This window comes from Paenibacillus sp. 7541 (genome assembly GCF_002276395.1).
GTDB classification, from domain to species: domain Bacteria; phylum Bacillota; class Bacilli; order Paenibacillales; family Paenibacillaceae; genus Paenibacillus_AQ; species Paenibacillus_AQ campinasensis.
The window spans coordinates 1-90,229 of record NZ_NQLZ01000017.1; the positions used below are offsets into that span (position 1 = coordinate 1).

Annotated in this window: 78 protein-coding genes; 27 read left to right on the plus strand and 51 right to left on the minus strand. The window is 53.7% G+C overall.

What is annotated here, in order from left to right:
• Positions 1–85 precede the first annotated feature (85 nt).
• The 3 genes from CHH75_RS11785 to CHH75_RS11795 are packed head-to-tail and all read right to left on the minus strand — an operon-like array spanning position 86 to position 4,265.
• Positions 86–1,648 (minus strand): response regulator transcription factor, encoded by a 1,563-nt coding sequence (locus tag CHH75_RS11785; protein ID WP_095398231.1) that lies wholly within the window; start codon positions 1,646–1,648, stop codon positions 86–88.
• A 17-nt stretch (positions 1,649–1,665) separates the two neighbouring features.
• The gene (locus CHH75_RS11790; RefSeq protein ID WP_095398232.1) at positions 1,666–3,465 is read right to left on the minus strand and encodes a cache domain-containing sensor histidine kinase; all 1,800 of its coding nucleotides are present in this window, start codon (positions 3,463–3,465) and stop codon (positions 1,666–1,668) included.
• 44 nt (positions 3,466–3,509) lie between these two features.
• On the minus strand, positions 3,510–4,265 hold the full coding sequence (locus CHH75_RS11795; protein WP_095264476.1) for a helix-turn-helix transcriptional regulator: 756 nt from the start codon (positions 4,263–4,265) through the stop codon (positions 3,510–3,512).
• Between the two features lie 110 nt (positions 4,266–4,375).
• On the opposite strand from CHH75_RS11795, the gene CHH75_RS11800 reads away from it, so the two are divergent.
• Both CHH75_RS11800 and pgmB read left to right on the plus strand, forming a co-directional pair.
• Positions 4,376–6,682, plus strand: coding sequence for a glycoside hydrolase family 65 protein (locus CHH75_RS11800; protein WP_095398233.1), 2,307 nt, complete (start codon positions 4,376–4,378; stop codon positions 6,680–6,682).
• Positions 6,683–6,734: 52 nt separating this feature from the next.
• Entirely contained in the window at positions 6,735–7,412 is a 678-nt protein-coding gene (gene pgmB / locus CHH75_RS11805) for a beta-phosphoglucomutase (RefSeq protein ID WP_095398234.1), read from the plus strand.
• A 262-nt stretch (positions 7,413–7,674) separates the two neighbouring features.
• Here pgmB and CHH75_RS11810 read toward each other — a convergent pair whose 3' ends face one another.
• The gene (locus tag CHH75_RS11810) at positions 7,675–8,535 is read right to left on the minus strand and encodes a helix-turn-helix transcriptional regulator (protein ID WP_095264470.1); all 861 of its coding nucleotides are present in this window, start codon (positions 8,533–8,535) and stop codon (positions 7,675–7,677) included.
• 126 nt (positions 8,536–8,661) lie between these two features.
• Here CHH75_RS11810 and CHH75_RS11815 point away from each other — a divergent pair, with 126 nt between their 5' ends.
• Entirely contained in the window at positions 8,662–9,954 is a 1,293-nt protein-coding gene (locus tag CHH75_RS11815) for a Gfo/Idh/MocA family oxidoreductase (protein ID WP_095264468.1), read from the plus strand.
• 77 nt (positions 9,955–10,031) lie between these two features.
• On the opposite strand, the gene CHH75_RS24850 is transcribed toward CHH75_RS11815, so the two are convergent.
• The 4 genes from CHH75_RS24850 to CHH75_RS11830 form a co-directional block, all read right to left on the minus strand.
• Positions 10,032–10,190: a hypothetical protein gene (locus CHH75_RS24850; RefSeq protein ID WP_176475539.1), complete on the minus strand. Its 159-nt coding sequence runs from the start codon at positions 10,188–10,190 to the stop codon at positions 10,032–10,034.
• Between the two features lie 47 nt (positions 10,191–10,237).
• Positions 10,238–10,714: a DinB family protein gene (locus CHH75_RS11820; protein ID WP_095398235.1), complete on the minus strand. Its 477-nt coding sequence runs from the start codon at positions 10,712–10,714 to the stop codon at positions 10,238–10,240.
• Positions 10,715–10,881: 167 nt separating this feature from the next.
• Positions 10,882–11,901, minus strand: a complete 1,020-nt coding sequence (locus tag CHH75_RS11825) for a Gfo/Idh/MocA family protein (protein ID WP_095264392.1) — start codon at positions 11,899–11,901, stop codon at positions 10,882–10,884.
• A gap of 181 nt (positions 11,902–12,082) precedes the next feature.
• Positions 12,083–12,853 carry a sugar phosphate isomerase/epimerase family protein gene (locus CHH75_RS11830; RefSeq protein WP_095398236.1) on the minus strand — a complete coding sequence of 257 codons (771 nt, stop codon included), beginning with the start codon at positions 12,851–12,853 and terminating at the stop codon, positions 12,083–12,085.
• Between the two features lie 137 nt (positions 12,854–12,990).
• Here CHH75_RS11830 and CHH75_RS11835 point away from each other — a divergent pair, with 137 nt between their 5' ends.
• The gene (locus tag CHH75_RS11835; protein ID WP_176475540.1) at positions 12,991–13,860 is read left to right on the plus strand and encodes a helix-turn-helix domain-containing protein; all 870 of its coding nucleotides are present in this window, start codon (positions 12,991–12,993) and stop codon (positions 13,858–13,860) included.
• Positions 13,861–14,021: 161 nt separating this feature from the next.
• On the opposite strand, the gene CHH75_RS11840 is transcribed toward CHH75_RS11835, so the two are convergent.
• From CHH75_RS11840 to CHH75_RS11860, 5 genes are all read right to left on the minus strand, one after another.
• Positions 14,022–14,894, minus strand: a complete 873-nt coding sequence (locus CHH75_RS11840; RefSeq protein ID WP_095398237.1) for a carbohydrate ABC transporter permease — start codon at positions 14,892–14,894, stop codon at positions 14,022–14,024.
• A gap of 18 nt (positions 14,895–14,912) precedes the next feature.
• Entirely contained in the window at positions 14,913–15,788 is an 876-nt protein-coding gene (locus CHH75_RS11845; RefSeq protein ID WP_095264386.1) for a carbohydrate ABC transporter permease, read from the minus strand.
• Between the two features lie 44 nt (positions 15,789–15,832).
• Positions 15,833–17,161 (minus strand): extracellular solute-binding protein, encoded by a 1,329-nt coding sequence (locus tag CHH75_RS11850; protein WP_095398238.1) that lies wholly within the window; start codon positions 17,159–17,161, stop codon positions 15,833–15,835.
• Positions 17,162–17,256: 95 nt separating this feature from the next.
• Positions 17,257–18,825, minus strand: coding sequence for a response regulator transcription factor (locus tag CHH75_RS11855; protein ID WP_095264381.1), 1,569 nt, complete (start codon positions 18,823–18,825; stop codon positions 17,257–17,259).
• Positions 18,822–20,633, minus strand: a complete 1,812-nt coding sequence (locus CHH75_RS11860) for a cache domain-containing sensor histidine kinase (protein WP_095398239.1) — start codon at positions 20,631–20,633, stop codon at positions 18,822–18,824. Before CHH75_RS11860 ends, CHH75_RS11855 begins: the two co-directional genes overlap by 4 nt.
• Positions 20,634–21,196: 563 nt before the next feature.
• On the opposite strand from CHH75_RS11860, the gene CHH75_RS11865 reads away from it, so the two are divergent.
• The 4 genes from CHH75_RS11865 to CHH75_RS24855 all read left to right on the plus strand — a co-directional run bounded on the left by CHH75_RS11865 (position 21,197) and on the right by CHH75_RS24855 (position 28,432).
• Positions 21,197–22,819, plus strand: coding sequence for an SWIM zinc finger family protein (locus CHH75_RS11865; RefSeq protein ID WP_095398240.1), 1,623 nt, complete (start codon positions 21,197–21,199; stop codon positions 22,817–22,819).
• Complete coding sequence (locus CHH75_RS11870) at positions 22,816–25,818, plus strand: DEAD/DEAH box helicase (RefSeq protein ID WP_095398241.1); 3,003 nt, start codon at positions 22,816–22,818, stop codon at positions 25,816–25,818. Before CHH75_RS11865 ends, CHH75_RS11870 begins: the two co-directional genes overlap by 4 nt.
• Before the next feature lie 388 nt (positions 25,819–26,206).
• Positions 26,207–28,072 (plus strand): rhamnogalacturonan lyase, encoded by a 1,866-nt coding sequence (locus tag CHH75_RS11875; protein ID WP_483310931.1) that lies wholly within the window; start codon positions 26,207–26,209, stop codon positions 28,070–28,072.
• A 195-nt stretch (positions 28,073–28,267) separates the two neighbouring features.
• Positions 28,268–28,432 carry a hypothetical protein gene (locus tag CHH75_RS24855; protein ID WP_176475541.1) on the plus strand — a complete coding sequence of 55 codons (165 nt, stop codon included), beginning with the start codon at positions 28,268–28,270 and terminating at the stop codon, positions 28,430–28,432.
• Between the two features lie 366 nt (positions 28,433–28,798).
• Here the strand turns inward: CHH75_RS24855 and CHH75_RS11880 are convergent, their stop codons facing one another.
• The 16 genes from CHH75_RS11880 to CHH75_RS11950 all read right to left on the minus strand — a co-directional run bounded on the left by CHH75_RS11880 (position 28,799) and on the right by CHH75_RS11950 (position 48,478).
• Positions 28,799–31,543, minus strand: a complete 2,745-nt coding sequence (locus tag CHH75_RS11880; protein WP_095398242.1) for a carbohydrate-binding protein — start codon at positions 31,541–31,543, stop codon at positions 28,799–28,801.
• A gap of 39 nt (positions 31,544–31,582) precedes the next feature.
• Complete coding sequence (locus CHH75_RS11885; RefSeq protein ID WP_155617548.1) at positions 31,583–32,857, minus strand: glycoside hydrolase family 125 protein; 1,275 nt, start codon at positions 32,855–32,857, stop codon at positions 31,583–31,585.
• Positions 32,858–32,882: 25 nt separating this feature from the next.
• On the minus strand, positions 32,883–33,770 hold the full coding sequence (locus tag CHH75_RS11890) for a carbohydrate ABC transporter permease (protein ID WP_095264365.1): 888 nt from the start codon (positions 33,768–33,770) through the stop codon (positions 32,883–32,885).
• A gap of 15 nt (positions 33,771–33,785) precedes the next feature.
• Positions 33,786–34,676 carry an ABC transporter permease gene (locus CHH75_RS11895; protein ID WP_095264417.1) on the minus strand — a complete coding sequence of 297 codons (891 nt, stop codon included), beginning with the start codon at positions 34,674–34,676 and terminating at the stop codon, positions 33,786–33,788.
• 85 nt (positions 34,677–34,761) lie between these two features.
• Positions 34,762–36,399 carry an extracellular solute-binding protein gene (locus tag CHH75_RS11900; RefSeq protein WP_095264364.1) on the minus strand — a complete coding sequence of 546 codons (1,638 nt, stop codon included), beginning with the start codon at positions 36,397–36,399 and terminating at the stop codon, positions 34,762–34,764.
• Between the two features lie 184 nt (positions 36,400–36,583).
• Positions 36,584–38,221: a sensor histidine kinase gene (locus tag CHH75_RS11905; RefSeq protein ID WP_244908116.1), complete on the minus strand. Its 1,638-nt coding sequence runs from the start codon at positions 38,219–38,221 to the stop codon at positions 36,584–36,586.
• 12 nt (positions 38,222–38,233) lie between these two features.
• Positions 38,234–38,944 carry a response regulator transcription factor gene (locus tag CHH75_RS11910; protein ID WP_095264362.1) on the minus strand — a complete coding sequence of 237 codons (711 nt, stop codon included), beginning with the start codon at positions 38,942–38,944 and terminating at the stop codon, positions 38,234–38,236.
• A gap of 15 nt (positions 38,945–38,959) precedes the next feature.
• Positions 38,960–40,045 carry a glycoside hydrolase family 76 protein gene (locus CHH75_RS25275; protein WP_230875593.1) on the minus strand — a complete coding sequence of 362 codons (1,086 nt, stop codon included), beginning with the start codon at positions 40,043–40,045 and terminating at the stop codon, positions 38,960–38,962.
• 63 nt (positions 40,046–40,108) lie between these two features.
• Positions 40,109–41,173, minus strand: coding sequence for a glycoside hydrolase family 76 protein (locus tag CHH75_RS25280; protein WP_179292071.1), 1,065 nt, complete (start codon positions 41,171–41,173; stop codon positions 40,109–40,111).
• Between the two features lie 17 nt (positions 41,174–41,190).
• The gene (locus tag CHH75_RS11920) at positions 41,191–42,117 is read right to left on the minus strand and encodes a carbohydrate ABC transporter permease (protein ID WP_413773592.1); all 927 of its coding nucleotides are present in this window, start codon (positions 42,115–42,117) and stop codon (positions 41,191–41,193) included.
• A 28-nt stretch (positions 42,118–42,145) separates the two neighbouring features.
• Positions 42,146–43,033: a carbohydrate ABC transporter permease gene (locus CHH75_RS11925; RefSeq protein WP_095398243.1), complete on the minus strand. Its 888-nt coding sequence runs from the start codon at positions 43,031–43,033 to the stop codon at positions 42,146–42,148.
• A gap of 27 nt (positions 43,034–43,060) precedes the next feature.
• On the minus strand, positions 43,061–44,338 hold the full coding sequence (locus tag CHH75_RS11930; RefSeq protein WP_095398244.1) for an ABC transporter substrate-binding protein: 1,278 nt from the start codon (positions 44,336–44,338) through the stop codon (positions 43,061–43,063).
• A 332-nt stretch (positions 44,339–44,670) separates the two neighbouring features.
• Positions 44,671–45,855, minus strand: a complete 1,185-nt coding sequence (locus CHH75_RS11935) for a GntR family transcriptional regulator (RefSeq protein ID WP_095398245.1) — start codon at positions 45,853–45,855, stop codon at positions 44,671–44,673.
• A gap of 225 nt (positions 45,856–46,080) precedes the next feature.
• Positions 46,081–46,932: a D-amino-acid transaminase gene (gene dat / locus CHH75_RS11940; protein ID WP_095264355.1), complete on the minus strand. Its 852-nt coding sequence runs from the start codon at positions 46,930–46,932 to the stop codon at positions 46,081–46,083.
• 168 nt (positions 46,933–47,100) lie between these two features.
• Positions 47,101–47,877 carry an AraC family transcriptional regulator gene (locus CHH75_RS11945; protein WP_095398246.1) on the minus strand — a complete coding sequence of 259 codons (777 nt, stop codon included), beginning with the start codon at positions 47,875–47,877 and terminating at the stop codon, positions 47,101–47,103.
• A 16-nt stretch (positions 47,878–47,893) separates the two neighbouring features.
• Positions 47,894–48,478: a LysE family translocator gene (locus CHH75_RS11950; protein ID WP_095398247.1), complete on the minus strand. Its 585-nt coding sequence runs from the start codon at positions 48,476–48,478 to the stop codon at positions 47,894–47,896.
• A 240-nt stretch (positions 48,479–48,718) separates the two neighbouring features.
• On the opposite strand from CHH75_RS11950, the gene CHH75_RS11955 reads away from it, so the two are divergent.
• Positions 48,719–49,222: a DinB family protein gene (locus tag CHH75_RS11955; protein ID WP_095264349.1), complete on the plus strand. Its 504-nt coding sequence runs from the start codon at positions 48,719–48,721 to the stop codon at positions 49,220–49,222.
• 428 nt (positions 49,223–49,650) lie between these two features.
• Here the strand turns inward: CHH75_RS11955 and CHH75_RS11960 are convergent, their stop codons facing one another.
• Together CHH75_RS11960 and CHH75_RS11965 are read right to left on the minus strand one after the other, a co-directional pair.
• On the minus strand, positions 49,651–49,842 hold the full coding sequence (locus CHH75_RS11960; RefSeq protein WP_095398248.1) for a hypothetical protein: 192 nt from the start codon (positions 49,840–49,842) through the stop codon (positions 49,651–49,653).
• A 30-nt stretch (positions 49,843–49,872) separates the two neighbouring features.
• The gene (locus CHH75_RS11965; protein WP_095398249.1) at positions 49,873–50,727 is read right to left on the minus strand and encodes a helix-turn-helix domain-containing protein; all 855 of its coding nucleotides are present in this window, start codon (positions 50,725–50,727) and stop codon (positions 49,873–49,875) included.
• Positions 50,728–50,839: 112 nt separating this feature from the next.
• On the opposite strand from CHH75_RS11965, the gene CHH75_RS11970 reads away from it, so the two are divergent.
• Positions 50,840–51,991 (plus strand): epoxide hydrolase family protein, encoded by a 1,152-nt coding sequence (locus tag CHH75_RS11970; RefSeq protein ID WP_095398250.1) that lies wholly within the window; start codon positions 50,840–50,842, stop codon positions 51,989–51,991.
• A 298-nt stretch (positions 51,992–52,289) separates the two neighbouring features.
• Here CHH75_RS11970 and CHH75_RS11975 read toward each other — a convergent pair whose 3' ends face one another.
• Complete coding sequence (locus CHH75_RS11975; protein WP_095398251.1) at positions 52,290–53,018, minus strand: hypothetical protein; 729 nt, start codon at positions 53,016–53,018, stop codon at positions 52,290–52,292.
• Entirely contained in the window at positions 53,011–53,568 is a 558-nt protein-coding gene (locus CHH75_RS11980; RefSeq protein WP_176475543.1) for an RNA polymerase sigma factor, read from the minus strand. The genes CHH75_RS11975 and CHH75_RS11980 overlap by 8 nt, the downstream gene beginning before the upstream one ends.
• Before the next feature lie 387 nt (positions 53,569–53,955).
• On the opposite strand from CHH75_RS11980, the gene CHH75_RS11985 reads away from it, so the two are divergent.
• Complete coding sequence (locus CHH75_RS11985) at positions 53,956–54,684, plus strand: type II toxin-antitoxin system prevent-host-death family antitoxin (protein WP_095264341.1); 729 nt, start codon at positions 53,956–53,958, stop codon at positions 54,682–54,684.
• 310 nt (positions 54,685–54,994) lie between these two features.
• On the opposite strand, the gene CHH75_RS11990 is transcribed toward CHH75_RS11985, so the two are convergent.
• Positions 54,995–55,585, minus strand: coding sequence for a TetR/AcrR family transcriptional regulator (locus tag CHH75_RS11990; protein WP_095264340.1), 591 nt, complete (start codon positions 55,583–55,585; stop codon positions 54,995–54,997).
• A 170-nt stretch (positions 55,586–55,755) separates the two neighbouring features.
• Between CHH75_RS11990 and CHH75_RS11995 the strand changes: the two genes are divergently transcribed.
• Complete coding sequence (locus tag CHH75_RS11995; protein WP_095264339.1) at positions 55,756–56,691, plus strand: ketopantoate reductase family protein; 936 nt, start codon at positions 55,756–55,758, stop codon at positions 56,689–56,691.
• Positions 56,692–56,794: 103 nt separating this feature from the next.
• Here CHH75_RS11995 and sstT read toward each other — a convergent pair whose 3' ends face one another.
• The gene (gene sstT / locus CHH75_RS12000; RefSeq protein WP_095398252.1) at positions 56,795–58,024 is read right to left on the minus strand and encodes a serine/threonine transporter SstT; all 1,230 of its coding nucleotides are present in this window, start codon (positions 58,022–58,024) and stop codon (positions 56,795–56,797) included.
• A gap of 286 nt (positions 58,025–58,310) precedes the next feature.
• On the opposite strand from sstT, the gene CHH75_RS12005 reads away from it, so the two are divergent.
• Together CHH75_RS12005 and udk are read left to right on the plus strand one after the other, a co-directional pair.
• A complete protein-coding gene (locus CHH75_RS12005) occupies positions 58,311–58,622 on the plus strand; it encodes a YbjQ family protein (RefSeq protein WP_095264337.1) in 312 nt (103 codons plus the stop codon).
• Positions 58,623–58,903: 281 nt separating this feature from the next.
• Positions 58,904–59,539: a uridine kinase gene (gene udk / locus CHH75_RS12010; RefSeq protein WP_095398253.1), complete on the plus strand. Its 636-nt coding sequence runs from the start codon at positions 58,904–58,906 to the stop codon at positions 59,537–59,539.
• A gap of 173 nt (positions 59,540–59,712) precedes the next feature.
• On the opposite strand, the gene CHH75_RS12015 is transcribed toward udk, so the two are convergent.
• A complete protein-coding gene (locus CHH75_RS12015) occupies positions 59,713–60,633 on the minus strand; it encodes a proline dehydrogenase family protein (protein ID WP_095398254.1) in 921 nt (306 codons plus the stop codon).
• A gap of 154 nt (positions 60,634–60,787) precedes the next feature.
• On the opposite strand from CHH75_RS12015, the gene pruA reads away from it, so the two are divergent.
• Positions 60,788–62,335, plus strand: a complete 1,548-nt coding sequence (gene pruA, locus CHH75_RS12020; RefSeq protein WP_095398255.1) for an L-glutamate gamma-semialdehyde dehydrogenase — start codon at positions 60,788–60,790, stop codon at positions 62,333–62,335.
• A 115-nt stretch (positions 62,336–62,450) separates the two neighbouring features.
• Here pruA and CHH75_RS12025 read toward each other — a convergent pair whose 3' ends face one another.
• The 8 genes from CHH75_RS12025 to CHH75_RS12060 all read right to left on the minus strand — a co-directional run bounded on the left by CHH75_RS12025 (position 62,451) and on the right by CHH75_RS12060 (position 71,013).
• Positions 62,451–63,626: an SGNH/GDSL hydrolase family protein gene (locus CHH75_RS12025; RefSeq protein ID WP_255223022.1), complete on the minus strand. Its 1,176-nt coding sequence runs from the start codon at positions 63,624–63,626 to the stop codon at positions 62,451–62,453.
• A gap of 27 nt (positions 63,627–63,653) precedes the next feature.
• Complete coding sequence (locus CHH75_RS12030; protein WP_095398256.1) at positions 63,654–64,025, minus strand: MerR family transcriptional regulator; 372 nt, start codon at positions 64,023–64,025, stop codon at positions 63,654–63,656.
• Between the two features lie 74 nt (positions 64,026–64,099).
• Positions 64,100–64,411, minus strand: a complete 312-nt coding sequence (gene trxA / locus CHH75_RS12035) for a thioredoxin (RefSeq protein WP_095264332.1) — start codon at positions 64,409–64,411, stop codon at positions 64,100–64,102.
• Positions 64,412–64,777: 366 nt separating this feature from the next.
• Entirely contained in the window at positions 64,778–65,614 is an 837-nt protein-coding gene (locus tag CHH75_RS12040; RefSeq protein ID WP_095264331.1) for a carbohydrate ABC transporter permease, read from the minus strand.
• A complete protein-coding gene (locus CHH75_RS12045; protein WP_095264330.1) occupies positions 65,614–66,486 on the minus strand; it encodes a carbohydrate ABC transporter permease in 873 nt (290 codons plus the stop codon). Before CHH75_RS12045 ends, CHH75_RS12040 begins: the two co-directional genes overlap by 1 nt.
• Before the next feature lie 233 nt (positions 66,487–66,719).
• Complete coding sequence (locus tag CHH75_RS12050; protein ID WP_095264329.1) at positions 66,720–67,985, minus strand: ABC transporter substrate-binding protein; 1,266 nt, start codon at positions 67,983–67,985, stop codon at positions 66,720–66,722.
• A gap of 198 nt (positions 67,986–68,183) precedes the next feature.
• Positions 68,184–69,143, minus strand: coding sequence for a LacI family DNA-binding transcriptional regulator (locus tag CHH75_RS12055; RefSeq protein ID WP_095398257.1), 960 nt, complete (start codon positions 69,141–69,143; stop codon positions 68,184–68,186).
• Between the two features lie 280 nt (positions 69,144–69,423).
• Positions 69,424–71,013 carry a glutathione ABC transporter substrate-binding protein gene (locus CHH75_RS12060; RefSeq protein ID WP_255223023.1) on the minus strand — a complete coding sequence of 530 codons (1,590 nt, stop codon included), beginning with the start codon at positions 71,011–71,013 and terminating at the stop codon, positions 69,424–69,426.
• Positions 71,014–71,267: 254 nt separating this feature from the next.
• Between CHH75_RS12060 and nikC the strand changes: the two genes are divergently transcribed.
• The 5 genes from nikC to CHH75_RS25285 all read left to right on the plus strand — a co-directional run bounded on the left by nikC (position 71,268) and on the right by CHH75_RS25285 (position 76,156).
• Entirely contained in the window at positions 71,268–72,155 is an 888-nt protein-coding gene (nikC, locus tag CHH75_RS12065; protein WP_095264409.1) for a nickel transporter permease, read from the plus strand.
• A gap of 18 nt (positions 72,156–72,173) precedes the next feature.
• Positions 72,174–73,097 (plus strand): ABC transporter permease, encoded by a 924-nt coding sequence (locus CHH75_RS12070; protein WP_095398259.1) that lies wholly within the window; start codon positions 72,174–72,176, stop codon positions 73,095–73,097.
• 134 nt (positions 73,098–73,231) lie between these two features.
• Positions 73,232–74,245 (plus strand): ABC transporter ATP-binding protein, encoded by a 1,014-nt coding sequence (locus CHH75_RS12075; protein WP_095398260.1) that lies wholly within the window; start codon positions 73,232–73,234, stop codon positions 74,243–74,245.
• A complete protein-coding gene (locus tag CHH75_RS12080) occupies positions 74,242–75,243 on the plus strand; it encodes an ABC transporter ATP-binding protein (RefSeq protein WP_095398261.1) in 1,002 nt (333 codons plus the stop codon). The genes CHH75_RS12075 and CHH75_RS12080 overlap by 4 nt, the downstream gene beginning before the upstream one ends.
• 364 nt (positions 75,244–75,607) lie before the next feature.
• A complete protein-coding gene (locus CHH75_RS25285; protein ID WP_244908113.1) occupies positions 75,608–76,156 on the plus strand; it encodes an NUDIX hydrolase in 549 nt (182 codons plus the stop codon).
• Positions 76,157–76,214: 58 nt separating this feature from the next.
• On the opposite strand, the gene CHH75_RS12090 is transcribed toward CHH75_RS25285, so the two are convergent.
• The 3 genes from CHH75_RS12090 to CHH75_RS12105 all read right to left on the minus strand — a co-directional run bounded on the left by CHH75_RS12090 (position 76,215) and on the right by CHH75_RS12105 (position 78,928).
• A complete protein-coding gene (locus CHH75_RS12090; protein ID WP_095398262.1) occupies positions 76,215–76,757 on the minus strand; it encodes a hypothetical protein in 543 nt (180 codons plus the stop codon).
• Between the two features lie 535 nt (positions 76,758–77,292).
• Positions 77,293–78,591, minus strand: coding sequence for an FtsW/RodA/SpoVE family cell cycle protein (locus tag CHH75_RS12100; RefSeq protein ID WP_095398264.1), 1,299 nt, complete (start codon positions 78,589–78,591; stop codon positions 77,293–77,295).
• Positions 78,592–78,598: 7 nt separating this feature from the next.
• Entirely contained in the window at positions 78,599–78,928 is a 330-nt protein-coding gene (locus CHH75_RS12105) for a PadR family transcriptional regulator (protein ID WP_095264320.1), read from the minus strand.
• 295 nt (positions 78,929–79,223) lie between these two features.
• On the opposite strand from CHH75_RS12105, the gene CHH75_RS12110 reads away from it, so the two are divergent.
• From CHH75_RS12110 to CHH75_RS12140, 7 genes are all read left to right on the plus strand, one after another.
• Entirely contained in the window at positions 79,224–79,925 is a 702-nt protein-coding gene (locus CHH75_RS12110; protein ID WP_095398265.1) for a dihydroorotate dehydrogenase electron transfer subunit, read from the plus strand.
• Positions 79,906–80,838, plus strand: a complete 933-nt coding sequence (locus CHH75_RS12115) for a dihydroorotate dehydrogenase (protein ID WP_095398266.1) — start codon at positions 79,906–79,908, stop codon at positions 80,836–80,838. Before CHH75_RS12110 ends, CHH75_RS12115 begins: the two co-directional genes overlap by 20 nt.
• A 120-nt stretch (positions 80,839–80,958) precedes the next feature.
• A complete protein-coding gene (locus tag CHH75_RS12120; protein WP_095398267.1) occupies positions 80,959–81,888 on the plus strand; it encodes an FMN-binding protein in 930 nt (309 codons plus the stop codon).
• Between the two features lie 37 nt (positions 81,889–81,925).
• Positions 81,926–83,776 carry an FAD-dependent oxidoreductase gene (locus CHH75_RS12125; protein ID WP_095264316.1) on the plus strand — a complete coding sequence of 617 codons (1,851 nt, stop codon included), beginning with the start codon at positions 81,926–81,928 and terminating at the stop codon, positions 83,774–83,776.
• A 39-nt stretch (positions 83,777–83,815) separates the two neighbouring features.
• A complete protein-coding gene (locus tag CHH75_RS12130; RefSeq protein WP_095398268.1) occupies positions 83,816–84,250 on the plus strand; it encodes a hypothetical protein in 435 nt (144 codons plus the stop codon).
• A gap of 13 nt (positions 84,251–84,263) precedes the next feature.
• Positions 84,264–85,274 carry a polyprenyl synthetase family protein gene (locus tag CHH75_RS12135; protein WP_095398269.1) on the plus strand — a complete coding sequence of 337 codons (1,011 nt, stop codon included), beginning with the start codon at positions 84,264–84,266 and terminating at the stop codon, positions 85,272–85,274.
• Between the two features lie 98 nt (positions 85,275–85,372).
• Entirely contained in the window at positions 85,373–86,599 is a 1,227-nt protein-coding gene (locus CHH75_RS12140; protein ID WP_095398270.1) for a PCYCGC motif-containing (lipo)protein, read from the plus strand.
• Positions 86,600–86,807: 208 nt separating this feature from the next.
• Here the strand turns inward: CHH75_RS12140 and CHH75_RS12145 are convergent, their stop codons facing one another.
• The 4 genes from CHH75_RS12145 to CHH75_RS12160 all read right to left on the minus strand — a co-directional run bounded on the left by CHH75_RS12145 (position 86,808) and on the right by CHH75_RS12160 (position 90,149).
• Entirely contained in the window at positions 86,808–87,290 is a 483-nt protein-coding gene (locus CHH75_RS12145) for a hypothetical protein (RefSeq protein WP_141235835.1), read from the minus strand.
• A 122-nt stretch (positions 87,291–87,412) separates the two neighbouring features.
• On the minus strand, positions 87,413–88,204 hold the full coding sequence (locus CHH75_RS12150) for an energy-coupling factor transporter transmembrane component T family protein (protein WP_095398272.1): 792 nt from the start codon (positions 88,202–88,204) through the stop codon (positions 87,413–87,415).
• Between the two features lie 35 nt (positions 88,205–88,239).
• Positions 88,240–89,304 (minus strand): ATP-binding cassette domain-containing protein, encoded by a 1,065-nt coding sequence (locus CHH75_RS12155; protein ID WP_095398273.1) that lies wholly within the window; start codon positions 89,302–89,304, stop codon positions 88,240–88,242.
• On the minus strand, positions 89,253–90,149 hold the full coding sequence (locus tag CHH75_RS12160; protein WP_095398274.1) for an ATP-binding cassette domain-containing protein: 897 nt from the start codon (positions 90,147–90,149) through the stop codon (positions 89,253–89,255). The genes CHH75_RS12155 and CHH75_RS12160 overlap by 52 nt, the downstream gene beginning before the upstream one ends.
• Positions 90,150–90,229 lie beyond the last annotated feature (80 nt).

The window sequence follows — 90,229 nt, forward strand, 5'->3', positions numbered from 1 at the left end:
CCCCTTTGAAATTGACTATTTATCTAATCGTATCTATGCCGCAATTTTCCGTGTTTTATCACAGATTGCACTTTCTTTTCTTAAATCACACTTCTTCTTTCCGATATTGCTTTGGCGAGACACCGGCATACTTCTGGAACACAATCGCAAAATGCGCTTGATTATGAAATCCGACCATCTCGGCCACATCGTAAATTTTGTAGCGGTAATCCTTCAGCAGCTCCTTCGCCTTCTCAATCCGCAGCGCGTTTATATAATCGAACAGCCCCTGTCCAACCTCCTGCTTGAACAGACGGCTGACATAATTCGGACTGACATGAAACTGGTCACCGAACAATTTCAAAGACAGGCTATCCTTATAATGCTCTTCCGCATAAGCGATAATGTTGCGGGTCAGCTGGCTGTAGCCCTTGTGCGCCTTGCGTTCCCGGGAACCGAGCCGATCCTCGAAAATAAGGCGGTAATACGCAGACAGCTCGCGGAAACTCTCAATTTCCTCAACGCTGCGCATCGGTCCGTCACTGCCAACAGCCGTGCTGTCTGCGGCTCCCTCGCCCATCATAAACAGCAGACCTTCATACACCTTCTTGACATCCTGAGGGTCCATGCATGCTCCCTGCAAGAGCAGCTGCTCCCAGCGGCCAAGCAGATCCAGAAATTGGCGGCTGTCCCCGTCACGAAGCGCCGACTTCATCTGAACAACCGCTTCATCGGCCTGTCTTCGCACCTCGCTGCTCCCGACCTTCAAATGCTGGTAGTAGAACACCGCATCATCCGGACGGTAGAAATAATGAGACAGCGCCTTGGATGCCTGCTTGTAACCGCGGGTGATCCCTGTGAAATCAGCACACCAGTCGCTGATGCCAAGTATGATATCAATATTCACAAATCGCTTCAGCGCCGAGCTGATCATCTGGACGACATTGTTCACCCGGTTCAGCGAAGCGAGCAGGCTCTTCAACTCACTGTTGCTGATCAGCACGGCGCTCATCTCCCGGCTGAGCCGAAGATATTCAATTTCCTTCTCACTGGACAGCATCTCCTGAATCACGTGCTGGATCGTGCTGGGCAGCACCATTTCCGAGCCCTCGGAATACCTCTTCATGACACTGTGATACTGTTTCACGCGGAACAGAACGACATAGATATTTCCTTCTTTAAGGCTTGTCCCGGACAGATCGAAGCTATGGCCATGCAGCGCATCGTACAGTGCCTTGTCCTTGCCGGATGCAGCTGCATCCGTTGCCATCCCGGGCGAAGCCGGGATATGGCTCACCCCGAACTGCTCCCGAATGCTGTTCAGCATGGCCGTTAGCTCCTGTTCATTCATATCCGGTTTATGAAAATAATCAAACGCCCCGAGCTTCATCGCTTCCTTCACATAGACCATCTCATCAAAGCTGCTGAGCACTACGATTTTCGGCGGCAGCTGCCGGTCCTTTGCCACCCGCAGCACCTCGATGCCATCCATCTTCGGCATTTTGATGTCCAGCAGCACGACATCCGGCGACAGCTCTGTCATCATCCGCAGCGCCTGCTCCCCGTCTTCGGCCTCCCCGACAATCTCGGCTCCGTGAGCCTGCCAATCAATCGCGGATTTGATCCCGATCCGGACAAGCGGTTCATCGTCTACGACCAGTATTCGCACTTGTTATCCCCCTGCCGTTATTCCTCTAGGATGATCGGAACCCGAATCGTGACGACCGTTCCGCCCTGCGCTCTTCTGTCGATATGCAGGTCGTACTCCGGCCCGAAATGAAGGCGGATTCGGTTCCGTATATTGGTAAGTCCGATGGAATTAAACCCATCGCTTGGCCCGGCGGCCGGCTTCTCCAGCTGCCCTTGCTCCGGAAAACCGCGCCCGTTATCCTCAACCTTCATGATCAGCGCCCCGTCTTCTTCATAGATGGAGACCATCAACAGCCCTTTATAGTCAATGCCTTCAAATCCGTGAAAAACCGCATTTTCCACCAAAGGCTGGAGCAAAAATTTGAGCGTCCGGTATTCCGTGACCGCCGGGTCGATATTGTATGTGACATCAAACTTGTTAAAATAACGGAAATCCAAAATTTTCGTATAGTTCTGCAGGAACTCCACCTCTTCAGCCACCGTCACCACATGTCCCTCTTTCTTCGCCGTGAACTTGATGACCGACGAGAAGGCTTGCAGCGCCTCTTCAATGCCGGCGGCTCCCTGTATTTTGGCCATCCAGCGGATGACATTCAGCGTATTGTATATAAAATGAGGCCGGATCTGCGATTGCAGCGCATTCATCTCCAAGCGGCGCTTCTCTTCCTCCTCGACATAGATCCGGCTGATCAATCCTCGGATCTCCTGCAGCATCTGATCCACCGTGCCGCTAATATCACCAATTTCTCCTTGCAGTCCCGTATCGAAGCTTACATCAAGCTGTCCTTGGGAGACAAGCTTCATTTTGTGATTTAGCACCGACAGCGGCTTCATGATCGTTCTCGCGATGCGGACAGAAGTGAAGATCAGCAGCACCAGCAGCAGGATCAGGATGAGGGCAAGCACCGACACCATGAGATACACCATAGAGAACAGATCCTTCTTCGGCACAACCGTCACCGCCTTCCAGCCCGTGAGCGCAGAGGACGAGGAAATCGTGTACACATCCCGGGACACCCGCGTGACAGCTCCGCTATCATCATCATGAACCTCCGCATCGCTGCCAAGCACGTCTGCCACATGCTGGCCGATCTCTTCCGGCTGCGCACTGTGAATAATGCGCTGGTCCTCGTCGATCAGATAAAAGCGGGTTTGCTCCGAGAACGCCGTCTCGCTCCAGAGCGTCTTCAGCCTGTCCGCGGAAATGTTAAACAGGATAAAGCCGAGATCCTGCTTGGTGTACGGGTCCAGAATCGCCCGGCCGACCGACACCACCTGCTCGCCTCGGGCGGACAGCAGTTCATCCCGATGGATGCCGATGGGCACGAAATGCCCTTTGCTCTCCCTGATCGTCTGAACGAACGGCTCATCGATGAATCTCTCCTGAAAGTAAGCATAATTCATATATTCCAGATTGCTTCTTCCCACAATAAAACGGTTATTCTCATGGTAAATGGCAACCGAGTCAATGATATCGGTATACAGCATGATGCCGCTCTGAATCAATCCGTTCACTCTGTCAAAATCCTGGCCCTTCTCCAGTAGCGGATTGGATACCTCGTCATAGTTCTTGCGCATGATCTGGTACAGCGTTGCATCCTGAATCGGAAACATCGACAGCCGGAGGAGCGGCTGCAGTGAAGTATCGATGTTTTTAATAATCTGCTTGTTGTTCTCCACCGCAGCTTCGATCACCGTGCTTCGGTTCTGGTCCACATACACCCAGGAGATGATCCCTCCGATCAGGATCAGCGGCGCGATAATAAAACAGGAAAAGGCTGCGATCAGCTTTTTCTCCAAATTCCAGTTGCGTATTCTATGCTTCAGACCGTTCATGATTTCATCTGCTTTCTGTAGTATAGGATGATTCGGGACATCCTTTAGTCATGGATGCTTGTGGCCTCGTGATGCCTGAACTGCCTCGGGGTCATGCCGGTAAATTGCTTGAACACCTGCGTATAGTAGCTTTGGCTGCAAAATTTGAAGGTGAAGGCAATCTCCGAGATCGGCTGGTTCGTGTGGATGAGCAGATGCTTCGATTCCTCGACTTTCCTTCGGTTAATATAGCCGGTCAGCGACACGCCCGTTTCACGCTTGAAGCGGTCAGACAAATAGCTCGGATTAACGCCAAGCACCTCGGCGATTCGTTGCAGCGATAGCTCCTCAAAAATATGTTCACGAATATAATATATCGTCAGGTTCACAATATGGGAGTAGGAGAGATCTTCCTTTTCCCGGCGAACCATAGCCACGAACTGAACCAGCATCTCGTATTCAAAATGCATCAGCCGCTCGACGTCGGTGATTTTTTCGATTTCCAGTATGATGGTATCGCTGAGATGGAAGGCAATTTCCGGATCGACGCCCCCCCGGATGATCGCTCGGGTATAGAGCGTGCAGGAAGCAATCAGCGCATTTTTCTTCGAACGAAGCGGATATACAGCCAATACGGCAGCTTCCAGTTCGTTGATCTTCCGCAGCATATCCATCGCCCGATTCTCATCGCCTAGCCGGATCGCTTCCATCAGCTCGAACTCGTAGTCAAACGGCGGATGAATGAAGTTTTCGCGCAAATATTGCATGCGGGAGGACAAGTAATGCGGCTGCTGATTTCCGGTACGGGAAGACGCTCTCATAATTTCGCCACCACCTAAAAATATTGATAAAAAAACAAATATTTTAGTATAATCTTAGCCCTTCCCGAACTAAAATTCAAACATAACCACGCTAGGAGGAAATATAGATAATGACCTGGATGATCTCTAACCCTGAACTGACTCAGCAGGAACTGCTGAATGCGGAAAGCTTGTTCGCGCTAGGAAACGGTTACATCGGTGTGCGCGGCAATTTCGAGGAGGGCTACGGGGACGCGATGTCCACGATTCGCGGCACCTACCTGAACGCTTTTCACGATGTCATTGAAATTCCTTACGGCGAGAAGCTATTCGCCTTTCCCGATACACAGCAAAAACTTGTAAACAACATTGATGCCCAAACCATCATGATCTATCTGGGCGACGAGCAGGTGCCGTTCCGTCTCGACCAGGGCACCATTACGGCCTATGAGCGCCGTCTTCATATGGACAAGGGCTTCTCGGAGCGGGTTGTCCAGTGGAAATCGCCTGGCGGCAAGGAAGTTCGCTTCGTCTTCCGTCGCCTCGTGTCCTTCCGGCATCGGGAGCTGTTTGCGATCCATGTCCGGATCGAGCCCGTCAACTATAACGGCCCTGTGACCATCGTGTCCACCCTGAACGGGAAGGTGAAGAACTACACCAATCCGAAGGATCCCCGGGTCGGAGCAGGGCATGCCGAGCGCATGACCGTGGTGGATACCGGTGTAAAAGACAGCTACGGCTGGGTTGTTGACGAAACGATGTCTTCGCGCCTTCGCGCCTCCTGTGTGACCAGTCACCGTCTCGATACCGAGGCCGATGTCCGTCTGGATGCATCGCCGGAACAAGGATTGATTACGTACACGGCTGCATTCACGCTCACGGAAGCCGTCTCCCTTACGAAGTACAACGTGTACACAGACAGCATGCGTCACGGCGATCATATCACCGACACGGGCGCCGAGCTGCAGGAAGGTCTGGCAGGCCTGTCCTTTGACGATCTTGTTGCCGAGCAGACGAAGTATCTGAACGATTACTGGATGTCGGCGGATGTCATCATTCGCAATGACGACAAGCTCCAGGAAGGAATCCGGTTCAATCTGTTCCAGCTGCTGCAGTCCGCCGGACGCGACAAGCACAGCAACATTGCCGCCAAAGGCCTGAGCGGCGAAGGCTATGAAGGACATTATTTCTGGGATACGGAAATTTACATGTTCCCTGTGTTCCTTATGACACAGCCGGATATCGCCCGTCAGCTGCTGCTGTACCGCTATTCGACGCTGGAGCAGGCCAGAGACAGAGCCCGCGAGATGGGACACAAGAAAGGCGCGCTGTTCCCTTGGCGGACCATTGCCGGAACTGAATGCTCGTCCTTCTTCCCTTCGGGCACAGCCCAATATCACATCAGCGCTGATATCGCCTACAGCTACATCCAGTATTATCTGGCGGAGCAGGACCAGGACTTCTTGCTGAAATACGGCGCCGAAGTGCTGATTGAAACCGCACGCCTGTGGGCGGAGATCGGGCACTACTACGGCGGTGCCTTCCACATTGATGAGGTGACCGGTCCGGACGAGTACACCTGCTGTGTGAACAACAACTACTACACCAACGTCATGGCCAAGCACAACCTGAAGTGGGCAGCCAAAAGCGTATCGATTCTGAAAGCATTCAACGAAGCTGCTGCTGCCGAGCTGCTCCAGCGCCTGGGCGTCACGGAAGAGGAGGTATCGGCCTGGGAGAAAGCCGCTGCCGCGATGCTGCTTCCATATGACGAGACCCTCGGCATCAATCCGCAGGACGATACCTTCCTGCGCAAGGCCGTGTGGGATTTTGAGAATACGCCGAAGGAGAACTACCCGCTGCTGCTGCACTACCATCCGCTGACCATTTACCGCTATCAGGTATGTAAGCAGGCGGACACGGTGCTCGCGCATTTTCTGCTGGAGGATGAGCAGGATCTGGAGACGATTCGCCGCTCCTATGATTACTATGAGGGAATTACGACGCATGACTCCTCCCTCTCGTCCTGTATCTTCAGCATTATGGCTTCGAAGATCGGCAACATGGACAAGGCATACGATTACTTCATCGAGACGGCTCGTCTTGATCTGGACAACACGCATGGCAACACCAAAGACGGCCTTCACATGGCCAATATGGGCGGAACGTGGATGTCCATCGTGTACGGATTTGCCGGCATGCGCCTGAAGGAGAGCGGCCTCTCCCTCTCGCCTGCGATTCCGAAGGATTGGGAACAGTACGCCTTCCGTCTGACCTTCCGCGGCCGCTTGATCAACGTGCGGATCAAGAATGACGGCGTGACGCTGGAACTGGTGGAAGGAGATGCGATTGAGGTCAAGCTGTACGAAGAGACCGTTGTGCTGGAGGCCGGCAAGCCGATCGAGCGCCAACTTGCGGCAGCCTTGAGCGGTAAGTAAGACACTTCGTTCCCATCAACATATCGTCCATAGAAAAGGAGTACTGATTAACATGGTTGCGAACCAAACTTTGAAAGCTGTCATTTTTGATCTGGATGGCGTAATTACCGACACAGCCGAGTACCATTACCTGGCCTGGAAGGCGATTGCCGAGGAACTCGGCATTCCGTTCACCCGTGAATTCAACGAGAACCTGAAAGGCGTATCCCGGATGGACTCCCTGAAGCTGCTGCTCAGCCAGGCGGAAACGCCAATCGCATATTCCGATGCGGAGCTGGACCAGCTCGCAGACCGGAAGAACAAGCTGTACGTGGAGCTGATCGAGAAGATCACCCCGGCTGATCTGCTGCCGGGCGTGACCGATTTCGTGAAGGAGATCCGCAGCAGCGGTGTCAAAACCGGCATCGCCTCAGCCAGCAAAAATGCGCCAACCGTCATCCATCGGCTCGGCATTGAGGATCAATTCGATGTGATCGTGGATGTGAACACACTGAAGAACAACAAGCCCGATCCTGAAATTTTCCTGACAGCTGCCGCGGCCCTCGGCGCAGATCCGGCAGACTGCATCGGCGTCGAAGACGCCGTCTCTGGCGTGGACGCCATTAAGGCTGCCGGCATGTTCGCTGTAGCGATCGGCAATGCCTCTCACTTCCCGCATGCCGATGTCGTGCTGGACAGCACATCGCAGCTGAACTTCGGCGTGCTGAAGGCGAAGTTTGAGGGACAATAACGCTCGCATCAACACCTTGCATTTACGGATCGTCTTAAGCGATCCTCCCTGTATTACAACAAGAATGTCCCTGGGCTTTTCGCAGCCAGGGACATTTCAACTGATTCGGTCAGCCAGATACGACTATGGGCTGGCCTATTCTCATATGTACGAATAACATGGAGGCCATTCGAGCAACTCCGGCCAGATCCATGAAACTTGAGCGAGGCGCATTTCCCGGCTGGCGCCGATCATTATTCCCCTCGTTACCTTCTCTCCTCTCTCATCGCCTGTACCTCCGCCGATACTCCCGCGGCGAAGCGCCCACGGTTCGCTTGAACATCTTGCCGAAGTGGGAGAAGTTGCCGAAGCCCGCGCTCCATGCGATCTCGGTGACGGCAAGGTCCGTCTCGCGCAGCAGACGCTGGGCCTCCCGGATGCGGAGCAGGTTCAGATAGTCGCTGAAGGCAAAGCCTGTCGTTTGTTTAAACAGACGGCTAAGGTAATACGGACTGATCCGGAACGTACCGGCCACCTCGGTCAGCGCCAGCGATTTTCTATAATTATCATTCACATAGCGCACGATCGCCTGCATACGAGGGTGAACAACCGGCGGCCCATCTTCAGCATTGCCGACCCTCCCCGCCTCCCGGTTCCGGTAAGCGTACAGCAGCAGCTCCAGCGTCCGATGCCGAAGCAGCATACCGCTTCCTTCTCCCGGATGCAGCAGCTCCCCAAATATATCATCGATCCCCCGTGCCAACACCTCGTCCTCCGGCGAAGGCAGCCGCAGAATCGGGACATCCCACCGGAACGGCTCCAGGAGCATTCCTGCCAAGTCGTCAGAACAGGCTCCCTCGATCAGCTCCGGCTCAATATAGAACACAATCCGGTCATGATCCGGCCTTCCGCTGTCCAGCGTTCGATGCACCGTGTTCCGATCCACAAACACCAGATCGCCCGCCTTGATGCGGTATGAGCGATCCTTGATGAAATACACCCGCTCCCCGGACATCAAATAATACAGCTCATAGTGTTCATGCAAATGGGTATCCGTCATGCTGAAGTGGCCGACGCGGCGGTCATATTCGATCCCAAGCTTTCCGTCAGGATCATGGTACTCCGCTTGAAACGGCTTGGTCATGGACACCCCTCCCTTTTCCTTGAATTATAGCAAAATAAGCGGGTTTTGAAAGCGGTTACGCATGAAATGCGGAGAAATAAATGCTCCATTGTTATAATCTGAGCCTATATCAAGGAGGCGATTAAGATGAGCACGAAGAGGAAGCGTTATGTACTCGTAGGTACAGGCGGGAGAGCAGAATTTTTCTACGGGGCGATAGCCGCGCGGTTTCGGGAGAACTCCGAGCTGGTTGCCTTTTGCGATATAAACCAGACCCGGATGAACTACGCCAACAAGCTGCTGCGGGATAAATACAGCCATCCTGAAATCGCTACGTACACTGCCGACCGGTTCGACGACATGATTGCTGCCGAGAAGCCCGATATTGTCATCGTTACCAGCGTTGACCGGACACATCATAGATACATCATCCGGGCCATGGAGCTTGGCTGCGATGTCATCACAGAGAAACCGATGACCGTGGATGCGGAGAAATGCCAGGCGATTCTGGATGCCGCCAAGGAAACCGGCAGAAACATCAGGGTGACGTTCAACTACCGCTATGCTCCTCACCATACGAAACTGCGGGAGCTCATTATGAATGACACGATTGGCAAGGTGACATCCGTTCATTTCGAATGGCTGCTGAACACTCGCCACGGCGCAGACTATTTCCGGCGCTGGCATCGGGACAAGCGCAACAGCGGCGGCCTGCTCGTTCATAAATCCACACATCATTTCGATCTGGTCAATTTCTGGATCGGGTCCCAGCCCGAGAGCGTGTTTGCCTTTGGCGATTTGATGTTCTATGGCAGAGAGAACGCGGAGGAGCGCGGCGTCACCCAGTTTTACAACCGGGCTACCGGCAATCCGCTGGCCAAGGAAGATCCGTTCGCCCTTCATCTCGATGACAATGCCCACCTGAAGGCCATGTATCTGGATGCGGAGCCGGAGGACGGCTACCAGCGCGACCAAAGCGTGTTCGGAGACGGCATCAACATTGAAGATACGATGGGCGTGCTGGTGAAATATCGCAATAAAGCGATTTTGACCTATTCCCTTGTTGCCTATCAGCCGTGGGAGGGATACCGCATTGCCATCAACGGCACCAAGGGCCGGATCGAGATGACGACGGTGGAGCAGTCCTATGTCAATTCCGGCGGGGACAAGAAGCTCGAAGGCGCGTTAAAAGGCAAAAGCCTGCAAGTGCTGCCGATGTTCGGAGCACCTTATGAGGTTCAGGTTGAGGAAAAGGAAGGCGGACACGGCGGCGGAGATCCTGTGCTGCTGAATGACCTGTTCGGCGAACCGGAGCCGGATCCGTTCGAGCGGGCCGCGGACCATATCGACGGCGCCCGGTCCATCTTGACCGGAATCGCGGCGAATCGTGCCATTGCCACCGGCCTGCCTGTCCACATCGACAGTCTCGTACGCTTCTAAGTCATGCTCCATTCTCCCGGTTTCATATAAGGCTGCGTCCATGACGCAGTCTTATTTCTGTTTCAGCTCCCGGGTAACTAGCCGTCTGAGGACATCGTGGAGCTTGGCTGAGCCGTATGCTGCTGAACGCTGCGCAAATTAAACAACAGAAACAGAGCACCTGTCACCGCGACCACGGCAGACAGTATGAAGAACAGAGCCGGGAAGCCATACTCATCAACGACCGAACTTAGCACGGTTTGCGTTCCGGCCAGCCGTCTACTCTTGGCGCCAGATCAGCAGCCTACACCCGCTGATGGTTTCGAATCTGGTTTTTGATGGCCAAAAGGGCGCCCATATGAAGTCCCTCATGGAAGATTGTTCTCACAAGCACCTGCTCCAGGGTATGCATCCCCATGTCCGTGGACGGAAACTCCTCCTCTAACCGATCCCGGTACTGCTGCTCTATGAAGCGAGGCTGCTCCTGAAGCAGCGAGATCAATTCTGAGAATGACGGGGTTTCATCCGTGAAATTCGAGGGGTTGGTTCCGTAACCGAACCATTGATTAAAGCTCATCGGAACCGGCATGTCCTCTTTCGTAAGCGCGCGTATCCATAAGTACTGATCCAGGACCACATGCCCCAGATTCCACCTAATATTGTTGTTGAAACCATCCGGTACAATCTCAGCCTCAGCTTCGGATACGTCTTGAACCACATCCAATAGCACCTTGCGGTATGTATGCAGCTGCTCAAACAATACCTCATGTCTTCTTTCCATCGAACCCCTCCTAAATTTTGATATATCATATAATTATATAAAAAAATATAAAATCCTTTATCCCGCGAAAATAGAAACGCCTCATCTGCAACCAAACTTAAACAAAAATGACCCCTGAAGATGAAGACTTCAGAGGTCATTTTATATTTATTCGATCATATTCCTTATTACAGCTTGACGACCTTGCCGTTCGCCTGGGATTCGAATGCGCCCAGAATTACGTTCAGGGAGCGCAGTCCTTCTTCACCGGAGATTCTTGGAGGCGTGTTGGTCACGATGCAATCAACGAACTCATCAATGACACCGCTTGGTACTTGCTTCTCGTTCGTTGCCATCGCGCCGACTTTGTAGGTTTCCACAGTACCGTTGGTCAGCTCCACGATAACCTCGTCGCCTTCCACTGTACCGATCTTCATAACGCCATGCTCACACCAGAGAACCGTACCGTTGTCGCCGCCGCGGTAGTGCGTCCAGCTCGCCATCAGCGTGCCGACAGCGCCGCTCTTCATGCGAACGATGCAGGTTGCGTTGTCGTCCACATCGGTTCCTTCTTTATGAACGGTGCCGATGAAGCCTGCCACCTCGACGATCTCGTCGTTCAGAAGATAGCGGATAAAGTCGGATTTATGCACACCAAGGTCACCCATCGCGCCCATGATCGCTTCATCCTTGCGGAAGAACCAGCTGTCGCGTCCGTCCACGCTCCATCCTTCCGGACCGCCATGGCCGAAGGAAGTACGGAAGATCAGAACTTTACCAAGCCGGCCGGAATCGAGAATTTCCTTCGCTTTCACATGCGGAGGCATGAGGCGCTGATTGTGGCCAACCATCAGGAACACATTGTTCTTGCGGGCAGCTTCGATCATTTGCTCGCCTTCTTCTGTCGTTGCAGCCATTGGCTTCTCTACCAGCACATGCAGCCCGGCATTTGCCGCAGCAATTGTCATCGGCGCATGCAGATAGTTCGGTGTACATACGCTAACCGCATCCAGCTTCTCGTTCTTCAGAAGCTCCTCATAGTCGGCATAAGCCTTGCCGCCATACTGTGCAGCCATCTCTTCAGCACGTGCAATAACCGGATCGGCAAAAGCGACCAATTCAACATTTTCATTTGCTGCATATTCAGGAATATGTCTGCGCTGGGCAATAGCACCACAGCCGAATACTGCTACTCTTACTTTGCTCATGAATCAATCTTCCTTTCCGATTAAAGGTTCGTTTGTTTAATTAAGCGCGGACATGCTGTCCAGGGGCCTAGCATGATGATCCCGCTTGGTCAGGCAGCTTCCTGAACCAAAGGGATCATGCTGCTAAGCGGTTAGATGAGACAACAACACACATCAAGCACTGATCGTGGTCCCTGAACCATTAAAATTGGTTCAGGTAGTTCTGTTTCAGCCAGTTCATGCTGTTCTCAACACTTTGAAGCGGCGGGTTCTGACATACATCCTGCTCCACGATAAGCCATTCCGTGCCTGCGTCAGAAGCAGCCTGGATAACGCCTGGAAGGTTAACAGAACCTTGACCAAGCTCCAGCGTCTTCATGCTGCCATCAGCTTCCTTGCTGAAATCTTTCAGGTGAAGGAGCGGCAGACGGCCAGCATACTTGGAGATGTACTCCAGCGGATCCTGTCCGGCAAATTGTACCCAGCATACGTCCATTTCCACTTGCACGGCATCCGGCGTTGTGGCTGAATACATCGCGTCGAACACAAACTCATCTTCTACCTTGGCTTCGAATTCAAAGTCATGGTTATGATAACCGAAGATCAGTCCCTGCTCGCGAGCCAATTCTCCCACTTCCTGAAGGTACGGGAACAAGCGCTTCCAATCTTCAACCCCGCGCTCCTCCGGAGCCACATACGGACACATCATGTATTTAGCGCCGATGGTCTTCAGATAATCGATTTCCTTCTGAGCGTCCTCGCGAAGCAAATGCAGACCTACATGGCTGCCGATCGCTTTCAGACCGAGTTCTTGAAGAAGCGTTTTCATTTCTTCTGCGGGAATGTCGCCGTATCCTGCAAACTCTACGCCTTCATATCCGAGCTCGGCTACCTTGCGCAGTGTTCCGCGGAAATCCTTCGCTGTTTCATCGCGCAGCGTGTACAGCTGCAGACCAATGTTCATTCTTCTCATCTATTACGCACCTCAATTCAAAAAATGAGTAACTGCTCTATCTGCTACTATCATACATGCATATAGGCTAAAATGAACATAAACAATATGATTGCAACATGAACTATTTGCTCATATTTTTACTGGAGGTACTTTCCATGTTGGATGCAAGGCTGCTGATCTGTGATTACTCCTACCATTTTCAGCAATTCAGCAACAGTCATCGGGGCGGCCTGACGACCTATCTGTTCCGTCTCCAAACCGAGGGCGCCTGCGAAATCTATTGCAACGGAACGGTTCACCAGGTACAGGGCGGCGACCTGCTGCTTCTGCAGCCTGGGGATGAATATGAACTGCGAGTCAAGGACGACGCCCAGGACGGTCGGGTGTCCAGCGGAGATTATTATTTATTCTGCGACGGGGAATGGATCGATGAGTGGTGGGGGCGCATGAACCGCCCTGTCGTCAGCCATGTCGGTCTGGACGATCATCTGCTGGGGTTGTGGCGGCAAATGCTGCTGGAGAAGCGCCGGGGACTTGAGGAGGAGAACAGCGAGCTGGCCGGCTATTTACTGCGCAGTCTCTGCCTTTGTCTGGACCGGACGATTATGGAGACCAAGCCGGCAGACCGCCTTGCTTTCACCGCCCTGCGGCTGAAGCGGTTCGTGGAGGAGCATGCAACGGTAACGTTCAAGCTGGAGGAAGCCGCCGCTTCAGTCGGCCTCAGCCAGTCTCGGGCCGCGAAGTTGTTCCGGGAATACTATGGCAAAACGATGATCCAATATGCGCTGGATATCAGGCTGAATGCCGCGATAGAACGGATGAAATACAGCACCATGACGCTTGAGGAAATCGCGGAAACCTGCGGTTTTGCCAGTTACTCCTACTTCCACCGCGTATTTCGGGCCAATTACGGCATGTCGCCAATGAAGTTCCGGGAAACAGCCGCCGTACCGGACACCTTTCCCGACTGGGATGATCACCTGATTACGGGCAGGCAGAGCTCGGACAGCACAAGGCCGCAATAACAGAGTTGTCATGCTCCCCACGGATAAAACGACTATAGTAATGAAATAAACAAAAGCAGCAGGAGCAGGCCTTCATCAGGCCCTGCTCCTGCTGCGAGGGAATTCGTTCATGTGTTAAATGGTTTATAAGCTTGGTCATTCATATGCTTCATTACGATCGCTTAGCCCTTGATCGATCCGGCCACCATGCCCTTCATGATCTGCTCCTGCAGGATCAGATACGCTACGATCGTCGGAATGACCGCAATGGCCATCGCGCTCATCGTGAGGCTGTAGTCGGTGCCGAAGCCGTCCGAGAACAGGGACAGGCTCAGCGGCAGCGTCTTCAGGGACTGCGTATTGATGAAGACGAGTGCAAACGAGAAGTCGTTCCAGAACCTGAGGAACGCCAGGATCGAGACGGTGGCCACAATCGGCAGGCAGAGCGGAAGGATCATTCTGCCGAAGATCCCCCACCAGCCGCTGCCGTCAATCATGGCCGCCTCTTCAATTTCCCTTGGGATGGAAGACATGTAAGCCATCCCGAGAAAGATTGCGATCGGCAGCTCAATCGCCGTGTAAGGCAGAATTAACGCGCCATAGGTGTCCAGCAACCCGATTTTGTTCATCATGATGAATAGCGGAACCAAGGTGCTGTGAATCGGAATCAGCAATCCGACGGTGAAGAGCATCACGATGACTTTTTTGAGACGAAACTGAAATCGGGATAACGCATAGGCTGCAAGCAAGCTGAATATGATGGTCAGCACCATCGCAGCCAGCGTCACGATGGTCGAATTTAGCATCGCTCTTCCCATATTTCCGAGCTCCCAAGCCCGGAAAATATTGTCCGTCATCCACTCGGTCGGCAGACCGTAAGGATTGGAGAAGAAATCCTGATTGGTCTTGAACGCGCTGGAGAAAAGCCAGTACAAGGGATAGAGCGTAACCACTGCATAGACGAACAGCAACAGCTTTCCGAAGCCGGACAGTCCCTTAAGCAGCGTCTTCTTGCTGGAACCGGAATTTCCGGAACCGGTCGTTAATGAACTCATATCGCTCCCTCCTTCATGTTAGCTGGGCTTTCTGCGCGTGATGATATAGTTCAAGCCGATCAGCAATGCGCTGATCACCATAATCATGGTGGAGACGGCCGAGCCGAAACCGTAACGGTACACCGCAAAGGTGCTGTTATACATGTAGGTGGCCAGCAGCTCCGTAGAGCGGGCCGGTCCGCCGCCGGTCATGATCATGACATGGTCGAATGCTTTCAGGCTTCCCGAGATACAGAGAATGATGGTTACCACCACCGTGCCCCAGATCATCGGCAACGTAATGCTCTTCAGCTTGTTCCATCCGGCAGAGCCGTCGATTTTCGCCGCATCATGAATCTCGGGTGAGATGTTCTGCAGGGCGGCGATGAAGATGACCATATACGGGCCGATGTTGGCCCAGTTGATCGGAATCGAAATCGCCAGCATGTTCACCTTCGGATCGGACAACCAGGCCCGGGTCCAGGATTCCAGTCCGAGCAGCTCCAGCACGTAGTTGGCGATGCCAAACTGCGGATGGTAGATGTAGCCCCAGATCAGACCGACAACTACGGTGGACAGCACCATCGGCATGAACACAGCCGACCGGATGAAGCGTGTAAAGAACGAATTTTTAGACAACAGGATGGCCAGGATTAGGGCAACCGGAACTTGGCCGATGATCGATGACACGACCAGAATCAGGTTGTTTCGGAGCGCCCGCCAGAAGACCGGGTCCTTTAACATTTCCGTATAGTTGTCAAGCCCGATAAAGGTGGCGTCCCCGAAGCCCTTCCAGCTAAAAAATCCGTAGTATGCCGACCAAAAGACCGGTACAATGACAAATGTCAGAAAAATCAGAAGCGCGGGAAGCAGCGCTATCGCTATAAATCCTTTGCTTCGCATGGCTGTAGGCATGGCAGCCTCCTTCCTAATCCTCGTGCGTGATCATCCAAGATGTCTTATGGAGTAGCCGATCTGGCCTGCGCGTCCTGAAGCCGCTGTGCGACTTCCTCGACAGAGCCGCCCATCATAATCTCCTGCAGACCGTTGTTGATCACCTCAGCCGCTTCCGCAGACAGATAAGCATCATACACCGGCGTAATTCCGCTTGATTTCACCAGATTAAAGGCTTTGTAGTACAGAGGCGTAACTTTGGATTCGTCAATCTCGGTGTCGTACATTACCATGGAGTTGCTCTCTGCGATCGCCTTCTGCGCTTCCGGACCACTCATCGTGTAGATCAGTTCCAGCGCCAGTTCTTTCGCTTTGCCTTCGGTTCTGCTGCTGAGGGCCATGCCGCCGCCTGCGCCGCCCGTAATCGTATTGGCTTCCCCTCTGCCTTCCGGAATCGCCGGAACTACAGTAACTTCAATATCCTTCATTTGCTCTTCCGTAGCTGATGCAGCGAGGTTTGTCAATGTCCACGCACCGCTGATCATCATCGCTGCATTGCCCTGGATGAAGTATTGCTCAGCCTGCGTATTGTCGATGCTGTTTGCACCTTCCTGGAAGGCATTGTTGTCTACCAGCTGTTTGAAGTAACCCAGCGCTTCGATAAACTCAGGATCAGTAAATTTCGCCCCTTGCTGTGCAACAGCATTGACGAACCAGTCAGTTCCGGTTACCCGGTCTGCAATGGCGCCAATAATGGTCGATTGAGCTACCCAAGGCGCTTTGTTGCCAAGTGCAATCGGCGTTACGCCGTTATCATTAAAGGTGTTAATGGCTGTCATCAGCTCATCCCACGTTGTCGGTACCTCTACGTTATGCTGTTCGAACAACGCTTTGTTGTAGAACAACATCGAGGTTGCGGACATCGCAATCGGAGCGGAATAGAATTGACCTTCTTCGAATTCATACGGGTCAAACGCTCCATCCAGGAAGCTGTCTCTCCATTCCGGATGCGCATCCAGAATTTCCGTAATCGGCTGAATCAGGTTTGCTTGATGAAATTCGGCAGACTGACTTCCCGCGTATACAAGAAATACGTCCGGCATTTCATTAGCGGCTGCCACGGTGCTCAGGCGTTGACGGTAACCGTCGGTTGGAATCGCCTGCGCATCCAGCGTTACCTCTGGGTGCTCTGCGGCAAATTGGTCGATAAAGCTTCTAACTGTTTGGGCCCGAAGATCGTCACCCGCAAAGTTGTGCCAGACCGTCAGCTTTACCTTTTCCTCGCTAGTTGAGCTTCCGCTGCCTGTCTGATTGCTGCTCTGCCCGCCTCCGCAGGCTGCAAGAATCAGTGTCATCATCAGCAGTACAAGACCTATTTTCCGTTGTGGTCTCATGGTCAATCCCCCTTTTTTTTAGTCGATTGCAGTTAATGTCTAGCTGATTAGTCCAAGTATATAAGAGCCTGCACCCGCTACACAGGGGATATAATTCAGTCGATAGAGGGACAAAATTCAGAACTTGTCCGATATTCGGAAGGTGTCTGACCTGTAAACTTCTTGAATAAGCGGTTGAAATACTTGATATCCTCGTAACCGACATCGTTGGCGATTTCGCTCACTTTGGCTGGCGTTTCCTTCAGCAATATCATCGCCTTGCGCAGTTTGGCCTGGGTCACAAATTCGATGTAATTCTGCCCGGTCTCCTTCTTGAACATCTCACTAAAATAGTTCGGATTCATATGAACATGCCGTGCAACCTGCTGCAAGGACAGGCTTAACCCCAAGTGCTCGTGGATATACTCCACCGCCCGCTGCACGGGGCTCGTAGCTGCCGACATCTCGCCATACTGCTTCATGATCCGCTCCAGGGCCTGAAATAGCAGTTCATCCGGACGGCTGTTCAGCTCGCGAATATTCAGCGCGTCCTGCTGCTGCAGCGGCTTGGTGTAGCCGATCGAGGCAGCCGCGCGCTCCAGCCAGCGCTGGGCAGCGACAAGCAGTGAGTTCAGATAGGCTTCCGCTGAGCCGGGCGTCGCCTCCTTGCTGCTTCGGATACGCTCAAACAGCTCGGCCACCCATGCCTCGAGTCTGGCCCGACTGCCTGAGCGCAGCAGGGACGACAGCTCGGATTCTTCCTCTACGCTGCATACGGTCCGTATGCCCTTTCGTTTTCCGATATCCGCATAGCGAATGCTTTGCTCCCCGCCAAGCAGCCACATGTACGAGCTGGCCTGCACCGCCGTATCCAAGGCTCGCGGAAGCTCCCCAAGACGGCTTACCGACTCACCGCTGGCCGATATGATCTGATAGCCGGTGCTCGGCTGCACCTTGCGGATGGCCGCGTCCATTCTGCTCAGCGCACCGGGCTCTTCAACCCGCGTCAACACGAGCAGCATGCCGCTCCACTCCAGCCATGCACAAGGCACCGATTCAGCCAGACAGCCTCCGATCAACCCCAGCAAGTCCCCGCCGGGGCTGCCGTCTCCACTGTGCTCCGGCAGGCGTATCGACAGCATCCATACCTGGAGCTGTCCCTGTCCCTCATCCATGCGCAGATCAGGGAACCGCTCCTTGAACTCCTCCTGAGCCTGTTCATCAGGGGACACGCCGGATGCGAGCAGTCGCCGCAGAAAGCCGCGATTCACCACCATCTCCTGCGCTTTGCCCTGCGCCTGGCTCTGACGCCGCTTCTCCAGCCGGTCCTTCACCTTCAGAGCAGCCTGGACGATTTCTCCAGGGCGGCTCGTCTTCAGCAGATAATCGCGCACCCCTTCGCGCATCGCCTGCTGGGCATACGTAAATTCGTCAAAACCGGAGATGACAATGATCTCGATCCCCGGAAATTGCTGTTTCACCTCATGAGCCATATCCAGGCCGCTGATTCCCGTCATCCGAATATCCGTAAAAATAATGTCCGGCATTTCATCCGGGATACGCTGAAGTGCCTCCTCGGCCGAGGCAGCCGGCGGCAGCATCGTGAAGCCGTAATCCGACCACTTGATCACCGTGCTCAGACCATTGCGTATAATGACCTCGTCATCGACAATCAACACCTTCATTGCCCATCGCCTCCCTCGTCTATGGGTTCTCGTCCGCCATTCCCTTGAATCTCCGCGGAAATGGTGAACGCAATTCGGGTCCCAACACCTTCCGTGCTGTCCACATGCAGCCCTGCGTTTTTGCCATAGTGAAGCATCAGTCTTCGGTGCACATTGCGCAGGCCGTAGCTGCGGCGCACCCCTCGCTCCTTCGCGTCCTGAACCGGCGGCTCTGCGAGCCCTTCTCGCAGCCATCTCAGTCGCTCGGGACTCATCCCGATGCCGTTGTCCTCTACCACGTAACGGATAAGATCGCCGCTCTCCTTCTCGACGCGGATCACAATCGTTCCTTCACCGTCCCGTTTCAAGATGCCATGCAGCATCGCATTCTCCACCAGCGGCTGCAGCAGAAGCTTCAGCATCCTCCGGTCAAGCAGCTGCTCATCCACATGAGCCTCGAACCGGAATTTATCCGGATAGCGGATCGACTGAATGTTGACATAATGGCGCACATGCATAATCTCCTGCTGAATGGTGCAATATTCCTGACCGCTGTTGAGACTGAAGCGCAAGAAATCGCTGAGCGACCCGACCATCTCGGCAATCTTCACATCCTGATTCATCAAGGCCAGCCAGTGAATGGAGGAAAGCGTGTTGTAGAGAAAATGCGGATTGATCTGCACCTGCAGCGCATGCATGTCCGCCTCCTTCTTCAGCGATTCGTTCAGCTTCACTTCATCGGTCAGCTTCACAATCCGCGAACTGAGCCGATTGTAGCTAATGATTAGCTGGCCTACCTCGTCCACCGTCTTGACCGGCAGCACCGGCAGCGGCTCTTCCGGGCTGGAATTCTTCAGGAACCGGGCCAGCACGGTTAGCGGATTCGTAATCTTCTGAATCAGGAACAGCACCAGGATGATAACCAGCAGCACGGCCACCGTAACCGCCACTGCCGTTAAATTCAGAAAATACTGGTTCTGTGAGCGATACTCCTGAGTCGGGATGATCCCGACCAGCATCCAGCCCACGCTTGGCATTTTTTTGTACAGCACCGTCTTCTTCCCGGCACCCTCGCCATAATCAAAATTGCCGCTTATCCCGTGAAACTCGCCCATGGATGGATAATAGTCAGCCAGCGTCTGATTCGTCTCCAGCTCCGGCGGGCCGGCGATAATGCGCTGATTCTCATCCACCAGCACGACAAAGCCTGTCTGCTCCAGCGCCGCTTGCCGAACATGGGTCGCAATCACGTTCTGATCGAGGTTGATCTGCAAATTGCCAATCGGCCTGTACTTGTCCGTGCTGCGAATCGGCCTTGCCAGCGTAATTACCTTCCTTACGCCCTCGGAAGTCCATTGCCTGTGCACGACCGACCACCACTTGGCATGCTCCTCATAATAGCCAGGCTCTTCCTGCGCAATATCCGTGAACTCCGACCGCACAAGGGTCCGAAAGGAAATCGAATCCTTATCATCCAGCGGCTCCACAATAATGTTGGCGATATAGTCTTTGGAGAAGGCCAGATTCGTTAGAAAGTTAAAAATCGCCGTCTGCTGGATGTAATTGCTCTGACTGCTCCTGAGATATGACTGCACTTCCTTGTGTCCGATTAAGAATACCGATATATTCTCGGCATCTTTCACCGTTGTGCCCAAGTACGCCTCCAGTTGGCGCAAGGTGTTCATTCCTGAAATTTTGGCCTTTTCCTCCGTGAAGCTCTCCGCCATTCGAAAAGAAAAAATGCCCAGAAACAGCAACGGAACCAAAGTTGCAATAATAATCAGCAGGGAAAGCTTATGCTTGAGAGACTTGCCGAACCATTGCCGCATATTCCCACCTCATCGCTAGACCCTGCAAGAAAGGGTGTGTGATATTACCTAACATTGAATGCGTTTCCCTGAATAAAATACGACATTTTTTTCGATTTTGTGTCAGATTTACTCCTATCTTAGAGGATACTTAAGTCTTAAGTAAATGGTAATAAAGTCTTATACATAAAAATTTATGCAGAACATAAATGCGAAAGACTGGTAGAATCGCTAACTTTTCGACGTCATTTCTAAGCGGACGGGTGAGGGTAACTCTTCATAAATATGAAAGCTCCTACGAAAGCTTCCGGTGACAAGCGATAATCAAAATGAAAGAAGTGAAATCTGGAGATTCCATTTCAAAGTCAGGATAAAAGAGGAATCGATGTCAAGACCATCCAACATCACGTTCAGTGTGATTATTCATACCATTCAAATCAAGCTGTTCTCTCCTTATAAATAGAAAGAATAGTGCAGCTTGTCCATCCCCTCTGTTAAAACCTGCTTCACCATGTTCCTTCGACTTATCGAATATGGTAGATTTAATGGATACCCAGAACTTTTTTTGCGCGGGGGACGACCTTATGAATTCAATACCGACAATAGATGACGCACAGTGGCAGCAGCTTATTCAGAGCACTGCGGAGCACTTCAGCGATGTGACGATCAAGCAGGGCTTCCAGTACTTCAAGCTGGGGCGAGTCCGGTCGACCGACACCGGAGAGGATGGCGTCATTGACGCCGAGGTTCAGGGGAAGGAACTCTATCGTGTTCGTCTGAACTGGAACTCCCTGGAAGATAGCGAATGCAGCTGCCCTGTCAGCAAGGACTGCAAGCATATTGTGGCCGTGATGATGGCGTATGCCCAGGCGCTGGGGCGCTCGGTGCACGCTTTGGCCAATGCGCACGCTGCCGGGTTTCGGTCTGCGGTTTATGCCGGGCAGGCGGCGGTAGAGCAGCGTCTGCGACAGGCCGAGTCGGTCAACTGGCGGGAGAAGGCCGAACAATTGGCAGAGCAGCCGATCAGCGCCTGGTACGAGCTGTTTGAGCTGTGCACCGCCTCGCTCGGGGCCAATGCCAACAATTCCTTTTACGTTAAAAATGCGCTTTCCTCCCTCCATCACATCAAACCGCCGCTGCCAGCGGCGTTGGATCCGCTGTATGAGCTTAACGCTCATCTCTTTGTCCTTGGAAAGCTGCTGAAGCAGCCGAACGCCTGGGCTTCCTCTGGAACCTATCTCGGCTATCATACCCACATAGCTGCTGACCAGCTGCTGCGGGTAATCGGACAGATTATGGCAGGCGGGCTTGCGGCGGCTGAAGCGGAAGCCTATCGACCACGGCTTGATGAAACCTTGAACCGCATCCGGCAGCATATGCTGGTGGAGCCGCGAAACCGCAAATATTATGCCCACACCTATATCCAGTTCTGGCTGCATTGGAAGCGGCCGCTTCACCCGGAGCCTGCCGCCTATGAGGACGAGCTGCGGCATCTGCAGGCGGCAGAAGCGGAACTGGGCACTGCCTTGTCGAAGACGCACTGGCTGATCGCGCAGGGGCTGATGCACTTCTATTTAAACCGGGATGACGAGGCGTTGGCAGCCATGGAGGAAACCCGTCACCAGGGCGATCTGCCGGCAGGCCCAATCCTTCATTTCTTCCAGGTTCTCTATAATGAGGCACAGTGGGAGCGTCTCAAGCGATGGCTGATCCGGCTCGGACCGATGCTGGAGAGCAACATCACCGATCATATGCGCGGCTACCATGCCTACTGGCAGACGATCGTGGAGCAGTCGCCAGACGCGCTCGGGGATATGTGGGATACCCTTCGCAAGATGCTCCCTTACTCGATGGACATCTATCAGGAGGCCCTGATTCACTACGGGGAATGGAGGCTGTGGATCGATTTGCAGCTAAGCCTGAAGAAAGAGCCGCTGCAGTTTCGGGTCAGCGAGCTTCAGCCGATCGAGAAGAACGCCCCTGAACTCCTGCTGCCCTTCTATCATCAGGCTGTCGAGCGCTATATCCTTCACAAGAACAGGGACGGCTACAAAGCGGCCGTCAAGCTGCTGAAGCGGCTGGCCAAGCTGTATAAACGACTGAAGCGGCAGGAGCGGTGGGACCTGTTCATCACAGGGCTATCGGTCCGTCACAGCCGTCTTCGGGCATTTCAGGAAGAGCTGCGGAGAGGAAAGCTGTTATCATGAGCCATTACACAGATACGATGAAAATCCATGTCGCTTTGACCGAATACGGCGATGCGCTGATCTACGGCTCCACCAGCATGCGCAGCACGCTGCCGGGCATGGAGCTGAAGCACCTACTGTTCGCATGGCATGAGGAATCACTGTACGGGACTGAACTGGCGGTCGAGGCCGTTGACGAGGTCGAGGTGATCATCCTGCCGGCAGAGCAGGTCGTTTCGTTCTTTGCAGAGCTCCGGCTGCTGGAGCATATCGAGTGGACTTGGGATGAGGAAACCGCCATGTTCATGAAGCTGGCGGCCCGATTTGCAGCCTGGATCGAAGCGCAGAACTATGTGCCGAGCCTTGACGCTTTCCGGCAAGGCAAGCTGAGCTGGACCTGGGATGAACGGGCACTGGAGCCCGACGAACGCGAGATGATTAAGCTGTTGGCAGACAGCCCTTACTACAAAGAAGGACTCGAAGCGGCCTTCTCGGCTGCGGTGGATCGGCTGCGTTATACCGCCGAAGCGGCTGAAGCCGATCTGCGCCGCGAATACCCGCTGCTATTTGCCGCCGACCGGTCCGCGGCAGATGGCATGGATCAGCATGCCTGGCTGATCCATATCGGATGGCGGCCGGATACGGCACCGTTTCGCCCGCTGCTTCAGCTGCTGGAGCCGGACGAGGAGGCGCACGATTGGCGGCTCCTGCTTATGCTCCAGGACAAGCAGGATGCCGGGCAGCTGATCCCGATCGGCCTCAAGGATGGCGGCTCGGCACTTGGCTCGTGGCCCGAAGCATGGGACACTCACATCCATGAGCGTGCCGCCGCCTGGCTCACAGGCCTGCGCGCAGCGCTCCCGGCGGACATGCTGGTCGAGGGCGGGAGCTTCCTCGGCCAGCCTTTGTCCGATGAGCAGGCATGGCGGTTTCTGACCGAGGTCAGCCACCGCCTGCTGCAGACAGGCTGGCAGGTGCTGCTCCCCGCCTGGTGGGAGGCAGCGCGCCGGAAACAGCCGAAGCTGCGGGCCAAGCTGCGCGCCGGCGAAGGGGGAGAAGGCGCGCAAGGCGGCCGTTCGATGTTCGGGCTCGATTCGCTGATCAGCTTCGATTGGCGTATCGCCATCGGTGAGACGAGCCTGACCGAGGCCGAGTTCAAGGAGCTTGTAGCCCGGGGCGAGCGGCTCGTCCGCTTCCGCAACGAGTGGATTCCGCTTGATCCGGCGCTCGTCGCCCAAATCCGGCAGATGATGGACGGCATGAACCGGGAAGACGGATTGTCCTTCCAGGATATTCTGCAGCTGCATCTGCTGGAGTCCGAGGGGGAGCGCAAGTACTCCGGCGCGCCGGCGCGGAAGGATGATCCCGAGAAGCAGCTGCAAACGCCGGAACGGGTGAAGCTCGCCGTCGAGCTGAACGAGCATTTCGCCAAGCTGCTCGGCCAGCTGGTCAGGCAGAAGGAATGGCCAAGCGTTCCTGTCCCCGACGAGCTTAAGGCCACGCTGCGCACCTATCAGCATGAAGGCTTCTCCTGGCTTGCCTTCATGCGCCGTTACGGCCTTGGCGCCTGTCTGGCAGACGATATGGGTCTCGGCAAAACAGTCCAGTTTATCGCGTACCTGCTGCATGTCAAAGCGTGGGCGGTCCGGCCGAATGAGGTACGCCTGCCGTCCCTTCTTATCTGCCCGACCTCGGTGCTGGGCAACTGGCAGAAGGAGCTGGAACGGTTTGCGCCTTCCCTCAGGGTGGTGCTGCATTACGGCAGCAGACGCAAAACCGACGAGGCGTTTTTCAGAGAGGTACACGATGCGGATATCGTGCTCACCTCGTATGCAACGGCCGCCCTGGATCAAGAGATGTTAAGAGAGATGAAATGGGAAACGATCGGCATCGACGAAGCACAAAATATTAAAAATGCGGAAACCCGGCAGTCCATAGCCGTGCGCAGCCTCCGGGCCAGACACCGCGTGGCACTGACGGGCACGCCGATCGAGAATCGGCTATCGGAGCTGTGGTCCATCTACGACTTCATCAATCCTGGGTATCTCGGCAGCCTGCGAGGATTTAGCGGCCGATTCATCCAGGCGATCGAGAAAGACCAGGACGAGCAGCGCATGGCCGATCTGCAAATGCTCATCAAGCCGTTCATGCTTCGGCGCAAGAAGAAAGACCCGGCCATCCAGCTCGATCTTCCGGAGAAAAACGAGATGAAAACCTACATTCATCTGACTGCCGAGCAGAGCGCGCTGTACGACCAGACCGTACAGGAGCTGCTCCAGCGGATGGAGCAGCTGGAGGGAATCGAGCGCAAGGGCGCGATACTCGCAGCGCTTACGCAATTCAAGCAGCTCTGCGATCACCCGATCCTGCTGACGAAGGAGCCTTTGCCGGAGCTGCCAGCGTCAGCCAGACGATCCGGCAGCGAAGAGATGGGTGGCCCCCTGATCGACACCGAGGCAGTCGTCAGACGCTCGGCCAAGCTGGAGCGGCTGCTGGCCATGGTAAAGGAGCTGCGTGAAGAAGGCGACCGCTGCCTTATCTTCACGCAGTACATCGGCATGGGCGAGATGATGCAGCGAGTGCTGCAGCAGGAGCTTCAGGAGCCCGTGCTCTATCTGAACGGCAGCACGCCGAAGCGGACGCGCGACCGAATGATTGAACAGTTCCAATCCCGCTCCCTGCCGCCGGAAGCACAGCCGAATGTGATGATTCTCTCGATCAAGGCAGGCGGTGTCGGCCTGAATCTGACCGCGGCCAACCACGTGTTCCATTTCGATCGCTGGTGGAACCCTGCGGTGGAGAATCAGGCGACCGACCGCGCATACCGGATGGGACAGACCAAGGATGTTCAGGTCTACAAATTCATCTCCATGGGGACGCTGGAAGAGCGCATAGACGAGATGCTGGAAAGCAAGCAGCAGCTCAGCGATCAGATTATTTCCAGCGGCGAAGGCTGGATTACCGAGCTGTCCACCGATGAGCTTAAGGACCTGTTCACGCTGCGCCGGGACTGGGCATAATAAGAATCCTGGATTCCCGTCCTCCCTGCGGGGTACAGATCTCATGGGACATGTTGCAGCACGTCTATAGCAGGTGGTTCCGTGAATCTGGATAGGAAAATAGAAAGAAGCACTGGAGGGTCATTTATTCATGATTCTCCAGCGCTTCTTTTTTTGAGCAAAGATTACACTCAGCATCGACATTTTTATAGGAAATAATAGTAAAATATTACATTATGATGTAATCTATAGATGTGGTAATGCCTTGCTGTGTGGAAGACGGGTCTGCCCTCAGCGGTGTCCATCCGCCGTTCTCCAGCGGGCATAAATAAGCCCAGAAGGGAGATGACAACCTATCGCAAAAAAAGCATCATCAATATCATTTTATTGAAAAAGGAGGTTTCTCATGATGTTTAGTAAGCGGTTACATCGTTTCTGGCGAGTGATGCTGGGGCTGGTTGTTGTTGTATCCACGATCGGGTCGGTGTTTCTCCCGGTGTCCACAGCGTCGGCTGCACCCAGACAGGCGGAGAACATTAGCCGCGGCCTGGTAGCGGTGAAGGTAAGCAACGGCGTGTTCATCAGCTGGCGGCTGCTTGGGACGGAGCAGCTCCCGACTTCCTTCAATGTATATCGGAACGGAACTAAAGTGAACGCCGTCCCGATTACGAACAGCACGAACCTGCTGGATACTGCGGGCACGACTTCTTCCACTTATACGGTCCGGGCCGTCGTCGGCGGCGTGGAGCAGCCGGCCTCCCCCGCCGTCCGCGTGTGGGCAAACAACTACCTGGATGTCCCGATCCAGGCGCCTCCCGGCGGGAGAACACCGGATGGGGTGAACTATACCTACAGCGCCAATGATGCCAGCATCGGGGACCTGGATGGCGATGGGGAATACGAGATCGTGCTCAAATGGGACCCTACGAACTCCAAGGACAATTCCCAAGGCGGCTATACGGGCAATGTTTACCTGGATGCCTACAAGCTTAATGGCACGCGGCTGTGGCGAATCGACCTGGGTCGAAACATTCGGGCCGGCGCGCATTACACACAGTTTCTCGTTTATGATTTTGACGGAGACGGGAAGGCGGAGATCGTCTGCAAGACGGCGGACGGCACCGTTGACGGCACGGGCATCACCATCGGCAATGCCAATGCCGATCATCGCAACGCGAATGGTTATGTGCTCTCCGGGCCCGAGTTCCTTACCGTCTTCTCCGGTCAGACAGGCAAAGCCTTAACGACCATCGACTATGTTCCGCCAAGAGGAAATGTATCCAGTTGGGGCGACAATTACGGCAACCGTGTGGACCGCTTCCTGGCCGGAGTAGCTTATCTTGATGGCGTCCACCCCAGCATCATTATGGCACGCGGGTATTATACCCGGACCGTTGTTGTTGCCTATGACTGGAATGGCCGCGCACTGACCCGAAGATGGACATTTGACAGCAACAGCTCCACCAATCCCGGAACAGCCGGACAAGGCAACCACAGCTTAAGCGTCGCCGATGTCGACGGGGATGGCAAGGACGAAATCATCTACGGCGCTCTGACCATCAACGACAACGGGGCCACACTGTACAACACCAGACTCGGGCATGGCGATGCGCTGCATGTAGGAGATTTCAATCCAAACCGGCCTGGACTTGAAGTATTCAAAGTTATGGAGGATGCCAATGCACCTTACGGTGCTGCTGTATGGGATACCGCTACCGGGCAGATTCTGTGGGGGGTGCGTACCGGCAGGGACACCGGCCGGGGTATGGCCGCGGATATTGACCCGAACCATCCAGGGGTAGAGGTATGGGCCAGCGGCGGCGTCGGGCTGTATTCCATTACAGGCACCAAAATCAGCAATAACACGCCTTCGATAAACTTTGGCATCTGGTGGGACGGCGATCTGTCCCGAGAGCTGCTGGACGATATTCGGATCGACAAGTGGAATTACAACAACAACACCATGTACAATCTGCTAACCGGCTCTGGCGTCGCCTCCAACAATGGCACCAAAGCCACGCCAACGCTGCAGGCCGATCTGATCGGCGATTGGCGCGAGGAGGTCATCTGGAGAAAATCCGACAACACCGCGCTTCGCATCTACACAACTACCGATCTGACCAATCATAAGATATACACGCTGATGCATGATCCGGTATACCGGCTGAGCATCGCCTGGCAGAACGTCGCCTACAACCAGCCTCCTCATACAGGCTTCTTCCTGGGGAGCGGTATGGGGCCGGTTACGAAACCGGATATCTATGTCGTTCCATAACGAAACAGCAAGCCGTGACATGGCTTCATGTCACGGCTTTATTGTCGGCTTGCCCGTCCGCTCCGATGTGTCTCTGCCAACCTTATGGCCTGCACGCGTGTTGTTATTATTGGAAATAGACTCACGAAGAGCAGGCGCATAATGGCGCCGGTTCCATCGTATCGTCCATGATTACTAATTTAAGGAGTGCTGCTGATGCTTACCGTTATTCTCATTCTCCAGCTTGTCATCATCGGATATCTGTTTGTCATTAACGACAAGCTTCCCAAGAGGGATTTCGTCCAGGAGGCGCTGGACCGGGACGAGAAGCTCCGCGAACAAAGAGAGAAGCCGCGTTACAACCATGATGCTGATTCGTAATGCTGTACATAACCGGCAAAGCTCCCCGGCTTCTGCCCATTTAAAGGTTTATTCAGTTTATAACTCCTGGAGGCTTGGAAGTCCGCCTATTCCAAAATAATGATTCTTCCAATAATCACGCCTTCTTCATCCCGGGAAAACTGCATCGCTTTATAAGTCGTGCCGTCCCCGCTGAAATGGACTCTGTCGGAATCACCGGTCTGACCTTCCCTGAAAAAACTCGGACAGCGGTTCACCGATATGCAGGCATAATGAGGAGAAATCCCATACCTACACAGCCCCCGGGGCGACACTCATGAAAAATGCAGGCATAGAAAAAACCAGACCGGTGCGTCCGTCTCATCGGCACCTCGGTCTGGTTCATGTTTATTTACCTATTAAATTGTCCAAACGAACCGTGTATCCTTTGGACACATTTCCGGAATGGTCCACGGCTGTGAAGGTAATCGTATGGTTCCGGGGATTCTTCACCTCCGGCAGGAGCGCGGTCTGGATTCCGCGTCTTATTTCCAACGTTTCTCCGACTTGCTTTTTGTTCTTGAGCAGGCGGATTTGCACAAGCTTGCCATCCAGATCGTACGGTCCATCCCAGTACAGCCGGATGTGCCCGTTCTCTCGCACCGCCCGCACATTCTCCACCTCGCCCGGAGGCACTTCATCCGTCACCGGCTCTGGCGGTGCGGTTGGAGCTGTGAATACGTCCGGATCACCGAACGTAAATTTATCCAGGTTATACAGCCAATCCGAGCCTTTGAAGATCAGGAACACGATATGCTTGCCGGTGACGGGAGTCGTAACGTCCGCCGAGAACACCTGGAAATTCTGCCACCCTCCGGTTCCGTTCACCGTCGCGGTTGCCATCAGCGGCCCGTTCGGGCTATCGAGCCTCACTTCAATCGTACCGCCGCTGGTGTCACTGGCCGCATGAACATGGAACTGTTCCGGGCTCGTGTCGCCAAAGTCGATGTAGTTGTACATGGCATAAGGCTGATTCGGTCCATACATTCCTGCAAGGTATGTCTGGCCTCCGCCCTGCTCCGTGCCGAACCCGTCGCCAATCGTATAGTGTTCCGCTTCCAGTTTGCCGAAGGCATCCCGCGCCGAGCCTTTGACCGTCGTAAAGCTGAACCAGTCCAGATTGCACGGGAAGTTCTGACCATTCGTACCGTGAAATACGAGATACACGTCATGGATGCCGACAGCCTGTTCATGATCGATCACCGCCATCAATTCAACCCACTGGTCCCAATCGCCCAGGGCCGGAACCTGGACGACACCGACGCTTGGTCCGTCCAGGCGATCCAGCTTCACCTCGATTGTTCCGCCCTGATGGCCGCTAGCCACGCGCATCGTCACCCCTGCCGCACCACTGTCGCTGCCGAAGTCAATGCCGCGATACAGCGCATGAGCGCCATTGGCAATGCCCTCCAAGTAACCGTGCTCAGCGTTCACGCTCAAGCCCGAGCTGCCGTCCAGACCATCAGCGCGCAGTTTGGCATACGCGTGAGTCTGGGTCGGATCGGTCTTCGTGAAGCGGAACCAATTCAGGTTAAACAAATATTCATCATCCGCCTCGGTAAACACCAAGTACACGTCATGGGTGCCGGTAACGGTCACCGGATTCCCCTGCTCATCCTTGAGCACCGCGACCGCATCGATGAATTGATGCCATCCGCCGGTACCCTCCACGCGGACGTTGCCTACCAGCGGGCCATCCAGTGCGTCGAGCCGGACTTCGATGTTGCCGCCGCTCGTTCCGCTGGCAGCCCGGGCGATAAATCCGGTCGCGCCATCCGAGCCAAAATCCACGTTCTTATAGGCGGCGAAGTGCCCGGCCTGGATGCCGCCAAGCTGAAGCGTGCCCTCCGCACTGCCCTCCAGCACGAACCCTTTACCGATGTTGTATCTTTCCGCTTCGATCTTGTCATAGGCGCTCCTGGCCGGATAACGCAGCGTGACCTCCTGCGGCTCCACCACCGTAAGCGCCTGAACCGCACCAGAGGATGACCAAGACTCATAGGTGCCAGAGCGCAGTTGTCCGACCCAGTTGCCGTCGACAATTCCCTCCTCGTTGCGGTGACTCCAGGCCATCGCTGTATTGAAGGCCAGCCAGGCATCGAATTCCCGTTCGAACTCGTCATAGAGGCCGCTCCCCTCATGGTCCAGCGCTTGCTGCAAGTATGCCAGGTTGCGGATCAAGATCGTTTTGCCGCCCTTCAAATCTCCGTTCGGCCCTTCATAATTAAGCAGCCGATTGTTGTCCACCAGCCGGTCCATCGTAAACCGGGCGCCCTTCACAGCATCCTCCAGATATGTCTCGTCCCCGGTTACCCGGTACAGTCCCACCGCCGAACCAACGAATGTCCCTTGATTGTAATGTGTTGAATCCGGGATGGGGCCGCGCGCCACCTCGATCCGGTCGAACACTTTGCCCTCCCCGTCGGTCAGCATCGTTTTGCTCCACCGATAGATGCGGGTTGCCGCCTCAAGATAATGCGGATCGCCCGTAAGTTCGTACAGGAAAACAGCCGTTTGGGCCGCCGGGAAATTAATGCAGGCGTTCTTCGTATCATGCTCGCTGTTCAGCCACCAAATGCCGCCGCCCGCAAACTCATCATCCCACTGGGTATCGTATACAAAATCAAAGTAATATTGTGCTCTCTCCAGGTACCTGGCTTCGCCGGTAATTTGATAGGCCCGCGCGCTCCCCATGGCCCACCACATAATGTCGTCATTAAACGGATTGTTCGTCCAATCCTCTCCGTACTTGGCGACTGTGCCGTCAAAGATGTCGTCAATCTGAGTGCGAAGCTGCGCCTTCAGCTCCGGGTCCGAGGTGTGAAGATACGCGTCCATCACCATCTCCCACAGCTCGGCTTCAACCCAGAAGCTCTGGTAGTTGTCGCCGCGGTTCGAGTCCGCCCAGAAATATTTGGCCTGCGGGTCCCAAAACTTGGCGTTGAACGCCCGGATCGCCGCATCCGCATCCGCCGGGCCGAACGAAGCGGCCTGAACCGGAGCCGCCCCGATTACCGATGTGAATAGAAGCGCCACAACCAGCGGCAGCGCCAACAACCTCCGTAACGACCTTGTTCCCAGATTCCTGTTCACAGCATAACCTCCATTTCGAACGTTTGATTTTGTCCCATCCTATCGCATCTTGATTTCAAGACCACACAGACTTAATACGAACTCCACAAACATGGCGTTGGACCAGGAGAACCACTCCCGGGTATACTGCGCCGGGTTATCCTTATGAAATCCTTCATGCACCAGCCCCGTGCCGGCGTCCGTTCGCTCGAACATATCCAGAATATCCAGCTTCTCCGCCTCCTCTGCGGCGGTCATGCCCTGAATAGACAAGGCGATATGCCAGATATAGTCCTTCGGCGTATGCGGACTGCCGATGCCCTTGGCGTAGGAGCCTTCGTAATAATATGGATTGCGGCGGCTGAGGATGAGCTTGCGTGTATTCATATACACGGGATCATCCTTGGCGCAATAATCGATATAAGGCAGTGACAGCAAGCTCGGCACATTGGCATCATCCATCAGATTGACCCCGCCGAGACCGTCGACCTCATAGGCGTATACCGGGCCGAATTCCGCATCCTCGATCAAGGCATGGCGCTCAATGCCCTGCCGGATATCCTCCCGCAGCGCACGGACCTCCTCCGCAAAATGCGCATCGCGGTAAACCTGCTCATTCACCTCCAGCAAATATCCCAGTACCACAACCGCAAACATGTTGGACGGCACCAGGTAACCGTACTCACAAGCATCATCGCTTGGGCGAAAGCCAGACCAGGTCATGCCGGTATAAGCGGTCTTGCCGGGAAGGGTATTGGTAGGGCCGCCACCCGGCCGCTCAAAGGTATACGGCGACAATTCCTCATGCCGCTGCTCCGTCCGCCATGTCTTGAGAACCAGCTCGGCTGCCTGCTTGAATTCGGCGGTGAAATGGCGGGTTTCCCCAGTATTCTTCCAATATAGATAAGCCAGTTGAATCGGGTAACACAGCGAGTCGACCTCGTACTTACGCTCCCAGATCCATCCGGACATATCGGTGAGATCGTCATGGTGACCGCGGAAATTCTCAAATTCATTAAATGCGTTGGCGTAAGGGTCACGCAGGATACATTCGCACTGCCGCTTCAGCACGCCTTCGATGATTTCCCGCAGGCCCTGGTCCCCGGCAGCCGGGATCAGATAAGGTCTTAGCTGATTGACGGAGTCACGCAGCCACATCGCCGGAATGTCGCCGGTCAGCATGAACACAGTCCCGTCCTCGTGACGACGAATGGTCGTTTCCAGCGTGTTATCGTAACAGCGTTTGAACATATCCACGATTTTCGGGCGATGCCCCATCGTCTGTTCCACCAAGGCAATCAAGTCCGCCTGGGTAAGGTGCTCTGTTATGGTCATTCTCCTCTGCTCCTCTGCTTGCGATTTACTCCTTTACCGACCCCAGTACGATCCCGTGAATGAGATACCGCTGCAAGAACGGATAAATCAGCATGATCGGAATCATCGACACCAGGATTTTGGCCGAGTTCAGGGTCGTATTGGATACCTTGTTGTATTGCTGTAATTGTTCAACCGTCATATTCTGCATTTGGTCCCGGGTCAGGCTTAACTGCTGCAGATAGGTCTGCAGCGGGATTTTGTCGCTGTCATTGATCAGCACGATCCCGTCGAAGAAGTTGTTCCAGTGCCCTACGATGACAAACAGCGTGATCGTTGCCAGGCTGGGCAGGGAGACAGGCAGGAAGATATGCCTCAGAATCCTCAGCGGCCCCGCGCCGTCGATAAAGGCGGCCTCTTCCAGCTCCTTCGGAATGCCGCGGAAAAAGTTCATCAGCAGGATCACGTTAAACACCGGCACCGCCCCCGGAAGCACCAGCGCCCAGATGGTATTGATCAAATTCAGCTCACTGATGACCATATACCAGGGCACGATCCCTCCGCTGAACAGCATCGTGAAGATAATGATCCACATGTAGACATTGCGCGACCGGAACTGCGAGACGTTTCGCGATAGCGGGTACGCCATCAGTACGGTGAGCAGCATGTTGATCGCGCCGCCCAGAACGACCCGCTCAACCGATACGGTAAACGCCTGCCAAAATTTCGTATCGTTTAGGATTTTCACATAGGACGAAAAGTTCAGATCGACAGGAAAGAAATACACCTGCCCGGCATTGACCGCGGTGCTACTGCTGATCGAGATCATGATCGTGTTGAGCATCGGCGCCAGCGACAGAAATGCGATGACCGCGAGCGTGAACAGGATGAGCGCGTTGGCGAGCCGGGCCCCTATTGTTTGTGACTTCACCATAATGACACCGCCCCCCTAAAAGATCCTGTACCCGGCATATTTGGCCGCCAGCCTGTAAGAAATAATAATCAGCACAAAACTGATCACGGACTTCATGAGTCCGATCGCCGTCGCGAACGAATACTGCATGTTGATCAGTCCCATCCGGTACACAAACGTATCAATGATATCGCCAGTCTCGTATACAAGCGGGTTGTACAGGTTGAACACTTGGTCAAAACCTGCATTCAGCACATTCCCCAGGCTGAGCGTGCCCAGCAGCACGATGGTTGGGAAAATCCCCGGCAGGGTGATGTGCAGCATCTGCTTCCAGCGGTTCGCTCCGTCAAGCGCCGCTGATTCGTACAGCGACGGATTGATGCTTGTCAGCGCCGCCAAATAAATGATCGTTCCGTATCCGAATTCCTTCCATGTATCCGTAAAGATCAGGAGCGGGCGGAACCAGGTGTTGCTTGCCAGAAACATAATGCGCTCCAGCCCCAGAAACTCCAGCAAATTATTGACCATGCCATCGTAAGAAAAGATCATCGTCAGCATCGTCCCGAGCACAACCCAGGACATAAAGTGAGGCAAATAAACGATCGTCTGCACGGTACTCTTAAACAGCTTCAGCCGCACTTCATGGAGCAGCAGCGCAAATACGATCGGCACGATGAGGCCCAGCACGATTTTGCCTACGGCGATTACAATCGTGTTGATGAAGATCTGTTTGCTGTCCGGCAGCTGGAACATGTAAGTGAAATTGGACCATCCGACCCAAGGGGAGCCGAAGATCCCCTTGGCCGGAATGAACCTTTGAAATGCCATCACGGCGCCAAACATCGGTATGATCGAGAAGATAAACAGCGCAATCATGCCGGGCAGCAGCATCAGGTGATACGTGAGCCCATCCAGGCGCTTTCGCATTTTACGGCTGTTCGCCGGCACCTTCGTGCCGCGCTCTACACTTGCTTCAGTTTGAGCCATCTTATATCACATCCCGGGTTCCAAGTTATCGACCATTGATTTCAGCCATAATTTCGTCCCCGCCAGTGCGGTGCCAGGTGTCAACGAACTTGTCGAATTCGTCCAGCCCGGTTTCGCCCATAATGATTTTGAGGATCGTTTCCTCTTCCATCTTTCTCAGATTGGCCCACTTCAGCTTCATCGTTTCGGTCGTGCCGTAGAAAGCGCCCGGTATGACTTCGAGGTTCGGGTTGTTGGCTTCCCGCTGTCCTTCGATCCGGGAAAGGTATTCCCCATACGTGTTGGCATCCACGTCGTTGCCCTTCTCCTTAAACTCCTGGTAAGCGCGCAACGAGACAATCCGGTCTTCCTGAATCGACGAATCATCGCCGGATTCCTCCGCTTGCATAATGTCTTCATAGTAACGCTTCAGCACGTCATCATAGTCCACCTGCATCGGAATTTGCGTCGGATCGTTGTTCCAGCGGCTGTTGTCTGTCAGCAGCTCATCCGGATGATCCTTCTTGTACTGGACAGCGTCCTCGGTGAGCGAGTACAGGAAGTCCGTCGTCAGATTGATCGATTTCATAATCGCTTCCGGGTGCGGGTAATCCTTCTTCACCACCACGATCCCTCCGCCAATCGGATCTTGACGGATCGTCTTGAATTTCCCGGCATCATCGACAGGTGCGGATACAGCAACCCATTCCGCCTCCGGTGTCTGCTTGATCGATTCCTTGTAGTTGGTATAGCCGATCCACCATGGATTAAAGAGCATGCCAACCTGGCCGTTGATGACCAGTGCTTCCTTCTCTTCATTCGAGCGGACCGCAAATTGTTTGTCGATCAACCCTTCCTTGTAACGCTCACTTAGGTCCGCCAAAGCAGCTTTCATCTCCGGCTGCACCGATCCGTACACGGTCTGTCCGTCGGCGCCCTTGATCCATTGTCCCGGGAAAGCATTATAGACGGCGAACACCGGCGAGAAGTTCATCGCATTCTGGTCCATGATGAAGCCGCCGGTTTTGCCGGTGCCGGAAGCGTCCTTCTCCATGAAGGTACGGGCCAGGTTCCAGACATCATCCAGCGTCTTCGGCAGCTCGGCTCCGACCTTATCAACCCAGTCCTTTCTGACCCACAGCAGTTGGTGCTGGTTGCCGATGTTGGTCATCGGCAGACCCATAATTTTGCCGTCAACCTTGACCTGCTCCAGCAAGAAATCGCCATAGGAGCCGTAGATCTCTTTAATGCCTTCCGATGCCGTCTTCTCATAGACCTCGGTCAAATCGGCAATCAAATCGTTGTCCACCAGCTGGTTGAAGATTTCGCGGTCCACCAGCATGACATCCGGCAGATCGCCGGTTGTCATCGACAGCGACAGCTTCTGCTTCATATCATCAGTCTCCCAGGCTACCTTCGCTCTAACACTCACCCGGCTCTCTACATAGCGCGTGGCCAGGTTGTTCTCAATCGTGTCCCCTTCCGGCAGGTTGTTGACATGGTTCGTATTGCGGCCGATCGTAAACTCAACAGGCGTCTCATACTTGCCGTAAGGTTCAAAGTTCGGCGCGTTATTCTCCTGTACCGCTTCCTCGCCGCTGCCGCTGTCCCCTCCGCTGCAGCCGGCCAGCAGCATGCTGATGCAAACGGTGAAGATCAGCGCGATTTTCCAGGTTTTCTTCATATCTCTAACCCCTTTTCGTGTGATAGCTCGATTGTATCCGTTTTCAAAAGGGGCGACTATGCAACGTTTTTCGGATTTATAGCAAGATTTGCATAGCTTCATCGGGACATGACTGCCCGCTGCGGATCGTGAAGCTTCAACCAGGAGATAGAGCGATGGAAGGCATAATCAACCGACAGCCACCCTACTGTCCGTAAGGTAGCGTGATCGTGACCGTCGTGCCAAGCTGAACCTTGCTCTCCACGGTGAGCCCGTATTCCTGGCCGTAGTACAGCTTGATGCGGTCGTTGACATTTTTGACGCCGCAGCCGCTGCTGCCGCCCTCTGCAAGCAGCAATCGTGCCGCCTTCTCCGGAGGCATGCCGACACCGTTGTCATGCACGCTCAGCTTCAGCTCCTGACCCGTGCGATAGACAGAGATCAGCAGCAGCCGATCCTCATCCGCCATATCCGCAAACCCGTGCTTGATCGCATTTTCTACGATAGGCTGCAGAATGAAATGAATGATCTCCTGACCGAGCAGCTCCTCATCAACGTCGTACTCAGCCTCGAAACCGCCGTCATGCATAATCAATTGCAGATCGATGTAGGCCTTGATATTATCCAGCTCGTCCCTGACCCTCACCCTGGTCTTGCCTTTGTTCAGCGTGGTGCGGTAGAACTTCGCCAACGCCGAAACGATGTAGCTTGTTTCGATATCCTGTTTCTTCACCGCCCGCCAGTTCATGAACGATAGCGTATTGTACAGGAAATGCGGATTGATCTGCGCAATCAGCTGGTTGTACTCACTCTCCCGCTTGGCGATTTCCGCCTCATAGACCCGCTTGATCAGACAGTTGATCCGGCCGAGCATTTTGGCAATGCCGTTGGTCAGTTCACCGATCTCATCTCTGGAGGAGCTGTAGATGACGACATCGAGATTGTTCTGCTCGACTTTGTCGACCTTGTTCTTCAGCCGGACGATGCGGCGGGTGAAGTTGCTGGAGAAAATATAGATCAGACAGAACGTAATCAGCAGACTGAGCATAATGACAAAAAAGGTGATTTTAAAAATCGTCAGCGCATTCAGATAGGCATTGGCATGCGAGATCGTGTACTCCACCGTCCAGTCGACGTTGTGCAGCGGCTTGCGGAGAACGGTCGTTTCCCGCGTATCCATCGGCAGCGCACTGACATACACCGGCCCACGGTCCCCGCTGATGATGCTGACCGAGATATGCTCGGACAGCCGGCTCAAATCGGCAAACAGGCTGTCGTGATGGATCGCAATCACCATATAATTGCTTTCTCTCCTGTTGCTGATCAGCTGCTGCAGCAAATAGACGCGCCCGTCATGGACGATCCAGCGTCTCCCCTTCTCCCCGTCATACCAAGGCTGCTGCTTCAATTCCGCGAGCGGCAGAATGTTCCCGCGAATCCCGAGCAAATCCCCGGACACATAGAACGTAATATCTTCAATATCTTCATCCATCAATTTCGTCTGCGCAATCAGCGGGTCTACGACATCCCGCAGGTCAAGGTACATCCGGAAATAGTTGCTGTCATAGTCCTTGAGGAACACGGCAGAGAACTCCCGGTTCAGCACGAGGAACTCGCACAGCATGTTATAGCGGTTGATTTTATAGTCGAGGATGCTCGCGACCTGGTCCAGGCTGGACCGGGCTTCATTCTCCAATTCTTTCATCTGGGCATGGTATGACTGGTAAAAAGACAGCGTGCCCAGCAGCAAAATGGGAATCAGCGCAATAATCAGGTGGGAGAGCAGCAGCTTGCCGCGAAATTTCAAATCATTGAACATGCTCTTGATCAGGCGTATCATCATCGTTTGACCGCTTTATCTTTCCCGGTATTGCAGCGGGCTGACGCCGTACTTGTTGCGGAACAGCTTGCAGAAATACGACGGATTGTCGATGCCGACAAAGGCCGCAATATCGTTGATTTTCATGTTGGAATGGAGCAGAAGATAATCGGCTTTGCGCAGGCGGTAATCCGTAAGGTATTTGGAGAAGTTAACGCCGGTCTCCTTTTTGAACAACAGACTCAAGTAGCCGGGAGACAGATAAACCTCATTCGCCGCCTCGGACAACGAGATGTCCCGTTGATAATGGTCCTTGATGAACTGCTTGACCTGCCGGATCACCTTCGATTCCTCCGTCTCGTGGTCGGGATCGGTATGCGGCTTCTCCTGGGTCACTTGCTCCATGACCTCCAGAAATTCGTCGATGTCCAGCGGCTTGAGCAGGTAATTGACGACCCCGAGCTTGATCGCGCTGCGGGCATATTCAAACTCGCCGTACCCGCTGCAGATGACAATCTGCAGGTTTTCCTGCGTTTGTCGGGCCAGCTTGCTCAGCTCCAGGCCGTTCATCATCGGCATCCTCACATCCGTAATCAGCAGATCCACGGCATAAGATTTAAGGATTTCTCCGGCTGCGGAGCCGTTGTCCGCTTCGAGGACATGACAGGGGAACTTGTATTGATGGATCAGGTTTTTGATCCCTTCCCGTTCCGTTGCTTCATCATCAACGACCAGTACATTCATCATCCCGAAACCTCCCTCTTACGGTTGATCACGCACGCGCTCAAGGGCAGCAGCTGCCTCAAGCAGCATCAATCCGCTAAGCTGGACACTGAGCTGCACCGGCAGCTGCGGTGGCGCATCCCAGCCCGGACCGCACAGCAGCGGCGAAGGCTGCATGCCTGCCTGCCACAGACGTTCCGCGTTGGCCAGAATGATGCTGCGGACACGCGGAACAGCCGGGTCGAAACGAAGGAGCTCCATCAAGTAGCGGATCAGGATGCCCTTGAACAGTCCGGTATCATCGATGCCTTCATCGGGCAGCAGCCCGCTGTCCGGGTCGGCAAGCACCTCGAAGCAGGCCTGCGCCGTCCGCCGGGCGTCCTCCATGTAGCCGGCTTCGCCGGTGCACAGATACAGCTCGACTCCAGCGCTGATGAACACACCCTGGCAGTAGGTAAACTTCCAGTCCTTATCGATGCGGCCATCGCCCAGCCGATTGACGCCATCCCAGACAAAGCCTGTCGACGGATCGACGAGATGGGCCTTATTCCAGTCGTAAATGCGCATGGCCCAAGCCAGGTCCGCTTCATCGCCGAAACGCCGGAACAGCCGGGCCGCCAGTATGGCGGCCGGCGCGTTGGCCGGGGTGTTCTTGTAATCCAGCTGATCCTTCTTCCAGGCCATCCCGCCGCCGCAATGCTCGTTCCACGCCGTCTGAATATCCAGCCACAGCTCCAGCGTTTTCTCCTTGTACCACGGATCGCCGAATGCATCATATGCCCGCAGCAGCGCCAGCGCTGTCCATTCCATATCGTCATAATAGTTATGCTTGAACGTGCCTCCGTTATACTTCTCCAGACTGCGGCAGAAACGCCCGATTTGCGCCGGCAATTCCGGATCGCCACTGCGCTCCCAGGCGTCTACCAGAACGTCGAGGACATGGGCTTGCCACCAGTAATAGAAGTTGTCATCCGGCCGATTCTCCGTGCGCGGATACCATTGATCGAGAATTCCTGTGTCTTCATTCATGTAGCAGGCAAACAGGTCCCGATGCATTCTGGCTGCCCGATCTGCCCAGACGCCCCCTTGCGAGGATGTCAGGTGCTCGTCTTGCATTCCTTGCATTCCTTGCATTCCTTGCATTCCATGCATTCCATGCATTCCCTCCATTCCAGCCGCTCCCTTCCCTTACGCCCGTGGCGCAGAATTCAGCGCCGCCGCTTCCAGCAGCATGACACCGCTGAGCTGCGCGCTCAGCTGAACGGCCTCTCCCGATGCCGGCTTGCGGCCCCAATCGGTGCCAAAGAGCGGCAGTTCCTCCGTCGTCCCCTGCGCCTGCCATGCCGACTCTGCCTGGCCGAGAATGAACGCAGCCACATCCGCAGAAGCCGGGGCCGTCTTGGCCAGCTCCGCCAAATAGCGAATCAGAATGCCCTTGAACAGCCCGGCATCCCCTCCGCCTTCATCAGGGAGCAGGCCTGTTTCAGGCGAAGTGAATTCGCCCTGCACCACGCCGAACGTTCGCATCGCTGCTTCAAGATAAGACGTCTGTCCGCTCACCTGATACAGCTCCAGCGCCGCTCCGATGAATACCCCCTGACAGTAGGTGAACCTCCAGTCTTTATCAATCGTGCCATCGCCGGTCCGGTTCATGCCATCCCACACCAGTCCGGTTGCCGGATCAACCAGATGAGCCAGCTGCCAGTCGTAAATCCGCTGCGCCCACGCTAGATCATCCGGACTGCCAAACGCCTTGTACAGCCGTACGGCCAGAATCGCAGCGGGCGCATTGGCCGGGGTGTTTTTGTAATCGAGCTGGGACTTCTGCCAGGCAATGCCGCCGCCCATCTGCTCATTCCAACCGGTCTTGATGTCCTCCCATAACGTCAGCACAGCCGCTTTGTACTTCGGCTCGCCCGTCGCTTCGTAAGCCCGCAGCCAGGCCAGCGCCATCCATTCCATATCGTCGTACAGCTCATTGGGCCAGCGACCGCCGTTGCGCTCCAGAATACCCTCATGGAAATCCCGCAGCCGCTGTGCATACCGCTGATCTCCGGTTCGCAAAAGCCCGTCAACCAGCACGTCAACCGCGTGAGCCATCCACCAGTAATGAAAAATATCGTTGCACAATCCGTCCTCGCACGGCGTCTGAATATTGTACATGCGAATGCCGTCATTCCAGAACAGCTCGTCAAGCGCGCGCTGCGCCCGGTTGGCCCGTTCCTGCCACACTTGTGTTGTTGTTATGTTCATCTTATCTCTCCTATCTCCTATCCCTTAATTCCGCTAAACGCAATGCCTTGAATGAAATATCGCTGCAGCATGAGGAAAAGCACCAGTATCGGCAGAATCGCGACCAGCGCGCCCGCCATCATCGGCCCGTAATCCGTCTGATAATTGTATGAAAAAGCCTGCAGCCCCATTTGGATCGTCGCTTTGGCCGGATCGTTCAGCACGATCATCGGCCACAGGAAGCTGTTCCAGCCTGCCTGAAAGGTGAAGATCGCCAGCGTGGCCAGCGCCGGCTTCGTCAGCGGCAAGTATATGCGCCAGAAAATCCGGAATTCCCCGCAACCTTCAATCCGCGCCGTCTCCATCATGTCACTCGGCAATGTGAGGAAGAACTGGCGCATGAAAAACACCGCAAACGTTCCCGAGGCGCCCGGCAGAATGATGCCCCAAAACGAGTTCATCAGACCGTAACCGCCGCTGCCGAACAGGTCGTTACCGCCGGCAAACGGGATATGCCGCAGCACATACACGCTCGGAATCATCGTCACAATGCCCGGAACCATCATCGAGATGAGCAAAATCCGAAAGAACGGCTTATTCATCCTGAAGTTCAGCTTGGCAAACGCATAGCCGCTAAGCGACCCGAAGAACAGATTGAGCAGCACACCAGCCGTGGCCAGCACAAAGGAGTTCCAGAAATACAGGCCAAACGGCACCGTCGTAAACGCGTTGTAATAGTGCTCAAACGTAATGTTGGTCGTGATCCATTTGATCGGCATGCTGAACATCTCGTTGTCCGGTTTAAATGAGGTCAGCACGCTCCAGTAAAAGGGCAAAAACATCACGACGGCAATCACGCTGCAGATCACGTAAAAGATGATGTTCAGCCCGCGTTTTCTCATAGGCACGCCCAGCCGCTCGGGCTGGGGGTTACTCTTCGTTTGCGGAACACTGTCTGCCGTCATCATCGTCGACCTCCCTTCAGCCGACCGTTCATACGATCGGCTCCTCCGCTTTGGTAATTCTCATGCTGATGATGGAGAATACAAGGATCGCCATCGCCAGCACAAACGCCTGTGCCGAAGCATAGCCCATCTGCAGCTGATTGAAGCCCTGCTGGTAAATCAGATACACCGGCGTCTTGGTGACATTGGCCGGACCGCCCTGGGTCAGGACGAACGCCTGGTCGAACAGCTGCAAGGCCCCGATAATGGCCATGACGCTGACAAGAAATGTCGTCGGTCGAAGCTGCGGCCAGGTAATGTAGCGGAAACAGGCGAATCGTGACGCCCCGTCCAGGCGGGCCGATTCATACAGATGCTCCGGCACGCCCTGCAGTCCCGCCAAATAAATGATTATGTTGGAGCCGACCGATTGCCATAGCGTCATCACGATGATCGACAGCATCGCCGTCTCCGTCTGGGACACCCAGGCCGGGCCGGTAATGCCGAGATAGGCCAGCAGGCCGTTGATCAGGCCATATTCCGGGTGCAGCATCCAGATCCACACGGTCGCCGCAGCGACGGCCGAGGTCAGTGTTGGCAAGTAGTAAAAGGTGCGGAAGAGCTTGACCCCGACCTTCCGTTTGTTAAGCAGCATCGCCAGCAGCAAGGATATTAGCAGATTCAGCGGCACGAACACGACCGCATAATACATGACGTTCAGAAACGTCTGCCACAATAGCGCATCGCCGGCCAGGCGCCGGTAATTGTCCAGCCCGACCCAGTCATGGCTGCTCAGCACGTCATAATTGGTGAAGCTGAGATACAGGGCCATGACAACAGGAATGACCATAAACACGGCAAACAGCAGCATGGTTGGTGTGATGAACAGATAGGCCATTCGGGCCTGATGCTGTCCAAGCTTATTGACGGATGCCATACTTCCCTCTCCTTTCGGCGGGGCTTGTTACTCTACCACCGCGTTGTCTGCAAGTAGTTTGTCACCTTGCTCCTGGGCTTTGTTCAGCGTATCGTCCAGGCTCTGCTTGTTCTGCATGAACAGCTCCAAATTCGGGATCACTGCGTTCTCCTCCATGACGGAGTATCCCGGATGCGTCGGACGTGTCTTGGCAAACTCCAGCGTCTCCGTGAATGGCTTCCACAGCGGATCTTCGGTGAAGAATGGATCTTCCAGCGCCGGCTTGAAGCCAGGCATGTTCAGGCTCGTTTTGGCCCACAGCAGGGCGTTGTCCTTGTTCGCCGTCCACCATTTAATGAATTCCCACGCTTCCTCCGGATGCTTGGAGCCCTGCGGAATGACCAGACCGAAGCCGCCCATCACACTGCCCTGTCCGCCATTTGGCCCGCTCGGCGGCGGCACGATGCCGTAATCGAGATCCTGGCCGTATTTGTTGTACGTGCTCATCATCCACGGGCCGGTGTACAGCATCGCCACTTTGCCGGTCACAAACGCATCGGTGCCTTCCCCGAGCCCTTCCTCAAAGCCGATTTTGTACACCTTGTGCTCGTTCAGCAAGCGCTGCCAAAACGCCAGTACCTGTCTGCCCTGATCGTTGTTGAAATTCGTCTTCCCATCCTCAGTCATCATCTGGCCGCCAGCCTGCTGCAAGTACATGTTAAACAGCCCCGGATCGCCCATTGAGAAGCCGGCCACCTCCAGCTTGCTGCCATTCCATACCGTAAGCTCCTTGGCCGCCTGCTCCAATTCATTCCAGTTCGTCGGCGGCTCCAGCCCTGCGTCTGCAAACATCTTCTTGTTATAGAACAACGCCCGGGCGTCTACCGTTAACGGCAGACCGTAGAGCTTGCCGTTATGTGTAAGTTCCTTTAACGATTCCTCGTAAAAATCTCCTTCGTCCAGGCCGTCCCTGGTCATGTATTCGTCAATAGGCCGCAGCACGTTCTTCGGTGCATAAAGCGAGGTTCTCCAGCGGTCCCAGAACAGAATGTCCGGCGCTCCACCGCTCGTGGCAGCGGTCAGAAACTTCGTGACCATGTCCTGCTGCAGCACGTATTTGACCTCGATTCGATCCTGCGATTTGTTGAATGCATCCACCATCGTCTCAAACTGCTTCTGGCCTTCGCCGCCCCAATCGCCCCAAAAGGTCAATTGAACCTTGCCGCTGCTGCTTCCCTCGGCTCCACTGCCACCGCTGCCTCCGCAGCCTGCCAGCAGTCCGCCGAACATCACCACCGTCAGCATCATGATCAGCCACTTTCTCATACATAAACCTCCCCTTGATTTAGGTTTGATAAATATAAAGCGCTTTCAGTAAATATAGTATATTGGCATGATATCATTATGTCAATAAACAAAAAAGAGCGGTTCGCTGATATGAATACATATATCATCTAGTCGAATCTGAACGGCCCCGCACATATAAGCGGACCAACGCAAAAGGACCTCAATCTCCACGATACTGTGGAATTTGAGATCCTTTCCGTTCTATATTGGCATGTGCTCATGTCCTACGGTCCTACGACGACTGCGCAGACAATCCCCTTGGAAAATCATGCTCCATAGTGGGACAGGCATGGAGCATGGTCTCAGCGCCGCTACTTGTTGTGGTGACGGGCCGGGCCTGTGGATTCCCCCTGCACCAGCTGAGCCGGAAGCTTGATCTTGTTCGCAGCCGGCTCCTGCTCCATGATGGCCAGCACGTTCTCCACCGCCAGCTTGCCCATGCCTTCTTCGTTTTGGCGCATGTGGGTGAAGGCATATCCTTCCCCGATCCGAAATGGCGGGCTGTCGAAGCAGATGATCGAAAGATCTCCCGGGATGCTTAACCCCAGGCGTGTTGCAGCAGCCTTCGCCAGCAGAGCAATATAATATTCAATCGCAAAAATCGCCGTAATCGACGGATGCTCCTGAAGATGCCGCATAATTCTGCTAATATCCCGCTCAATATTCTCATCATTGAAGGAGTTCGGCAGCGTGGAAGTCAGATCGCTAATCCACAGGCTGCGGTCCACCGCCACGCCGCGTCCGGCATGGGCCTGGACGAAGCCCTCAATCCGGTCCTCGACCGCAGACGTATCCACCGGCGGCGGGGACAAGAGGGCAATATGCGTATGCCCGAGGTCGAACAGATGCTCGGCCGCCACAGAAGCCGCCTTCGTATTGTCTGTGCTGATCGAGGCGGCAGCCACCCCTTTGATCTCCCGGTCGATCAGGACGAGCGGAAAACGCTCGATGACCAGCTTGAGAATTTCGGCGTTAAAGAACTCTCCCTGTGCCGGAAACACGATCAGCCCGTCGACGCCAAGCTGAAGCAGCTTGCGAATCGTGGCCTCTTCGTTCTCCTGGACGCCGAATGTCCGCCGCAGCACCAGAAAGCCGTCCAATTCCCGCGCGGCATCCTCCATTCCATAGATCAAGCGGGTGCCGTAGCTCCCGGCAAAATCGGTCAGAACCACGCCGATCAGCTTCCCGGCCTGCTCTTGACCGGCCCGGTTCACTCCCGCGCTGCCTTCATGCTGCCCGCTCACCGCCGCATCTCCCAAGTCAGCCTCCGGGTCTGCCACGAACGAGCCGCGCCCCGGCTTGCGCACGATCATCCGCTCGGCCACCAGCAGCTCCATCGCCTTCTTGCTCGTGATTCGGCTCACATGATACGCTTCGGCCAGCTCCTTCTCCGAAGGAATCCGATCCCCTGGCTTATAGTCCTGCGACAAAATCTGCCGCTTCATATCATCAAAGATCTTCTCGTACATCGGTTTGGACGAGGTCGTGTCACTCATGATAATCCTCCCGCATATCCTCCAAAAGGACTTGATATATATTATAATATATCATGATATATTGCCAATGTCGAATCATGTACAACAACGATTAGACATGACCAGGAAATAGCGTGAGCTGATGGAGGTAACACAGGCATAATAAAAGCCTGTTGAGTGCGAACGATCTCAACAGGCTGAACTCCTTCCCTGCTCCAGGAAAGAAGGTTTAAATTTACGTGCTAGTCAGCGCAGTCCCGGCGCTTCGGCAAGCCCAATCTTCTGCTCGAATCCGTTCTGCAGCAGCTGGGTAATGACGCCGGGAATCCCCGACCCCACCTGCGTACCGTTAATGATCGTAACCGGCATCACTTCCTTGATCGTGCTGGTGATAAACACCTCGTCGGCCTCCAGCAGCTCCTCCAGGGTAAAGGCGGTGTTCTGGTATGGAATACCGCTTTGCTTCGCCAACCGCTCAACCACCTGCTTCGTAATGCCGTCCAAAATCCACGGTCCGTTCGGATGGGTGTAGATTGTTCCGTTCTTGACCATCATCACATTGGATGAAGTCGCTTCTGTCACCCGTCCGTCGCGAATGAGAACCGCCTCTTCGGCTCCGGCCTCGGCCGCTTCCTGACGCGCCAGCGTGTTCGCCAGCAAGTTCAGCGATTTGATATGGCATTTGTGCCAGCGCTCATCTTCCAGGGAAATGACGGCAATGCCCTTTTTCAGCTGATCCACCGGCCGTGCAGCCTCTTCGCAGTATCCCAGCATCACCGGCTCAGCCGCTTCCGGAAACAGGTGCGAACGCTTGGCCACCCCGCGCGTGATCTGCAAATACAAAATGCCGTCCTTCCTGCCAAACGTCTCCGCCAGAGATGTCAGCATGCCAACCAGCTGTTCCTCATTCCATGGAATTTCTATACGGATTTCGCGCAAGCTCTTGAACAACCGGGTCAGATGGGCCTGCACCTCAAACAGATGACCGTCATAAATACGGAACACCTCATATATTCCGTCACCGAAATAGTAGCCGCGATCCAGGTAAGAGACCTGAATTTCATTGTCCTGCACGAGTCTGCCATTCCATAACAACATGATCTCCACTCCTGTCATCGTGATTTTGGGAAGTGATAAAAGAGTTATTTCCCCTAATTAAAGGACGTTTGCCCTCGATCGTCAACTGTTAATTTTAGCGAGTGTCCCCGAATAAGACCACTGGCGCTGATACTCCGACAGATCATGGAATGGCGAACGATGTAGCGGCTACTCAATATACGACAGATACTCCATGGCCGTGATGCCGTATACCCGCTTGAAATGGCGGTTGAGATGCGACAGGTCGACAAACCCGCAGGCGGCAACAGCCGAATAGATGTCCTTCTTCTGCTCGATGATGCGCTTGGCATGTTCCAGCTTGCTGTTCAAGAAGAAACGATACGGCGAAATGCCCGTGCTCGCTTTGAATGCCCGGATGAACTGGTACTTGGTCATGCCAAGCTCCCTGGACAGCTCATCAAGCTTTAACACGTCATTCAGACTGGCGTGGATCATGTCCTTCGCTCGCGTGATCAGGCGGTCGTTCCTCCGGGGCATGACCTGCATATCGATGTCTGAGAAATGATGCGCAATCCGGATCAGCATCTCGCTGCACACCGCTTCATCCTGATCGCTGAAGATGGCGCGAACCAGGCTTAATATGCTATGCTCCAGCCTGCGGTTATACACGATGGGTGCATCGAATTTGACGATGTCTTTTTTGCCGAGCAGATCCAGAAACAAGTCGGGCTGAATATAGATCATCACGTAGTCGATGCCGCTTCGGTCCTGGGCTCTTCCGTCATGCACCTGCTCCGGATGGAACAGCATGACGCCGTCCCGATAGGAGGACTGGAAGCTGCCGTCCAGGTTGTACTGCTGCACACCGCGCAGCGTCACGCCCATGGCATATTCCTCATGGCAGTGCTTGACGTAAGTGAAGTCGGCCATGCTGGCAGTCAGCGCCGTGATGCCTGCTCTTTTTTTATAGATAAATTTGTCCATGTCGACTCCCCCCCATTTACCTCAGCAGTCCTGATACCTCGATCGCCGAATACACCAGCAGCAAAGCCAGGACGATGTTCGTGGCCTTCTGATGCCGCTGCAAAAATTGTTTAAACACCATGCCAAACAACGCCCAGGTCATAAACGCCATAAAGCCGATCACTGTAATGACAACGACAAACACCGATAAAGCCGCCGCTGAATGATAATAGGGCATGACATAGCCGGGGATGACGGTCATTGTGAACAGCCAGATTTTCGGATTGACAAACTGCATCATGTACCCGGATTTAAAGGTCGCCGCCTGCGTGTCCGCATCCCCGGACAGCTTCATCGTACTTACCTGATAAGCCAGATAGAGCATATACAGACTCCCGATGATCTGCATTACGACGATGATTTTGGGCAGCGCAGCCACCATCACCTGGTTGAACAGGGCAGATACCGCCAGCAGCATGCCGAAGGCAGCCGTCGCTCCGAACATGTATCGAAAAGCTTCTTTTATTCTAACACGATGCGCAATGGATAAAATGGCGATGTTGGTTGGCCCCGGTGTAAAGGTGGCGATAACACAATACGTTAGAAACGATAATAAGCTCATGACTGTACCTCCATGCATTTTCATGCATGATACACCTGGGGGCAACTTTCGGTATAGTACGATATTGCAGCGGGACAGCATCCTTTAGTCCAAACATCGAATTCGGCAAATTTAGCACGGAGATTGGAACCATTTTCCCATTGAAGTACAATATTCACGGGCCTTACTCGGGGAAAGTTGCGAGCATTAAGGGGTTCCCTATAAAAAAAGGATTGCGATGAAAGGAGCGAAATGTAAATTATGTATGCAGCTATCGAGCAATTTCTGAACGATTGGAAACAGGAGGCTGAGCTGACACTTGAAGTGCTGGACAAGCTGACAGACGCTTCATTAAACCAAGCGGTGTCAGAGGCCCAGCCGCGCACGCTCGGCGATATCGCATGGCATATCACCCAGAGTGTCAGCGTATTCTTTAGTCAAATCGGGCTGGAGCAAGAGATTCCTTCTCCTGAGGGATCTGCCGCTGCCATCGCTGAGGCTTACCGCCGTAGCAGTGAATCGGCCATTACCGAACTCCGCAACAAATGGGCAGGACAGGACGAGAAGCTGCAGGAGCCGGTAAAGCTATTTGGCTTCATTGAAACCACGAATGCCGGTGTACTGAATACCCTTGTTCGCCACCAGATCCACCACCGCGGCCAGCTCACCATCCTGATGCGTCAGGCCGGACTGGCAGCGCCAGGCGTGTATGGGCCGAATGAGGAAGAGACGGCTGCAATGAGCGCCGCGAGGGAGCAGTCGTAGAACTGACGGTAAGGGGCTGTGTAGCGGAAACTCGTTAAGGCTGCCAGAGAGGCTGTTGAGCTGAGTTATTGGATCGAATATTATAAATAAGAGCACAAGGGGGCTCCTGGTATCCCCGCTCACGACCTTTGCATGATTATCCCTTTCATTCAGGGAGCAGTGAGCGAGGATCTGGAGATTGAGTTGGGGGAGGGGATCATCACTCGAGAAGGGAACTTAACCACACCAAAAAGAGACCGCCCTTCTAACCCCATGGCCGCCTCTCACAAACTTTGGATGTGGCCATGCTTTGGCCCAAATCGACATCCTCCTTCTTCCAACTTAGTTCAGCACATTTTAAGATAAGGAAATATCGTGGATGATTCAGATAGCGTACTTAAGCACATGAATAATTAAGCTGTATATCTAAGTGGAATGGACGCTTTGATCTACTTCTTCATTTTGACATACTTTACGAACCAATATAGAAAAATCCAGGGAAGAACATATAAGGTTGCCCACTCCACGAGACGAATGAAACCACTCACATCTATACCGTCTTTAAAAGTCTGGGTAGCCACAACACCAATAATAAAAATACCGATCATCAACAGAGACAACTTTAGCGGGTTTTTGAACATAAGAATTCCTCCTTCCTAGACCAGCCTCGACTATTGGACATTCGAAAATTTACGAGACATTACCCGATATGCCGTCGGCGTCATCCCGCGCTTGGATGTGAATTGTTTGATGAAATAGGTGTCGTACTCAAATCCAGTGGCCCGGGCGATATCATTCAGGTTCATGTCCGTATGTGTCAGCAGATCAGCCGCCACCTTCAGCCGATGGGAGAGCAAATAACCGATAGCTGTAGTCCCGCATCGTTCCTGGAACAGCTTGTTCAACGTTACCCGATTCAAATGGGCACACTTCGTCAGTTCCTCCAACGAAATTTTTCGGGAATAGTGGGTGTGGATATATTCCAGCGCCGCATCAACAGGCGATTGTTCGCTACCGTGACTCAAATCCTCCAGCAGTCCGAATATTTGGATGAGGTATTTTTTGATCCTGCATGCCCAGCGCTCATCACTTTGCGCATGTACTTCCGTGCCGAGGATGAAGAACCACTCAAATAATAAGGGGTAGGCTTTCTCGGTAATGCGCGGGACACCTGTATGTGATCCATCTCTTCGAAACAAGGCCAGTCCCGTTTGTATGCTCGGAGTCTGCGGAAAGTAATGCTGCGTTTCAGATAATTTCACAGAATGGAGAAAGTCGCGATGGAAGCGAAAAGATTGCGCAGCAACGTCTAGCTTCTCCATCACCTTCAGTTCATCAGCTTCGGACAAGCACAGGATGCCGGGAGCGGCAACGGAGATCGGCCGTTCATTCAAGATCCCGTTCAGCTTTCCGGACGTGATGAATACAAGAGACAGACGGTCAGGGTCAGGAAGCGCACGAAAGTCCTCCACAGCAAAAAAATCAATGTTCACCACACGATTTTTGAATCGGTCGATTTGCGGCATAGCAGTCACCTATAGTCAGATAGTATAGTTAAAAGCTTCATTTATGCCAGTGTACCATACCTGCATCAGGGATATAATGACGACGATGGAACAGACAAGGAGGGTGCTCAAGATGGCTATTGAACGATTTCATATTCACATCGCCGATGAGGTTCTGGATGATCTGAAATACAGACTGCATCATACCCGCTGGCCGGACACATTGGACAACCCAGGCTGGGAACGCGGAACGGAATTAAGCTACCTGAAATCGCTCGTTACGTACTGGAAAGATCATTATGATTGGCGAAAACACGAATCCGAGCTGAACAGCATGTCCCAGTTTATCTGCCATATGGACGGGATGGATGTTCATTATGTACATGAACGCGGCAAAGGGACTAACCCTCTCCCCCTCATTCTTACCCACGGATGGCCCGACAGTTATCTTCGGTATCACAAAGTCATCCCGCTGCTGACCGATCCAGCCAGCTACGGCGGTGACCCCGAGGATGCCTTTGACGTCATCGTCCCTTCATTGCCCGGATTCGGGTTCTCCAGTCGTCCTAAATATCCTGGCGTCAACAATTCACGCGTTGCCGAGATGTGGGCTGCACTCATGACCGAGCAGTTAGGCTACTCTAAATTTGCCGCCGCGGGCGGAGATATGGGCTCCGGGGTGACCCGATATTTGGCCGCCAACTATCCCGAAGTGTTATACGGCATCCATTTAACCGATATCGGGATTATTCGTGATCTTCTGGCTGCCACGGATCTGACCCAGCTCTCAGAAGAAGAGCTTCATTATAGGGACAACGCTTCGGCATGGATCGCACAAGAGGGCGGCTATATGTCCATTCAATCAACGCGCCCCCAGACGCTGGCGTATGGACTTTCCGACTCGCCGGCTGGTGTAGCAGGGTGGCTCCTCGAGAAGTTCCGGTCATGGAGCGATTGCAACGGTGATCTTGAACAGAAATTCAGCAAGGACGAGCTTATCACCCATATTATGATGTATTGGGTCACAAACACGATTGGTTCGGCAGCACATATGTATTATGAGAATACGCATTCTCTGCCGCCACTGAGCCGTATCGAGGTTCCGACAGGCCTTGCCCTATTCCAGGCCGATGTCTTACTGCCCCCTGAGGAATGGGCCAAACGCAACCTGAATATTACCCGCTGGACTAAGCTGCCACGGGGCGGGCATTTTACCGCTTTGGAAGAGCCTGAGCTTTTTGCGGAGGATATCCGGGCATTCTTCAGACCTTATCGAACGACATAACATGCAGGGAACGCGCGATGGTTTCAAGAGAAGAAAAGTCGGCCATAAAGAAGAGGCTAACCGGTCCGGTTAGCCTCTTCTGGATTGGGTTCGTGTCTCCCTGACCACGCACGTCCGATCTCCATTGCGAGCCAAAACACCGGGTTCAGTGTCCCGTACTTTGGTGTGCATATGATAGGTGAGATTATTCTAACGTAAGTTGATAGTTGCCATGCCCCTTCACCACTTCGCTCGCTTCAACTGTTATCTGATCCGCGCCAAGCTTTCGCCAGCCCGTGATATACCAGGCTAACGCAGATCATCGTGAATCCCGTTCCTCGAACTCATCAAGCGGCGTTCCCGTGTCATCGGTAGTCATCAGCTCAATCCAAGTGATCATCCGGGTATCATTAGACACCGTGACCTCAATCGCCTCTTCATAGACCATCGGAATCGAGTCCCGCAGCATCAGACGAAGCTCGTAGACGGTGCTCCCCGTATCTGGATTGTCCATCTCGATGTTGTCCTTAATGGAGTTAACCTCGTCCACGTACACCTCGTACACCCAAGGGCTGGACACATCATAGCGCTCAAGCAGTTGTTTAACGTCAGGAGCCGCCCAAATCTCCGGCGACGGGCCGCCCCAGATGCCAATCTCCCGTTTCATAAGCGCGGCTGCCAAGGTTACGATGGTGCGGTCGCTGCCCTCCCTGGTCTCATTCTCCGGGGAGCCCCACCAGTCGTAATTGCCACCGTCTCCGGGCTGGATGCCAGTCTGAATCGTTCCTCCCCCCTGATGGACCGGGCCAGGAGGATCCGGAGCGGTAACATATGCGGTATGGCTCCCGAACCAGATCCCCACACCAAGCAGTACCAACATGGCAGGTAGGACAAACACAGCCGTCCGGCTCCATCTGCTCCGCAATCGGCTCCGTTCTGCATTCCGGATCCGTTCCTCCACCCGTTCCATCATCTCTATCCCAAACCGCCGTTCCTTAAAAGGAGGTTGACCTAACCTCTGATCCCATTCCGGCTTCCATTCATGCATCCTTATTCGCTCCTCTCCAATCAGCGGCCGCCTTCTGCTTGGCCCTGTAGATTCGGGACTTCACCGTCCCTGATGAAAGACCCGTTATGGCGGCTATTTCATCCATGGACAGCTGGTGGTACACACTCAGCACCAGCGGATCGCGAAATTTGGCAGGCAGCTTCAGAACCTGCTGCCATAATTCATCCACCGCCTCCCGCTCCAAGTATTCGGACTCCGCCGATGGGGACGACGGCATTCCTGACGAGCCAGCCTCTCCTTCGTTCGGCGTCCGCTCCCCAAGCAGCACCACTCTGCGCAGAAACGCCCGCTTGAGATAGGAAAAGGCGGTGTTGCGTGTAATTGTGAGCAGCCAGGTCTTGACCGAAGCCTCCCCGCGAAAGGAGCCGTAACGTTGATAGGCTTTAATAAACACATCCTGCGCTACGTCATCCGCCGTATGTGTATTTCGGGTGATCGCATAAGCATAATTCCAGACGTCCTCGCCGTAAGCTTGCATCAGCGTCCGGATATCCGACAAACTCAATTCCCCGCCACGCTGAAACTCCATCTCCTTCAAGCCGCTCTCCTCCCTTTACCTAAACAGACTCCGCATAGAGGGGGAAAGTTCCCGAACAATATAAGTTGAACTGAAAAACGTTGTATTAAAAACGCGTCAACCAAAAAGCTAGAATGAACATGGACCAGTAAAAAAGCCAAATCAATAAATCCGCAGATGAGGCAAGCCCAGCATCCCTAAGATGCCGTAAGACTACCCAGCGGTACATTTTACCGATATCTCTGCATAGTTTGTGAAATCCAGAACAAATATTAGCTAATATGCCCTTATGGAATCATTGTTTTCATCTTAATTATAGTATATCTGCCTATTTTTCATTGATACCCACGTTTAAATTAGCTAGAATGAAATAAAGTTAGCTAAATTGAGGTGGATGTTATGCGAGTGCCTTCAACCGATATGCAAAACAATTTCGGAAAGTATCTAAAGTTTGCAGAAGCTAATGAGGAAATCATCGTGACGAGGAACGGCAGAGATGTGGCGCGATTGACAGCTTATACCGAAACGGATGAACTTGTCCTAAGGGAGGGAGCTGTGAAGTATTCAGCTGACAAGAACGACAGAGTCACCTACGAGGAATTCCTGGAACTGACGGAAGCGTCAGAACAGCGGTACGAGCTGATCGACGGCGTCGTATACAACTTGGCCTCCCTTTCGTACAAGCACCAGCATGCGGTACTTGTACTGCTTGGCACATTTTACAACTGGTTTAAGGGTAAATCCTGCACACCTCTAACTTCTCCATTCGATATTACTTTGAAGAAGGAGGAGGACAATATCTGTGTTGTGCAGCCGGATCTGGTTGTCATCTGTGATAAAGATCAAATCGATGAGAAGGGTAAATACAAGGGTACACCAGACCTGACCATCGAAGTGCTGTCTCCTTCCACGCGCAGCAGGGACATGATCCCGAAGCTTGATCTGTATCGGCAATGCGGCGTTATGGAGTATTGGGTTGTTGACCCGATTAAAGCTCAAGTCATTGTGTATTCCTTGTCAGACGGCGATATCTCCGATGTGAGCTATTACGCTCAAGGCCGTGACCCTTATGCGGAATCCCAACTGTATCCGGGTTTGCAAGTTTCAATCCAAGACCTATTCGCGTGAGGGGTATGATGCGGACAGCTTACTACTAAATACTCCAGCTCAGCTTACCGTTACAAACTTGCAGGTTACGGTTGGCAAGTTAACAGCCTGCGGGGGGTGCAACATAAAACTTACAGCTTGCACCTTGTACCTTGCAACCTGCGAACAGCCGCCCCCCAACGAACCTGGTGTCCACCCCGGTGTCCACCCCCAACATCCTAGCACACCACGATCCAGCTGGAAGGCGGCTAAGCTTGTTCCACACAATCATCTCAGGTGGATTCGTCTTCGGCTGATCCTTGTCATACCCCAGGCTTCAGTTTCAATACTGTCATGAATTCCTGTTAATGAATAAGTGACTCCCCTGTACAGTCAAACCCCGTTCCAGGCTTGCCAGCAGCAGAAGCACCTGATCCACCATTTCTTCCGGCTTGCAAGGCATGGAATGGACCATCCACCACTCTAGCAAACCGGTAATTCCTACGCTCAGAAACTGCACCATGACCTCCTCGTTAACACCAGGGTTGAGATCGGATTCCTTGATGTATTGCTCGACCCCTTGTTTGGTCATCTCCATCATCCGGTTGCGGAACACGGGCACGCCTTGGCCCGAGATCAGCACAGAGTAAATCGTAGCATTCTGCTCTAGAAATTCAAATGTGCTAAGCAGCAGCTTTTTGGAAGGAACCCTGTTCAACGCCCCGTCAGGCATACAGCTTTCCTCAAGCAAGTGCAGGTATGTTTCTATGCACTGATCCAGCAGATTGTACTTATCGGTAAAATGAAGATACACGGTTCCCCGGTTTACATTCGCGCGCTCCGCGATTTCGTTAATCGTTATTTTCTCAAAACTCTTCTCCCCCATCAGCTCGATAAAAGCTTCAAAAATGGACTGTCTCGTTTTGGCAATACGTCGATCCATATGAACCTCAGCTCCTTTTCTTAGACACGATGACCCCAATATGTTGAAAATTGAACAAAATCAACAATTTTAGCGATTGATCCGCCGTTTGCGCTGATGCTACTGTAATTGTAAATCAACAAAAGTTAATTTTTCAACAGATGTTTATTTAGAGAGAGCGAGGAGAACAAATGAGAATATTGATTTATGGAGCGGGCGTACTAGGCAGTTATCTGGCGCATGTGCTGGTGCGGGGCGGCAATGACGTCACCATGCTGGCGAGGGGGAAACGAGCTGAAGAACTGAAGCAGGATGGGCTCGTCATCCGACATCATATACAGCGGAAGACAACGGTGGATCGAACGCATGTGATTGAATCGCTGGCAGATCATGATAGCTATGACCTCATTTTTGTCGTGATGAAATATACCGATTTCCCGGCAATTCTGCCGATTCTGGCAAAGAACCGCAGCCGCAATATCATACTGGTGGGTAATAATACAGATGCACATCAGATGGAGGAATACCTTCAAACCCATAGCGACACGTCCAAGCATATCGCCTTCGGATTCCAAGTAAGCGGCGGCCGACGCGAGAAAGATCGAATGGTCGCTGTCCGCTTCGGCGCCGGGGAGATGGTGATTGGCGGATTGAATGGGGATATTCCTTTTAAGGCCGTGCTTGACCAGGCTTTTGCCAAGACAAAGTACAAGCTAACCTATCACGATCAGATGGACGCTTGGCTTAAGAACCACATCATCCCGATACTAGGGCTCAATATCGCCACCCGCATTCATGGTGGGCAGATGAATAAGGTCGCTCGCGACACCAAGCTGCTGCGCCTCGCCATCGAAGCAGTAGATGAAGGATTTCAAGTGCTGGAGACGCTAGGCTATCCCCTTGTTCCAGCCAAACAAGCCCAATTCATACGCAACCGCAAATCCATGATGCTTGTGCTGCTAAAGATCTATCATCGGTTGTCAGTGAGCCGAATGATCGACGGAAATTTCAGTGAGATCGAGGCGCTCACCCGTGTGTTCAACGATTGGAAAAACGAAGCAAGCATTCCGACACCCGCTTGGGACCAGCTTCAGCAGCTGCTAAAGGACAAGACAGGGGCTGTGTAAGTATTAAAAAGAGGCTGTTCCTTATGGAACAGCCTCTTTAGCTGTCTGCGGCAAGCAGAACGCAGCGGATGTTAGGTGCAGCTTGCTGCAGGGACGAAATGGCTTAGGCATTCACCAGCGGTTGATTGCCTTCCTTGCGCTGCTTCGCGCGCTCCGCTGTTGCGGTAAACAGCACATCCGATGAGGAGTTCAGCGCCGTCTCGAAAGAATCCTGCAGTACGCCGATGATAAAGCCTACCCCGACCACCTGCATCGCCACATCATTGGAAATGCCGAACAGGCTGCACGCAAGCGGAATAATCAGCAGCGAACCACCGGCTACGCCGGAAGCGCCCACGGCGGATACTGCCGATACTACACTGAGAATAAGCGCCGTGCCGAAGTCCACTTCGATCCCGAGCGTATGCACCGCCGCCAGGGTCAGCACCGAGATCGTCACGGCCGCTCCCGACATGTTGATGGTAGCGCCGAGCGGGACCGATACGGAGTACGTATCCGGATTCAGCTTTAACTTTTCGCACAAACGCATGTTAATCGGTATGTTCGCCGCCGAGCTGCGGGTGAAGAACGCCGTAATGCCGCTTTCCTTCAGACAAGTCAGCACCAGCGGGTACGGATTCTCACGCAGCTTCACATAGACGATCAGCGGGTTCATAACCAGCGCCACGAACAGCATGCATCCGATCAGCACGAGCAGCAGCCGGCCATAGTCCAGCAAACTGGCAAGCCCATTGGTCGTAATGGAATCAAACACAAGTCCCATAATCCCGAACGGCGCAAATTGGATCACCCATTTCACAATTTGGGACACCGCATCTGCCCCGCTGGAGATCAGGCTTTTCGTGCCTTCCTTCGCATTTCGCAAAGCGATGCCAAGCAGAATGGCCCATGCGAGAATACCGATGTAATTCGCATTCATCAATGCGCTGACCGGGTTATCCACGATGTTAAACAACAGCGTCTCGAGCACCTGCACGATCCCTTCGGGCGGGGTAAGGTCTGTTGAACTTGTAACCAGCGATAGTCTCGCGGGAAAAATAAAGCTGGCAATCACCGCCACGAGTCCTGCAAGAAACGTGCTGATCCCATACAGCACAAGAATGGACTTCATATTGGTCTTGCGGCCCTTCTGATGGTTCGAGATCGCCGACATGACCAGGAACAGGACCAGGACAGGAGCAACGGCTTTGAGCGCCGATACGAATAGCGTGCCGAACAGACTGAAGCCTGCCGCACCCGGAACGATCAGGGCCAGCACCACCCCTACAATAATTCCTGCCAGAATCCTTTTTACAAGACTGATTCGGTTCCACTTAAGCATGAGTTCTTTCATCGTATTCCTCCGGATCCACAATAATATCACTAAGCACCGTTTCGACGCTGTAATGAGCTATAGCGTTAGTTTATCATGTAAAGGGTCTGTTGTGTGAGACTGGAATATTATGTATTCTTAAAATAAATTCTACTATAACTATTGCCGACAGAACAGTCCTATAAATTCGTGGAACCCCTTGCGCCGAGCCAGCGTAATAGAAGACAATACCTAAGCTTGTTGCTTTAAGCACAGTTGTACCGATCTTCAGGCAATAACAAATCGATATGAAAGAAGGAAAATTGCTATGATTATTACGACGACATCCACCATTGAAGGTTATCCGGCTCGAAGATACATCGGTGTTGTGACCGGGGAAGTCATTATGGGCGCCAATGTGGTGCGGGACTTCCTGGCGTCCATTACCGATATTGTCGGCGGGCGCTCCGGCGCTTATGAGAACAAGCTGAGCGAAGCCCGAGATGCCGCACTTGCCGAGATGGAGGAGCAAGCGGTGCGTCTTGGAGCCAACGCGATCATCGGCGTGGACATCGACTACGAAGTCATCCGGGAAGGGATGCTGATGGTCGCCGTCAGCGGAACCGCTGTCGTAGTGTAATCCTGTATCGCATTCGCACTGCGTGCAGCCCGAGCGTGCGGTGTTAGGCTACATGACGGCGGCCGGTCGACCACATGTGACCTTCATATGTGGTCGACCGGCCGCACACGCCAACACGTGCCAATATGAGCTGTTCTCAGGCGAATGCGGCTTACCCAATCTTCACTTACGCACTTTCCAGATCCACTCCCAGCTTTTGCCCTATCCCCTATAGTGAAAATAAGAGCAAGCTATGCTACAATAATGGAATTGTAATGTTTAGGGAGGGTAATGGATTCGCCATGCTCATCATTGGTATCGCCGGCGGCACCGGATCAGGGAAAACGACAGTAGCCCGCTCCGTCATTGACCGACTCGGATCAGATAAAGTAACGTTCATTTCACAGGACAATTATTACAAGGATCACCAGCATCTCAGCTTGACCGAAAGGGAGACCATCAACTATGATCACCCGTTCGCGTTCGATACGGAGCTGCTGGTCGAGCATCTGCAACAACTGAAAGCCGGCCAGACCGCGCAAGCCCCCGTCTATGATTTCACCACGCACTCCCGGTTCCCGGACAGAACTGTGGAGCTGAGACCGAATCACATCGTCATCATCGAAGGGCTGTTTGTGTTGTCCGACGAGAATCTCCGGAAGCTGCTGAACATCAAAGTGTTTGTGGACACCGACCCGGATGTCCGCATTCTGCGCCGGGTGGTACGGGACATCGAGGAGCGCGGGCGGACGATCCAGTCCATTCACCAGCAGTACTTGTCTACGGTGAAGCCGATGCACGAAGCCTTCATCGAGCCTTCCAAGAAATACGCCGACCTGATTATCCCGGAAGGCGGGGAGAATGAAGTCGGCATTCAGCTGCTGTCCATTCTGACAGAAAAATATATAACGGGGGATCATTCCCTCTCCGGCGAATAAGCCGGAGCGAAAGCCATACCAAGCGAGCATCCGCCGTGACGCTTCCGCTTAACTGCAACCTCTTCCCGATTCGCTTCAGACCTTGTGAAGACTGAGCCGAACGGGAGGGGGTTTATTGTTATCTGCCTGTTGATCATTCTGTGAGGGTATATCCGCATATCTGCTCCGGACAATCATTTAAACATATTCTTCAGCACCATCATCAGATTGGCCGGCTTCTCCGCCAGCCTGCGTGTAAAGTACGGGTACCACATCGTACCATAAGGCAGATAGCAGCGCACCCGGTAGCCATCTCTGGCAAGCGCAGCCTGATCATTCATGCGCAATCCGTACAGCATCTGGAATTCAAAAGCCTGTTTATCAATGCGCTGCTGCTTTGCAAACACCTTGACCCAGTCGATGATCTTATCATCATGGGAAGCAATGGCCGTGTACACGCCTTGGTCCAGGTGAAGCCGGATGATCCTTTTGTAATTTTCGATAACCTCATCTTTCTTCTGATATGCAATCGAGTTCGGCTCCTTATATGCCCCCTTCACCAGACGCAAGTTGACCCCGGCCTTCATAAGCGCTTTCACATCCTCCTCCGTCCGGTGCAGATAGGCCTGCATGACCGTCCCGACATTCGTCAGCCCTTCGGCATGGAGCCGAAGCGTCATGTCTATTGTAGCCTGGGTATACGGCGAGTCCTCCATATCGATACGGACAAAATTGCGATGCTGCTTCGCTTTCTCCACAACGGCTTTTATGTTCTCGTATGCCGCCTTCGGGTCCAGCGCAAGTCCCATCTGGGTCGGCTTCAGCGACACATTCGACTTGACCTTTCTGCTGGCGATGCCTTCAATCAGCCGCAAATACTCTTCCCGGTAGACCGCCGCCTCATCCAGACTCGTGATCCCTTCGCCGAGGTGGTCCAGCGTGACCATAATCCCCTTCTCGTTCAGCCGCTCGATTTCATCCAGCGCCTCATCCAGCGTATCGCCGGCAATAAATCTTCTCGCCAGCTTCTTCCCATATTTAATGGACAACCATTTTACAACCCTGTTCCCGGACACCGTCAGCACAATTTTGCGGTAAAACTCGGTACCGTCCATGGCCAAGCTCCTCCTTTGCAAGGTAAGAAAAGAAGCCCCTTACTTCCTTCACGGGTGTAAAAACCTCCCCCTTAACACATATGCAAAAATCATGTCGTCATGCAAGAAGACATACATATCAACATAGAGTAACTCTTATCAAGGAGGCCTCCTTATGCGATCAGCTTATCACAATGAACCGTTTCTCGATTTCAGCGACGATTCCGTCAACCAGCAGTACGATAGAGCACTGGCTCAAGCCGAGGCGAACCTGGGGCAGCATTATCCGCTCGTGATCGGCGGAGCCAAAATCCGTACAGAACGCTCCCACAGCTCGGTTAACCCAGCCCGCAAAAGGCAGGTCATCGGCACGGTGTCCCAGGCGGACACTGCATTGGCAGAGCAGGCGGTTCAAGCAGCGGCACTTGCTTTCGAATCCTGGAAGAATACCGATCCGAACGAAAGGGCCCGGTACTTGTACAAGGCCGCTGCCCTGATGCGTCGGCGTAAATTCGAATTCTCCGCCTTGCTGACACTCGAAGCCGGGAAGACGCGGGCTGAGGCCGATGCCGATACGGCAGAGGCAATTGATTTCATGGAATTTTATGCCCGGGAGATGCAGCGTCTCAGCGCCCCTCAGCCGTTGATACCGCATGACGAGGAGGAGAATCATCTCTACTACATCCCGCTCGGAGTCGGGATTGTGATTCCGCCCTGGAACTTCCCGCTCGCCATTATGGCAGGCATGACATCGGCCGCCCTCGTGTCCGGCAACACGGTCGTGCTGAAGCCGGCCAGCGCCACACCGGTCATCGCCGCCAAATTCGTCGAGCTGCTGGAAGAGGTCAGCCTGCCGCCGGGCGTAGTCAACTATGTGCCGGGGCCAGGGCACAAGATCGGCGATTTCCTGGTGGATCACCCGCTGACGCGGTTCATCAGCTTCACCGGCTCCCGTGATGTCGGGCTCCGCATCCAGGAGCGCGCAGCCAAGATCCAGCCGGGGCAACAATGGATCAAACGCGTTATTGCGGAAATGGGCGGCAAGGACGCCATTATTGTCGATGAGCACGCCGATCTTGAACTCGCCGCAGACGCGATTACCGCCTCCGCGTTCGGCTTCTCCGGACAGAAATGCTCGGCCTGCTCAAGAGCGATCGTGCATGAACAGGTCTATGCGTCAGTATTGCAAAAGGTCGTGGACCGATCCAAAAAGCTCGTCGTAGGCAATCCCGCCTATGCCAAAGTGCAGGTGGGGCCTGTTATCGATGAATCGGCGTATCGCAAAATCTTGGAATATGTGGAGATTGGAAAGCAGGAAGGCAAGCTGGTGCTGGGGGGATTCCCGGGGGACCCGGAGGGGTATTTCATTCAACCGACCATATTTGCCGATGTGGACCGCGCGGCTCGCATATCGCAGGAGGAAATCTTCGGCCCGGTTGTCGCCTTTACGAAGGCCGGCTCGTTCGAAGAAGCCCTGGCCATGGCCAATCAGACCGATTACGGTCTGACCGGCGCTGTCTTCTCCAACAACCGTGCACATCTGGAGCTGGCCAGGCAGCAGTTCCATGTCGGCAACCTTTATTTCAATCGTAAATGTACCGGAGCGCTCGTAGGCGTTCATCCGTTCGGCGGCTTCAACATGTCCGGAACGGATTCCAAGGCCGGAGGCCGGGATTATCTTCTGCTGTTCACGCAGGCGAAGCTCGTATCGGAGCGGTTCTAGCTTCCCGGCCTGCCTACCTGCTACTGTATCTGCGGCTGCAGCTGAAGCTGAAGCTGAAACCACAGCGGCTAACTTCAGCGGCAGCGGCAACTCCGACTGTGACTTCCCGCTTCGCTCATTGATAAGCAGCTGCGAACCATTTCAGGAACGCTTCCGCCACCACTGCGCCAGCGAGGCCGTTCGGGTGCGGATCATCCGCATTGCTCATATACTTCGGCTCAATCCGGTGTTCATCCGGGGCCGGGCAGGACAGCAGCTCGGCGATATCAAACACCGCATCCACCCCTTCAGGAGGACGGGTCCGAATCACCTCATTGACGGTGCGCCATACCTTTTCCCGATCCCCGGTAAAATTGAACGGAGGCACGGTGAAGAGAATGACCTGGACTGCCGACCCGGCATCCCTCTTCTTCTGCTTCAACCGCTTAACAATTGCGGTTAAATCACCCAGAAGCTCTTCGGAGCTTCTGGCTCCAATATCGATGTCGTTCACGCCGAGCGCCACAGCCACAATATCCCCCTCAGCCGCCTTCGCGAGCCAGGGGCCGTCAGCCGAGGCATCATACGCTCTGGCCCAGCCGGAACCAAGATTCCATACGCTGTAATCGGGCCCAAGGCCATCCGCGATGCGGGCCACCCAATACGTATAGCCATCCTTAGCCGTTCTGACACCTTGGGTAATGGAGTCCCCCAGGAAGACGATCCGCTGCTTCACCGGCTCGGCCTGCGGCTTGGCATATCCTATAAAGGCAGGCATGACCAAGCGATTCGCCGCCGGGATGAACTTATCGTGAGGCCCGTCCTTTGCCTGATTCCCCTCAGCCTCATACGCTGATACGAGCAGTCCTTCGGTATTGTATGGCACCGATGCACCCGAAGAAGATGTTGTAATGGTCCAAGTAAAGGCCAGATCATGCCCCTCGGGCAGTTCGATCTGCACCGGGTCACTCCAGAACGTCTCGCTTGGCGCGACCTCCTTGTCCGGCTGCCCGTCAAACATAACCTGAACGCTGGTCCCTGGTACAACCTGCCCATTACGATCTGTGCCGCCATCCGCGACATAAGCTGCTTCAATGCGCCAGGAGCCGCCCGGCATACTCCCTTTGGCGACCGCGCCGACATCCCATGTGGAATCGACAGCATTGCTGTGCCACAGCCTCAGCTCAAGCGGCCCCGATTCACACGGTTTGATATAGGTGCGATAGGTCCGGGTGCTTGTTTCTTCCTCCATCAAAATATAGTTCGTTGCCGTTGAAACTGCACTTATCGATGCATAGTTACCTCTCACCATGTCTCACCTTCAACCTTAGGATAAATGTTAGTGCTGTTCCGCCAGTCCCCCGTTTTCCTCCAGAATGGAATGCACCCGCTCTTCCAGATTCGATTTAATCATCGTCAGCAGCTGAATCTGCTCATTCAGCTCGGCAATTTTCAATTTGTACATCGGAAGGATCTCGCGACAGAACGATTCCTTGTTCTGGAGGACGCAATGGAGAAAACCGGCAATTTGCTCGGTAGTGAAGCCAAGGCCCAGATATAGACGAATCGTCTTCACCTGCTCGACGGCAAACGGACTGTACTCTCGATACCCGTTATCCAGGCGTACGGGCGTGATGAGCTTCTGCTGCTCATAATAACGCAGGGAACGAATGCTCACACCCGTCTTACGGGATAATTCGCCGATTTTCATACCGATCACCTCCTGTGGATGTCTGGCCTAACTCTCATTGTAGATCAAACCGGCAACATTGTGTTCCATTTTCGTCACATCTGCTTCGATAAAAGCCCCTTCAGCGCCTCTTTGGGGCGGAAGCCCACCACTTTATCTACCGCCTCGCCATTCTTGAACACGATGAGTGTCGGGATGCTCATGACGCCGAAGCGGCTTGCTGTTTCCGGATTGTCATCGACGTCCACTTTCACGATTTTCAGATCGGGCATCTCCTGATCCAGTTCGTCTAATATCGGGGCTATCAACTTGCAAGGAGGACACCATGTCGCCCAAAAGTCTACAAGCACGGTTCCTTTCTCTATTTCACGGTCAAAGCTCGCATCAGTAACATTCACAATAGCCATTGTTAGTACACCCGCCTTATCTTTTTTTCTGTCATGCCTATCCATGACGGTGATCCCACTATAACACCTGACATCGGTGTCAGGGTCAAGTGCATTCTATGCTTACCGGTTGCTTGCTTACCGGACGCTTTGCACCGTTATCCCCTTCGGTCAGGTGGCACAGAAACAGCAACTTCGGCATTTCACATACTCTTCCCATCGCCCCTCCCTCGTCCCTCAACTTCCTGAGTAAAAGGGATATTCATGAAAAAGAAAAAAATAGGAATACCGTTCCAGACAACCGACACCCCATAATAAAAAAGCCTGCCCCTTCATCAAGAAGGAGCAGGCTGCATAGCATGTTGACTGCCCACCACACCATCCGGATTACTTCACCGCACCCGCGGCGATCCCTTTGATGATGTACTTTTGAGCGAACATGTAGAAGATGACAACCGGGATAATCGTCAGCGTCAATCCCGCCATCGCTTGGTTCCACACAATCGTGAACTGTCCGAAGAAGTAGAACGTGGAGAGCGGAATCGTCCGCAGTCCGACGTCGGACAAGGTCAGGGACGGCAGCAGGTAGTCGTTCCACAATGCGATCACGTTCAGGATAGCTACGGTCACCGTGATGTTTTTCAACAATGGGAACACGATTCGCCAGAACACGCCGAACTTGGAGCAGCCATCGAGCGTTGCCGCCTCTTCCAGCGCGACCGGCACGGACTTGATAAATCCATGGTACAGGAACACCGCCATACTGGATGAGAATCCGACGTTCATGTAGATCAGACCTTCATGCGTATTCAGCATCGGAATGTGCAGCGTGCTGCGAATCCAGTCCATCACCTGCATCAGCGGCATCATCAGCGTCTGGAACGGAATGAGCATCGTTGCCACGAAAGTGAAGAAGATGATCTTGCTCAGCTTGTTGTCTGTTCTGACGAGCATCCATGCGGTCATGGAGGCCAGGATGATCACGATAATAACCGAGGTAATCGTGACGTACAGCGAGTTGCCAAGCGCCGTGAAGAAGTTCATTCTCTCCATCGCCGACCGGTAATACTCAAAGCTGAAGGACGATGGCAGCGCCAGTACGTTCTCATACAGCTCCGCGCGGTTCTTGAACGAGTTGATTACCATAATGAAGATCGGGGACAAGAATACCAGCGAAAAGAGTAACAGCAGAATATCAAGTGCCCACTTGCCTGTTTTCTTCATTACATCTGCACCTCTCTTCTCTTCGTCACGATCACTTGGGTTAATGTCAGTCCGGCTACAATCAGGAAGAAGATAATCGCTTTAGCCTGACCGAGTCCGTAGTTTCCGTAAGCAAAAATTTCATTAAAGATGTTCATCGCAAACATCTCGGTCGCATTGTTCGGTCCGCCCTTGGTCAAGGACAGGTTCACATCGTAAATTTTGAATGCTCCGGACAGCGTCAGGAACAAACAGATCGTAAAGGAAGGCATCAAGAGCGGGAATACGATCTTCCGCAAGCGCTGACCCATGTTCGCGCCATCCACCTTGGCGGCCTCCATCAATTCATCCGGAATCCCTTGAATACCGGCAATGTAGATAATCATCGTATAACCGGCAAGCTGCCAAGCAAAAACAACGACGAGCGCATACAGCGCAAACTGCGGATGCAGCAGCCAGTTGAAGAAGATGCCTCCCCAGCCTGTCATTTCACCCATATTTCTGAACGCATCTGTAAAAATAAACTGCCAGATGTAACCGAGAATCAGACCGCCGATCAGGTTCGGCATGAAGAACATCGTGCGCGCGGCATTGCGGCTCCGAAGCTTCGTCGTCACCAGAAGGGCAAAAGCCAGCCCGAGCACGTTCACCAATATCAAAGCCAGCAGCGTAAACTGTACCGTATGCCATGCCGACATCAAAAACCGTGTATCTTGAAACAGCTGGACGTAGTTATCCAGGCCAACAAATACCTTCGGATTCGCCGGGATGCCATCCCAATTCACGAAGGAATATATAATACCGATAATGAACGGTATAATGACCACGGTTGAAAAAATAAACAGTAGCGGTACTGTAAATAGGGCGAACCAAGCTTTGTCTTTTCTATGCATAACCCATACCTTCCTTCTCGCTAAGTTCGTTTTAAATACAATCAAGCCTCGAGTTTCGGACCAAGGAGCAGTTCCCCTATCCTTCCCTTACAAGAACAAGGGCATCAAACCTTGATTGCATTTAAAAAGCTCTGATTTGTGTGTTTCAGACTTAGAAAAAAAAGCAAAAGCCTAACGCTCCACCTAACAAGCGAGGTTAGGCTTTTGTCTTTTTATAAAGGGTGTTACGTTACTTAGCTTGCTGCTCTCGCCCACACTTCATCCAGCTTTTGCAGATATTGCTCACCGGAAATGCTGCTATCCATGAAGAACTCCTGTGTTGCCGGAGCCAGGTCATTGGTGATGATACCAGCCGGGAAGTAGTTCAGCGCCCAAGGAATCGTTTGTCCGCTGGAGGTTGCTTCATGCACCGCTTCGGACAGCGGATCCAGGTTGCCTGCTTCAATGTTGGTCAACGCCGGGATGAATTTGAAATCGTCTACAATCGCTTTTTTACCGGTTTCACTTGTGAACAGCCAGTTTAGGAAAGCCTTTGCAGCTTTGGCTTCTTCAGCATCAGCCTGGTTGTTAACAACCCAGTAACTTGCTACGCCAACCGCAATCTTGTCGTTTCCGGCCAGCGGGAACGGCATCATGCCAACATTGGAACCGAAGTCTTCAAAGTCTTCAAGCATGGTGAAGCTCCAGTTACCTTGGTGAACCATCGCTGTTCTTCCTGTAGCAAAGTCACCCATTTGAGTGTCATATTTGATTTCCATCGGGTTGGTAGCATGTGCGCGGATCGCTTCCATGAATTTTGCCCATTCCTGGAATTCCGGCGTGTCTGCCATCTTCACTTCGCCTTTGTTCAGCTGATCGATAAACTCAAGCGGCTCCTGTTGAAGCGCAAACGGCGTATTCAGGATGTGCCCAATCAGGAAGTAGGCTTCTTGGGACAAGCTCAGTCCGTTCTTGCCTTCAGCTTTCATCTGCTCCAGGAACTTCGTGAAGGAATCCAGGTCCGTAATATCCGAAGGATTCACCAGCTCATTATTGTATACAAGACCGAAGCCTTCTACACCGTAAGGAATGCCGACAATTTTATCCTCGTCTTTAAGTTCCATATCCGGCGCGATGTTCTGTACGAACTCTTCATCGCTCAAATCGGTCAGATACGATTTCAGTCTCTCCGCCTCAGGGCCCTGAGCTACGCTGAAAATGGTAGGACCTTGGTTACTGCCCAGTCTTGCGACCAGCTGCTGCATGTAAGCGTCACCCGCAGCTCCCCAAACCTCCACTTCATTGCCTGTCTCTTGCTGATATGTCTTTGCCAATTGCTCCAGAGGCTCCGTAATTTCTACTTTAGATTGGAAGATCGTAATCTTCTTAAGCTTCTCACCGTCCGTGTTACCCCCGCCATTCGCAGCTCCCGTATCATTCTGAGGTGAACCGCAGGCCGCCAACGTTGCCACTAAAGCTGTAGCTGTCAATAAGCTCAGCATCTTCTTTACTTTCTTCAACTTGTATGCCTCCCCCTATGGTCGTTTTTTTTAGTAAAACAGTTTAGTAAAACGTTTACATAACAATCATATGGTCATTTTATCTCAATGTCAATAAAAATGTACCCGTTTTCATAAAAAATTAATTAACCGTAAGTAAAATTATACGATTTTTTTACTAAAAACACCACCTTTTTTTACAAAAAATTTGAAGCACTGTTATTTCACACTTTTTCTCCACTGAATGGTGGCATTAAGCTTGAACGGCTCTTTCCTCGCCGTCCCCTTGATCATCTCGAGCAGCTCCTTGGCTGCTAAATACCCGCTTTCATATCGTGGAATGGATATTGTAGTCAGGCCGGCCATAGCCGCCGCATCCGAATTGTCGAAGCCGGTGATCGATATATCCTCTGGTACCCGAATTCCATGCTCTTCAAACGCCTTGATCGCGCCCAGCGCCATATTGTCATTAGCACATACAAGCACATCTGGAAGGGTGTTGCCAAGCACCAAAATTTTGGCTGCCTGGTACCCGCTGTTCTCGCTGTAATCGCCATGGAAATAGTTCCGGCTGTCAAATTCAATCCCGTTCTTCTTCAGCGTATCGATGAATCCCGAGTACCGCTCCTTATGGTCAAGCGTATACTCCAGGCCTCCGATAAACCCGAAGCGTTTGAAGCCTTTGTCTACCAATGCCTGCACCATCTCACACATCACCGGGTAATTGTCAACGATGACACTTTTAGTATTAGCGAAATCATTGTCAATGATGCGGTCCATGAGCACAATCGGAAACTGCGGCGTTGCGACCGAGATCAAATCCTCGTCTGTCATATGCCGATCCAGGCTTATGGTACCGCTTGCAAATTTGCTCCGCATAAAATTCGCACTTGATTTGTTCGTGCAAATGATCAGATCATACCCATTCTCATTCAGACAGTGGCTGATTCCCTTAATAATTTTCAAATAATAATCGCGGTCAAAGTCACTGAACACAAATATAATGGTGTTGCTTTTATCGGATTTTGATGATTTGCTCGCGAAATACCCTTGCTCTGAGCAGATTTGCAGCACACGCTCTCTCGTTTCCCGGCCTACGTTCTTCCGCCCGTTAAGCACATTCGATACGGTAGACACCGAAACGTCAGCAAGTCTGGCAATTTCCTTTAAATTCGCCATACACGCGATCCTCCCTCACTCGTGTTAGTAAATTCAATATAACATTTTTAATAAAATTTACAAACTGTATCTGTCACCCAGTTGAAGTGAAATAGAGGAAATTCATGGTGGTTATTGGGATTGGAGGATGATTTTTTTGGGGCCACAATAAAAAAAGACGGCGCAGGATTCGCTCCTGTACGCCGCCATCTGCCGTTGTCACAACGCGTTATCACAAGCTATAGCCTGCCAGCCTTCCCTTCACATGATGAATCATTCAGCAGGTGAATCTCCTTTCACGTCAAGGCTGAATGGAAACGTCATGCAGCATCATGATGCCGTTCGGATGTCTCCAGAAGCCCTCGACCTTGCTGCTGACACCATTCAAGTACTCCTGGTGATGGATGTACAGCATCGGAGCAATATCAACCAGCTTCTCCTGTGCCTCTTTATATAGAGCCTTCCGTTTCTCCGGGTCGCTCTCTCGCCGGCCCTCCTCAAGCAGCTGATCCAGCTCGCTGTCCTGGGTAAAGGTCCGGTTGCCCGGTTCGCCAACATTCACGGAGTGGAACACCTGGTACAACCCGTAATCAGCATCAGCCGTAACGGTCGACCATCCGAGCACAAACATATCATGCTGCCCTTCGGCCGTTTGGGACAAGTATGCGGTCCATTCCACCACCTCGATTTTCACATCGACGTTAATCTCCTTCAATTTCGACTGTACGTATTCGGCCACTTTCACGCGGTCTGGATTGTCATTGGTCCACAATGTGGTGGAGAATCCCTGCTCATACCCCGCTTCGGCCAACAGCTGTTTGGCCTGCTCGATATTGTAGCTGATCGGCTGAACCGAAGGGTCATAACCGAACACATCGGGAGCTAAAGGACCGACTGCCGGAATTCCCGTCCCCTCAAAAACACCCTCGATAATCTCATCTTTGTTGATCGCCATGGACAGCGCCTGCCGCACCCGCTTATCATCAAACGGCTTCTTATCCATGTTGAATCCGATGTAGGACAGGCTAAGCGAAGGCTGGCGGTTCAGCTCAAGGCCGTCGATGCTTTCAATGCGGCTGATGCTGCTTGGCGACACCGGATCAATGATGTGTGCATAGCCGGTCTCCAGCTCGGCAATCCGCGTGCCTTCCTCCGTGACCACCTTAAAGATCACGCGTTCGACCTTCGCTTTAGCTCCCCAATAATCAGGATTGGCCACCAGTCTCACTTCCTGACCCGGATCCCAGCTTTCCAGTTTGAATATGCCGGTGCCGACCGGATTCTGAGCGAGATATGCGCCTGCCTTCTCACCCGCTTCTACCAGCTCATAGTCCTTCTTGATGGCCTCCGCGCTGACCATCCCGACACCGGAGTGTGCCAGATGGGCAAGCAGCGGCGAATAAGGATATTCCGTTGTCAGCTGTATAGTATCATTGTCAACCACCTTGATCTCACTGATCATATCGACGAGTGAAGCCCGCGGCGAAGCGGCCTTCGGATCCAGCAACCGATCCAGATTCGCCTTGACGACCTCGGCATTAAATGCCGAGCCGTCCGTAAAGGTAATGCCCTGCTTCAGCTTGAACTCCCAGGTCAAGTCATCAATCTGGTTCCAGCTCTCCGCCAGGCCAGGCTGTATGTTCAAGTCTTTGTCGTGCACCACCAGCGTGTCATAGATATGCGTTGTCATCACACTTGTCTGCTGGTCGGTCGACATATGAGGATCCATGGACGGCGGGTCCGACAGCCATGCGATCACAAGCTCCTGCGGCCCTTCCTGGGCACCTTCTCCAGGCTCAACCGTACCTGTATCAGCAGGCGGAGGACTTGTGCTTGGCGGCTCCGAATTCCCTCCCGAGCCCGCGCAAGCCGACAACAACAATGCAAGCATCACGAGGATGTATGAAAGACTCTTCCATCTGTTTGTAATCATCATGTTAAGTTACTCCCCTCTTCCTTCGAAAATTGGAAAATATTTTACCCACAGTAAACATATATTTTACTATTTGATATTTATACCTAATAGAGATCAGATTCCCGCATCCTCATTTACGCTATCCTCTCTTCTCTAACACCATGGGCGAGACTTACGGCAAGAAATCTAACATTATTCAAGCAAAAGAAAGGATGATTCTCGTGATCAACATGCCTGCTGAAACCGGAACCTTAAAGGATGGAACACCTGAATCCCGCACAGGGCCCTGGCGCTCCCTGTGGCAGCGCATGAGAACCAACAGGTCGGTGCTGATCGGCGGCGGCTTTCTGCTGCTGTTGATCCTTGTTGCGGTGTTCGGCCCGCTGCTCACGCATTACGATCCCTCGAAGGTGGACTATTCTACGAAATTTCTCAAGCCTTCGGCTGCGCACTGGTTCGGGACGGACCACAATGGAAGAGATATTTTCACCAGGGTGATCCACGGGATGCGGCTAACCTTGTCCGTCGGGTTCATCTCCGTCATGATCGGAGCCGCCTTCGGCATCGTTCTTGGCATTATATCCGGCTATTATGGCGGAAAATGGGACACGATCATCATGCGAATCACTGACGTGATGCTGGCATTCCCGGGGATTCTGCTGGCACTGGCCATCGTCAGCGCGTTAGGCAAAAGCTTGTTCAACGTCATTATCGCCGTCAGTATTTTCTCGGTCCCCACGTTTGCCCGAATCGTTCGGGGCTCCACGCTGGCTGTTCGCAAACTGGAATATATTGATGCCATGCGCACGCTCGGCGCCAGTGACAGCCGGATTATATTCCGGCACATCCTGCCCAACATCACCTCCCCTATTATCGTACAGGCTACGCTGCGGATTGCCGTCGCGATCCTGACGGCCAGCGGCCTCTCCTTCCTCGGGCTTGGCGCACAGCCGCCAACGCCGGAATGGGGAGCCATGCTCAACGACGGCCGGAGCTACATTACCGAGCACCCGCATGTGGCGCTGTTCCCAGGACTGTCGATCGTTATCGTGGTCATCGCCTTCAATCTGCTGGGGGACGGATTGCGCGATGCCCTCGACCCGAAGCTGAAAAAATAACGAAAGGAGCTGCGGTCCATGCTCATCTATACGATACGACGGTTGCTGCAGACGATCCCGGTTATCATTGGCGTTACCATCATCGTCTTCCTCCTGATGCATCTCATTCCGGGGGACGCCGCCCAGGCCATCATCGGAGAGGGGGCTCCGCGAGAGCAGGTAGAGCAAATTCGGGAGAAGCTCGGGCTTAATGACCCGCTCCCCGTTCAGTACTGGAACTATGTCAGCGATCTGCTGCGCGGCGATCTCGGCGATTCTATACGCAGCAATAGGCCAATTGCAGACGAAATCTTCAAAAGCCGCTTCTGGATTACCGTAGAGCTGGCAGTGTACAGTACGATCCTTGCGGTTTTCCTCGGCATTACCGCCGGCATCATCTCTGCGGTCAAAAAAAGCACCCCGGCGGATATCGGAGTCATGATTGTTGCGCTGTTCGGCTTGTCGATGCCAAACTTCTGGCTTGGGCTGATGCTCATTCAGTATTTTGCCGTCGATCTCGGGTGGTTCCGCCCATCGGGCTGGGGAGACTGGTCGCAGACCGTGCTGCCTGTCGTTACGCTTGGCACCGGAGGCGCAGCGATTATCGCCCGGATGACCCGCTCCAGCATGCTGGAGGTGATCAGCCAGGACTATATTCGCACAGCCAGAGCGAAGGGCGTCCGCGAGCGAATCATCATCTACAGACACGCGCTGAAAAACGCCATGATCCCTGTGATTACCGTGATCGGACTGGAGTTTGGCGGCCTGCTTGGAGGGGCCGTGCTGACTGAAACGGTATTTGCCGTCAACGGGCTCGGGCGGTATGTCATCGACGCCATCCGAGCGCGGGACTTTCCGGTTGTCCAGGCCACCGTGCTTGTGATGTCCCTCATGTTCGTGCTTGTCAACCTGCTCGTGGACATATCCTACCGGTACTTCAATAAACGGATTGATTTTGATTGACTGTCCCAAGCGCGGACGTGCATCGAACGTTTCTCGTCAGCTAACCGGAACTTTACCTGCCGAATTGGCAGGATCATGCAGCGTGTGCAACTCCAAATCAGGCCATCCGTCAGATGAAAGGAGCGAAGTATACGATGAAGGAGTCCTCCAACGTACTGGAAATTAATAATCTGCAAACCTCTTTTTTCACCAAACAAGGAGAAGTAAAAGCTGTGGACGACGTCAGCCTTAAGGTTCGCAAAGGCAAGACGCTCGGCATCGTCGGGGAATCGGGCTCGGGCAAGAGCATCCTGTCCCTGTCGATTTTGCGGCTTATTTTCAAGCCCGGCCAAATTGTCAGCGGTGAAATTATCTATAATGGCGAGAACCTGCTGGATAAACCCGAGCGGTATATGCGAGGCTTGCGCGGCAATCAAATCTCAATGATTTTCCAGGAACCGATGACGTCGCTCAACCCCGTCTTCACGATTGGGGAGCAGATTGCTGAAGCCTATCGGATTCACGAGGGTCTTGGCTCAAAAGAAGCGCTCCGAAGAACCGTGGACATGCTGCGGCTTGTCGGCATTCCTTCTCCGGAGAAACGCGCACGGCAATACCCGTTCCAGCTGTCCGGGGGAATGCGGCAGCGGGTCATGATTGCCATGGCGCTGGCCTGCAATCCCGATCTGCTGATTGCCGATGAGCCGACAACGGCACTGGATGTGACCATCCAGGCCCAAATTCTGGAGCTGATGAAGGAGCTGCAGCAGAAGCTGCATATGTCCATCATCATGATTACACATGACCTGGGGATCGTGGCCGAAACCTGCGATGATGTTGCGGTCATGTACTGCGGCAAGATCGTGGAGTACGCCGATGTCCGGACGCTGTTCCGGCAGCCGAAGCATCCCTATACCATCGGGCTGCTTAACTCCCTTCCCCGGCATGACATCGACCAAGAGGAGCTCGAGCCGATCACCGGCTCGGTGCCCAGCCCTTTTGAGGAGCGGGCAGGCTGCAGCTTCGCCCCCCGCTGTCCTCATGCCGCGCAGCAATGCTACGAGAAGCTGCCGGATCTGAAGATGCTCGATTCAGGGCAGCAGCAGGTCCGATGCTGGATGTACACAGACCAGTGGGAATCCGGGACGGAGGTGCATGGGGAATCATGAAGAACGAGCTGCTCGTCGTGAGGCATTTAAAGCAATATTTTCCGATCAAGGGCGGGATCCTTGGAAGAACGGTCAACGTGGTGAAGGCGGTTGATGATATTACATTCTCCATATATGAAGGTGAGACGGTCAGCATTGTCGGGGAATCCGGCTGCGGCAAATCAACGACCGGGCGAGCCATTCTGCGCCTGGATGAGCCGACTTCCGGCGAGGTGCTGTTCGATGGCGTCAATCTGCTGTCACTCAGCAAAGGACAGATGAACCGGAGGCGCAAAGAGCTGCAGATGATTTTCCAGGACCCCTACGCTTCTCTCAATCCACGGAAGACGGCGGCACAAACGCTCGAGGAGGCGATGGAAATCCAGAACATCGTGCCGAGGAAGGAGCGGCGGGCCAGAGCGATTGAGCTGCTGGAGACCGTCGGCTTGTCCGCGTACCAGGCTGACCGCTATCCCCATGAATTCAGCGGCGGCCAGCGACAGCGGATCGGCATCGCCCGCGCCCTGTCCGTCAATCCGAGGCTGATTATCAGCGATGAGGCCGTGTCTGCACTCGACGTATCCATTCAAGCCCAGGTGCTGAACCTGATGAAGTCGCTGCAGAAGGAGTTCAAGCTGACGTATCTGTTCATTTCCCATGACCTCGGGGTTGTCCGCCACATCTCCGATCGCATCGTTGTCATGTACCTCGGCACCATCGTGGAGATTGCGGATAAGCACTCCCTGTTCCGGCAGCCCCTGCATCCGTATACGCAGGCGCTGCTGTCCGCCATTCCGAGACCGGACCCTGAACATAAAAAAGAGCGGATCATCCTGAAGGGGGATGTCCCCTCCCCGATTGATCCGCCGTCCGGCTGCCGTTTCCACACGCGCTGCATGTATGCCACCGTCCGCTGCCAGAGCGAGGTGCCCGTGCTCCGCGAAATTGATCCGGGCAGCGGCCACCAGGCGGCATGCCATTATGCCGAGGATATTATGACGGGAGCCAAAGGTTCATAACTCGATAACCCGCCCGCCCAGTGGACCGTAGTCGATCACGAATGTCCGGGGCCGCGGCGGCACTGACCATGGAAGAACTCCTTGATGAGATTGCGTTCGCAATCGAGAGCAAGGGGATAACAACGAGATAACAACCAGATAGCAATGGGCCTCATGACATCCAGCATCCAATGAAGATATAAAGACCTGCCTGAATATCGGGCAGGTCTTTATATCTTGTAATGCTCATGTCCATATAACCATTATGTGTAATCTATGTGGCTATATCTGTAAAGTGTGACTCTTATATTGAGATAAGAAAATCCGATAGTTATACTACTTGAAACATAGCTATGCATCACAATCAACGAAAGGAAGTTGCAATTTGAAAATCAAACTTGACATTAGTAATGCGCGTTATGATGAAATCAAATCTGCACTCGAAGAACGAGGAATTGAAATAGATGATACAGCCGACTTGGTATTAAGTGAAACCAACAGCTTCATTGATAATCTGATTGTGAGAGAAAAAGGAACGAACGCACGGATCATTCTATCTGTGGAGGATATTGATGTAGCTTTGGAAGATTTAATAGCATTAGGTGTTATCCATTATTGTGTTGTGAAGGACAACTTTATTGATAATGAATATGCCAACGTATTTCTATATAAGAGCAATAATACCTTTGATGATTTTACACTTCAGGAAGAGGAAGTAGCCGGGATCGCTAGGGCAAAATTCAAAGATTTTACTGACCTATGGTTTGGTGCTAAAAAAGAAATTGAAATCAGTGGCTTCGAAATAGATAAGGATGGAAAAAGGGTTGTTTTCAAAGAACATGTGAGTAGAGATAAATTCGTACCGCATCAAATCGCATTTTATAAAGAGGTCATCCTAAAAATCCAGCAAGAGATTCATCCTCACTTTGTATAGCCGCATTTCCTGTCGCCTTGCTCGGCGATTCATTGGCATAGTTCGGGCTGGCACCACGCTACCGCTTCGAATGATCAGCTGTAGAAGGTGCGTTTCCATCGATTGGCATTAGGCTATGAACGGCCTCTGTTTCTTTAGGGGAAAGCCGAGCCCCCTCTAGAAGCTTGCTTTCGTACTTGGCAAGTTCATCGTTCTTAGCATAATTCTCATACAGATCCATGAACTTCACGAATGCTACGATTTTATCCATATCCTCCTCAAGGAATAGGTCGAAGGCTGTTCCCAGCGACATGACATATCGTTGATAATCGGCATTGTCAAAATCGGTGGCAAGCTTTTCTCCCGTATCAAGCAAATACTGCCGAGCAACAAGCTCAATCGCTTCCTGGTGTTCTATGAACCCCCTTGTCCTAGCTTCTTCAGGACTTCCGGATGGCGTTTCATAGTATCGAATGTCCGAAGCACGGAGTCCATTGCTATTGCTGGACGCCTTCTCTGTTCCTGGCGGCTGTTCTTCTCGCTTGGCTTGCACGCTTCCCAATAGGGTTAAACATAGTGCAGCTATACCGACAATGAACCAGCTCTTATTGAACTTCACCATGCGTTCGCCTCCATTCTACACAGATTTCTTGGAACTGTTACCGCGCCTAATTTTAATGTTACATACGTGAATGTACGCTGAAAAGTTGCGGTAGGTTGTCATAATTCCCCTGCAGTGAAACCGCTACGTTGTGAATGGAGTATTATAATTAAGGAAACGAACAAGAAGGATGAGATACGAATGGCAAGGATATTAAAAGAATCCGCGATTATGGCGGGTGTAATCTTTATGTTTAATTTGATCATTAAACTGGTTATTAACCCCGATCGTATCGTGAGAACATTCGATCGGGGAGTTGGAATGGGACTAGGTGTTTTTTTCACCTCGTTTGTGTTGCTCTTCCTCGTGATATGTATAATCCTTACGATTAGCAGATGGATTGCTAGACGGAAAAGCACATAGGCTCTGAATCTGCCGCTAGCGTGCATAGTAAGACAGATGAATCGCTCCTTGTGAATTTGATTCTACGATTTTGCGGGCGCCTCTGATCGGTACGGATCTATGGTACCGGCAGAGGCGGTGTGCCATGCTATGATTAAACGACCCTGGCGGGAAGCATATTTTTACGTCGATACATCGATACAAGCAGCCCTAGCAGCGCTAAATCCAGTACCTGATTCGCACCGCTGAAAGACAGGAATGGCAGGTCCAGTCCAAGAGCGGGAACGAGCCCCAGCCCCATCAGGATCGGCCAGATCAGACGAATGCCCAGCACATAGATTACGACGGCAGCAAGATGATGAGCATACGATTCCTTCAGCGACACCGCGATCCTCCACATCCTTGCAAGAAACAATCCGACCAGCATCATAAGCATCATTCCGAAGCTCCACCCGAAGCAGTAAATGAGGTACACGAACGCGGAATCATTAAGAATATCCGGAAGAGCCGCATTAGGCTCAGCAAAACCATGCCCGAACCACCCGGCCGTTCGAACAGCTTCAGCCGACACTTTCGTGAAATACCCGTCCAAGCTGTCCGGATACAGGAATCCGCTCAGCCTTTTCAAGATATAATCTCCGTTGATCCAGAATGCTATAGCGCCAGCAGCGACAACTGGCATGGACGCAATCGCCAATATGCGCCCAGATCTTGTCATTATCCAGGTTAAGAGAAGAAAACCAAGCACATACAAGACCGCAAATGCATAGGAGCCCCCAAGGCAAAAAAGTACAGCTGGCAGAGCCCCTCGATACATACCGTGCAGTACACTCTTAATGATTCCTTGATTATGTTCAAGGGACATCCTGGCTAGCGCAATCAACAGCACTGGAAGAGCTACCATATGATAATTTATAGAAACCGGTCCAAAGTTCACGTACAAACCGCTACCGTTCACTGTAGTCCCTCCGGTGATTCCAATCCATGCCATTATACTTAACGTCACTAGAAACAGCGTGCTGGAGTATTTTCTCAGCCGCTGGTAGTCTGCAAAACAGAGCATAACAAAGACCATAAAGCCTAGCCCAAGGTATACAGCCTTATATGCGTATATTCCGCTGTACATATGCTCACTGTAACTTGCGTTGATACTCGCAAATACTCCCAGCAGCGCAAACAGCATAACCAGAATGATCAGTTTCCAGTCTGTCACCGGCCTGTGAGCCGCATGAAAATGACGGCCAATTCCCTCCGGTTCCCCCATCTGCCTTACAGCTTCCCCGATTGCCTCTTCTTCTGTACTCCCCGCCGAAATCAGCGCCTCTGCACGCTCTTCAATATGCCCAAGCAGTTCTTCCCGGATGTCGTCATGCATGGAGTTAGCTCCCACCTGTCTGCACACCCGCTCCAGAAAGCCGCGGACGACCGCATAATCTTCGATTCTACGTCTCATCTTTCCGCTAGCTCCCTTCCCCAATAACGGAATCGACGGCCGTTCGAAAACGAACCCACTCCTTGGTCTTCTCCTCAAGCATGCTTCTTCCCCGATCCGTAATGCGATAGTATTTCCGCTTCCGGCCGTCATGCTGACGCCAGTACGATTCCAGCATCTCTTCCGCCTCAAGTGTATGTAAGATCGGATATAACGTCCCTTCCTTCATTAGGAACACACCGTCCGAGCTTAGCTCGATTTCCCTGATTAGCTCGTATCCGTACATCTCCTTCTTGCTGAGCACTTTCAACAGAAGGATGACCGTACTCCCCTTTAACAGTTCCTTGTTGATTGACATCCCATCTTCACTCCAATACCTCGTAATCCTATACATCGGAAATCTATGTATAGGATACACCAATATATACCATATCACAAGCACCCAACCACCTTATTCCGAACACACTCATAAGCGATACATCCCCTGAGGCATTCTTGGGTCATCTACCCTCGATCTGCCCCTCCTCTGCTTTACTTTCTACCTCTCCCGTTAAATATGAGAAAGTTCACAGGTCGAAACAATCGCCTATGATACGGTATCAAAGAACCGCGAACGACAACCACGAACTGCCTTATTGAAAGGAGGACCGCCTGTGGCAAAAGTACTAAGCAACATGCCCCTGGCCCCCGGCATTTATCTGCTAACCGTCGAAGGAACCTACCGCGCCCGAATGGGGCAATTCTATATGCTTCGCTGCTGGGATAGCTATCCCGTGCTATCGCGTCCTATCAGCGTGCACGACATCAGCCCGGAGTCGATATCCTTTCTGTACCGGGCTGGGGGGATCGGTACGCATCTGCTGGCGAAGCTTCAGCCCGGCGATTCGCTGCAGCTTGAAGGGCCAATGGGCCGGGGCTTCCCGGAGCCTGAAGGCCGGACGGCAATCGTAGGCGGGGGAATGGGCACCGCCCCCATGCTGCTGGCTGCCAGGCAGCTGCCGGAGGCGCAGGTTTTTCTCGGCTTCAAGGACGCGCCCTTCGGCGTATCCCGCTTCCAGGACATTCACTCGAATGTCACCGTCGTCAGCGGCGGGATGATCGCAGATCATATCGACCCCGCCTGCTATGATACGATCCTTGCCTGCGGCCCGGTGCCCATGATGGAGGCGCTTGCCTACAAAGCCGAAGGCAGCTCAGCCAAGCTATACGTTTCGGTGGAGAAGCGCATGGGCTGCGGCATCGGCGCCTGTAACAGCTGCGCGGTGACCATAAACGGCACGGTGCGCAAGGTGTGTACCGACGGGCCGGCATTTCCCGCAAAGGAGGTGAATTGGATTGATCTCCTTAGCCTGTGAGCTGGCCGGAGTCCGCTTCGCCAACCCGATCTGGGCCGCGTCAGGCACGTTCGGATTTGGCAGACCCTATGCCGACCTGTATCCGCTTCGTAAACTGGGCGCCATCGTCTCGAAAGGATTGACCGTCCGTCCCCGCACCGGGAACAGCGGCACCCGCCTGTACGAGACGCCATCCGGCATTATGAACAGCATCGGGCTGGAGAACCCGGGCATTCGCGCTTTTCTAGAGCGGGAATTGCCCGAGATGACCACTTACGGCACTGCCGTTATCGTAAACCTGGGGGGCAGCTCTATCCCGGAATATGTCGAAGGGGCCCGGCTTCTGGACGACTACTGCCAGTGGCTGCAAGCTTCCGGCCAGAAAGCAGTAGATATGCTTGAGTTGAACATTTCATGCCCGAACGTCAAGGAGGGCGGCCTGGCCTTTGGCCTCGACACAGAGCAAGCGCGCAAGCTTGTGAAGGTAGTAAGGCAAGCGACCTCCCTCCCCTTGATCATCAAGCTGGCGCCGGGCGCGCGGGATTTAACAGAGATGGCCCGCATGTGCGAATACGAAGGCGCGGACGGCGTCTCCCTGATCAATACAATCCAGGCGATGGCGATCGATATTCGCCAGCGGCGCAGCGTATTCGACCGGGCGTACGCCGGGTTATCAGGGCCAGCGATCAAACCGATCGCGCTGCGTATGGTCCATCAGGTGGCGCGGGCCGTATCGATTCCCGTGGTTGGAGTCGGCGGCATCAGCAGCGCATCCGATATTGTGGAATTCGTAATGGCCGGGGCAACGGCCGTGCAGATCGGAACTTACAATATGATGAATTTACGGGCCGGCGATACCTTGGCCGAACAGTTAATCGACCTGATGAACGAGGAAGGCATTCAGTCGCTGGAGGAAATCCGAGGAATCATTTAGCTAGATGTGATTTTTTTCACGGATATTCCCTTATTTTCGTCATAAAATGAGGTCAGAATCATTGTTTTGTGAACTTATTCACAATAACTGGACAAATGTCACTTAGGAGGTAACACAGAAATGAAAAAAACATTATCTCTAACCCTTTCCGTGCTGTTCATGCTTGCGATCCTCGCAGGCTGCGGCGGCGGAAGCAGCGAGGAGCCGGCGGCCCCGGACACCGCTGCAGAGAACCCGGCGGCAAATGACACCAACCAGGAGCCGGCAAGCGAGGATCCAGCACCGAGCGACAGTACCGGCAGCCTTCAGGATGGACTCTACTATGCTGAAGGGGAGTTCGATGAGAAGTCCGGCTGGAAAGAGATCGTTGCTCTGAAAGTGGAAGGCGGCAACATTGTGAGCGCCAACTGGAACGGCCTGCACAAAGACGGCGGATTGGACAAAAAGACCTCCTCCGAAAAAGGCATCTACGGCATGAAGGAGAAATCCGGCGCACAAGCTGAATGGCACGAGCAAGCCATCAAGATGGAGGAATACCTCGTAGCTAATCAGTCCGTGAACAGCCTGGTACTGAACGATGAGGGACGTACCGATGCCGTATCCGGCGTATCGATCCACATCGACGGCTTCACCGAGCTTGTTGATAAGGCGCTTGCCGCAGGGCCTGTGGAAGCTGGTCCATACAAAGACGGCACTTACTATGCCGAGGCCGACGATTTCGACGCTAAATCCGGCTGGAAGGAAACCGTCACCGTGACCGTCATCAACGGCAAAATTACCGCAGTGAGCTGGAATGGCCTCCATAAGGACGGCGGCACTGACAAGGTGACCCGTTCGAAAGACGGCGAGTATGGCATGAAAGCGGCAGGCGCCCAGGCTGAATGGCATGAACAGGCGTATCAAGCCGAACAGTACCTCATTGAGAAACAAGATCCACAGGCGATCGTGTACAACGAGGAAGACGGCAAAACCGACGCCATCTCCGGCGTATCCATCCATGTTGACGGATTCGTGGAACTGGCAGCCAAAGCGCTTGAAGGAGCCAAATAACGAAACAGGACTATATCATCCTTGAGGGGAGATTCGCATGAAACAGATCATCGTGCTGGGCGGCGGATACGGCGGCGTGCTCACGGCCAAGAAGCTGGCTAAACAGCTGCGCAAACAAAAGGATATACGGATCACGCTGATTGATCGCCGTCCCTACCACACCCTGCTGACCGAGCTGCATGAGGTGGCGGCCAACCGGGTCGAGGAAGACTCGATCAAGGTCGACTTGAAAAAAATATTCGCCGGCTTCCGCAATGTGGATGTGGTGCTGGACGAGATCGGCAGCATCGACTTTGAAAGCCAGACGCTTGTAGGGGACAAACGCAATTATAACTATGACTATCTCGTCATCGGCACAGGCAGCAAGCCGACCTTCTTCGGAATACCGGGCGCGGATCAGTATGCCTTCACCCTCTGGTCCTATGATGACGCCGTCCGGCTGAAAGAGCATGTTCTGAACATGTTCCGTCAGGCCGCGCTCGAGCGCAATGAGCAGGTCCGTCGGGAAATGCTTACCTTTGTTGTCGTGGGCGGAGGCTTCACCGGCGTGGAAATGATTGGTGAGCTTGCCGAGTTCACAGAGGAGCTGTGCCGGGAATTCCACATTGAGCCGGACGAAGTCAAACTGCACGTGGCCGACATGGTGGACAAAATATTGCCGATTCTGCCAGAGCCGCTCATCCGCAAGGCTGAGAAACGGCTGCGCAAGATGAATGTCAACATCATCACCGGCTCCCGGATCACGGAAGTGAAGCCGGATGGCGTCACCGTTGGCGACAGCGATATCCGCTCGCGCACAGTGATCTGGACGGCAGGTGTTGAAGGCTCGGACGTCGTAGGCAGCATGGACGTGGAGCAGAAGGGCAGAAAACGGATTTTGACCAATGACAAGCTGCAAATCCCGGCGCATCCCAACGTATATGTGGTAGGGGACAACATCTTCTACATTCCGGAAGGGGCAGCTGCACCGGTTCCTCAGATGGTCGAGAATGCGGAGCTTGCAGCACCCGTCATCGCCTACAATATTACGGCCGAACTGCTCAACAAACCGCAAAAATCTTACAAACCGACGTTCCACGGCACGATGGTCTGTATCGGCAGCCGTTACGGGGTTGCCAATGTCGGTCTGCCCGGCAAAATGATGCGGCTAAGTGGGTTCCCCGCCATGGCGGTCAAGCATCTGATCAATATGGTGTACCTGTTCCAGGTATGCGGATTCAACAAGGTATATCACTATCTGCTGCACGAGTTTTTCCACGTCAAGAACAATCGCAGCTTCCTGGGCGGCCATTTCGCCAAGCGATCGCCAAATTTCTGGCTCGTTCCGCTCCGCATTTTTGCAGGGTGGATGTGGTTCGCGCAGGGCTGGGACAAAATTCATAAAATCATGAAGGACCCCGGCCATATTTTCCTTATTCCCGCCAAGTCCATGGATGGAGTCAGCGCAGCTTCGGCTGCCGGAGGCGACGCTGTCACAGCCGCTTCCTCCTACACCCAGGACGCTGTAACCGCGCTGCCGGTCCCTGATTTTCTGAAATCGATTGTTGACTGGTCCATGGATTTGATGTTCTATACAGGCGACGGCGGCTACACGTCCCTTGCCTATGTGTTCCAGACTTCCATGGTGCTCGCTGAACTGGTCGTCGGCGTACTGCTGATCGTCGGACTGTTCACGGCGCCAGCCGCCATAGCCAGTGTGGCCATGGGCGTCATGGTATGGGTGTCCGGCATGGCACCTAACGAAATGCTGTGGTATCTGGCTGGCGGCGTCGCGCTCATCGGCGGCTCCGGAAGCACCTTCGGCCTTGACTACTACGTTTATCCGCGCCTGAAGAAGCTGTGGAGACGCATTCCGTGGGTCAAACGCTGGTACTTGTACACCGATTAATGCGTGTGCATCCGTTTCATCAGGAAGGGGGAAACCAAGATGGATATGAACCTGCTGCAGGATACAATCGCCATGCTCCAACAGCATATTGATGCCGGAACCGAAATTGAGCTGACCGACATGGACGGCGCTCCGGTGCAAGACATTGCCAATCTGCTGAATGCTTATGAGCTGGCCTACTCCCGGAAAATGACCGTGCTCGCCTGCTGCATGCTTATTCATGCGGCTATCACGAGACACAAGAAGCTCGCGGTCCAGGACAATTCCAATCTGACCCGAAGCATTCTGGACGGGGATTATCTGACAGGTCTTCTCTATCGGCTTGCGGTTAAGCGCAAGGAGTGGAAGCTGCTGTCCAGGCTCCTCCCCTTTCATAAGCGGGTGCAGCTCGCACTGTTAAAGGATCCATCACCCGATAGGCTGTTCCGAGAGCTGAAGCATGAAATCGACGCTTACCTGAAAAGGAGCGCATAAGGAGCGAAGCCATATGAACCTTCACGACAAGCTGGGCACAGACCTGGCGGCTATCAATCGACTGCTGCGTTCTGTCGTAGAAACCGACAGTGATCTTCCCCGCCCTTCAGTTGTCCGGGACAGCGTTCTGAAGCTGATCGACGCCGGAGGAAAAAGATTGCGGCCTCTTATGGTCATAGTCGGGAGCCGTTATGGCAAGGAAATGAACGACTCCCTGGTCCTGCGCACAGCCGTCATGCTGGAGTATCTCCATATGGCTTCTCTCGTTCACGATGACATCATCGATCAGTCGGACATGCGCCGCGGTGAACCAACGCTTCATGCCGCAACGGATATCCGGACCGCCGTGCATGTCGGCAACTACATGATCGCCAGAGCAATGGAATGGGCTGCCGGCAAGCCGGAGCACACGCAGCCCGCGGAGGCTCCGCTTCCGGAGCTTCGCGAGGAGGATGCTTATCGCCTTGCCGAGCTGGCTGCCATGGTCACCGAGCTGTGCATGGGAGAATACGATCAACTGCATAACCGCTTTAATTACGATATGACGCTGGAGCAGTACCTGAGCAAGACACGCTTCAAAACCGCTTTGTTCATGGCCCACTGCCTGAAGGCTGGTGCCGATGCTGCTCAAGCCGATCCGGATACCGCTCAGCTGCTCTTCGACTTTGGCGAATCGCTCGGCATGGCGTTCCAGATCCAGGATGATCTGCTTGATTTCACACACACTCGTGAAACCATTGGCAAGCCAGCGGGAGCCGACCTGCGGAGCGGCAATGTGACGCTGCCGGTCATCTTCGCATTGGAGGATCCTTCCCTCGCCCCGTCAATTCGCCAGCTCGATGCACATGCTTCTTCCGATGTGTTCGGCGAAGTCGTGTCGCGTATCGCAGGCAGTCCTGCCATCCCGAAATGCCGGGCCTTGGCCCGCCAGTACGGTGAGCAGGCATGCCGCATTATGGACCGGCTGCAGGGGCATCCGGCACAGGGCGACTTGAGGATATTGGCGGAATACTTTCTTCAATAACAAGGATACAACCACACATCTGAATCTTAACATCATTCTACAACAGGGATCGTTCACCTTGAACGCATCCCTGTTCGTCCGATTAGGAGGCTGATGATATGAACATGCGTGCACCGCGGAAGCCGCTATGGATTACAGCTGCTGCAATCCTGATCCTTCTGATTGTTGGTGCTTCCATCTGGGCTGTCCGCTCCTCTCAGCTCTCGTCCTCGAACGAGGGCGATGCTTCCGGGAATGTCGAGACGCTGGCTCTATTCTCACTGAAGGGCTGCGGAAGCTGTACCGATGCGCTGGAAGTGATGAAGCAAATTGAGGGGGAGTATCCGGACTACCGTTACGAATATTTCAGTATTATTGATGACACAGAAGCGGTGAATCGCTATGGCGTTACCGAGCATCCGAGCCTGATTTTTCTAACGGGGGACGATCGTGAACTGGGGAGAATCAATAAAAAATTCACACCCGAAGACGTGGCCAGCAAACTGGAGGAGATCCGCTCCGCAGGGGGAAGCCTGGAGGCACAGGCCGGACAGCCATCCAGCGGCAGGGTCTCAACAGGAGAAGGCGATGCAGCTGCTCCACAAGCGCCTGTTCAGCTGACCTTGTATGCACTGGACTCGGAGACCCATGCGTTTACACCGGTAACCCAGTATTTCCATAGCAAAACCAATGTTCGGTATCCAAAGGTCAGCGCACTGCGCATGCTCGCGGAATTATCCGACAAGCTCCCTGCCAGCCTGCACAGCGCTATCCCCGAGCAGGTGTCCTTTGTCGAAATTCGAAGCGATGGCTCCGAGACGATTGTGGAGCTATCCGAAGAGTTCAATGCTTTTGCCGGATCAGATGAGGGCACACGGGCAGAGCAGGCCATTGCGCTGACGCTGCATCATTTCGAGGACGTTGATGGCGTTCGGATCGTCACCAATAGCTACCGAAGCGATCTCATCGCCAGCCGCGGGCTGACCTCCCTGATCGGCGAGCGCAACGAGTTCGTTGCTGCCTCATCGGATGTATTGGAACGGATGACGCGTACGGAATTGTACAACGCTGCTATTCTGCACAGCGACGATCTCGAGTTCCTCCCCTGCTATTGCGGCTGCGGAGACGCAGGACATCACAGCAACAGAGACTGCTATTTCAGCCGGAGCGATGATGGAAGACTTACGCCAACGCTTCATGCAGAATTTTGCCAGGTCTGCCTGGACATAACGCATCAGTATCTGGACGCCAGAGATCAGGGCAACAGCTTGCCGGACATTCGGCGTGCCATTGAAGACACCTACAAAGGGGCCGTGCCAACCAACACACCAACTCCACTCGGTTAAAGTCGGAACTACACTGTGATCTGATCACCGGCCCAGGAACTGCTGGCGGAACTGCCAGCTGTGTCCATGGCCATCACAGATCACAGGCAACATACGGTTCAAACGGCCAAACTCGGTTGAGCAAGGCATCATGACCCTGCTATGCTGCTGGTATAAACAGAGGCTGTCCCGGAAAGGGACAGCCTCTTTATATCACGTTCATTGTACGTTATTCTTCCCTCTTATTCACTTGAAAGCGATCAGTCACCATTACCTCTTGCCCTTGCTCCGTGGCGATCACAACGCTCATATCCGACCGCTGGAGCAAGACCCGGGTCGGGTTAGCCATGGACACATACAGCTCGCCTTCCGCATTGGGCACAAAAAGCGTTTCGTCCTTTATCGCGCCTACCCTGACCTGCACGTTCTCCTCGGGGCCGAACACGACTGCTCCCTCGACGGCAATCGTATATCGCTCATCAGGATTAAGCCCGTCGGCGGTTACGATAATATCCGCCATACCGGCATCAAATACAAGTGTGGCACTGCCCGCCCCATCCTGAAACGGCAGCACCTGGATTTGCTGATGTTCTGCAACCTGAATCACCTTATCCTCGGTACTCTCCGGCTCAGTGCTCTCCTCTGCAACAGTACAGCCTGACATAAGAATGAAGCCAAACAAGAAAAGAAACGCATAGCGCAATCTGCTCACCTCACAAGGGCCAATTCCTCACCATCATCGTTGTCCTTAGTATAAGACAGTCTCCCTTGAGAATAAAGCTAAGCTACGCGGCAGGCATCCACAACCGCTTGAAGAACTCCCGGCGCTGCCAGCTAGAGCAGACCCAGCGCCGCGATCGGAAGCAGGAAGGAGCCGATGAACAAGGTGTCGGTCCGGCTCCAGGACAAGGCCCGCAGCAGCGTACGCTCCGCCCCCAGGCGGTATCCTCTCGCTTCCATCGAATCGGCTAGCCCAAGGGCGCGCCGGAAGGCCCCCGCGGTCACGGGCACAAGCAGGGCAATTGCCAGCCGGGCCTTCTCCGATAACGGCCTCCCCTGGAAGCTCAGTCCCCGGGACACCTGGGACTTCCACAGCCGCTCCGCTTCCTCAAATATCGTTGGGATAAAGCGCAGTGAGATCGACAGCATCAGCACCAGCCGATCTGTCGGCACCCGGATCGCCTTCAGCGGACGCAGCAGGAAGCCCAGCCCTTCCGCCAGCCGGTCCGGCACCGTGGTGAACGTCAGCAGTGCAGCGAACATCACGAACAGCAGCATGCGCGAAGCGGACACGACGCCTTTCTCCAGTCCGCCGGCATACAGCTTGAATGCCCCCACATCCAGCAGCTGAGTCCCCCCAGCCCCGTAGAACAGATGGAATAGAAAGATAAACACCAGCAGAAACATCAGCGGCTTCACCGCCCTGATGAAGTAACGGAGCGGTATTCCCGATCCCTTCATGACCGCCAGAGTAAACAGCAGCAGCGCCACCACCCCTGCGTAGTTATTCACCATAAACACCGCGGTCATGAACAGCAGCATAGCCACGGTCTTCGCCCGGGGGTCAAGACCGTGCACCCAAGAATTGCCCTCGATATATCTTCCGAAAATCATGCGCTGCTGCATGTCTGTTCTCCCCTTTCTCCAATCTGTCCGAGCAATTACGTGGTCACGCCGCGCTGCTCCAGCAGCTTCACACACCAATCCGCCATGTCCGAGGCGTCCAGCCCGATTTCCGACGGGTATGCCGCTGCGGGCTGTCTTTGTCCAGCATGGATCTGCATCCCGGAAGCACCGAATGTCGCTGCTATGACATCCGCCGTACGTTTTGCCCGTGGCGGCACGATCCCTCCAGCTTCAAGCGTATCCGGGGAGTCCAGAAGCTGCCGGACATCGCCCTGGAAGATCACGCCCCCATCCTTCAACACGACAAACTCGTCTGCATAAGCAGCCGCTTCTTCCAGCCGGTGCGTGACGATCAGAACCGTCTTGCCCTGCTCCGTGCACAGGCTCCGCAGCAGCTCCATCAGCTCCTGACGGCTCACCGGATCGAGCGATGCCGTCGGCTCATCTAGAGCAATCACATCGGGATCTGCCGCCAGGACAGCAGCCAGCGCAACTTTGCGCATCTGTCCGGAGCTTAGACGGAACGGGCTGCATGTCAGCAGCTTCTCATCCAGACCGACAGAGGCTGCTGCCTGCAGGGCAGCTTCCCTCGCTTCCGCCTCCGACATCCCGAAATTGAGCGGAGCGAACATCAGCTCCCTCTCCACCGTCTCCTCAAACAGCTGCTGCTCGGGGTATTGGAAGACGAGCCCTACACGCTGCCGAAGCTTCTGAATATTATGGTGATTGTCGTGCTTCACATCCCGCTCGCTCTTCTTGGATCTCTCCTGTCCATACGGCTGTCCTTGCAGCAGTCCTTGCTCTTGCTCTTTCTTTCTGCCGCCAGCCCCGCTTCGTCCCCATCTCCATTTCCGCCTTCCCGGGCGCTCGCCGCTTCCCGCGGCCTCGATCACGTAATCCATAATTTGAATCCGTCCCTTATCAGGCCGAATCAATCCGTTCATATGCTGAAGAAGGGTAGACTTTCCGGAGCCTGGAGCGCCGAGCACCGCTGTCATGCCCCCTGCCTTCAACACAACATCCAGTTCGTCCAGGCCGATGACGGGTGTCATCCCCCGGTCCCGGTAGCGATACGATACCCGTTCAAATGATATGCCCATAACGCCTCTGCCACCTCGCTTTCCGACAAGCAGTCACCGATCTCAATGCCCCTTTGCCTCAGTTCCCGGCTCAGAAGAAGCGGATAAGGCGGCTTCAGCCTGCACATTTGCAGCAGTTCATCCTGCCCTAGCAAATCGCGAGGGCTTCCGTCAGCAACAATCCCACCGTCATGAATCACCAGCATGCGGTCTGCCTGCGCCATCTCCTCCACGTCATGGGTAACGGAGATCAGCGTATAAGCGCCGGATGCTCTCATCTCCTGCATAATTCCGAGCAATTCCTGCTTCGACCGCTCATCGAGCATGGAAGTGCCCTCGTCCACAATGACAATTCGAGGCTCCATCGCAAGCACGGCGGCCAGTGCCGCTCGCTGCTTCTGCCCGCCTGACAGGGTGGCCGGATGCCTGCGCAGCAAGTGCTTGATCCCAAGGCGCTCCGCATAACGCTCAAGCCGCTCCTGCATTTCCTCCCGCCGCAGACACAGATTCTCCAGGCCAAAAGCAATATCATCCTCCACCGTTAACCCGACGAACTGATCATCGGGATTCGCGAACACCATACCCACCCGTCTGCGAATCTCCGGGCAAGTATGGGGCGTCAGCTTCAGGCCGTCGATCACAATCCGCCCCTCGCTATGCGGGAGCAGGCCGTTCATGAGCCGGACAAGCGTCGATTTCCCCGATCCGTTCCGGCCGGCGATACACACCCATTGCCCTTCCGGTATCGTAAGCGACAGATCAGACAGCACCCGATCTTCGCCGCGCCGGCACTCCACATGCTCCATCCTGACAGCCACTCTTGATGCATTACATGAATCTGCGCCTGCCTTCAGCTCCCTGACCATGACAGCTCCTCCTTCGCTTCAACTTTCCGTCTGAAAAACGCCTCCGTGATCGATCCGCGCGAGCGAGCTGATGAGATGCC

What these genes read in the sequence shown, in the direction of transcription:
- pruA (WP_095398255.1), top strand. Translation starts at nt 60,788, where the DNA reads ATGCGATCAGCTTATCACAATGAACCGTTTCTCGATTTCAGCGACGAT.
- CHH75_RS12100 (WP_095398264.1), bottom strand. Translation starts at nt 78,591, where the DNA reads ATGAGACGTAGAATCGAAGATTATGCGGTCGTCCGCGGCTTTCTGGAG.
- CHH75_RS12030 (WP_095398256.1), bottom strand. Translation starts at nt 64,025, where the DNA reads ATGAAAATCGGCGAATTATCCCGTAAGACGGGTGTGAGCATTCGTTCC.
- CHH75_RS11825 (WP_095264392.1), bottom strand. Translation starts at nt 11,901, where the DNA reads ATGAGCAAAGTAAGAGTAGCAGTATTCGGCTGTGGTGCTATTGCCCAG.
- CHH75_RS11975 (WP_095398251.1), bottom strand. Translation starts at nt 53,018, where the DNA reads ATGCATGAATGGAAGCCGGAATGGGATCAGAGGTTAGGTCAACCTCCT.
- CHH75_RS11820 (WP_095398235.1), bottom strand. Translation starts at nt 10,714, where the DNA reads ATGGAAAGAAGACATGAGGTATTGTTTGAGCAGCTGCATACATACCGC.
- nikC (WP_095264409.1), top strand. Translation starts at nt 71,268, where the DNA reads ATGCCTGCTGAAACCGGAACCTTAAAGGATGGAACACCTGAATCCCGC.
- CHH75_RS12130 (WP_095398268.1), top strand. Translation starts at nt 83,816, where the DNA reads ATGGATATGAACCTGCTGCAGGATACAATCGCCATGCTCCAACAGCAT.
- CHH75_RS25280 (WP_179292071.1), bottom strand. Translation starts at nt 41,173, where the DNA reads ATGAACATAACAACAACACAAGTGTGGCAGGAACGGGCCAACCGGGCG.
- udk (WP_095398253.1), top strand. Translation starts at nt 58,904, where the DNA reads ATGCTCATCATTGGTATCGCCGGCGGCACCGGATCAGGGAAAACGACA.
- CHH75_RS11830 (WP_095398236.1), bottom strand. Translation starts at nt 12,853, where the DNA reads ATGAGAAGAATGAACATTGGTCTGCAGCTGTACACGCTGCGCGATGAA.
- CHH75_RS11795 (WP_095264476.1), bottom strand. Translation starts at nt 4,265, where the DNA reads ATGAGAGCGTCTTCCCGTACCGGAAATCAGCAGCCGCATTACTTGTCC.
- CHH75_RS12140 (WP_095398270.1), top strand. Translation starts at nt 85,373, where the DNA reads ATGAACATGCGTGCACCGCGGAAGCCGCTATGGATTACAGCTGCTGCA.
- CHH75_RS12155 (WP_095398273.1), bottom strand. Translation starts at nt 89,304, where the DNA reads ATGGGCATATCATTTGAACGGGTATCGTATCGCTACCGGGACCGGGGG.
- CHH75_RS11835 (WP_176475540.1), top strand. Translation starts at nt 12,991, where the DNA reads ATGTTGGATGCAAGGCTGCTGATCTGTGATTACTCCTACCATTTTCAG.
- CHH75_RS11890 (WP_095264365.1), bottom strand. Translation starts at nt 33,770, where the DNA reads ATGGTGAAGTCACAAACAATAGGGGCCCGGCTCGCCAACGCGCTCATC.
- CHH75_RS12125 (WP_095264316.1), top strand. Translation starts at nt 81,926, where the DNA reads ATGAAACAGATCATCGTGCTGGGCGGCGGATACGGCGGCGTGCTCACG.
- CHH75_RS11800 (WP_095398233.1), top strand. Translation starts at nt 4,376, where the DNA reads ATGACCTGGATGATCTCTAACCCTGAACTGACTCAGCAGGAACTGCTG.
- CHH75_RS12045 (WP_095264330.1), bottom strand. Translation starts at nt 66,486, where the DNA reads ATGCATAGAAAAGACAAAGCTTGGTTCGCCCTATTTACAGTACCGCTA.
- CHH75_RS11840 (WP_095398237.1), bottom strand. Translation starts at nt 14,894, where the DNA reads ATGAGTTCATTAACGACCGGTTCCGGAAATTCCGGTTCCAGCAAGAAG.
- CHH75_RS11900 (WP_095264364.1), bottom strand. Translation starts at nt 36,399, where the DNA reads ATGAAGAAAACCTGGAAAATCGCGCTGATCTTCACCGTTTGCATCAGC.
- CHH75_RS12040 (WP_095264331.1), bottom strand. Translation starts at nt 65,614, where the DNA reads ATGAAGAAAACAGGCAAGTGGGCACTTGATATTCTGCTGTTACTCTTT.
- CHH75_RS12120 (WP_095398267.1), top strand. Translation starts at nt 80,959, where the DNA reads ATGAAAAAAACATTATCTCTAACCCTTTCCGTGCTGTTCATGCTTGCG.
- CHH75_RS12015 (WP_095398254.1), bottom strand. Translation starts at nt 60,633, where the DNA reads ATGGACGGTACCGAGTTTTACCGCAAAATTGTGCTGACGGTGTCCGGG.
- CHH75_RS11950 (WP_095398247.1), bottom strand. Translation starts at nt 48,478, where the DNA reads ATGAGCTTATTATCGTTTCTAACGTATTGTGTTATCGCCACCTTTACA.
- dat (WP_095264355.1), bottom strand. Translation starts at nt 46,932, where the DNA reads ATGTTGTTATGGAATGGCAGACTCGTGCAGGACAATGAAATTCAGGTC.
- CHH75_RS11855 (WP_095264381.1), bottom strand. Translation starts at nt 18,825, where the DNA reads ATGAAGGTGTTGATTGTCGATGACGAGGTCATTATACGCAATGGTCTG.
- CHH75_RS12160 (WP_095398274.1), bottom strand. Translation starts at nt 90,149, where the DNA reads ATGGTCAGGGAGCTGAAGGCAGGCGCAGATTCATGTAATGCATCAAGA.
- CHH75_RS11930 (WP_095398244.1), bottom strand. Translation starts at nt 44,338, where the DNA reads ATGAGAAAGTGGCTGATCATGATGCTGACGGTGGTGATGTTCGGCGGA.
- CHH75_RS12075 (WP_095398260.1), top strand. Translation starts at nt 73,232, where the DNA reads ATGAAGGAGTCCTCCAACGTACTGGAAATTAATAATCTGCAAACCTCT.
- CHH75_RS11960 (WP_095398248.1), bottom strand. Translation starts at nt 49,842, where the DNA reads ATGTTCAAAAACCCGCTAAAGTTGTCTCTGTTGATGATCGGTATTTTT.
- CHH75_RS11810 (WP_095264470.1), bottom strand. Translation starts at nt 8,535, where the DNA reads ATGACCAAGCCGTTTCAAGCGGAGTACCATGATCCTGACGGAAAGCTT.
- CHH75_RS11935 (WP_095398245.1), bottom strand. Translation starts at nt 45,855, where the DNA reads ATGAGTGACACGACCTCGTCCAAACCGATGTACGAGAAGATCTTTGAT.
- sstT (WP_095398252.1), bottom strand. Translation starts at nt 58,024, where the DNA reads ATGAAAGAACTCATGCTTAAGTGGAACCGAATCAGTCTTGTAAAAAGG.
- CHH75_RS11885 (WP_155617548.1), bottom strand. Translation starts at nt 32,857, where the DNA reads ATGACCATAACAGAGCACCTTACCCAGGCGGACTTGATTGCCTTGGTG.
- CHH75_RS11815 (WP_095264468.1), top strand. Translation starts at nt 8,662, where the DNA reads ATGAGCACGAAGAGGAAGCGTTATGTACTCGTAGGTACAGGCGGGAGA.
- pgmB (WP_095398234.1), top strand. Translation starts at nt 6,735, where the DNA reads ATGGTTGCGAACCAAACTTTGAAAGCTGTCATTTTTGATCTGGATGGC.
- CHH75_RS11905 (WP_244908116.1), bottom strand. Translation starts at nt 38,221, where the DNA reads ATGATGATACGCCTGATCAAGAGCATGTTCAATGATTTGAAATTTCGC.
- CHH75_RS12055 (WP_095398257.1), bottom strand. Translation starts at nt 69,143, where the DNA reads ATGGCGAATTTAAAGGAAATTGCCAGACTTGCTGACGTTTCGGTGTCT.
- CHH75_RS11845 (WP_095264386.1), bottom strand. Translation starts at nt 15,788, where the DNA reads ATGCCTACAGCCATGCGAAGCAAAGGATTTATAGCGATAGCGCTGCTT.
- CHH75_RS24855 (WP_176475541.1), top strand. Translation starts at nt 28,268, where the DNA reads ATGCTTACCGTTATTCTCATTCTCCAGCTTGTCATCATCGGATATCTG.
- CHH75_RS12080 (WP_095398261.1), top strand. Translation starts at nt 74,242, where the DNA reads ATGAAGAACGAGCTGCTCGTCGTGAGGCATTTAAAGCAATATTTTCCG.
- CHH75_RS11850 (WP_095398238.1), bottom strand. Translation starts at nt 17,161, where the DNA reads ATGAGACCACAACGGAAAATAGGTCTTGTACTGCTGATGATGACACTG.
- CHH75_RS11870 (WP_095398241.1), top strand. Translation starts at nt 22,816, where the DNA reads ATGAGCCATTACACAGATACGATGAAAATCCATGTCGCTTTGACCGAA.
- CHH75_RS12060 (WP_255223023.1), bottom strand. Translation starts at nt 71,013, where the DNA reads ATGCTTGCATTGTTGTTGTCGGCTTGCGCGGGCTCGGGAGGGAATTCG.
- CHH75_RS11895 (WP_095264417.1), bottom strand. Translation starts at nt 34,676, where the DNA reads ATGCGAAAGCGCCTGGATGGGCTCACGTATCACCTGATGCTGCTGCCC.
- CHH75_RS11925 (WP_095398243.1), bottom strand. Translation starts at nt 43,033, where the DNA reads ATGGCATCCGTCAATAAGCTTGGACAGCATCAGGCCCGAATGGCCTAT.
- CHH75_RS11990 (WP_095264340.1), bottom strand. Translation starts at nt 55,585, where the DNA reads ATGGATCGACGTATTGCCAAAACGAGACAGTCCATTTTTGAAGCTTTT.
- CHH75_RS12070 (WP_095398259.1), top strand. Translation starts at nt 72,174, where the DNA reads ATGCTCATCTATACGATACGACGGTTGCTGCAGACGATCCCGGTTATC.
- CHH75_RS12025 (WP_255223022.1), bottom strand. Translation starts at nt 63,626, where the DNA reads ATGGTGAGAGGTAACTATGCATCGATAAGTGCAGTTTCAACGGCAACG.
- trxA (WP_095264332.1), bottom strand. Translation starts at nt 64,411, where the DNA reads ATGGCTATTGTGAATGTTACTGATGCGAGCTTTGACCGTGAAATAGAG.
- CHH75_RS12105 (WP_095264320.1), bottom strand. Translation starts at nt 78,928, where the DNA reads ATGTCAATCAACAAGGAACTGTTAAAGGGGAGTACGGTCATCCTTCTG.
- CHH75_RS11955 (WP_095264349.1), top strand. Translation starts at nt 48,719, where the DNA reads ATGTATGCAGCTATCGAGCAATTTCTGAACGATTGGAAACAGGAGGCT.
- CHH75_RS11985 (WP_095264341.1), top strand. Translation starts at nt 53,956, where the DNA reads ATGCGAGTGCCTTCAACCGATATGCAAAACAATTTCGGAAAGTATCTA.
- CHH75_RS11865 (WP_095398240.1), top strand. Translation starts at nt 21,197, where the DNA reads ATGAATTCAATACCGACAATAGATGACGCACAGTGGCAGCAGCTTATT.
- CHH75_RS25275 (WP_230875593.1), bottom strand. Translation starts at nt 40,045, where the DNA reads ATGCAAGGAATGCAAGACGAGCACCTGACATCCTCGCAAGGGGGCGTC.
- CHH75_RS11790 (WP_095398232.1), bottom strand. Translation starts at nt 3,465, where the DNA reads ATGAACGGTCTGAAGCATAGAATACGCAACTGGAATTTGGAGAAAAAG.
- CHH75_RS11980 (WP_176475543.1), bottom strand. Translation starts at nt 53,568, where the DNA reads ATGGAGTTTCAGCGTGGCGGGGAATTGAGTTTGTCGGATATCCGGACG.
- CHH75_RS11965 (WP_095398249.1), bottom strand. Translation starts at nt 50,727, where the DNA reads ATGCCGCAAATCGACCGATTCAAAAATCGTGTGGTGAACATTGATTTT.
- CHH75_RS12005 (WP_095264337.1), top strand. Translation starts at nt 58,311, where the DNA reads ATGATTATTACGACGACATCCACCATTGAAGGTTATCCGGCTCGAAGA.
- CHH75_RS12135 (WP_095398269.1), top strand. Translation starts at nt 84,264, where the DNA reads ATGAACCTTCACGACAAGCTGGGCACAGACCTGGCGGCTATCAATCGA.
- CHH75_RS11875 (WP_483310931.1), top strand. Translation starts at nt 26,207, where the DNA reads ATGTTTAGTAAGCGGTTACATCGTTTCTGGCGAGTGATGCTGGGGCTG.
- CHH75_RS11995 (WP_095264339.1), top strand. Translation starts at nt 55,756, where the DNA reads ATGAGAATATTGATTTATGGAGCGGGCGTACTAGGCAGTTATCTGGCG.
- CHH75_RS12090 (WP_095398262.1), bottom strand. Translation starts at nt 76,757, where the DNA reads ATGGTGAAGTTCAATAAGAGCTGGTTCATTGTCGGTATAGCTGCACTA.
- CHH75_RS11945 (WP_095398246.1), bottom strand. Translation starts at nt 47,877, where the DNA reads ATGGACAAATTTATCTATAAAAAAAGAGCAGGCATCACGGCGCTGACT.
- CHH75_RS11910 (WP_095264362.1), bottom strand. Translation starts at nt 38,944, where the DNA reads ATGATGAATGTACTGGTCGTTGATGATGAAGCAACGGAACGGGAAGGG.
- CHH75_RS12150 (WP_095398272.1), bottom strand. Translation starts at nt 88,204, where the DNA reads ATGCAGCAGCGCATGATTTTCGGAAGATATATCGAGGGCAATTCTTGG.
- CHH75_RS11920 (WP_413773592.1), bottom strand. Translation starts at nt 42,117, where the DNA reads ATGACGGCAGACAGTGTTCCGCAAACGAAGAGTAACCCCCAGCCCGAG.
- CHH75_RS11970 (WP_095398250.1), top strand. Translation starts at nt 50,840, where the DNA reads ATGGCTATTGAACGATTTCATATTCACATCGCCGATGAGGTTCTGGAT.
- CHH75_RS11860 (WP_095398239.1), bottom strand. Translation starts at nt 20,633, where the DNA reads ATGCGGCAATGGTTCGGCAAGTCTCTCAAGCATAAGCTTTCCCTGCTG.